The sequence below is a fragment of the Dyella sp. SG609 genome (genome assembly GCF_012275375.1).
GTDB classification, from domain to species: domain Bacteria; phylum Pseudomonadota; class Gammaproteobacteria; order Xanthomonadales; family Rhodanobacteraceae; genus Dyella_D; species Dyella_D marensis.
This window is the reverse complement of record NZ_JAAZQJ010000006.1, coordinates 230,687-316,872: the sequence shown is the minus strand read 5'-3', so window position 1 is coordinate 316,872 and position 86,186 is coordinate 230,687. Positions and strand designations below refer to the sequence as shown.

72 protein-coding genes and 1 tRNA gene (1 of these 73 cut by a window edge) are annotated in these 86,186 nt (G+C 68.8%); 26 read left to right on the top strand and 47 right to left on the bottom strand.

Annotation, left to right across the window (positions count from 1 at the left end; genetic code table 11):
* Nucleotides 1-134 precede the first annotated feature (134 nt).
* From FHW85_RS13915 to cyoA, 7 genes are all read right to left on the bottom strand, one after another.
* A complete protein-coding gene (locus tag FHW85_RS13915; RefSeq protein WP_167255630.1) occupies nt 135-464 on the bottom strand; it encodes a lipid-A-disaccharide synthase N-terminal domain-containing protein in 330 nt (109 codons plus the stop codon).
* A 105-nt stretch (nt 465-569) separates the two neighbouring features.
* Nucleotides 570-644: transfer RNA gene (locus FHW85_RS13910), tRNA-Val, on the bottom strand.
* Between the two features lie 76 nt (nt 645-720).
* The gene (locus FHW85_RS13905) at nt 721-1,488 is read right to left on the bottom strand and encodes an SURF1 family protein (RefSeq protein WP_168648615.1); all 768 of its coding nucleotides are present in this window, start codon (nt 1,486-1,488) and stop codon (nt 721-723) included.
* Between the two features lie 22 nt (nt 1,489-1,510).
* A complete protein-coding gene (gene cyoD, locus FHW85_RS22395; protein ID WP_167255634.1) occupies nt 1,511-1,921 on the bottom strand; it encodes a cytochrome o ubiquinol oxidase subunit IV in 411 nt (136 codons plus the stop codon).
* A complete protein-coding gene (gene cyoC, locus FHW85_RS13895; RefSeq protein WP_167255636.1) occupies nt 1,918-2,553 on the bottom strand; it encodes a cytochrome o ubiquinol oxidase subunit III in 636 nt (211 codons plus the stop codon). Before cyoC ends, cyoD begins: the two co-directional genes overlap by 4 nt.
* Nucleotides 2,546-4,519, bottom strand: a complete 1,974-nt coding sequence (gene cyoB / locus FHW85_RS13890) for a cytochrome o ubiquinol oxidase subunit I (RefSeq protein ID WP_343203600.1) — start codon at nt 4,517-4,519, stop codon at nt 2,546-2,548. Before cyoB ends, cyoC begins: the two co-directional genes overlap by 8 nt.
* A gap of 81 nt (nt 4,520-4,600) precedes the next feature.
* Nucleotides 4,601-5,581, bottom strand: coding sequence for a ubiquinol oxidase subunit II (cyoA, locus tag FHW85_RS13885; protein WP_246866754.1), 981 nt, complete (start codon nt 5,579-5,581; stop codon nt 4,601-4,603).
* A gap of 129 nt (nt 5,582-5,710) precedes the next feature.
* Here cyoA and FHW85_RS13880 point away from each other — a divergent pair, with 129 nt between their 5' ends.
* Nucleotides 5,711-7,048 carry an MFS transporter gene (locus FHW85_RS13880; protein WP_208399753.1) on the top strand — a complete coding sequence of 446 codons (1,338 nt, stop codon included), beginning with the start codon at nt 5,711-5,713 and terminating at the stop codon, nt 7,046-7,048.
* 52 nt (nt 7,049-7,100) lie between these two features.
* Here the strand turns inward: FHW85_RS13880 and FHW85_RS13875 are convergent, their stop codons facing one another.
* The 3 genes from FHW85_RS13875 to FHW85_RS13865 all read right to left on the bottom strand — a co-directional run bounded on the left by FHW85_RS13875 (nt 7,101) and on the right by FHW85_RS13865 (nt 9,973).
* Entirely contained in the window at nt 7,101-7,658 is a 558-nt protein-coding gene (locus FHW85_RS13875; RefSeq protein WP_167255642.1) for a GNAT family N-acetyltransferase, read from the bottom strand.
* 254 nt (nt 7,659-7,912) lie between these two features.
* A complete protein-coding gene (locus FHW85_RS13870; RefSeq protein ID WP_168648614.1) occupies nt 7,913-9,499 on the bottom strand; it encodes a hypothetical protein in 1,587 nt (528 codons plus the stop codon).
* Nucleotides 9,500-9,520: 21 nt separating this feature from the next.
* The gene (locus tag FHW85_RS13865; RefSeq protein WP_167255646.1) at nt 9,521-9,973 is read right to left on the bottom strand and encodes a DUF3574 domain-containing protein; all 453 of its coding nucleotides are present in this window, start codon (nt 9,971-9,973) and stop codon (nt 9,521-9,523) included.
* A 79-nt stretch (nt 9,974-10,052) separates the two neighbouring features.
* Here FHW85_RS13865 and FHW85_RS13860 point away from each other — a divergent pair, with 79 nt between their 5' ends.
* The 6 genes from FHW85_RS13860 (at nt 10,053) to FHW85_RS13835 (ending at nt 23,425) form a co-directional block, all read left to right on the top strand.
* Nucleotides 10,053-10,220, top strand: coding sequence for a hypothetical protein (locus FHW85_RS13860; protein ID WP_168648613.1), 168 nt, complete (start codon nt 10,053-10,055; stop codon nt 10,218-10,220).
* Between the two features lie 80 nt (nt 10,221-10,300).
* Nucleotides 10,301-12,754 carry a TonB-dependent receptor gene (locus tag FHW85_RS13855; RefSeq protein WP_168648612.1) on the top strand — a complete coding sequence of 818 codons (2,454 nt, stop codon included), beginning with the start codon at nt 10,301-10,303 and terminating at the stop codon, nt 12,752-12,754.
* 280 nt (nt 12,755-13,034) lie between these two features.
* Nucleotides 13,035-16,517, top strand: a complete 3,483-nt coding sequence (recC, locus tag FHW85_RS13850; protein WP_168648611.1) for an exodeoxyribonuclease V subunit gamma — start codon at nt 13,035-13,037, stop codon at nt 16,515-16,517.
* Nucleotides 16,514-20,209, top strand: a complete 3,696-nt coding sequence (gene recB, locus FHW85_RS13845) for an exodeoxyribonuclease V subunit beta (RefSeq protein WP_168648610.1) — start codon at nt 16,514-16,516, stop codon at nt 20,207-20,209. The genes recC and recB overlap by 4 nt, the downstream gene beginning before the upstream one ends.
* A complete protein-coding gene (gene recD, locus FHW85_RS13840) occupies nt 20,199-22,145 on the top strand; it encodes an exodeoxyribonuclease V subunit alpha (RefSeq protein WP_168648609.1) in 1,947 nt (648 codons plus the stop codon). The genes recB and recD overlap by 11 nt, the downstream gene beginning before the upstream one ends.
* Before the next feature lie 143 nt (nt 22,146-22,288).
* Nucleotides 22,289-23,425, top strand: a complete 1,137-nt coding sequence (locus FHW85_RS13835; protein ID WP_168648608.1) for a DUF3103 family protein — start codon at nt 22,289-22,291, stop codon at nt 23,423-23,425.
* 39 nt (nt 23,426-23,464) lie between these two features.
* Here FHW85_RS13835 and FHW85_RS13830 read toward each other — a convergent pair whose 3' ends face one another.
* The 5 genes from FHW85_RS13830 to FHW85_RS13810 all read right to left on the bottom strand — a co-directional run bounded on the left by FHW85_RS13830 (nt 23,465) and on the right by FHW85_RS13810 (nt 28,409).
* Nucleotides 23,465-23,878: a type IV pilin protein gene (locus tag FHW85_RS13830; RefSeq protein WP_168648607.1), complete on the bottom strand. Its 414-nt coding sequence runs from the start codon at nt 23,876-23,878 to the stop codon at nt 23,465-23,467.
* A 10-nt stretch (nt 23,879-23,888) separates the two neighbouring features.
* Entirely contained in the window at nt 23,889-24,428 is a 540-nt protein-coding gene (locus tag FHW85_RS13825) for a PilX N-terminal domain-containing pilus assembly protein (protein ID WP_168648606.1), read from the bottom strand.
* Nucleotides 24,412-25,716 carry a PilW family protein gene (locus tag FHW85_RS13820; protein WP_210427794.1) on the bottom strand — a complete coding sequence of 435 codons (1,305 nt, stop codon included), beginning with the start codon at nt 25,714-25,716 and terminating at the stop codon, nt 24,412-24,414. The genes FHW85_RS13825 and FHW85_RS13820 overlap by 17 nt, the downstream gene beginning before the upstream one ends.
* Entirely contained in the window at nt 25,713-26,231 is a 519-nt protein-coding gene (gene pilV, locus FHW85_RS13815) for a type IV pilus modification protein PilV (RefSeq protein WP_168648605.1), read from the bottom strand. The genes FHW85_RS13820 and pilV overlap by 4 nt, the downstream gene beginning before the upstream one ends.
* A gap of 330 nt (nt 26,232-26,561) precedes the next feature.
* Nucleotides 26,562-28,409, bottom strand: coding sequence for an ABC transporter ATP-binding protein (locus tag FHW85_RS13810; RefSeq protein ID WP_168648628.1), 1,848 nt, complete (start codon nt 28,407-28,409; stop codon nt 26,562-26,564).
* Between the two features lie 262 nt (nt 28,410-28,671).
* Between FHW85_RS13810 and FHW85_RS13805 the strand changes: the two genes are divergently transcribed.
* Nucleotides 28,672-29,913: a TIGR03862 family flavoprotein gene (locus tag FHW85_RS13805; RefSeq protein ID WP_168648604.1), complete on the top strand. Its 1,242-nt coding sequence runs from the start codon at nt 28,672-28,674 to the stop codon at nt 29,911-29,913.
* Between the two features lie 105 nt (nt 29,914-30,018).
* Here FHW85_RS13805 and FHW85_RS13800 read toward each other — a convergent pair whose 3' ends face one another.
* Nucleotides 30,019-30,561 (bottom strand): hypothetical protein, encoded by a 543-nt coding sequence (locus FHW85_RS13800; RefSeq protein ID WP_167255666.1) that lies wholly within the window; start codon nt 30,559-30,561, stop codon nt 30,019-30,021.
* A 139-nt stretch (nt 30,562-30,700) separates the two neighbouring features.
* Nucleotides 30,701-32,254, bottom strand: coding sequence for an oligopeptide:H+ symporter (locus FHW85_RS13795; protein WP_168648603.1), 1,554 nt, complete (start codon nt 32,252-32,254; stop codon nt 30,701-30,703).
* 119 nt (nt 32,255-32,373) lie between these two features.
* On the opposite strand from FHW85_RS13795, the gene FHW85_RS13790 reads away from it, so the two are divergent.
* Genes FHW85_RS13790 through FHW85_RS13780 form a run of 3 tightly spaced genes read left to right on the top strand, consistent with a single transcriptional unit; the run spans nt 32,374 to nt 33,481 of the window.
* Nucleotides 32,374-32,820: a ribonuclease domain-containing protein gene (locus tag FHW85_RS13790; RefSeq protein ID WP_168648602.1), complete on the top strand. Its 447-nt coding sequence runs from the start codon at nt 32,374-32,376 to the stop codon at nt 32,818-32,820.
* Nucleotides 32,817-33,254 carry a barstar family protein gene (locus tag FHW85_RS13785; RefSeq protein ID WP_167255672.1) on the top strand — a complete coding sequence of 146 codons (438 nt, stop codon included), beginning with the start codon at nt 32,817-32,819 and terminating at the stop codon, nt 33,252-33,254. Before FHW85_RS13790 ends, FHW85_RS13785 begins: the two co-directional genes overlap by 4 nt.
* Nucleotides 33,254-33,481 (top strand): RNA-binding S4 domain-containing protein, encoded by a 228-nt coding sequence (locus FHW85_RS13780; protein WP_167255674.1) that lies wholly within the window; start codon nt 33,254-33,256, stop codon nt 33,479-33,481. Before FHW85_RS13785 ends, FHW85_RS13780 begins: the two co-directional genes overlap by 1 nt.
* 425 nt (nt 33,482-33,906) lie before the next feature.
* On the opposite strand, the gene FHW85_RS13775 is transcribed toward FHW85_RS13780, so the two are convergent.
* On the bottom strand, nt 33,907-34,743 hold the full coding sequence (locus FHW85_RS13775) for an arylamine N-acetyltransferase (protein ID WP_168648601.1): 837 nt from the start codon (nt 34,741-34,743) through the stop codon (nt 33,907-33,909).
* Between the two features lie 141 nt (nt 34,744-34,884).
* On the opposite strand from FHW85_RS13775, the gene msrA reads away from it, so the two are divergent.
* Nucleotides 34,885-35,589: a peptide-methionine (S)-S-oxide reductase MsrA gene (gene msrA, locus FHW85_RS13770; protein ID WP_167255678.1), complete on the top strand. Its 705-nt coding sequence runs from the start codon at nt 34,885-34,887 to the stop codon at nt 35,587-35,589.
* A gap of 114 nt (nt 35,590-35,703) precedes the next feature.
* Here msrA and FHW85_RS13765 read toward each other — a convergent pair whose 3' ends face one another.
* The 3 genes from FHW85_RS13765 to hutU all read right to left on the bottom strand — a co-directional run bounded on the left by FHW85_RS13765 (nt 35,704) and on the right by hutU (nt 41,205).
* The gene (locus FHW85_RS13765) at nt 35,704-38,334 is read right to left on the bottom strand and encodes an EAL domain-containing protein (protein WP_343203703.1); all 2,631 of its coding nucleotides are present in this window, start codon (nt 38,332-38,334) and stop codon (nt 35,704-35,706) included.
* Between the two features lie 181 nt (nt 38,335-38,515).
* A complete protein-coding gene (locus FHW85_RS13760) occupies nt 38,516-39,289 on the bottom strand; it encodes an iron-containing redox enzyme family protein (protein ID WP_167255682.1) in 774 nt (257 codons plus the stop codon).
* A 245-nt stretch (nt 39,290-39,534) separates the two neighbouring features.
* Nucleotides 39,535-41,205 (bottom strand): urocanate hydratase, encoded by a 1,671-nt coding sequence (hutU, locus tag FHW85_RS13755; RefSeq protein WP_167255684.1) that lies wholly within the window; start codon nt 41,203-41,205, stop codon nt 39,535-39,537.
* 177 nt (nt 41,206-41,382) lie between these two features.
* Between hutU and FHW85_RS13750 the strand changes: the two genes are divergently transcribed.
* From FHW85_RS13750 to FHW85_RS13740, 3 genes are all read left to right on the top strand, one after another.
* The gene (locus FHW85_RS13750; RefSeq protein WP_167255686.1) at nt 41,383-41,958 is read left to right on the top strand and encodes a hypothetical protein; all 576 of its coding nucleotides are present in this window, start codon (nt 41,383-41,385) and stop codon (nt 41,956-41,958) included.
* Between the two features lie 234 nt (nt 41,959-42,192).
* Nucleotides 42,193-43,701 carry a DNA-3-methyladenine glycosylase 2 gene (locus FHW85_RS13745; protein ID WP_168648600.1) on the top strand — a complete coding sequence of 503 codons (1,509 nt, stop codon included), beginning with the start codon at nt 42,193-42,195 and terminating at the stop codon, nt 43,699-43,701.
* Entirely contained in the window at nt 43,698-44,207 is a 510-nt protein-coding gene (locus FHW85_RS13740) for a methylated-DNA--[protein]-cysteine S-methyltransferase (protein ID WP_167255689.1), read from the top strand. The genes FHW85_RS13745 and FHW85_RS13740 overlap by 4 nt, the downstream gene beginning before the upstream one ends.
* A gap of 103 nt (nt 44,208-44,310) precedes the next feature.
* Here the strand turns inward: FHW85_RS13740 and FHW85_RS13735 are convergent, their stop codons facing one another.
* Nucleotides 44,311-44,811, bottom strand: a complete 501-nt coding sequence (locus tag FHW85_RS13735; protein WP_168648599.1) for a hypothetical protein — start codon at nt 44,809-44,811, stop codon at nt 44,311-44,313.
* A gap of 51 nt (nt 44,812-44,862) precedes the next feature.
* Between FHW85_RS13735 and FHW85_RS13730 the strand changes: the two genes are divergently transcribed.
* Complete coding sequence (locus FHW85_RS13730; RefSeq protein WP_168648598.1) at nt 44,863-46,125, top strand: ectonucleotide pyrophosphatase/phosphodiesterase; 1,263 nt, start codon at nt 44,863-44,865, stop codon at nt 46,123-46,125.
* Nucleotides 46,126-46,300: 175 nt separating this feature from the next.
* Here the strand turns inward: FHW85_RS13730 and FHW85_RS13725 are convergent, their stop codons facing one another.
* From FHW85_RS13725 to FHW85_RS13695, 7 genes are all read right to left on the bottom strand, one after another.
* Complete coding sequence (locus tag FHW85_RS13725; RefSeq protein ID WP_168648597.1) at nt 46,301-47,563, bottom strand: MFS transporter; 1,263 nt, start codon at nt 47,561-47,563, stop codon at nt 46,301-46,303.
* Between the two features lie 77 nt (nt 47,564-47,640).
* A complete protein-coding gene (locus FHW85_RS13720) occupies nt 47,641-50,649 on the bottom strand; it encodes a glycoside hydrolase domain-containing protein (protein WP_168648596.1) in 3,009 nt (1,002 codons plus the stop codon).
* Nucleotides 50,650-50,736: 87 nt separating this feature from the next.
* Nucleotides 50,737-51,723 carry a multidrug resistance efflux transporter family protein gene (locus FHW85_RS13715; RefSeq protein WP_167255703.1) on the bottom strand — a complete coding sequence of 329 codons (987 nt, stop codon included), beginning with the start codon at nt 51,721-51,723 and terminating at the stop codon, nt 50,737-50,739.
* Between the two features lie 62 nt (nt 51,724-51,785).
* Nucleotides 51,786-52,277: a GNAT family N-acetyltransferase gene (locus FHW85_RS13710; RefSeq protein WP_168648595.1), complete on the bottom strand. Its 492-nt coding sequence runs from the start codon at nt 52,275-52,277 to the stop codon at nt 51,786-51,788.
* The gene (locus FHW85_RS13705; RefSeq protein WP_168648594.1) at nt 52,274-52,564 is read right to left on the bottom strand and encodes a DUF1778 domain-containing protein; all 291 of its coding nucleotides are present in this window, start codon (nt 52,562-52,564) and stop codon (nt 52,274-52,276) included. Before FHW85_RS13705 ends, FHW85_RS13710 begins: the two co-directional genes overlap by 4 nt.
* Before the next feature lie 71 nt (nt 52,565-52,635).
* A complete protein-coding gene (locus tag FHW85_RS13700) occupies nt 52,636-53,988 on the bottom strand; it encodes a HAMP domain-containing sensor histidine kinase (RefSeq protein WP_168648593.1) in 1,353 nt (450 codons plus the stop codon).
* Nucleotides 53,985-54,671 (bottom strand): response regulator, encoded by a 687-nt coding sequence (locus tag FHW85_RS13695; protein WP_167255712.1) that lies wholly within the window; start codon nt 54,669-54,671, stop codon nt 53,985-53,987. Before FHW85_RS13695 ends, FHW85_RS13700 begins: the two co-directional genes overlap by 4 nt.
* A 150-nt stretch (nt 54,672-54,821) precedes the next feature.
* On the opposite strand from FHW85_RS13695, the gene FHW85_RS13690 reads away from it, so the two are divergent.
* Nucleotides 54,822-55,319, top strand: a complete 498-nt coding sequence (locus FHW85_RS13690) for a Spy/CpxP family protein refolding chaperone (protein ID WP_167255714.1) — start codon at nt 54,822-54,824, stop codon at nt 55,317-55,319.
* 65 nt (nt 55,320-55,384) lie between these two features.
* On the opposite strand, the gene FHW85_RS13685 is transcribed toward FHW85_RS13690, so the two are convergent.
* Genes FHW85_RS13685 through FHW85_RS13670 form a run of 4 tightly spaced genes read right to left on the bottom strand, consistent with a single transcriptional unit; the run spans nt 55,385 to nt 58,901 of the window.
* Nucleotides 55,385-55,807, bottom strand: a complete 423-nt coding sequence (locus tag FHW85_RS13685) for a heme-binding protein (RefSeq protein WP_167255716.1) — start codon at nt 55,805-55,807, stop codon at nt 55,385-55,387.
* Complete coding sequence (locus FHW85_RS13680; protein ID WP_168648592.1) at nt 55,804-56,655, bottom strand: alpha/beta hydrolase; 852 nt, start codon at nt 56,653-56,655, stop codon at nt 55,804-55,806. The genes FHW85_RS13685 and FHW85_RS13680 overlap by 4 nt, the downstream gene beginning before the upstream one ends.
* Before the next feature lie 12 nt (nt 56,656-56,667).
* Entirely contained in the window at nt 56,668-57,786 is a 1,119-nt protein-coding gene (locus tag FHW85_RS13675; RefSeq protein WP_168648591.1) for an aldo/keto reductase, read from the bottom strand.
* Between the two features lie 47 nt (nt 57,787-57,833).
* The gene (locus FHW85_RS13670) at nt 57,834-58,901 is read right to left on the bottom strand and encodes an aldo/keto reductase (RefSeq protein ID WP_168648590.1); all 1,068 of its coding nucleotides are present in this window, start codon (nt 58,899-58,901) and stop codon (nt 57,834-57,836) included.
* Nucleotides 58,902-58,998: 97 nt separating this feature from the next.
* Here FHW85_RS13670 and FHW85_RS13665 point away from each other — a divergent pair, with 97 nt between their 5' ends.
* Nucleotides 58,999-59,901 (top strand): LysR family transcriptional regulator, encoded by a 903-nt coding sequence (locus FHW85_RS13665; RefSeq protein WP_167255723.1) that lies wholly within the window; start codon nt 58,999-59,001, stop codon nt 59,899-59,901.
* Here FHW85_RS13665 and FHW85_RS13660 read toward each other — a convergent pair.
* The 3 genes from FHW85_RS13660 to FHW85_RS13650 all read right to left on the bottom strand — a co-directional run bounded on the left by FHW85_RS13660 (nt 59,892) and on the right by FHW85_RS13650 (nt 62,112).
* Entirely contained in the window at nt 59,892-60,047 is a 156-nt protein-coding gene (locus tag FHW85_RS13660; RefSeq protein ID WP_168648589.1) for a hypothetical protein, read from the bottom strand. The two genes, FHW85_RS13665 and FHW85_RS13660, sit on opposite strands and share 10 nt — an antisense overlap.
* A gap of 228 nt (nt 60,048-60,275) precedes the next feature.
* Nucleotides 60,276-60,683, bottom strand: a complete 408-nt coding sequence (locus tag FHW85_RS13655) for a DoxX family protein (RefSeq protein ID WP_167255727.1) — start codon at nt 60,681-60,683, stop codon at nt 60,276-60,278.
* 52 nt (nt 60,684-60,735) lie between these two features.
* Complete coding sequence (locus FHW85_RS13650; protein ID WP_168648588.1) at nt 60,736-62,112, bottom strand: formimidoylglutamate deiminase; 1,377 nt, start codon at nt 62,110-62,112, stop codon at nt 60,736-60,738.
* A gap of 71 nt (nt 62,113-62,183) precedes the next feature.
* On the opposite strand from FHW85_RS13650, the gene FHW85_RS13645 reads away from it, so the two are divergent.
* From FHW85_RS13645 to FHW85_RS13630, 4 genes are all read left to right on the top strand, one after another.
* A complete protein-coding gene (locus tag FHW85_RS13645) occupies nt 62,184-63,755 on the top strand; it encodes a bifunctional GNAT family N-acetyltransferase/carbon-nitrogen hydrolase family protein (protein WP_168648587.1) in 1,572 nt (523 codons plus the stop codon).
* The gene (locus FHW85_RS13640) at nt 63,752-65,185 is read left to right on the top strand and encodes a chloride channel protein (RefSeq protein ID WP_168648586.1); all 1,434 of its coding nucleotides are present in this window, start codon (nt 63,752-63,754) and stop codon (nt 65,183-65,185) included. Before FHW85_RS13645 ends, FHW85_RS13640 begins: the two co-directional genes overlap by 4 nt.
* Nucleotides 65,182-66,405, top strand: coding sequence for an imidazolonepropionase (gene hutI, locus FHW85_RS13635; RefSeq protein ID WP_168648585.1), 1,224 nt, complete (start codon nt 65,182-65,184; stop codon nt 66,403-66,405). Before FHW85_RS13640 ends, hutI begins: the two co-directional genes overlap by 4 nt.
* 382 nt (nt 66,406-66,787) lie before the next feature.
* On the top strand, nt 66,788-67,885 hold the full coding sequence (locus FHW85_RS13630; RefSeq protein WP_168648584.1) for a hypothetical protein: 1,098 nt from the start codon (nt 66,788-66,790) through the stop codon (nt 67,883-67,885).
* Between the two features lie 93 nt (nt 67,886-67,978).
* Here the strand turns inward: FHW85_RS13630 and FHW85_RS13625 are convergent, their stop codons facing one another.
* The 3 genes from FHW85_RS13625 to FHW85_RS13615 all read right to left on the bottom strand — a co-directional run bounded on the left by FHW85_RS13625 (nt 67,979) and on the right by FHW85_RS13615 (nt 69,685).
* Nucleotides 67,979-68,140 (bottom strand): 30S ribosomal protein THX, encoded by a 162-nt coding sequence (locus tag FHW85_RS13625; protein WP_090450405.1) that lies wholly within the window; start codon nt 68,138-68,140, stop codon nt 67,979-67,981.
* A 95-nt stretch (nt 68,141-68,235) separates the two neighbouring features.
* On the bottom strand, nt 68,236-69,213 hold the full coding sequence (locus FHW85_RS13620) for a cation diffusion facilitator family transporter (protein WP_168648583.1): 978 nt from the start codon (nt 69,211-69,213) through the stop codon (nt 68,236-68,238).
* 49 nt (nt 69,214-69,262) lie between these two features.
* Nucleotides 69,263-69,685, bottom strand: a complete 423-nt coding sequence (locus FHW85_RS13615; RefSeq protein WP_168648582.1) for a MerC domain-containing protein — start codon at nt 69,683-69,685, stop codon at nt 69,263-69,265.
* 107 nt (nt 69,686-69,792) lie between these two features.
* Here FHW85_RS13615 and FHW85_RS13610 point away from each other — a divergent pair, with 107 nt between their 5' ends.
* On the top strand, nt 69,793-71,793 hold the full coding sequence (locus FHW85_RS13610) for a TonB-dependent receptor (protein ID WP_168648581.1): 2,001 nt from the start codon (nt 69,793-69,795) through the stop codon (nt 71,791-71,793).
* A gap of 119 nt (nt 71,794-71,912) precedes the next feature.
* On the opposite strand, the gene FHW85_RS13605 is transcribed toward FHW85_RS13610, so the two are convergent.
* From FHW85_RS13605 to gltX, 3 genes are read right to left on the bottom strand one after another with little or no spacing between them, the layout of a single operon-like run.
* The gene (locus tag FHW85_RS13605) at nt 71,913-72,395 is read right to left on the bottom strand and encodes a transcriptional repressor (RefSeq protein ID WP_167255744.1); all 483 of its coding nucleotides are present in this window, start codon (nt 72,393-72,395) and stop codon (nt 71,913-71,915) included.
* Between the two features lie 59 nt (nt 72,396-72,454).
* Nucleotides 72,455-72,733 carry a hypothetical protein gene (locus tag FHW85_RS13600; protein ID WP_168648580.1) on the bottom strand — a complete coding sequence of 93 codons (279 nt, stop codon included), beginning with the start codon at nt 72,731-72,733 and terminating at the stop codon, nt 72,455-72,457.
* A 15-nt stretch (nt 72,734-72,748) separates the two neighbouring features.
* Nucleotides 72,749-74,149 (bottom strand): glutamate--tRNA ligase, encoded by a 1,401-nt coding sequence (gene gltX / locus FHW85_RS13595; RefSeq protein WP_168648579.1) that lies wholly within the window; start codon nt 74,147-74,149, stop codon nt 72,749-72,751.
* A 29-nt stretch (nt 74,150-74,178) separates the two neighbouring features.
* On the opposite strand from gltX, the gene FHW85_RS13590 reads away from it, so the two are divergent.
* The gene (locus tag FHW85_RS13590) at nt 74,179-74,949 is read left to right on the top strand and encodes a transporter (protein ID WP_168648578.1); all 771 of its coding nucleotides are present in this window, start codon (nt 74,179-74,181) and stop codon (nt 74,947-74,949) included.
* Between the two features lie 128 nt (nt 74,950-75,077).
* Here FHW85_RS13590 and FHW85_RS13585 read toward each other — a convergent pair whose 3' ends face one another.
* Nucleotides 75,078-75,512, bottom strand: coding sequence for a DUF4399 domain-containing protein (locus FHW85_RS13585; protein WP_168648577.1), 435 nt, complete (start codon nt 75,510-75,512; stop codon nt 75,078-75,080).
* 169 nt (nt 75,513-75,681) lie between these two features.
* Between FHW85_RS13585 and FHW85_RS13580 the strand changes: the two genes are divergently transcribed.
* Together FHW85_RS13580 and FHW85_RS13575 are read left to right on the top strand one after the other, a co-directional pair.
* Nucleotides 75,682-76,842: a glycosyltransferase family 1 protein gene (locus FHW85_RS13580; protein WP_168648576.1), complete on the top strand. Its 1,161-nt coding sequence runs from the start codon at nt 75,682-75,684 to the stop codon at nt 76,840-76,842.
* Nucleotides 76,811-77,383 carry a phosphatase PAP2 family protein gene (locus tag FHW85_RS13575; protein WP_167255756.1) on the top strand — a complete coding sequence of 191 codons (573 nt, stop codon included), beginning with the start codon at nt 76,811-76,813 and terminating at the stop codon, nt 77,381-77,383. The genes FHW85_RS13580 and FHW85_RS13575 overlap by 32 nt, the downstream gene beginning before the upstream one ends.
* A gap of 4 nt (nt 77,384-77,387) precedes the next feature.
* Here FHW85_RS13575 and FHW85_RS13570 read toward each other — a convergent pair whose 3' ends face one another.
* The 4 genes from FHW85_RS13570 to FHW85_RS13555 form a co-directional block, all read right to left on the bottom strand.
* Nucleotides 77,388-78,086 (bottom strand): 4'-phosphopantetheinyl transferase superfamily protein, encoded by a 699-nt coding sequence (locus FHW85_RS13570; protein ID WP_168648575.1) that lies wholly within the window; start codon nt 78,084-78,086, stop codon nt 77,388-77,390.
* A gap of 92 nt (nt 78,087-78,178) precedes the next feature.
* Nucleotides 78,179-79,573 carry an MATE family efflux transporter gene (locus FHW85_RS13565; protein WP_210427792.1) on the bottom strand — a complete coding sequence of 465 codons (1,395 nt, stop codon included), beginning with the start codon at nt 79,571-79,573 and terminating at the stop codon, nt 78,179-78,181.
* Complete coding sequence (locus FHW85_RS13560) at nt 79,570-81,054, bottom strand: cytochrome P450 (RefSeq protein WP_168648574.1); 1,485 nt, start codon at nt 81,052-81,054, stop codon at nt 79,570-79,572. Before FHW85_RS13560 ends, FHW85_RS13565 begins: the two co-directional genes overlap by 4 nt.
* Before the next feature lie 20 nt (nt 81,055-81,074).
* On the bottom strand, nt 81,075-86,186 hold the end of the coding sequence (locus tag FHW85_RS13555; RefSeq protein ID WP_168648573.1) for a non-ribosomal peptide synthetase. It continues 26,685 nt past the right edge of the window; 5,112 of the gene's 31,797 nt are visible here — the last part of the coding sequence; its start codon lies off the right edge, out of view; its stop codon occupies nt 81,075-81,077.

The window sequence follows — 86,186 nt, the reverse complement described above, 5'->3', positions numbered from 1 at the left end:
TCTCTTTGGTTACTTTCTCTTTGAGCCAGCAAAGAGAAAGTGACTCGGGCGCCGGCAGGCGTCCGAAATGCCCGCTGCATAAGCGGCCAAGTCGCCGCACCGCGAAAACCGAGCGACCCCGCCCCCCCCCAACCTCAGGTCTCCTCCGGCCCCCCAGGCCGCACCGTCTCCGGCCTGTGCTGCCGCAAATGCGCAAACACATTGTAAATCGACACCAGCATCGGAAATGCCGTCTGGATGATGCCGACCGAATCATTCTTGCCCCAGATGAAATAGGCCAGCGTCAACACACTGCCAGCCACCGACAGGTACCAGAACGACATCGGCACCACCACTTTCTTCTGCTTCTTGGTGGCATAGAACTGCACGAACCAGCGCGCGGTGAACAGCAGCGTGCCGAGCAGGCCGATCACTTTCCACGGCGTCAGCGTAATCAGGTGCAGGTTGGCGAGAGCTTCGTGCATGGCGGTCATCCGTACGGGTCAGCCGGGGCATTGTAGGCGCGGGCGCGGTGGCGCCGCGAAAACGCGAAGGCCACCGCGGGGGTGGCCTTCGTGTTTCGATCGGGATGGTGGGCGGTACAAGGATCGAACTTGTGACACCTGCCGTGTGAAGGCAGTGCTCTACCGCTGAGCTAACCGCCCGCCGGAAGCGCGAAACTATACGGGGACTTCACCAGCAGGTCAATGCCCATGACCGAAGATTCTGAGCCCGCCTGCCCTACCCCGCCCGCCGCCGCAGCCGGTATTCGTGGCGCCCCACATAGACCGCCGCCGCCAGCACCATCAGGGCCAGCACGTACCAGGTGATCAGGTAGCTCAGGTGATTGTTGGGAAAGCTGGTGACGGTGAGTCCGCCGCGCGGCCAGGCGTCGGCCTGCGCCGGGTCGGCATCCGCGTCGACGAAGAACGGCGCCACCGCACCCAGCCCTCTCGCCCTGGCGATGGCCTGCACGTCGCGCGCGTACCAGCGTGCATGCGCGGGGTCGTTATGGCGCAGGAACACTTTCGTCTCGGGCGTGCGCAGCAGGCCGGTAACCGTCGCCTCGCCCGCGGGGCCGGGCGCGCAGCGTCCGTCGCGGCCGCAGGCCTCGGCCGGCACGAAGCCGCGGTTGACCAGCACGATGGAACCGTCGTCCTGGCGCAGCGGCGTCATCACCCAATAGCCGCTGCCCAGCGCGGTGCTGGCCGCGACCAGCACCTGCTGCTCGTAGAGGAACACGCCGGCAAGGCGCACGTGGCGGTATTCGTGGCTGGCCGCCGTGACGGCGGGCCATTCGGACGGCGTGGGCGCGGCGACGGCCGGCGCATGCACGCGCTGCTCCACGCGGGCGATCAGCTCGCGCTTCCAGGCCAGGCGCTGCACCTGCCAGGTGCCCAGGGCGAGGAAGCCGGCAAACGCCGCCAGCGCGCACAGCGCCAGCAGCGACAAGGCGAGCGGCCCGCGCGGGCCGCGCTCGGACGCATCGGCGGCGCCTAGCCTGGCCATGGCAGCGCCGCCGCGGCGGGGATCACGGCAGGTTCCGCGGATCCATCAGGGCCGGCATCATGTTGTGATTCAGGTGATACATCACCCAGATCGAACCGCTCAACGTGATCAGCACCAGCACCGCGGTAAAGATCAGGGCCAGCATGTTCCAGCCGCCCTCCGACTTCGCGTTCATGTGCAGGAAGTACACCATGTGCACCACGATCTGCACGGCGGCGAAGCCCAGGATCACGAACGCCGTGGCGCTGGGATCCTTCAGGCCGCCGCTCATCACCAGCGCGAACGGCACCGCGGTCAGCAGCACCGCCAGCACGAAGCCGATCATGTAGCCCTTCAGCGAGACGTGGCCAATGCCGTCGTCGTGCTCGTGATGCTCGCCATGGCCATGCTCATCGTGGCCATGTCCGGCATGGACGTCGGTATGCGCGCTCACGGCAGCACTCCCATCAGGTAGACAAAGCTGAAGACGCCGATCCACACCACGTCCAGGAAGTGCCAGAACATCGACAGGCACCACAGGCGGCGCTTGTTCGGCCCGATCAGGCCCTTGCGCTTGACCTGCACCATCAGCGTGATCAGCCAGATGATGCCGCAGCTCACATGCAGGCCGTGCGTGCCGACCAGGGTGAAGAACGAGGACAGGAAGGCGCTGCGCTGCGGGCCGTTGCCCTCGGCGATCAAGTGCCCGAACTCGTACAGCTCGATGCCGATGAAGCCGGCGCCGAGCAGGCCGGTGACGGCCAGCCACACCAGGGTGGGATTCACCCGCTTGCGCTGCATCTCCAGCATGGCGAAGCCATAGGTGATCGACGACAGCAGCAGCAGCGAGGTATTGAGCGCCACCAGCGGCAGCTCGAACACTTCCGCGCCGGTGGGACCGCCGGCGTAGCTGCGGCCCAGCACGCCGTACACCGCGAACAGGCAGGCGAAGATGAGGCAGTCGCTCATCAGGTACAGCCAGAAGCCCAGCAGCGTGCCGTTCTCCGGGTGATGCTCGGTTTCCTGGTGGAACCGCAGCGGCGCGGCGGCCGTGTTGTAGGTGTCGTAGGACTTCGCGTCAGACATGGCTGGCCAGCGCCTCGGTGCGCGCCGCTTCCACCCGGGCCACGTCGGCGGCCTGGATGTAGTACTCGCGGTTGTAGTTGAAGGTATGCCCGATCGCCACGGCCAGCAGGGACACGAAGGCCAGCGCGGCGACCAGCCACATCTGCCAGATCATGGCGAAGCCCAGCACCGTGCTGATGCCGGCCAGGATGATGCCGGCGCCGGTGTTCTTCGGCATGTGGATGTCGATGAACCCCGACAGCGGACGCTGCCAGCCCAGCTGCTTCATCTGCCACCAGGCGTCGCCGTCGTGCACCACCGGGGTGAAGGCGAAGTTGTAGGCCGGCGGCGGCGAGGAGGTGGACCACTCCAGCGTGCGGCCGTTCCAGGGGTCGCCGGTGACGTCGCGCAGCTTGTCGCGGCGCAGGAAGCTCACCACGAACTGGATCAGCATGGCGCCGATGCCCAGCGCGATCAGCACCGCGCCAAAGGCGGCGATCTGGAACCAGATCTGCAGCGAGGGATCCTCGAAGTGGCTGATGCGGCGGGTCACGCCCATCAGGCCCAGCACGTACAGCGGCATGAAGGCGAAGTAGAAACCCACCACCCACAGCCAGAACGAGCACTTGCCCCAGAACACGTCGAGCTTGAAGCCGAAGGCCTTGGGGAACCAGAAATTGATCGCCGCGAACGCGCCGAACAGCACGCCGCCGATGATCACGTTATGGAAGTGCGCGATCAGGAACAGGCTGTTGTGCAGCGAGAAGTCCGCCGGCGGCACCGCCAGCAGCACGCCGGTCATGCCGCCGATCACGAAGGTGACCATGAAGGCCACTGTCCACATCATCGGCAGCTCGAAGTGGATGCGGCCCCGGTACATGGTGAACAGCCAGTTGAAGATCTTCGCGCCCGTGGGGATCGAGATGATCATCGTGGTGATGCCGAAGAACGAGTTCACGCTCGCGCCCGAGCCCATGGTGAAGAAGTGGTGCAGCCACACCAGGTAGGCCAGCACCGTGATCACGATGGTGGCGTACACCATCGAGGTGTAGCCGAACAGGCGCTTGCGGGCGAAGGTGGAGACCACCTCGGAGAACACGCCGAACATCGGCAGGATCAGGATGTAGACCTCCGGATGGCCCCAGATCCAGATCAGGTTCACGTACATCATGGCGTTGCCGCCAAGCTCGTTGGTGAACATGTGGGTGCCGAGGTAGCGGTCCATCGACAGCAGCGCCAGCACCGCGGTCAGCACCGGGAAGGCGGCGATGATCAGCACGTTGGTGCACAGCGCGGTCCAGGTGAACACCGGCATCTGCATCAGCTTCATGCCCGGCGCGCGCATCTTGATGATGGTCACCAGCAGGTTCACGCCCGACAGCAAGGTGCCGACACCGGCTATCTGCAGGGACCATATGTAGTAGTCCACGCCCACATCCGGACTGGCCAGGATGCCCGACAGCGGCGGATAGGCCAGCCAGCCGGTGCGCGCGAACTCGCCCACGAACAGCGAGGCCATCACCAGCACGGCGCCGGCGGTGGTCATCCAGAAGCTGAAGTTGTTGAGGAAGGGGAAGGCCACGTCGCGCGCGCCGATCTGCAGCGGCACCACGTAGTTCATCAGGCCGGTGACGATCGGCATCGCCACGAAGAAGATCATGATCACGCCGTGGGCGGTGAAGACCTGGTCGTAGTGATGCGGCGGCAGGTAGCCGAGGTTGTCGCCGAAGGAGATCGCCTGCTGCAGGCGCATCATGATGGCGTCGGCGAAGCCGCGCAGCAGCATCACCAGGCCCAGCACCATGTACATGATGCCGATCTTCTTGTGATCGATGCTGGTGAACCATTCGCGCCAGAGATAACCCCACAGGCGGTATTTGGTGATCACCGCGAGCAGCGCCAGGCCGCCGACCAGCACGGCGGCGAAGGTGGCCAGCAGGATCGGCTCGTGGAACGGAATGGCGTCCCAGCTGAGACGGCCGAAGATCAGTTTGGTCAGATCGGGATGGTCAGACATCTTGGACACCCGGGAAGGCGCAATGCGTAAGGCGGACGGGACGGCGCACGATCAGTGCTCCATGTGTTCCATGTGCGGCATGTCGTGCTCGCCGGCCGGCTTGCCGGCGCGGGCCGCATCTTTTGCCATGGTCTCGTGCATGCACGGCGTACCCGGTGCGACGCACAGATTGACGATGGCCGGATACAGGTCGGGCGCGACCGTGGCGTAGCGGCGCACGGGTTCGTTCTCGCTGGGCTTTTCCAGCTGCAGATAGCTTTCGCGGGTGAGCGCGCCGCCATCCTTCGCCTTGGCCACCCATTGCTCGAACTCGCCTTCGCTGAGCCCCAGGAACTTGAAGTGCATGCCCGAGAAACCGGCGCCGCTGTAGTTCGCCGAAATGCCCTCGTAGCTACCCGGCTTGTTGATCACCGCATGCAGCTTGGTCTCCATGCCCGGCATGGCGTAGATCTGGCCGGCCAGCGAGGGGATGAAGAACGAGTTCATCACGGTCGAGGCGGTGATCTTGAACTGGATCGGGCGGTCGACCGGCGCGGCCAGCTCGTTCACCGTGGCGATGCCCTGCTCCGGATAGATGAACAGCCATTTCCAGTCCAGCGCCACCACGTCCACTTCCAGCGGCCTGGCGCCGGCCGGAATTTCGCGGCCGGCGGCGATGCGCTCCAGCGGCCGGAACGGATCGAGCTTGTGCGTGCTCACCCAGGTCAGCGCGCCCAGCGCGATGATGATCAGCAGCGGGGCCGACCAGATCAGCAGCTCCAGCACGGTGGAGTGGTCCCAGTCCGGCTTGTAGGTGGCTTTCTGGTTGGACGCGCGGTAGCGCCAGGCGAAGAACAGGGTGAGGCCGATCACCGGTACGACGATGAGCAGCATCAGCACCAGCGAGATCAGGATGATGTCGCGCTGCTGGACGGCCATGTCGCCGGACGGCGACATGAGCACGGTCTGGCAGCCCGACAGCAACAGGACGGCGGGGAGCAGCAGTCCGCGGAGAGCCTTGGAGGACATGGGCCGGAAGGGGAGCAGAAGCATGGGGAGAGACCCGGAAAGTTAACCTACGCGTGCTGCGCCGCGGAATAGGACACTTTGTCTCATGGCGATTAAACGCCGCCGGTGCGATCCTTACGCGAACCACCCCAGTTCTCAAGTTCAAGCATGGCCATGTCGAGCACTTTTGACCAACACGGATCCCCGGACACGGCCCGCCAGGACGCGCTCCAGGACAGGCCCGCCCCCGGCCACTCCCAGGTCGCCCCCGGCGAGATCGCCGTCGGCGTGGTGATCGGGCGCGCTTCCGAGTACTTCGACTTCTTCGTGTTCGGCATCGCCTCGGTGCTGGTGTTTCCGTCGGTGTTCTTCCCGTTCCGCGACCGCCTGCACGGCCTGCTGCTGTCCTTCGTGGTGTTCGCCCTGGCCTTCGTGGCGCGCCCGTTCGGCACCGCCCTGTTCATGACCATCCAGCGCCGCTGGAGCCGCGGCACCAAGCTCACCGCCGCGCTGTTCCTGCTGGGCAGCGCCACCGTGGGCATGGCCTTCCTGCCCGGCTTCGACACGCTGGGCTGGCGCGCGATCGCCCTGCTCGCCTTCTTCCGCCTGCTGCAGGGCATCGCCTTCGGCGGCTCCTGGGACGGCCTGCCCTCGCTGCTGGCGCTGAACACGCCGAAGGGCCGCCGCGGCTGGTACGCCATGCTCGGCCAGCTCGGCGCGCCGATCGGCTTCATGCTGGCCAGCGGGCTGTTCCTGTTCCTGCACAGCCAGCTGTCCAGCGAAGACTTCCTCAGCTGGGGCTGGCGCTATCCGTTCTTCGTGGCCTTCGCCATCAACGTGGTGGCGCTGTTCGCGCGCCTGCGCCTGGTGGTGACCGAGGAGTACACCCAGGCGCTGGAAGAAAGCGCGCTGGAACCGATCGGCATCTTCGAGATGCTGCGCAAGCAGGACTACAACATCTTCCTGGGCGCGTTCGCCGCGCTGGCCAGCTATGCGCTGTTCCATCTGGTCACGGTGTTCCCGCTGTCGTGGATCAGCCTGGGCTCGACCCAGTCGGTCAACCAGGTGCTGCTGATCCAGGTGGTCGGCGCCGGTGTCGGCATCCTGGGCACCATCGCCTCGGGCTTCGTGGCCGACCGCATCGGCCGCCGCACCACCCTGGGCACGCTGGCCGCGCTGATCGGCCTGTTCAGCTTCTTCGCGCCCTGGCTGCTCGGCGGCAGCCGCGCCGCGCAGGACGCCTTCATCCTGATCGGCTTCGCCCTGCTCGGCCTGTCCTACGGCCAGTCCGCCGGCACGGTGACCTCGAACTTCCCGATCCGCTTCCGCTACACCGGCGCGGCCCTCACCGCCGACGTGGCCTGGCTGATCGGCGCCGCCTTCGCGCCGCTGGTGGCGCTGGGCCTGTCCAGCAAGTTCGGCCTGGGCGCGGTCACGGTGTACCTGCTGTCCGGCGCGATCTGCACGCTGGGCGCACTGCGCCTGAACCGGGCGCTCGAAGCGCGCGACTGAGCATCGGCGTGCATGCCATAAAAAAGGCCCGGCAGCGCCGGGCTTTTTTATTTCAGGGTTTCCAGAGGAACCGCGCCGGCAACGCGACCCGGCTGTCCTGGTTCACCTGGATCTCCTTGGCGCGATGCGTGCGCACGAAACCCTGCCGCTTGAGCAGGCGCTGCATGCCGCGCGAGAAGTCGGTGCAGAAGCATTCCACGCCGCCGGCCGGCGCGCGGCGCAGCGCATAGTCCACCAGCAGGCGGCCGATGCCGGCGCGGCGCGCGGATTCCGCCACCACCAGGTATTCGAGCAGCACGGCGGGTGCGCCGTCGTCGAGGCTCACGTCCTTCAGCAGCATCGCGCCCAGGACCTGCCCCGCCTTGCGCGCGACCACGAAGCGGATGCCTGCCTTGCCGCGGCGCCAAGGCAGGCGCCTGGCCAGGATGGCCCTGGCGCAGTCCAGCCCGTGCTTGCGCATCACATAGGGCATCGATGCATAGGCACCGGCGAAATGCCCCTGGCGCGCGCCTTCGACGATTTCGCCGACGAAGAAGAAAATATCCCAAGGCTCACCGGGTGCCAGCACGACACGGTCGTCCACCACCAGTCCGGCGTTATTGAGCAGCATCGATGTCCCCTTGAGCAAAACGTTCTGACCGGACTGCCGGGTATCCCGTCCCCTTCGCCTTGCGGCGCGGCAGTCCCTGCCAGGATACGCCCGCAGAGATGCGTTCCGGTGCCTAGGCTAGCGATTTCCGGACGCAATGAGTTGCGCCGTGCGGACCTGGGTTCCTTGCGTCTTGCGCGCGTGTGATGCAGAACGCAAAAAAAGACCCGCCGTTGACGGGTCTCCGGTGGCGGACTTCGGCCATGCGGTCTATGTCATATGGCCGATGGCTTCGAACGCTGCAGGCTGAGCAGCAGCAGTCCCGCCGCCAGCACCGCATAAGCCCCGGCGAATTGCCACACCAGCGCGCGCGCACCGGCATCGAGCAGCCAGGGCAGGTACACGCCGCCCGCCGGATCCACCGAATGGATCAAGCCGAACAAGGCCAGGCCGGCGCCGAGCAGCAGGATCAGTGCCGCGCGCCCGCTCTTGCCGTCGATCATCGCCACCACGAAGCTGGCCCACACCATCGAGGTGATGATGAAGCCGTTGCCCAGGATGGTGATCACCGCCAGCTCCGCGATGCCGTGCCCCTGCTGGTTGAACAGTTCGCCGAAACGCTGCGGCGAGACGTAAGTCGGGTCGCTCAGCTTGATCGTCACCATCCGCGCGATCGCCGGAAAGAAACTGAACACCACCGCGGCCGCATAGCGCATCGGCGTGGCTTCGAACGCCTGCACGGTGATGCCGATCGCCACGAACACCAGGATCGGCGCCAGCACCGACAGCGGCACCAGCTCCACCAGGTTGGACAGATAGCCGAACACGCCGCCCAGCCCGATCACGATGCCGGTCAGCAGCGTATAGCCGCTGCGCGCGCCCATCGCCTTGTACGAAGGCTGGCCGATGTACGGCGTGGTCTGCGCCACGCCGCCGCAGAAACCGGCGACCAGGGTGGCCAGCGCTTCCACCAGCAGGATGTCGCGGGTGCGGTATTCGTCGCCGGCCGCGCGCGCGCTTTCGGTGACGTTGATGCCGCCCACCACCATCAGCAGGCCGAACGGCAGGATCAGCGGCAGGTACGGCACGGTGTAGGCGATGCCGTCCAGCCACTTCAGCGTCGGCAGCGGCAGCGCGAAGCGCCAGGTCCATCCGGCCGGCGCGTGATAGCCGCTGCCCAGCCAGCCCAGCGGCCCCAGCACGTAGTACAGCGCCGCGCCGATCGCCACCGCCGCCAGCACGCCCGGCACGCCGAACGGCAGGCGCCCTTTCGCCACCAGCGCGTACAGCACCACGCCAAGGCCGGCGAAACCGACCAGCGGCACTTTCATGATTTCCACCAGCGGCAGGAAGCCCATCAGCACCAGGGCGATGCCGGCGATCGAGCCGAGCAGCCCCGCGCGCGGCACATGCCGCTGCACCGCGCCGCCGAAGAACGACAGCACGAACTTCAGCACGCCCATCACCACCAGCGAGGCCATGCCCAGTTCCCAGGTGGCCTGCGCGGCAGCCGCTTCGTCCATGCCGCCCTGCTTGAAATGCACGAAGGCCGGGCCGAGCACCAGCAGGGCCATGCCGATGCTGGTCGGCGCGTCCAGGCCCAGCGGCATCGCGGTCACGTCGTCGCGGCCCACCCGCGCGGCCAGCCGGCGCGCCATGGCGGTATAGGCGAGATTGCCCAGCAGCACGCCCAGCGCGGTGCCGGGAAACATGCGCAGGAACACGATGTCGGCGGGGAACCCGAAGATGCCGATCAGCGCGGTGGCGAGGAAGGCCATGATGGACAGGTTGTCCACCACCAGGCCGAGGAAACCATTGAGGTCGCCGGGCGTCAGCCAGCGGCGTGTCGCGGTATTGTTCAAAGTGATGTCCTGATGCGCTGATTAGAACGACACATCCGCCGGCTGCGTCACCCGCAGCACCGACTGATCACCCGTGCGCTGCTTCCACGCCGCGCGGATCGCCTCAACCTTGGCGCGGTTCTCGGCCGTGTCCGGATAATCGATCACCAGCTGCTTGGAGCGCAGCCGCTCGGGCGTGCTCTGCTGCTTGCCCTGCCACTGGCCGTAGACGTCGATCACGCTCAGCCCGTCGGGAAAGCGCGGCGTCACTTCGCGATCGAGGAACTCGCGCCAGGCCTGCTCGCTCACGCCGTTGCCCGGCTGGTCCGCCAGCCCCAGGCCGAAATACAGCCGCGTCTCCACCCAGCCCTGAGTCGCAGCCGGATGCGCATGGTCGCCCTGCAGGGTCGCACCGGCGGTGGCCTGCGGTTGCGTGGCGCAACCCGCCACCAGGCCAAAAGCCAGCACCGCCGCCAGCGCACGCTGAAATTGCATAGGGATTCCCTGTCGTCGTTTGGACGTCCAGACGGATAAACCGTCGTACGCCCGGAAAGTTTCGTGACGAAGTATTGACATGAACCTTGCGCAATGCAACAAATGCCGGACGGCGCGGGAGCAACGCGCCCTTCCCTATCTTCGCGAACCTCGCCGTGACCATCACGACCGCCGGACAACGCCGCTTGCCGCGTACCGCCCGAATGCGGCGATGTTGCTGTCGCTGATTTTTTTCGCGACGCGCTGATCCAGCGCCTTCCAGACAAGACCTTCGACGCCGCACCCCCATGCGGCGCGCCCCGCTGCTGCCCGCTGCAAGGAATCCGCATGTCCATCGTTTCCCGCACGTATCGCCGTACCTGCCTGTCCACGGCGCTGCTGCTCGCCGCGTCCGCCGTCCACGCGCAGGCCCAGCAGGCCGACAACGCCGCGCCGCGCACGCTGGACCAGGTCGTGGTCACCGGCGTGCGCGCCAGCAGCCGCACCGCACTGGAATCGCCGGTACCCGTGGACGTGCTGAGCCAGGACGACCTGCGCGCCGCCGGCGCGGTCAACGGCGAACTGGGCCAGGCGCTGGCCAACCTGCTGCCTTCGTTCAATTTCCCGCGCCAGTCCAATTCCGGCGGCTCGGACCACGTGCGCGCCGCGCAGCTGCGCGGACTGTCGCCCGACCAGGTGCTGGTGCTGGTCAACGGCAAGCGCTTCCACACCTCGGCCCTGGTCAACAGCGATACCAAGATCGGGCGCGGCACCACGCCGGTGGATTTCAACGCCATCCCGATCAGCGCGATCAAGCGGGTGGAAGTGCTGCGCGACGGCGCCGGCGCGCAATACGGTTCGGACGCCATCGCAGGCGTGGTCAACATCATCCTGGACGACGCGCCCGAAGGCGGCGAAGTCACCGGCAGCTACGGCGCCAACCACACCCGCTTCAGCCCCGCCGACCGCACCATCACCGACGGCAACAGCAGCTACGGCGCCGCCAAGTTCGGCACGCGGCTGGCCGGCACCGGCTTCTTCCGCGCCGGCATCGAGGCCGGCCACCACGACGCCACCAACCGCGCGGGCCTCGACACCGTGCCGGACTGGCTGGCCGATCCCACGCCCGCCAACCTGGCGCTGCGCGGGCGGCGCAACTATGCGGCGGGCGATCCGAAGTCGGAGAACTACAGCGGCTGGCTCAACAGCGAACTGCCGCTGGGCGACAACGCCCGGCTGTACTGGTTCGGCACCTACACCCAGCGCCACACCATCGGCGACAACTATTTCCGCTATCCGGACAGCAGCGCGAATGTGACCTCGATCTACCCCGACGGCTACCGCCCCGAATCGGTCGGCAGCAACCGCGACGTGCAGACCGCCGCCGGCGTCCGCGGCACGCTGGCCGACTGGCATCTCGACGGCAGCCTCAACTGGGGCAGCAATGCCTTCGACTACGACCTGCGCGATTCGCTCAACGCCTCGCTCGGTCCCGCCAGCCCCACCTCGTTCCATATCGGCAGTTACCGCTTCAATCAGGGCAGCGCCAACCTGGACGCCAACCGCGAGTTCGCCGCCGGCAGCCGCTACGTCACCGTGTCGCTGGGCGGCGAATACCGCCACGAGCAGTTCCGCACCCTGCCCGGCGATCCGGCCTCGTACGCGGTCGGCCCCTATCTTGACGCACCGGTCGGAGCACAGGCCGGCGGCGGCCTGCAGCCGCAGGATGCGGCGCGGCTGTCGCGCAACGTCGGCGCGGCTTACGCGGAAGTATCCAGCGACATCACCGACCATTTCTTTGCCGACGCCGCCGCGCGCTACGAGCACTACAGCGACTTCGGCGGCAACTGGAGCGGCAAGCTCAGCGCGCGCTGGGAATTCGCCCCGGGCTTCGCGCTGCGCGGCGCCGCCTCCAACAACTTCCGCGCCCCCTCGCTCAGCCAGATCGGTTTCGAGTCCACCACCAGCGGCTACGGCGCCGACGGCAAGCTGGTCACCGGCCGCATCCTGTCGGTGAACAACCCGCTCGCGCGCGGCCTGGGTGCGCAGGCGCTGAAGCCGGAGAAGTCGCGCAACTTCAGCCTCGGGCTGACCGGCCAGCTCGGCGAGCACTTCGACTTCAGCCTCGACGCGTACCAGATCAGCATCGACGACCGCGTCACCCTGTCCGAAACCATCGACAGCGCCGGCCTGGAGGACTACATCCTGCAGCACTTCGGCGTCCCCGGCGTGCAAAGCGTGGCCTTCTTCACCAATGCGGTGGACACCCGCACGCGCGGCGCCGAGCTGGTCGGCAACTACCGCACGCCCTGGGCCGGCGGCCGGCTGCTGCTCACCCTCGCCTACAGCCGCAACCACACCGACATCCGCGGCGTGCGCGCCACGCCGCCGGAACTGGCGGCGACCGGCGCCGGCAACGTGCTGTTCGGCGACGAGGAGCGCAACACCCTCACCGACGCCGCGCCACGCCAGCGCGGTTCGTTCAGCGCCAACTGGAGCAACCGGCGCTGGTCCCTGCTCGGCCGCATCACGCGGCAGGGTTCGACGGTGCGCGTGTTCGACTTCGGCGGCGGCTTCGAACCGCGCCAGGTCTATGCCGCGCGCTGGCAGCTGGATGCCGAAGCGGAACTGCACGTGACCGGGCGCTTCAGCCTGGCGCTGGGCGGCTACAACCTCACCAACCAATACCCCACGCGCTCCAACAGCGACATCAATTACGCCGGCAATTTTCCTTACGACGTGATCTCGCCGATCGGCGTCAACGGCGCGTATTGGTATGGGCGTGCGCGCTACACGTTCTGATCATGAATGCCGTCGCGCGCATGCACCGTACACGCGCAACGGCATCCGCAACCGCCACTGTCGCCCACCGCTTGCGCAACTAAAGTAGTTGACACCGACCACGTACGTTGGCGCACAATGCACCACCCGCGCTCGAATACGCGTGGGCCCACTGCCAAGCTTCACCCGCAACACCCATCGCCGCATGCTCACCGCATGCGGCGATGTTCGTTTCAGGGCACGCCGCCACGGCACGCCGCCGCCACTCGCCCGCCGCGCCGATGTCCGCCACAATTCCCGCATGACCTCTTCCCTGGCCCTGCCCCTCGACGTGCCGATCGAACCGGGCCTGATGGTCATCCATGGCAACCGCCTGGAAGATCTGCGCGACCTGCTCACCGCCTGGATCCAGCGCACGCCGCTGCGTCCGCTGGAAGACGAGCTGATGCTGGTGCAGAGCAACGGCATCGCGCAGTGGCTGAAGCTGGCGCTGGCGCGGCCGCCGCAGGAAGGCGGCCTGGGCATCAGCGCCGCGGTGCAGGTGCAGTTGCCGGGACGCTTTCTATGGGAGGCCTATCGCGCCGTGCTCGGCCGCGATGCGGTGCCGCCCACCTCGCCGTTCGACAAGTCGCGCCTGGCCTGGCGGCTGCTGCGGCTGATCCCGCGGCATCTGGACGACGCCGACTTCCGCCCGCTGCGCGACTTCCTCGGCGAGCAGCCGGACTGGCGCAAGCGCCATCAACTGGCCGCGCGCATCGCCGACCTGTTCGACCAGTACCAGGTTTATCGCGCGCATTGGCTGGCCGACTGGGAACGCGGCGTCGACGCGCTGTACGACGACTGGCGCGGCCGGCACGCGCCGCTGCCGCCGGGCCAGCGCTGGCAGGCGCAGCTGTGGCGCCTGCTGCTGGACGACGTCGGCGGCGAGTTCCGCCACAGCCACCGCGCCGCCGTGCACGCCGCCTTCCTCGCGCGCGCGCAGGCGCTGGCCGAACGGCCCGCGCGGCTGCCGCGGCGCATCGTGGTGTTCGGCATCTCCTCGCTGCCGCTGCAGACGCTGGAAGCGCTCACCGCGCTGGCGCGGCACAGCCAGGTGCTGCTGATGGTGGCCAATCCCTGCCGCCACTACTGGGCCGACATCATCGAAGACCGCGAGCTGCTGCGCGGCGAACGCCGCCGCCAGCCGGGCAAGCCCGGCCTGCCCGAACAGCCGCGCTATGAAGAACTGCATCTGCATGCCAACCCGCTGCTGGCCGCCTGGGGCAGGCAGGGGCGCGATTACATCCGCCTGCTCGACAGCTTCGACCAGCCCGAGCGCTATCGCCGCCGCTTCGCTTCCTGGGGTTCGAGCATCGACCTGTTCGAAGACCCCGGCCGCGACACCCTGCTGCACCAGGTGCAGCAGGCCGTGCTCGACCTGGAACCGCTGCCCGCCGACCCGGCGCAACGGCAAACCTGGCGCGTGGGCGACGGCTCGCTCAGCTTCCACGTCGCGCACAACGCGCAGCGCGAGGTGGAGATCCTGCACGACCGCCTGCTGGCGCTGTTCGAGCAGGCCCAGCGCGACGGCCGTCCGCTCGCGCCGCGCGACGTGATCGTGATGGTGCCGGACATCCAGAGCTACGCGCCGCACGTGCAGGCGGTGTTCGGGCGCATCCCGCCGGACGATCCGCGCTACCTGCCCTATGCCGTCGCCGACCAGCCGGACCGCGGCGCCGCGCCGCTGCTGGTGGCGCTGGAACATCTGCTGTCGCTGCCGGAGTCGCGCTTCACGGTGAGCGACATCCTCGACCTGCTCGAGGTGCCCGCGCTGCGCCAGCGCTTCGGCCTCGACGAAACCGGCCTGCCCACCCTGCGCCGCTGGATCGAAGGCGCCGGCATCCGCTGGGGCCTGGACGGCGCGCAGAAGGAAAGCCTGGGCCTGCCGCCGCAGGCGCAGAACAGCTGGGCCTTCGGCATGCGCCGGCTGCTGCTCGGCTATGCGGTGGGACACGGCGACACCTGGGCGGAGATGGCGCCCTACGGCGAAGTCGGCGGCCTCGACGCCGGCCTGCTCGGTCCGCTCAGCCGCCTGCTCGACCAGCTCGAACTGCACTGGCACGCGCTGCGCGCGCCCGCCGCGCCGGCCGTCTGGGCGGCGCGCCTGCGCGACCTGCTCGCCGCCTTCTTCGACAGCGCGGACCACACCGACGGCGACCGCCTGCGCCGCCTCGACGAAGCCTTGGACGCCTGGCTGGAAGCCTGCGCCGAAGCGGCGCTGGACGAACCGCTGCCGCTGGAGATCGTGCGCGAGCACTGGCTGGAAAGCATCGACGCCAGCCGCCTGTCGCAGCGCTTCATGGGCGGCGCGGTGGGCTTCGGCACGCTGATGCCGATGCGCGCGATTCCGTTCCGCGTGGTCTGCCTGCTCGGCATGAACGACGGCGACTACCCGCGCCAGCAGGCGCCGGCCGACTTCGACCTGATGGCACAGCCGGGCCAGGCCATGCCCGGCGACCGCTCGCGCCGCGAGGACGACCGCTATCTGTTCCTGGAAGCGCTGCTGTCCGCGCGCGACACCCTGCATGTGAGCTGGGTCGGCCGCAGCGTGCGCGACAACGCGGTGCTGCCGCCGTCGGTGCTGGTCGGCCAGCTGCGCGACTACCTCGCGGGCGGCTGGCAGGCGGCGGTTGGCGAACTGCTGGATGCGCTCACCACCGAATACCCGCTGCAGCCGTTCAGCCGGCGCTACTTCGGCGCGGACGGCGACCCGGCCCTCTTTACCTATGCGCACGAATGGCAGCGCGCGCACGCGCTCGACGGGCGGGCGGCGGAAACCGGACCGCTGGCGCCGTGGCTGCCGGAAGCCCCCATCGCGCTGGATGCACTGCAAGGCTTCCTGGCCCGCCCCGTGCGCCACTTCTTCAACCAGCGCCTGAAGGTGCATTTCGGCGGCGAGGAAGCCGACACGCTCGACGACGAGCCGTTCGCGCTCGACGGACTGGAGCGCTACCAGGCGATTCTCGGCGTGCTGCAGGCGGCGCTGGTCGCCGATGGCGACCGCGCGCCGCAAGCCGTCAACGACGCCGTGCAGCGACTGGCCCAGCAGGGCCGCCTGCCCACCGGCGGCTTCGGCGAACTGTGGCAGGACAAGATCGCCGCCGAAGCCGGCGTGCTCGCCGCGCACTGGCATGCCGCCGACCGGCGCTGGCCGCGGGTGGATGACAAGTTCGAGCTGCGCCACGAAGCGCACGGGCTGGTGCTGGAGGACTGGCTGTCCGATCTGCGCCGGCCCGGATCAACCCAGGCAGACATCGACTTCGTGCGGCTCGAACTGATCCAGGGGCCGCTGCTGGCCCGCCCGCGCGGACGCCGCCTGGACAAGCTGGTCGCGGCCTGGGTCGCGCACCTGTTCGCGCATGCGGGCGGGCTGCGGGTGGAGACGCGCGTGGTCGCGGCGGATGCGCAGCCGTATTTCCCTGCGCTGGACCCGCCGCAGGCGCGCGCCCTGCTCGATGCCCTGCTCGATGCGCTGCGCCACGGCATGCGCGCGCCGCTGCCGGTCGCGCGCAAGACCGCCTTCGCCTGGCTGCAGGCCGAACACGAAGGCCGCGACGCCGCGGCCGCCGCGCGCCTGTGCTACGACCGCGACGACAGCGGCCAGCGCTTTGCCGAAGTGGACGAAGACGCCTACCTGCAACGCGCCTGGCCCGCCTTCGAAGCCATGCACGACGCCGGCTTCGAACACTGGCTGCCGCTGTACCGCGCGATGGCGCAGAGCGTGCGCTGGGAGGACGGCGCATGAGCGCGGTGCAGCCGCCGGCCTCCATGACGCTCGATCCGCTGCGCCTGCCGCTGCACGGCGTGCGCCTGATCGAAGCCAGCGCCGGCACCGGCAAGACCTGGACCATCGCCGCGCTGTACCTGCGCCTGGTGCTCGGCCACGGCACCGCCGCGCCGCTGCTGCCGGCGCAGATCCTGGTGCTGACCTTTACCAAGGCCGCCACGGCGGAGCTGCGCGACCGCATCCGCGCGCGGCTGACCGAAGCGGCCGCGGTGTTCCGCGCGCAGAAGGCAGCGGACGAATTCCTCGCCGCGCTGCTCGCCGAATATCCGGAGGCGGACGCGCGCGCCGCCGCCGCGCGCCAGCTCGAACTGGCCGCGCAATGGATGGACGAAGCCGCCGTGCACACCATCCACGGCTGGGCGCAGCGCATGCTGGCGCAGCACGCGTTCGACAGCGGCCATCCGTTCGTGCAGGACATCCAGACCGACGATGGCGACCTGCTCGCCGAGGCGGTGCGCGACTACTGGCGCCTGCAATGCCTGCCGCTGGGCCGCGCTGCCGCCGCGCTGCTGGCGCGCTGGTGGAGCGACCCGCGCGAACTGCAGCAGAGCCTGCGCCCGCTGCTGCGCCAGCCGGCGGCGAACCTGCGCCTGCACGGGCAGCCGCTGCCGCAGACGGCGGACGTGCGCGCGATCCTGGAAGCGCCGCTGGCGCGCTTCCACGCCGCCGAGGGACACGCTCGCGCACTGTGGCTGGCGCATCGGGAAACGCTGGAACGGCTGCTGGACGATGCGCTGCGCGACAAGGCGCTGAACGGCACCCGCTATCCCGCCAAGCGCCTGCCGCAGGACCTTGCCGCGCTGCGCGCCTGGGCGGCGGGCGGCGATGGCGACGACAAGCTGCCGGCCCGCTACGCGCAATCGCGACTGGATGGCGCCGTCAACCAGGGCCGCACCGCGCCGGCGCACGACGCATTCGCTGCGATCGACGCGGTGATCGACAGCGCCGCCGAACTAGACCTTGCGCGTCCGCTGATCCTCGCCCACGCCACGGCCTGGACGGCCACGCGCGTCGATCTGGTCAAGCGGCAGCGCGCCCTGCTCGGCTTCGACGACATGCTGCGCCGCCTCGACGAAGCCCTGCACGGCCCGGCCGGCGAACGCCTGGCCGGCACCATCGCCGCGCAGTATCCGGTGGCGCTGATCGACGAGTTCCAGGACACCGACCCGCTGCAGTGGCGCATCTTCCATCGCCTGTATGCGGACCGCGCGGAGCTGGGCCTGCTGCTGATCGGCGATCCCAAGCAGGCGATCTATGCCTTCCGCGGCGCCGATATCCATACCTATCTGCAGGCGCGCGCCGCGGCCGCGCCGCCGGTATGGACGCTGGGCACCAACCATCGTTCCACCGCCGCGCTGGTCGCCGCGGTGAACCGCGTATTCGAACAAGGCGACCGCCACGCCGAAGGCGCGTTCGCGTTCGGCCGCGGCGAGCGCGGGCTGCCGTTCCATCCGGTCGCCGCGCGCGGCCGCGAAGCGACCCTGGTGCTTGACGGCGAACCCTTGCCGGCCTTGCAGCTGGCGGTGCTGGACGAAGGCCGCAACGTGGGCAGCACCGCGTATCGCCAGCGCATGGCGGAACAGGCGGCCGCATGGCTGGCCGGCCTGTTCGATGCCGCGCGCGAAGGCCGCTGCGGCTTCGCCACGCCCGATGGCCTGCTGCTGCCGCTGGCGCCGGGCGACGTCGCCATCCTGGTGCGCAGCGGTCGCGAGGCGGCGCTGGTGCGCGCGGCTTTGCGCGACACCGGGCTGCGCAGCGTGTACCTGTCCGATCGCGACTCGGTATTCAGCTCGCCCGAGGCGGCCGACCTGCTGCTGTGGCTGAAGGCCTGCGCGGAACCGGGCTCCGACCGCGCCATGCGCGCCGCGCTGGCCACGCGCAGCCTGGACCGCGGCGACGCCGAACTGGACCGCCTCAATACCGACGAGCGCTGGTGGGAAGCCTGCGGCGAACGCCTGCGCGAACTGCAGCAGACCTGGCGCCGCCACGGCGTGCTGGCCATGCTGCACGACCTGCTGCACGCCTTCGACCTGCCCGCGCGCCTGCTGGCATACGACGGCGGCGAGCGTGCGCTGACGAACCTGCTGCACCTGGCCGAACTGCTGCAGCAGGCGGCCGCCGCGCTGGACGGCGAGCATGCGCTGATCCGCTATCTGGCCGAGCAGATCGCCGAGGCGCGCGAAGGCCTGGCCGAGGCCGCCGAGGAACAGATCGTGCGGCTGGAGAGCGAGGCCGAACTGGTCAAGGTGGTGACGGTGCACAAGTCCAAGGGCCTGGAATATCCCCTGGTGCTGCTGCCGTTCGCCTGCGCCGCGCGCGAGGTGAAGCGCGACGACCTGTTCGTCTGGCACGACGGCGACGGCCAGCCGCATATGGACCTGGAACCGGACGATGCCGCCTGGAGCCAGGCCGAGCGCGAACGTCTGCAGGAAGACCTGCGCCTGCTCTACGTGGCGCTGACCCGTGCGCGCTATGCGTGCTGGGTGGGCGTGGCCAGCGTGAGCGTAGGCAATGCCAAGGCCTCGTCGCTGCACAAGTCCGCGTTCGGCTATCTGCTGGCGGGCGGCACGGCGATCGACGCTTCCGATCTGCTGCCCGCGCTGCTGGCGCTGCGCGGCGGCGAGACCGCCATCGCCGTGGATGCGCTGCCGGACATGCCGCAGCCGCGCATCGCGCCACCCGCGCCGCACGAACGCGAAGACACGCGACCGGCCCGGACGTATGCCGGCCGTCCCGGCGAACGCTGGTGGATCGCCAGCTACAGCGCGCTGAAGTACGACGAGAGCATCGGCGTGCAGATCTCCGGCGACGCGCCGGCCGCGCCCGAAACGCCGGCGCAGGACGTGCTCGCCGAGGCCGGCGCGGAAAAGCCCGCGCCGGTGGCCGACGCGCAAGGCAGCGGCATCCACGCCTTCCAGCGCGGCGCGGTGGCCGGCACCTTCCTGCACGACCTGCTGGAATGGGCGGCCGAGCAGGGTTTTGCCGAAACCGCCGCCGACCCGCGGCCGCTGGCCGAGCTGATCGCGCGCCGCGTGCAGCGCCACGGCTGGCAGGCGCAGGCCGCGCTGCTGGCGCAGTGGGTGCCGGCGCTGCTGCGCACGCCGCTGCCGCTGGGCGATGGACATGCCGTGGCCCTGGCGGAGCTCGCCGACCCGGCGCGCTACCGCGCCGAGCTGGAATTCTGGTTTGCCGTGCGCGAGGTGGATACGCGGGCGCTGGACCGCCTGGTCACCGCCGGCACGCTGGACGGACGTCCGCGCATGCCGCTGCTGTACGACCGGCTCAACGGCATGCTCAAGGGTTTTATCGATCTGCTGTTCGAGCATGGCGGCCGCTATTACGTGGTCGACTACAAATCCAACTGGCTGGGCGCGGACGCCGGGGCCTACACCGCCGAGGCGGTGCGCGATTCGGTGCTGCGCGAGCGCTACGACCTGCAGTACGCGATCTACACCCTGGCCCTGCACCGCCAGCTGCGCGCGCGCCTGCCGGACTACGACTACGAGCGGCATGTCGGCGGCGTGCTCTATCTGTATCTGCGCGGCCTCGATGGCGAAGGCCATGGTGTGCACTACGAGCGCCTGCCGCTGCGCCTGGTCGAGGCGATGGACCGGCTGTTCGCCGAGGGAGGCCGCGCCGATGCCGCCTGATCAGCGCCTTATTCCCTTGTTCGCCGCCGAGGAGCAGCAGCGCCTGCGGGCGTTGGACGTGGCGTTCGCGCGCTTCCTCGCCGAACTGGATGCACAGGCCGACGGCGCCTGGCTGCTGCTCGCCGCGCTGCTCAGCCGGCGCGTGGCGGACGGGCATCTGTGCCTGGATCTGTCGCTGTGGCAACCGCTGGCCGAAGAGCAGGCCTGGCCCGCGCCGTGGCGCGAGGCGGTGGCGAACGTGCTCGACGAACAGCGCGTACCGGCGTGGATCGGCGCCGGCAGCGACGCCACGCCCCTGGTACTGGAAGGCACGCGCCTGTATCTGCGCCGCTACTGGAACCACGAGCGCCAGGTGGCCGAGGCGATCCGCGCGCGGCTGGCGCAAGCGCACGCCGCGCCGGCGCATCTGCGCGAGCAGCTGGCGCGCCTGTTTCCCGGCGAAGCCTCGCCCGACTGGCCGCGCATCGCCTGCGCGCTGGCTGCGCGCGGCGCCTTTACCGTCATCACCGGTGGCCCCGGTACGGGCAAGACCACCACCGTGGTGCGCCTGCTCGGCCTGCTGCAGACGCTGCGCCTGCGCGCCGGCGAGCGGCCGCTACGCATCCGCCTGGCCGCTCCGACCGGCAAGGCCGCGGCGCGCCTGCAGGCTTCGATCCAGGGCCAGCTGGCGCGGCTGGACGTGGACGAAGCGGCGCGCGCGGCCATTCCCGCCCAGGTGGACACGCTGCACCGCCTGCTCGGCGCGCGCCCGGACACGCGCCGCTTCCGCCACGGCGCGGCGCATCCGCTGCCGCTGGACGTGCTGGTGATCGACGAAGCCTCGATGGTCGACCTGGAAATGATGTCCGCCGTGCTTGCCGCGCTGCCGCCGTCGGCGCGGCTGGTGCTGCTGGGCGACAAGGACCAGCTGTCGTCGGTGGAAGCCGGCGCGGTGCTGGGCGATCTGTGCCGGCGCGCCGAGGCGGGGCATTACTCACAGGACACGGCCGCGTGGCTGCATGGCGTATCCGGCGACGATGTCGGCGCGTGGACCGCGGCCGATGCGCAGGCGCTCGACCAGCAGGTGGTGATGCTGCGCCACAGCCATCGCTTCGGCGCGGACAGCGGCATCGGGCGGCTGGCGCAGGCGGTGAATGCGGGCGACATGTCCGCGCTGCGCGCGCTGCTGGCGGCGCCGCGGACGGACATCGCGTGGATGGCGCATGCGGCTGGCCAGGCCGACCTCGCCGAACTGGTGCTGCACGGCGGCGGCGAGCGCTTCGCGGCGGACGACCAGGCGCCGCAGGGTTATCGCCACTATCTCGAACTGCTGCGGCGCGAACGCCCCGCGACCGGTGCGGGCGAGGCCGCGCACGAGGACTGGGCGCATTGCGTGCTCGATGCCTTCGGCCGCTTCCAGCTGCTGTGCGCGCTGCGGCGCGGCGACTACGGCACCGAAGGGCTGAACCGGCAGATCGAGGACATCCTGGGCCGCGCGCGGCTGATCGATCCGGTCCACGTCTGGTACGAAGGGCGGCCGGTGCTGGTCACGCGCAACGACTACAACCTGGGCCTGATGAACGGCGACGTCGGCGTGGCGCTGACGATGCCCGGCGAGGATGGCGTGCCGCGCCTGCGCGTGGCCTTTGCCGCGGCAGGCCCGTCGGAAGGACCGGACGGCGCGCGCGTGCGCTTCGTGTTGCCGTCGCGGCTGGGCGAGCTGGAAACGGTCTATGCGATGACCGTGCACAAATCGCAGGGGTCGGAATTCGATTCCACCGCCCTGGTGCTGCCGGCGCAGGACAGCGGGATTCTTACCCGCGAACTTTTGTATACCGGGATCACGCGTGCACGGCGGCGCTTCATGCTGGTGGGCGGGGAGCGGGTGGTGGAGCTTGCCGCGCAGCGGCTCACCTTGCGGCATTCGGGTCTGCGGGAGCGGCTGGTAGCGCAGTGATGCGCGGCTTTCCACGCGGCGGCCGGATCGGATCCATTCCATGGGGTACAGCATCCCGATGGACAGGCGATAGCCGAATCGGGCCGGCCGCTCGACCATGGACCACGCGGGAAACCGCGCATGCCTCTCCAGGAAATGACGCCATGATCACCAGAACCAGACTTTGGGTCGCGTTGCTGGCCGTGACCATTCCGCTCTCGCTTCATGCTGCGGATACGCAAACCATCCAGCAGATCAAGGAAGACACCGCAAAGACCATCGCTAAACAACTGCAGGATCCGAACTTCTCCCAAGCCGCGTCGCGTTTGTTCGCCGCGCAGGCTGGCGCGGGCGAGCGCGAAGGCATCTCCCTGCATGCCCTGACCGCAAACCTGGGCCAGAGCGGGGAAATCTCCCGGATCGACGACGCCAACCGCAAGCTCACCGCGGCGAAAGGGCTCAATGGCTGGTCCGAAGGCATACTGCGCCTGCGCATACATCTGCCCAGTCATGCCGCGGGCCGATTGCCCTCGGAACTGGGTGACCTTCTGGTCGCCGTGGAACCCGCCGGCGACGACCGGCATTGGACATCGGTGCCGGCCTTCGATGCCAGCGGCAAGCGCCACGACCTGGATGCGCAGACGCCACCCGCGATCCCCGTGCTGGTTCTGGACCTGGACAGCCAGGAATCGGTGCGCGCCGGTGTCATGCTCATGAACGACGCGCTCCGACAGGCGAATCTGCAGACACGCCATACCGATGCTGCCGAGGAAGGCGCCCAACTGACCGTGCTGACCAAGATCCACCTCAATAACGACGAGGAACCCTGGATCAAGGGCAAGGCGGAGATCTTCGCCATCGTGTCCGGCATAAAACAAGGCAAGGCAGAGCCGCAGGTCGAAGTGAAGGACATGAAGTACCTGGACTACGACAAAACGACTTACAAGCCATACCAGGACATGGTGTCCTGGGCCAACTACGGTGCCGGGGTAGCCAACGTACAGCTGTTCGAGCGCGATCAGGACGACCTCAATTACGCGGAACTCGTCTCGAGAATCCTTGGCGCCCTCATAAACAAGGTACCTGTACCCAAGCCCGCGGCTGCCGCCGTCTCGGCCATCGGCGAGGCCATTCTCGGCGCGCTGCCCAAATCCCTGCTCACCGACAACAACGACTATGTCGACTCGTTCTACCTCGTCGAAAAGGGACGCGGCTATACCGACCTGGTCGGTGCAAGGGCCAATGCCACGGCGAGCTTCTGCCCGCATGTCGTGGGCGTCGACGATTGTCCGCGGCAGTAAGTCACCGGCGGCGTGCCGGCGGGACGCCGCCGCACGCCGTCACCAGCAGGCGCCATTTCCGTTTGCCGCAGCGTCGCCGGCCTCCGGGAGTTTCCGGCCGGTGTCGTCGATGGCCAGCGCCCCGCAGCGATCGTCCTTCTGGACCCGCACCGGCTGTGCCGTCGCAATAAAGGACTGCATGCTCCCGCCCGAGCCCAGGCTCAACCTGGCCAGGTAGTGCCCACGCACGGATTGCACAGGCTCCGCAAAACCCAGTTCGGCCAGCGCGCCGTAACGGCCATAGCTGGCGTAGTAGCGCTCCTGCGCCTGGGCGATGCGCAGCAGCAGCTCCTTGCCTTCGATGCGGCGCACGCGATACGCATGCTGCCGGTAGGCAGGCACGGCCAGCGCGGCCAGCACGGCGGCGATGGCCAGGGCAGCCAGAAGCTCGATCAGGGAAAAGCCGCGCGGCACGCGGGGCACCTCAGTCGCCTCCGGCCACGAACACGCTCCGCGCCACGCGCACCGTATTCGCGTCGCTCCCCACGGCTCGCGCGACGATGCGGTAGACGCAGCCCGCGGCACCCGCTGCCGTGCCCGGCGCGGCCGGCCAGGCCGGACCGAGGCTCTCGATCAGGTAGGACGGAGGCTGCGCCAGCACGGCGGTCCTGCGCGCATCGTCTTCCAGGCCAAGGCCTGCCTGGGTGGTGAAGTCGTGGCGGCCATCGGTGCCCCGATACGCTGCCGGGTGCGCCGGATCGAAAGCAGCGCAGTCGCTCACGGGTGCCGCCGAAGCATCGCGCCACAGTTTCCACTCGGCGCCGCGCAGCGCCGACTCCGCGGCCATCCCGGCCAGTTGCGCGCTGCGCTGATGGCCGGCCATGCGCTGCTGCAGCAGCGCCTGGTCGAGCGCACCCGCCGCGAGCATCGCCGACAGCAGCAGGAAGATCAGCGCCAGCACCAATACGATGCCGTGCTGTCGCGCACGGCCGGCAGCACGTTGCGCATCATGGGATCGACGCATGGGGACTCCTCGCCAAAGCGGCCTCAGGGCGATAGCTGCGCAGCGCGACCAGCGCGCTGAACTCGCGGCGCAGCATCCGTGGCTCGAAGCCCTGTTCGGCCGGACGCAGCTTGCGCGTGGCTGCCTCGGGCGCGGCGGGCCTCTGATCGCCGTCGATGCTGTAGGCGTAGTGCGTTGCGTCCGCACCCGATGCCGCGTGTACCTGCTGGCCATCCACCAGCAGATGGACTTCGATCGATTTCACCGCATGCCAAAGGCAACCGTAGTCGTCGTCGACTGAATCGGATGGAAGCTGCGGACAGGCGATACTGCCGCCGGCCCGGTCGTCGACCTGCGCGGCGGCGAGATAGCGCGTGGCGCCGGCGGCGTCCTCCACGCCATAGCGGAGGTCCAGCCGCTCCACCCCGCGCACGACTTCGCTGGCACTGCCGTTTTCGCGCCGCATTAGGGCGCCGGTGGTGACGCCATCGCCGGCATCCACTACCTGCAGGTAGTAAGTGACGGTGCGGAAGTCGCGGTTGAAGTCGAACAGGCGCGGGGCGTTGAACGACGGCGGCATGCGCGGCATCGCCAGGTTGCGGCCGGTCTCCGGCGCATCGGGATAGAACGTATCGCCGCCCTGCAGGTTCGCCGAGAAGATCTGCGCGAGCGGGCAGTCGGCGAGCATCAGCAGATCGCCCGGCTGGTAAACCTCGGCGATCGCCGGCTCATCTGCGGCAGGCTGGATAACGAGGTGATGGATCGCGCCGCCTACGCTGCCGGCGATCGCCGCGGCGCCACCTGCCGCCCATCCGCTGTCCGGATCCAGATAACGCAGCGTAAGCATGCCGGCGCCGATCACGCGCTGCCCTGCGGTACGCCCCATCGCCGGCAGGTCGGGCGGGGCCGCGGGCACGCAACTCGTTCTGCCGCAGTCGTAGCCGCGCATCGACAGGAAGGGCGGAAAGCGATACGGCGCAGCCGGTGAGGATGGATACGGCGCATGGCCCCACCGCGTGGTGAGGTCATGCAGCGCACCCATCATCCCGCTGGCCTGCACGATGGGTACGGCGCCGGCGCGGCCGCAGTAGAACGCATTCGCCGTGCGCAGGTCGCTGGTGAGGCGCGCCATGGCATAGCGGCCGCTCTCCTGCAGCAGGGCGAGCTGGGTCTGCGCGCGGTAGCTGGCGGAGGTGGCCACGAAGACGGCAACGAAGCCGCCGGCCACCATCAGGCCCAGCACCATCGCCACCATCAACTCGATCAGCGAGTGGCCGCGTACGCAGCGCTCCAGCGACGGCACGTTCATGGCTGGAACACCCATGCGAAGCTGCGCAACGCCGCGCCACGATGCGCGTCGCCGCCTGCGCCACGCTCGAGCCAGCGCACCGTCATCGTGCACAGGCCGGCGAACGGCGGCGGCAGCCGCAGCTGTTCGGCGGTGAGCGCAACGCCGATGCCGCGGTCGCAGCGAATGGCGCCCTTGCCTTCCGGCAGCACGGTCCGCAGGCGCGCCGCCCACAATGCGCGGTCGTGCTTCGCCAGCGCTTCGGGCATGCATCCCATGACGGTGTCGCAGGCCGAAGCGCCGGCGTCCGCTTCGCCATCGTAGGCACCGCTCCACACCGCGGCGGGATTCGCGCGCATGCGTTCGGCCATGTCGCTGGCGAGAAAGCTGGCCTGGGTGCGCAGGTAGGCCGTGTGGCTGGAACGCGTGGCCAGCAGCATCCAGCCGCTGACGCCGATGGCGCCGATGCTGAAGATGGCGAGGGCGACCAGGACTTCGAGCAGGGAGGCGCCGCGTGGGGGCGTTGGGGTGAGCATCGGGTTCCGTCCGTGAGGGGAGGATGCTCAGCTTAGGCAGGGCGGGAGTTGCTGGAAGAGGTGGCGGTGTTTTTCTGCGGGGCGTGCAGAAGTGGGGTGCGGAGGGGGAAAAGCTAGAAGTGCATCACGAGGGCGGTGCGCGATGCCTCGCTGACTGAGGCATCGGGTTTGGAGACAATCGGCGCGTTTTGAGCACGCGATGAAGAGCTTTGCGGGTGCCGTGGCCGTCAGCTCAGCGCTCCGGCCGGCCCCTCACCCCGACCCTCTCTCCCACAGGGACTACCTTCGGGTCGCCCGGAGGGGAGAGGGAGCCGAAGCGGTGGGGCAAGCTTAGGCAATGACTGCGTCGTCTTCCGCCGCGACAAACCCACCCGTCTGCCGCTTCCACAAGCGCGCATACAGGCCGTCGTGCGCGATCAGCTCCGCATGCGTGCCGGTTTCCACGATATGCCCCTTGTCCATCACCACCAGCCGGTCCATCCGCGCGATGGTGGACAGGCGATGGGCGATGGCGATCACCGTCTTGCCGCGCATCAGCAGTTCCAGGCTGTCCTGGATCGCGGCTTCCGCTTCGGAATCCAGCGCCGAGGTGGCTTCGTCCAGGATCAGGATCGGCGCGTCCTTCAGCAGCACACGCGCGATGGCGATGCGCTGGCGCTGGCCGCCGCTCAGTTTCACGCCGCGCTCGCCGACGTGCGCGTCGTAGCCGGTGCGGCCTTCGCCATCCACCAGCTGCGGAATGAATTCGTCGGCGCGGGCCTTGCGCACGGCCTCGCGGATGTCTTCCTCGGTGGCGTCGGGGCGGCCGTACAGCAGGTTGTCGCGGATCGAGCGGTGCAGCAGCGAGGTGTCCTGGGTGACCACGCCGATCTGCGAGCGCAGGCTTTCCTGCTGCACCTGGGCGATGTCCTGGCCGTCGATCAGGATGCGGCCGCCTTCCAGGTCGTACAGGCGCAGCAGCACGTTCACCAGGGTGGATTTGCCGGCGCCGGAAGGGCCGACCAGGCCGATCTTCTCGCCGGGGCGCACCGCCAGGTCCAGGCCGGCGATCACGCCGCCCTGCTTGCCGTAGTGGAAATGGATCTCGTCGAAGCGCACGGCGCCGTGGCTCACCTGCAGCGGCACGGCGTCCGCGCGGTCCTGCACCAGGCGCGGCCTGGCGATGGTTTCCAGGCCGTCCTGCACGGTGCCGACGTTTTCGAAGATGCCGTTGACCACCCACATGATCCAGCCGGACATGTTGTGGATGCGGATGACCAGCCCGGTGGACAGCGCGATCGCGCCCACCGTCACCCGGCCCTGGCTCCACAGCCACACCGCCAGCGCCGAGGTGCCGACGATCAGCAGGCCGTTGAGCGCGCTGATGGTGGCGTCCATGGCGGTGGTGAGGCGGGTCATCGCCCGCATGCGCTGGATCTGCTCGCCCATCGCCTCGGCCACGTAGGCCTCCTCGCGGCGGGTATGCGCGAACAGCTTCAGGGTGAGGATATTGCTGTAGCCGTCGACGATGCGGCCCATCAGGCGCGAGCGCGCTTCGGACTGCTTCCAGGAGCGCTCCTTGGTGCGCGGCACGAAGTACGCCAGGGTGATCACGTACAGCACCAGCCAGGCCAGCAGCGGCGCGGCCAGCCACACGTCGGCGTGGGCGAACATCACCAGGGCGCTGCCGGTGTAGATGGTGACGTACCAGATCGCATCGACAATCTGCACCGCCGATTCGCGCAGCGAGCCGGCCGTCTGCATGATGCGGTTGGCAATGCGCCCGGCGTAGTCGTTCTGGAAGAAGCCCAGGCTCTGGCGGATCACATAGCGGTGGTTCTGCCAGCGGATGCGGCTGGTGAGGTTGGGCACGATGGCCTGGTTCACCAGCAGGTCGTGCAGCAGGATCAGCACGGGGCGCGCAAGCAGGGTGACGAACACCATCCACATGAGCTCGTTGCCGTGCTCGGCGAAGAAGCCGGGGGTGGGCACGCCCTTGGCCAGGTCCACGATGCGGCCGATAAAGCCGAACATCGCCACTTCCACGATGGCCACGCCGAAGCCGACCACGATCGCCGCGGCGAACACCGGCCACACCTGGCGCAGATAGAACACATAGAAACGCCAGACCGAGTCCGGCGGCATGCCGTCCTCGGGTTCCTTGAAGGCGTCGATCAGGGATTCGAACCAGCGGAAGATCATGGGGAGGTCCTGCCATGCCAGGCGAGGCATGGTGCCTGAAAAGGGGGTGAGGGGGATGACAAGTTGAGGGCCGCGGAGCGGCGGCACAAGTGGGCGTAGGTTGGGGTGAGCGCAGCGAACCCCAACGATGCGACCCCTCGTTGGGCTGACGGCCTGCATCCGCAGCCCGCCCTTCGGGCCATCCGCTGCGCGGATGTTCGCTATGGCATCCTGCCTTCGCAGTCGCCTTCGGCTCACCCCAACCTACAATGCGTTCTTCATGTCCAAGCCCACGCCCACTCTCGCCATCGTCGGCGCCGGCCCCGCCGGCCTGATGGCCGCCGAAACCGCCCGCGCCGCCGGCCTCGAGGTCGACGTCTACGAAGCCAAGGGTTCGGTCGGCCGGAAATTCCTGCTGGCCGGCGTGGGTGGCATGAACCTCACGCATGGCGAGCCGCGTCCCGCCTTCGACGGGCGTTACGGCGAACGTGCGGCGGAAGTCGGGCGCTGGCTGGACGACTTCGACGCCGACGCACTGCGCGCATGGGCGCGCGGCCTGGGCGTGGAGACCTTCGTCGGCACGTCCCACCGGGTGTTTCCCGCCGACCTCAAGGCCGCGCCGCTGCTGCGCGCCTGGGTGCATCGCCTGCGCGAGAGCGGCGTGCGCTTCCACGTGCAGCACCGCTGGCTGGGCTGGACGGACGACGGCGCGCTGCGCTTCGCCGCGCCCGCGGGCGAACTGGCGCTGCGCACGGATGCCACGGTGCTGGCGCTGGGCGGCGGCAGCTGGCCGCAGCTGGGTTCGGATGGCGCCTGGCAGCCGTGGCTGATTGCGCGCGGCGTGGAGGTGGCGCCGCTGGAGCCGGCCAATTGCGGTTTCGATATCGGCTGGAGCGCGCATCTGGCCGAGCGCCATGCCGGCGCGCCGCTCAAGCCGGTGGTGGCGCACTGGCGCGACGCGGACGGCCGCGAGCAGCAGCGCCAGGGCGAGTGCGTGATCACCGCTACCGGCATCGAGGGCAGCCTGGTGTATGCGCTGTCGGCGATGCTGCGCAAGGCGATCGCGCGCGACGGGCAGGCCACGCTGACGCTGGATCTGGCACCGGACCGCCCGCTGGAACGCCTGCAGCAGGACCTGGCCAAGCCGCGCGGCAGCCGCTCGCTGAGCGAACACCTGCGGCGGCAGGCCGGCATCGCCGGCGTCAAGGCCGCGCTGCTGCACGAGCTGGTACGCAAGGAGGATCTGCACGACAGCGCACAGCTGGCCCGCGCGATCAAACGACTCGATCTCCGGCTGCGGCAACCCCGCCCCATCGCCGAAGCGATCAGCAGCGCGGGCGGCGTGCGCCTGGAGGCGATGGACCAGGGCCTGATGCTCAGCGCCCTGCCCGGCACCTTCTGCGCCGGCGAGATGCTGGACTGGGAAGCGCCGACCGGCGGCTACCTGCTGACCGCCTGCTTCGCCAGCGGACTGCGCGCGGGCGCCGCCGCGGCGGCGTGGGCGCTGGCCCGTCCGCGCTAGCTAAGGACGCGTAGGTTGGGGTGAGCCAGAGGCGAACCCCAACATCCAGCTCACCGCATTGTTGGGGTTCGCCTGTGGCTCACCCCAACCTACGGCTAGTGCTGCTTACTTCAGGTTCGCCTTGCTGGCGTCGATATCCGCCTGCAGCTTGGTCGCCAGCTCCTTCGACGCATGGTCGAGCAGGCTGACGAACAGCTTCGGATAGTTGGTCTGCCCGTTGACCTCGGCCGTGGGTTCCAGGTGCGGCTCGCTGCGCGTGACGAAGCCGCGCGCATTGGTGGTGCAGCGCATGCTGATGTCCAGCGTGGCGATCGAGGGCTTGTCGTCCTCGCGGCGCACGCGGATGTCGGTCTTGACCCGCTCGCAGGCCACGGTGAGGTTGGAGATATAGGCCGGCTGCAGCGCCTGGCGCAGCTGGGCCTGCAGCACCTCGGACACGGGGCGCGAGGGGCTGAGCACCACCTTGTCGTCCAGGCCGCGCACCTGCAGGTCGCCCGCGGTGGGCTCCACGCTGATCCACGGCGCGAAGGCCGGCACCACCAGTGCATCCACCGGTACGGTCTCGCGTGCCTTCTGTCCCCCGCAGGCGGCCAGCGCCAGCGCAATCGCGGCCAGGCCCGCCCCACGGGCCATCGTCGTCTTGTTCATGATTTCCCCCCAGCTAATTAGCCCGAAATGTACCTTGCACTGCGGCAATCGGGCAACGCCGGATGCGCCTCAATGCGGCGCGGTTCGCAGGAATCGCCCGCCCGGCACATCCGTCTAGCCGTCCAATCGCCGCGGCGGCTCAGGCCGCCCGGTAGTTGTCGACCTCGCGATAACGGCGTGCGTAGGCGCCGAACGCCAGCGCGGCGAGCAGCGCGAAGGCGGCGAAGAAGAACATCTGGAAGGCGTCGACGCTCAGGCCCGTGCTGGCGATATGCCCGGTCACCGCCTCGTCCCGCACCGCGGCATTGGCGATCAGCACCCACAGGTTGCCGATGGTGGTGGCCAGGTACCAGAAGCTCATCATCACGCCCTTCATCGACGCCGGCGCCTGGCTGTACGCGAACTCCGGCCCCGTCGCGGAGACCAGCACCTCGCCGAAGGTCAGCAGCAGATAGGGCAGCACCTGCCACACGATCGACAGCGCCTGGCCGCCGTCCAGCAGCAGCTGGTAGCCGCCCACCACGATCCAGGCCAGCCCGGCGAAGGCGATGCCCATGGTCATCTTGCGCAGCGCGGTGGGTTCGACGCCGCGGCGGCGCAGCAGCGGAAACAGCACCAGGTTGTTGAACGGGATCAGCAGCATCACCAGCAGCGGATTGAGCGCCTGCATCTGCGCCGGATGGAACCAGTCCGGCGCGGCCATGGCATTGCCCTGCAGCACCCAGGTCGAGGCCTTCTGGTCGAACAGCGAGAAGAACGGCGTGGTCAGCGCGAAGATCACCAGCACGCGCAGCACGTTGCGCGCGCCGTCCACCGCCGCATCCGCATGCCGCCCGCGCGAGCGCTCCAGCTGCAGCCAGGCGCCGCCGCCGACGCCGCCGATCAGCGCCACGATGGCCAGGCACAGCGCGATCACGAAACCCAGCGAGGGCGCCATGGCCAAGGCAGCCAGCGCGGCGAGCACACCCGCGCCGGCCAGCCACAGGCCCGGCCGCGCCTGCCCCGGCGCCTGCGCGAGCAGCGCCGTGCGCACCACGCGGGTGAACGCGTCCGGATCGGGCGGCGACGGCGGCACCATCACGTAGCGGTGGCGGCCCAGCCACAGCACGAACGTGGCCGCCAGCATCAGCGCGCCGGGAATGCCGAACGCCACCGCCGCGCCGAAATGGCGCAGGAACATCGGCGCCAGCAGCGAGGCGAAGAACGAGCCGAAGTTGATGATCCAGTAGAAGGCGTCGAACACCGGCTTGGCCAGGTGCTTGCTGGCGCTGTCGAACTGGTCGCCGACGAACGAGGCCACCAGCGGCTTGATCCCGCCCGCGCCCAGCGCGATCAGGCCGAGGCCGACGTAGAAGCCGGTGGGATGGTGCTCGAACAGCGCCAGGCACAGATGCCCCAGGCAGTACACGAGGCTCATCCACAGCACCGTGCGGTACTTGCCGAAGAAGCGGTCGGCCAGCCAGCCGCCGAGCAGCGGAAAGAAGTACACGCCGATCACGAAGGTGTGGAACACGTCCTTGGCCGCGCCCGGCCGCTCGGCTTCCGGCAGCTGCAGCAGCAGCGAGGTGATCAGGAACGGGGTGAGGATGTTGCGCATCCCGTAGAACGAAAAGCGCTCGCAGCCCTCGTTGCCGATGATGAAGGGGATCTGCCGCGGCAGGCGGCCGCGCGCGGTGGAAGGGGCGGCGCTCATGCGTGGCTCCAGGGGGACCGGCCAAAGCCTCGAGTGTGCCGCAAGATTTTGCGGACACCAAGCCGATGCGCGTCATTCGGCCCTGTTAAGCTGCGCGCCACCTTACGGCGGCGATGCCCATGCGCTACCTCCAGACCTTCCTGCTGCTGGCCGCGGTGCTCGCCGCCGGCCTGTTGTGGAACCGCCATGCCACGCGGCCCGTGCGCATGCCCGACCCGCCGGCGCAGTCCGCCGCGGAGCCGGCCCCCGCCGCGCGCCAGCCGCGCATCGCACCGGCCCCGGCCACCGGCCTGCCCTCGTTCCTGCCGTCCGAAGCGCGCGACACGCTGGCCCTGATCGCCCGCGGCGGCCCGTTCCCGAACCGGCAGGACGGCACCGTGTTCGGCAATCGCGAAGGCCTGCTGCCGCAGCAGCCGCGCGGCTACTACCACGAGTACACGGTGGCCACGCCCGGCCTCGGCTATCGCGGTGCGCGCCGGATCATCACTGGCGGTAATCCTCCGGTGGTCTACTACTACACCGACGACCACTACAACTCGTTCCGCGCTTTCGAGGTGCCGCGATGACTCCCCAGGACCACGACATCGACCTGCTCGACCCCGACGCCGGCGGCGTGTTCTTCGTGATCGAGGAAGACCTCGATCCGCTGGGCGCCCAGGGTTCCAGCCAGGGCCTGTTCGTCGCCCGCACCAGCCTCAAGGGCTGCACCGGCAAGGACGAACTGCTGCGCCGCCTGAAAGCCTCCTGGCGCCTGCCCGCCGAATTCGGCGACAACTGGGACGCCCTGGCCGACGCCGTCAACGACCTGGACTGGCTCGAAGGCACCGGCTACCTGCTGCTGTTCGACCACGCCGACGACCTGCGCGAAGCCAGCGAAGAAGACTTCGACATCCTGCTGGACATCCTCGACGAAGCCGCCGAGACCTGGCAGGAAGACAGCAAACCGTTCTTCGCTTTCTTCGCCATGCCCGAAAGCGCCTTCAACGACCCGGATTTCTGATGCAGTCCATCGATTTCGACCTCGACGACCGCCACGAGCACGTCGAACTCAACCAGCTCCTGAAACTGACCGGCCTGTGCGACAGCGGCGGCGCCGGCAAGGCGATCGTGGCCAGCGGCGCGGTATACGTCGACGGGCAGCAGGAACTGCGCAAGACCTGCAAGATCCACGCGGGCCAGGTCGTCGAGATCGACGACATCCGCATTCGCGTGAAGCGCGCGCCGTAAAGCACGCCCGAACAAACTCCGCCGCGAGCCCCGCCCCCTCACCCTGCCCTCTCCCCGGAGGGGAGAGGGGTGATGGCGTGAGGTAAGCAGGAACGAAGAACAAAAGCTGGCCTCAGTCCCTGAACATCCTCTTCGCCACGGCACGTTGAAGCACCCGCTACGTAAACGCACTGCCGTTTCGTGTAGACCCAGGTTAATCAGACTACCGCAGCCGCCCACTGCTCCTTCTAGTCGCGTCGCGAGCCGTTGCTCTAAGGCTATTTCTCTTTGGTTACTTTCTCTTTGAGCCAGCAAAGAGAAAGTGACCCGGGCGCCGGCAGGCGTCCGGAATGCCCGCTGCATAAGCGGCCCATTCGCGATAACGCGAAAACCAAGCGATACAGTTACTGGATCCCGGCCTACGCCGGGATGACGAGCAAAGAGGCCTACGCCGACACGCCAGGCGAAGGAAGCGGCATCGCATCAATCCGCGCCCGCAGATGCGTCACCTGCGGCACCCGCAACAGAAACTCGCGCTCCAGAACCTCAAGGATCTCATCCGTATCGGTAAGCGTGCGCCGCACAGTCTCCCCGCCCAACGTATGCACAGCGAATTCGCGACCACGCAAAGTCAACCTCCGCCCCGCCTCAGTACGCGCAACATTCAACCCATGCAAAAAATGCGACTCCGGAAACGTCGACGTATAGTGATTAGCCACCACATAATCGACATCATCCTTCGCCTGCAGATCGAAGCGATACAGCGTCTGCCACACCCCCCGCACCAGCGCCTGCATGCGCCAAATGCCCCCCTGCTCCAGCAGCCGATACGGCTCATGCGTACTCGCCTGCTCCACCAGCGGCACCAGCCTCAACGCCCCCGGCAACACCATCCCCCCAAACCCCACATCGGCCAGCCAGCTCTCGCCATCGATCTCGATGCGCAGCAGCATATGGCTCTGCGCGGTGACGTCATCGTCGTCACGCTGCCATAGCACGCGGGCGATCAGCCCCTGCACCGCATAGCCGATCGCACGCAGCACTTCGCGGAACACGAAATTCTGCTCAAAGCAGTACCCGCCGCGCCCGAACTCGACCAGCTTGCGCTCCAGCCGCCGCCGCTCCAGCACCACCGGAATACCCAGGAACGGATCGAGATTCTCGAACGGAATCGCCGCCACGTGCGCCACCGCCAGGGCACGCAAGGTCGCCGCATCGGGCTTCGCCTCCCCCTGGAAACCGATGCGCCGCAGATAGGCCGGCAGGTCGATGGCGTAGCTCATGGAAAACACCTTGGGGGGTAGGCTGGGGAGGCGGCACCATAGCACCGCGGCCGGAGGTAACCCCGTGCCATTCGTGGGCGAAAACAGTTCGAACGGCGCCGCCCAGCGCGCCGCCCCTTTCGATCGATGGAGCCTCGCACCATGCGTACCCGCCTGCCCCGCCTCCGCCTGCTCGCCGGCCTGATGCTGGCCGCCGGCACCACCGCCTGCGGCGTCGTTGCCGCCGACAGCGCACCCGTCGCCGCACCGGCGCCCACCGTCGATGCCGCGCCCGCCCAGGGCGAGCAGATCGCCGTATTCGCCGGCGGCTGTTTCTGGGGCGTCGAATCGGTGTTCGAGCACGTCAAGGGCGTGAAGAAGGTCTGGTCCGGCTATGCCGGCGGCCAGGCCGCCACGGCCAGCTACGAGCAGGTCTCCGGCGGCAACACCGGCCATGCCGAATCGGTCAAGGTGGTGTACGACCCGGCCAAGGTCAGCTACGGCAAGCTGCTGCAGGTGTTCTTCTCGGTCGCCACCGACCCGACCCAGCTCAACCGCCAGGGCCCGGACACCGGCACGCAGTACCGCTCGGTGATCTTCTACGGCAACGACGAGCAGAAGCGCGTAGCCAGCGCCTATATCGCCCAGCTCGACCAGGCCCACGTGTTCCGCGCCCCCATCGTCACCCAGGTCGCGCCGCTGAAGGCCTTCTACATGGCCGAGGCCTACCACCAGGATTTCGCGCGGCTGCATCCGGACTATCCGTACATCGTGATCAACGATGCGCCGAAGGTGCGCCACCTGAAGGAGCTGTTCCCGGCGGAGTACAAGCCGGACGAAAGCGTCGTGGACGTGCAGTTGCACTGAGACGGACGGCGTGGCGGCGTAGGATGGGGTGAGCCGCAGGCGAACCCCAACGTTGCCGCACAGTTGGGGTTCGCCTGCGGCTCACCCCAACCTACGCACTACGCACAGGCATCCTCAACGCTGCTTCGGCGGCACCAGCCGCAGCTTCGCGGGCTTCGGGCTGCGCACCAGCTGGCGTGCGATCTCCTCGGCCGCTTCGGGGCGCGAGTAATAAAAGCCCTGGCCTTCGGCGCAGCCGGCCTTGAGCAGGAACTCGTGCTGCTCCTTGGTCTCGATGCCTTCGGCGATGGGCCGCAGGCCCAGGCTGCGCGCGATGGCGAGCATCGCCTCGGTGATCGCGGCGTTGTTGGAATCCTGCGGCAGGCCGTTGATGAAGGAGCGGTCGATCTTCAAAAAGGCGATGGCCGACAGCTTCAGATAGGCCAGCGACGAATAGCCGGTGCCGAAGTCGTCGATCGCCACACCCACGCCCAGCGCGTGCAAGGCGTGCATGGTGCGGTCGGTCTGTTCGCCCAGTCGCAGGATCGCGCTCTCGGTGATCTCTACCAGCAGGCGCTTGCCGTCCAGCTGTTCGGCATCCAGCGCCGCGCTGAGGCGCTCGATGAAAGTGCGGTGGCCGAAGGTGCTGGCCGAGACGTTGATCGCCATGCGCAGCGGCGGCAGGTGCGCCTGGTCCCAGCGGCGCACCTGGGCGCAGGCTTCGCGCATCACCCATTCGTCGATCTGGCGGATGAGACCCAGGCTTTCCGCCATCGGGATGAATTCGTCCGGCAGCAGCACGCCGCGTTCCGGATGGCGCCAGCGCAGCAGCGCCTCCACCGCCACGATGCGGCTGGTGCGCAGCTCCACGTTCGGCTGGTAGACCAGGTACAGCTCGCCGCGCACCAGGGCCTGGCGCAGGTCCACGCCCAGCATCAGGCGGCGGCGCGCGTCGGCATGCATCAGCGGCGTGTAGAAGCGGAACGCATTGCGCTCCTCGGTCTTGGCCACGTACATGGCTGCGTCGGCATTGGTGATCAGGGTGATCGGGTCGCCGCCGTCCAGCGGGAAGCCGGCGATGCCGATGCTGGCGCTGAGCGCGATCTCGTAGTCGCCCACCAGCACCGGCTCGGCCAGCGAGGACAGCAGGCGCGTGGCCATGGTGCGCGCGTCTTCGCGGGTGGGCAGGCGGCCCAGCAGCACGGTGAACTCGTCGCCGCCGATGCGCCCGGCCACGTCGTGCGGACCCAGCGCGCGGTCGATGCGCTCGGCCACCTTCACCAGCAGGCTGTCGCCGATCGCGTGGCTGTAGCTGTCGTTGACTACCTTGAAGGCGTCCAGGTCCACGAACAGCACCGCCACCGCATTGCGGCCGTGGGTGGCGCCGAGGATGGCGTGCTCGCACAGGCGCTCGAACTCGGCGCGGTTGACCAGGCCGGTGAGCGGGTCGTGCGTGGCCAGGTGTTCCAGGCGCAGGCGGTCGGCCTTGATCGCGGTGATGTCGGTCAGCACCGCCACGTAGTGCTGCACGCGGCCGTAGGTGTCGCGGATGGCGCTGATGCTGAGCAGTTCCGGATAGCTGCTGCCGTCCTGCCGCCGGCTGGACACTTCGCCCTTCCAGTTGCCGCCGTTGGCGACGGTGTCCCAGATCGAAGCCGGCAGCGGCGAGCCGTCGAGCTGGGTGCGCGTCTCGTCGAAGCGCCGCGTGCGCACGGCATCGGCGTCATAGCCGGTGATGCGGGTAAAGGCAGTGTTGACCGTGGTGATGCGGCGCTCGGCGTCGGCGATCACCACGCCCTCGGCGATGCCGGCCAGCGCTTCGGAGGCGATGCGCCGCTCGTGCTCCATCGACAGCCGCTCGGACACGTCGCTGATGATCGCCTGCCGCACGAAGCGCTCGCCCCACAGCGCCAGCGCGCTCTGCGTTTCCACCGGGCGCGCCTCGCCGGCGGCATCGCGCAGCAGGGCGACGTTGCTGTCCTGCGGCGCCTCGCCGGAGGCGAACAGGCGCGCGAACGACTCGCCCAGCAGTTCGTCCGGGCCGCGCCCGGTCCAGCGCGCGGCGGTGCGGTTGGCGTCGAGGATCTGCCCGGAGGACTCGTCCACCATCACGATGGCCGAGGCGGCGCTGTCGAACAGCAGCCGGTAGCGTTCCTCGGTGCCGCGGATGCCGGCCAGGATGCGGCGCGCCATGCGCAGCCACAGCAGTCCGGCCACCAGGGTGATCAGGGCCACGCTGGCGAACAGCACCCGGCCCATCCAGGTGGCGCCGTTGGCGATGTGCAGCGAGAAGCTGCTGCTGCGCGGCTCGATGAAATCGTTGAGCTGGTGGATGCGGTCGCGCTGCCGCGCCAGCTCGGCCGGGGCCAGCGCGCCGGCGGCGTAACTGCGTTCGAGTTCGCCGGCGATCACGTTCAGTTCGGCGATCTGGCCGTCCACCGAATGCCAGTCGGCGAGCGCCTCGCGCATATGCGGGGCGGCGGAGAAATACTGCAGGATGAAAACCATGCCGGGGATCGCCGAGGGGATCACCCCGCCGCGGCGGAAGGCCTCGATCACTTCGGCCCGGTCGAAGTCGCCGCTGTCGATCTTGTCGCGCGCATAGCGGTCGGTCACCAGCACCGCGTAGTTGCGGCGGAAACCCTGCAGGTAGACCGGATCGCCCTTGGTGGCGTAGTTCTCCAGGTCCACCACCGCCTGCTTCTGCGCCTTGGACCAAAGACTCTCGCCGTTGAGAAAACCGGCGAGAGTCACCTGGAGCTGCAAGGCTCCCCATGTAAGGGCGAGGACCAGCCCGAGCATTGCCGCCAGTGCGTAGGCCAGCGGCAGCAGCCTTTGCAGCAATGGTCTTCGCAAGCCAGTACGAGCGTTACGCATAGCGTCCCGTGTCCTCATTCAAGCCGACATCCACTGCCTGCGATGCGTCCCGCCCGGCAAACGCGTTGCGTCAGGCTGCGGCTTCACTGACTGACCACGGATCCTGGCGCACGTCCAGGCAGCGGTCCAAGGTGATCTGCATGCTGACGTAGCTGCGTCGCACGCATTCCCCCAGATAAGCCACCTCGGCCGGCGTCGGCGCCGTCCCCATTAGCGTACACACAATTTCGAGCGCTTCCCAAGGATGAGTATCGTCGTAGGCCGCGTGAAGTTGGAGCCAACGCAAACCCTTGCCCCGGGTCTCGGTCGCAAAGGCCTCCTTGTAGGGACTCTCGAACACCTTCTGGGACCACTCCCCGGTTGCACCTTCCACCGCGTAATTGGTGGCGATCATGCCGGCGGCGAGGGAAGCCTTGGTGCTCACCTGTTCGCACCAGTCGGGCAAGGCTCCCGTGCCATGGGGCGGCAACCCGTGCAGGACCTCGTCGCGGCTGATCCCCGCGGCTTCGGCCCAATCCAGCCAGTACTCGGCGTGGTTCTGCTCCACGCGGATGTTCCGCACCAGCCAGCGCCGGGCCAGGTTGTCGCCCTGGGTCCGGCCGTACTGGGTCTTCAGCAGGTTCAGCGCCATGTAGGCCGGGAAACGCTCGATGACGGGCCAGATCCCCACCATGAAGTCTCGCGTGGAGGCAGCGTGAAGACGACTGTTCATCATCAGCTCCCATACCTCGTGGTCCACCACCGTGCGCTTGGTCTCCTCGGCAGCGTGGACGATGTCCTGCGCCCAGTGCGGATAGCTGCTCAGCTCGGTCAGCGCGCCAGTGCGTTCGAATTGCGTAGTCATGATGCGATCTCCAGTGTTTTGACTGACGTCGGCCGAATGGCCGACGCCCCGGCGCCAGAAAGGTGCCGGAGATCACATAATCTTCGGACTGGAGGTGGCAGGACATGGAAAATCGTCCGGCCCTTCGGGGTAGGGCTATTGGCCGGGTGACGATTGGGGGGACGGGGGAACAGGGAACGTGCGGGTTGTAGTGGAAGCGAAGCTTGCGATCCTTCCCCCCGTTCCCCGTTCCCCGTTCCCCGCTTTCAAAGCATCGGCAGCTTCAGCCCCTGCTCCTTCGCGCACTGCACGGCGATGTCGTAGCCGGCGTCCGCATGGCGCATCACGCCGGTGCCGGGGTCGTTCCACAGCACGCGGGCGAGGCGCCGGTCCGCCGCCTCGCTGCCGTCGCACACGATCACCACGCCGGAATGCTGCGAATAGCCCATGCCCACGCCGCCGCCATGGTGCAGCGACACCCAGGTGGCGCCGCCGGCTACGTTGAGCATGGCGTTGAGCAGCGGCCAGTCGGACACGGCATCGCTGCCGTCGCGCATGGCTTCGGTCTCGCGGTTGGGGCTGGCGACCGAGCCGGAGTCCAGGTGATCGCGGCCGATCACCACCGGCGCCTTCAGCTCGCCCTTGCGCACCATCTCGTTGAAGGCCAGGCCCAGCTTGTGGCGCAGGCCCAGGCCGACCCAGCAGATGCGCGCCGGCAGGCCCTGGAAGCTGATGCGCTCGCGCGCCATGTCCAGCCAGCGGTGCAGGTGCGGATCGTCCGGAATCAGTTCCTTCACCTTGGCGTCGGTCTTGTAGATGTCTTCCGGATCGCCCGACAGCGCCACCCAGCGGAACGGACCCACGCCGCGGCAGAACAGCGGGCGCACATAGGCCGGCACGAAGCCGGGGAATTCGAAGGCGTCGGCGCAGCCTTCGTCCTTGGCCATCTGGCGGATGTTGTTGCCGTAGTCGAAGGTAGGAATGCCGGCGCGCTGGAACGCCAGCATCGCTTCCACGTGCGTGCGCATGGAGTGCTTGGCCGCCTTCGCGGTGCCGGCCGGATCGCTCTTGCGGCGCTCGAACCACTGCTCCACCGTCCAGCCGCTGGGCAGATAGCCATTGACCGGGTCGTGCGCGCTGGTCTGGTCGGTGACCGCGTCCGGCTTCACGCCGCGGCGCACCAGTTCCGGCAATACGTCGGCCGCATTGCCGAGCAGCGCGATCGACTTCGCTTCGCCGGCAGCGGTGTACTTCGCGATGCGCGCCAGCGCGTCGTCCAGGTCGGTGGCCTGCTCGTCCACGTAGCGCGTCTTTAGGCGGAAATCGATGCGGCTCTGCTGGCATTCGATATTCAGCGAACACGCGCCGGCGAGCGACGCCGCCAGCGGCTGCGCGCCGCCCATGCCGCCCAGGCCCGCGGTGAGGATCCACTTGCCCTTGAGGCTGCCGCCGTAGTGCTGGCGGCCCATCTCCACGAAGGTCTCGTAGGTGCCCTGCACGATCCCCTGCGAGCCGATGTAGATCCACGAGCCGGCGGTCATCTGGCCGTACATCATCAAGCCCTTCTTATCGAGCTCGTTGAAGTGCTCCCAGTTCGCCCAGGCCGGCACCAGGTTGGAATTGGCCAGCAGCACGCGCGGCGCATCCGGATGGCTGGGAAACACGCCGACCGGCTTGCCGGACTGGATCAGCAAAGTCTCGTCGTCGTTCAGTTCGCGCAGCGCGCGCAGGATCGCGTCGAAGCACTCCCAGTTGCGCGCGGCACGGCCGATGCCGCCGTACACCACCAGCTCGGCCGGGTTTTCCGCCACCTCCGGGTCGAGGTTGTTCTGCAGCATGCGGAACGGCGCCTCGGTGAGCCAGCTCTTGCAGCTCAGCTCGCCGCCGCGCGGCGCGCGGATGGTGCGGGTGGTGTCGATACGCGTCGGGGCGTTCATGGGAAATCCTGGCCTGCGGGGGGAAACGTCGATTATGGGCGCGGGTTTTCGGGACCGCCAACTGCACTGCGGCAAAACCGTCCGTTTGGCCGATTGTGGCGGTGTCCGCGGCGGGACCAGACTTTGCGCGGGGGAAGCCGGGCCATGGCCGCGTCGCGGCTCGAACGGGAGGGTCCCATGTACGCGACACGCACCATCTACCTCGCGGCGCTGATCGCCGCCCTGCTGGTCACGGCAAGCGCGAACGCCGCCGACAAGGCCGCGCCGAAGAAGGCGCCAAGCGATGCGGAACTGATCGCCAGCGCGATGCGCGCCGCGCCGCCGGGCGTGGCCAAGGGCGCCACCATCATCGCGATGAACGCGGACGGCAGCGCGCGCATGCTGCGCAAGGGCACGAACGACTACACCTGCATGCCGGACAACCCGGAAACGCCCGGGCCGGATCCGATGTGCATGGACAAGAACGCGATGGAATGGGCGCAGGCGTGGATGAGCCACAAGCCGCCGCCGGCCGGCAAGATGGGCGTGATGTACATGCTGTCGGGCGGCACGGATGCGAGCAACACGGATCCGTATGCGACGAAACCCGACGCGAGCAACCACTGGATCAAGACCGGCCCGCACATCATGGTGGTGGGCGCGGACGCGGCGTTCTACGACGCGTATCCGAAAGGCGCGGATCCGGATACGTCGGCGCCGTATGTGATGTGGGCGGGGACGCCGTATCAGCATCTGATGGCGCCGGTGAAATAGCTCCGCTTTGCCCCCTCTCCCCTCCGGGGAGAGGGCCGGGGTGAGGGGGACCTACGGAGCAGTGAAGCGGAAGCATAGAAGCGCGCGACGCTTCGTCGAACGTCCACCGCGAGCACCCGCCCCTCATCTGCCTGCCGGCATCTTCTCCCCGAAGGGGAGAAGAGTTTTCATAGCCGGCCTATTGATGTCCGAAAACGGCGAGTCCCCCGCCGCCCCCGGTGCTAGCCTGCATGCATGGCCACCGTCCCCGCCCCCAGCGCGCCCCTCCCCGACCGCCTCTGCGAACAGGCCCGCCTCAGCCGCGATGCGCGCTTCGACGGGCTGTTCTTCACCGCCGTCACCAGCACGCGCATCTATTGCCGCCCGGTCTGCCCGGCGCCGTCGCCGAAACCGGAAAACATCCGCTACTACGCCAGCGCCGCGGCGGCGGAAGCGGCCGGTTTCCGCCCCTGCCTGCGCTGCCGGCCGGAGCTGGCGCCGGGCAACGACAGCTGGCAGCGCGGCGACCACGTGATCGCACGCGCGCTGAAGCTGATGGAGCAAGGCGTACTGGAAGACGATTCGCTGGAAGACATGGCGCAGCGATTGGGCGTGGGCGCGCGCCAGCTGCGCCGCGTGTTCGTCGAGCGCCTGGGCGCGCCGCCGATCAGCGTGCACACCACGCGCCGCCTGCTGTTCGCGAAGCAGCTGCTGACCGAGACCGACCTGCCGGTAACCGACGTCGCGCTCGCATCCGGCTTCCGCAGCCTGCGCCGCTTCAACGCGGCGTTCCAGCAGGCGAACCGGATGCCGCCGCGCGAACTGCGCCGCCATCCGGCGAAGGCGGCGGACGGCGGCCTGGCGCTACGCCTCAACTACCGGCCGCCGTACGACTTCGAGGCGATCCTGGCGTTCCTGCGCACGCGTGCGCTGCCGGGTGTGGAGCAGGTGGACGAGCGCAGCTATGCGCGCGTGTTCGGTCCGGCGGATGCGCCCGGCTGGCTGCGCCTGAGCGCGTGGCCGAACGGCGAGCACGCGCTGAAACTGGAACTGCAGTGCCCGCAGCCGGCGCGCATGCTCGGCGTGGTGTCGAAGCTGCGGCGCATGTTCGACCTGGATGCGGACCCGCAGGCGATCGGCGCGGTGATGCATGCCGGCGGCGTGCTGAAGCCGCTGCACCAGCGCCGCCCCGGCCTGCGCCTGCCGGGCGGCTGGGACGGTTTCGAGATCGCGGTGCGGGCGATTCTCGGCCAGCAGGTGAGCGTGGCGGCGGCGCGCACGCTGGCTACGCGCATCGTGCAGCGCTGGGGCACGCCGGTGGCGGGCATCGTGGCGCCGGGGCTGGAGCGCCTGTTTCCGGGGCCGGAGATCCTGGTCGACGTGGACCTGCGCGAAGTGGGCCTCACTACGGCGCGCGCCAATACCGTACAAGGCGTGGCGCGCGCGCTGCTGGACGGGCGCATCGATTTCCGCAGCGAACAGCCGCTGGATGCGTTCGTGGCGAGCTGGGTGGAGCTGGCCGGCATCGGCGAATGGACCGCGCACTACATGGCGATGCGCGCGCTCAGCCATCCGGATGCGTTCCCCGCCGCGGACCTGATCCTGCGCCGCGCCGCCGCCGGCGACGGCGCGGAACTGAGCACGAAAGCGCTCACCGCGCTGGCCGAAGACTGGCGCCCCTGGCGCGCCTATGCGGTGATGCATCTGTGGCGCGCCGCCACCGACGCGGCCGAACGTGCCAGACCGAAGGCAAAGAACGCATGAGCGAGACGATCTGGTACGACGTGCTGCCCACCCCGATCGGCCAGCTGCTGCTGGTGGCGGATGCGCAGGGGTTGCGCGAGGTGTGGTTCGAGACCGGCCGGCAGCGCAAGTCGCCGCAGCCGGCATGGGTGCATGCCGCCAGGCCGCTGGCCCAGGCGCGCCGCCAGCTGGAGGAATACTTCGCCGGCGAACGCACGTCCTTCGAACTGAAGCTGCATCCCGTCGGCACGCCGTTCCAGCTCGCGGTGTGGGAAGAACTGGGGCGCATCCCCTATGGCGTGACGATCAGCTACGCGGAACTGGCACGGCGCATCGGCCAGCCCGCGGCAATGCGCGCGGTGGGCGCGGCGAACGGGCGCAATCCGATCCCGATCATCCTGCCCTGCCACCGCGTGATCGGCAGCAACGGCAGCCTCACCGGCTTCGGCGGCGGGCTGCCGACCAAGCGTTTCCTGCTGTCGATGGAAGACCGCGTTGCGCACGGTGACCTGTTCGCGCTGCCGTAGGCTGGGGTGAGCGCCAGCGAACCCCAACGGGCACCGCACGACATGGCCAGGCACTTTAGCGTTGGGGTTCGCTGGCGCTCACCCCAAGCTACGCGCTGCGCGCTCAGCGCTGCGGCTGGTTCTGCGGCTGCGCCTGCGGCGCGGGATGCAGCTGATCGAGCGCGGACGGCGGCGGCTTCTTCGCCGTCGACGACGGCCGCACCGGCTGCGGCAGCACCAGCGGCGCGCTGGACGACGCGGCGCGGTACTGGTCCACGGCCGCGCGCTGGCGCGCATCGAAGCGGTCCTGCTGGGCCTGGCTGGACAAGTCCAGCCCCTGCGCCGCGGCGGGGTTGTTCGCCTGCGCCTGGCGCACCGCCGCCGCATTGAGCTGGCGCTGCTGCTCCTGCAGCTGGCTGGTGCGCAGCTTGTCCTGCAGGATCGCCTGCTGGTTCGCCTGCTGCGCATTGATGGCGTTGTAGTTGGGCTGGTAAGTGGGCTGCTGCGCCTGCTGGCGCTGCTGCTGTTGCTGTTGCGCGGCGGCCGGCGCCGCGGCGGCCAGCACCGCCAGTCCGAGCAGGGCCGGCCGGACAAGACGCTGTATGGACAGAGATGTAATGGTCATACGAGTGCGCCATCATGGTGGGATTGCCTGGAACATCGTATGGACTCGCGTATGAAAATCCTGTTTCGCCTGCTGCTCTGCTCCGTTGCCGCATTCAGCGCCGGGTGTGCCACCCATCCCCCGGCTAAACCCGCGCCGGTGGTCAAGGCCGCGCCGGCCCCGCTGCTGCTGATCTCGATCGACGGCTTCCGCGCCGACTACATCCAGCGCGGCCTCAGCCCCACCCTCGCCGCGCTGGCCCACGAAGGCGTGCGCGCCCAGGCGATGCAGCCGTCGTTTCCGTCGCTGACCTTCCCGAACCACTACACCATCGTCACCGGCCTGCGCCCGGACCATCACGGCATGGTCAACAACACCATGTTCGACCCGGAGCTGGGCGAGTTCTCGCTGAGCAACCGCGCCGCCGGCGCCGACGGCCGCTGGTGGGCCCAGGGCACGCCGATCTGGGAAACCGCCGGCCGCCAGGGCCTGAAGACCGCCACCATGTTCTGGCCCGGCAGCGAAGCGCCGATCCACGACTACCGCCCCGACCACTGGCTGCCCTACGACGGCGCCATGTCGCCGGAGCAGCGCGTGGACACCGTGCTGAGCTGGCTGGACCTGCCGGCCGGCGAGCGCCCGACCTTCCTCACCCTGTACTTCGACGACGTCGACCATGCCGGCCACGGCTACGGCCCGGATTCGAAGCAGGTGAACGAATCCATCGCCAAGGTCGACGGCGCGCTCGCCCACCTGGTCGACGGCCTGAAACAGCGCGGCCTGCTCGACCGCATCAATATGATCGTGGTGTCCGACCACGGCATGGCCAGCGTGCCGGCCAAGCACAACGTGATGGTGGACAAGCTGGTGCCGCTGAACCAGGTGCAGGTGGTGAGCCTGGGCGTGCTGGCCGGCTTCAACGCCAAGCCGGGCCATGACTTCGCCAAGATCGAGGCGAAGCTGGAGAAGCCGCAGCAGCACATGCAGTGCTGGGACAAGACCCGCATCCCCGCGCGCCTGGCCTACGGCAAGAACCCGCGCGTGCCGCAGCTGGTGTGCCTGGCCGACGTAGGCTGGCGCGTGACCACCAGCGACTACGTGGCCAAGAAGCTCAAGAAGGGCGACAAGCTGAGCCTGGGCGAGCACGGCTACGACAATGCCGACCCGACCATGCAGGCGCTGTTCGTCGCGCGCGGCCCGGCGTTCCGCCAGGACACCGTGCTGCCGGCGATCTCGAACGTGGACGTGTATCCGCTGATGACGCAGCTGCTGGGTGTGACGCCGGTGCAGAACGACGGCGATGCGCAGGCGCTGAAGGCTGCGCTGAAGCCATAACGCCTGTCGTAGGTTGGGGTGAGCCGCAGGCAAACCCCAACATCAAGGCCTCGCACTGTTGGGGTTACTGGCTGCATCAGCAGCCAGCCCTTTGGGCCATCCGCTACGCGGATGTTCGCTACGGCATCCTGCCTTCGCAGTCGCCTGCGGCTCACCCCAACCTGCGCCAAAGCGATCAAAGCTCCGCCAGCGGCGGCTCGTCGCCCTTCGACGGCGGCCCCGGCAACGGCGCCAGATGGCGCAGCCGCCACGCGATCAGCAGCCCCGCCAGCACCAGCGCGCCGACAAAGGCCGCCACGCCGTTCCAGCCATGGGACGCATAGAACAGCCCGCCGCCCGCACCGGCCACGCTGGAACCCATGTAGTAGGCGAACAGATACATCGACGACGCCTGCGCCTTGGCCAGGCCCGCGCGGCGCCCCACCCAGCTGCTGGCGATCGAGTGCCCGCCGAAGAAACCGAAGGTAATCGCCACGATGCCCAGCACGATCAGCGCCAGCGGCGCGGCCAGGGTCAGCAGCACGCCGGCCAGCATCAGCGCGAAGGCGGTCCACAGCACTTTGCGCCGCCCCAGCTTGCCGGCCAGGTGTCCCATCCAGGCCGAGCTGAACGTACCGATCAGATAGACGCTGAAAATCAGCCCTACTACCGCCTGGCTCAGCCCGTACGGCGGCGCCAGCAAGCGATAGCCGATGAAGTTGTAGACAGTGACGAACGCGCCCAGCAGCAAAAAGCCCTCGGCGAACAGCCACGGCAGGCCCGCGTCGCGGAATGCGCCGGCAAAGCGCTGCCGCAGGGCTTTCCAGTGAAACGGCTGCACCGTGAAATGCCGCGACGGCGGCAGGCTGCGCCAGAACACCAACCCCGCCAGCAGGCCGATCGCGCCGACCGCGCCGACGCCCGCGCGCCAGCCGACGAAGTCGGCCATCACGCCGGCCACCAGGCGTCCGCCCATGCCGCCGAGCGCATTGCCGCTGATGTACAGGCCCATCCCCAGGCCGATCGAATCCGGATGCATCTCTTCGCTGAGATACGTCATCGCCACCGCGGGCAGTCCGCTAAGAGTGAGCCCGAGCAAGGTGCGCAGCACCAGCAGCATGGGCCAGTCGCGCACCATCGCGGTGGCGATGACCAGCAGCGAGGAGGTGAGCAGCGACACCGTCATCACCGACTTGCGGCCCCAGGCATCGGACACCGCGCCGGCCACCAGCATCGCGACCGCCAGCACGCCGGTGGTGACCGACAGCGACAGCGCCGCGCCGGCCGCGCTCACGCCGAAGTCCTTGCTGAACTCCGGCATCAGCGGCTGCACGCAATACAGCAGGCCGAAGGTGGCGATGCCCGCGGCGAACAGGGCGAAATTGGTGCGCCGGAACAGCGGCGTGCCGTGGCGGATGAACTCCTCGCCCGCGCGGTTCGCGGCGGCCTGGGCTTGCATAAAGATCCTTGGCGGCGCACCGGGGGACTGGTGCGTCCGTCAAGGATAGAGCCATCGTGCGGTGCGATCGACCGGACTTATTCCAGCCGCAGCAGCCAGCCCTTGCCCGGCTCGACCGGAATCGCGTCGCCCGGCTTGAACGTCGCCGCCGGCTGGAAACCCGGGATCGCCGGCGCCACCAGTTTCGCCTTGGCCGGATTCAGGCCCAGCGCCTTCCAGTCGATGGCGAGCTTCGCCTCGGTCCGCTCCGGCGCCCACGAGGCCAGCGCCACCAGGGTGCCCTGCCCTTTGCGCACGTAGCTGGTGGCGAGCACGTCGTCGCGGCCGGTCTTGACCGGCGCATCGTGCACCCACCAGCCGATCATCTCCGCCTTGGCGATGCCGACGTCGTCCCACAGCTTCCACAGCGGACGCGGATCGCTCTTGGGCGACCAGCCCAGCCGGCTGGTCATGCCGAACACCATGCCGCGCCACGGGTTGCCGTCGTTCTGCAGCATCTCGCCCATCAGGCCGTAGGGAATGCCGGAGATCTCGGTCAGCCAGTACGCCGGCGTGCTCTTCTCGTAGTCGAAGTATTCGCCGAACCACAGGCGGTCGATGTAGGGGAACAGCTCCATGTACAGCAGCGAGCTGTTGATATAGCCGTCGCGCGGGTTGTACTGGTTGGCCGAATGCAGGTCGATCAGCGGATCCTGCCGGCGTGCCTGCAGCACCTTGCGCACGCGCTTCATGGTGGTGCGGTCGTAGGCGACGTCGTCCAGATACAGCCCGTCGATGCCTTCGTTGCGCGCCAGCCAGTCCAGGCCCTCGATGTAGTAGTTGTGCCAGCGGCTCTGTCCGGCATTGATCACCGCCGCGTCGCGGTTTTCCGGCACGTGCCAGGCGGGGATGTAATCGCCGTCCAGGTGTTCCTGCAGCCAGGAGAAGCCGCCGCCCTTGCCGGCGCTGATCACCTCGTGGCCCAGCGATTCGAGCATGGGCAGCTCGGGCGCGCGGTCGGACAGCTCGCGGATGGTGTCGTAGATCTTCACCCGCATGCCGCGCTGGTGGGCCGCATCGATGTATCTGCGCATCGCCTCGGCTTCCAGGAACGGATAGTTGATCCACGGATTGATCGGCGTGGCGTGATGGATGTTCACCACGTTCGCGCCGTCGGCCTTGATCGCGTCGAGGTCGCCGTACTTGTGGAAGAAGCGCTCGCCGAACTGCTGGGCCGGCTGGATGGTCTTGAACGGCGTCACGCGCAGGACCACGTCGTAGCGCAGCGTCTGCCCCGCCTTGAGCGTGCGCGAGCCGCTGAAGGCGCGCACCAGGTAGCGCTCCTTGCCGCGCTCCAGGTCGATGCCGCCCTGCCCGCCATTGTCCCAGGACTGCGGAATGCGCAGCGGCTGCTGCTGGTAGAAGTTGGTGTTGAGCGGGCGCAGGTAGTGCTCGTCGCGCAGGTGGAATTCCAGGCCGGCGTTGACCGCGCCGATCCACGCGCCGTCCTGGTTGTTGCGCACGTTCCAGTGCCAGCTGAAACCGGCCGGCGCTTCGCCGCCCTGCTGGCCGAGGCCGAGCTGGTAATGGGCCACCTCGTTGCGCAGCGGCATTTCCAGGCGGATGTCGCCGACCTGGGTTTCCCGGTCGGCCTGCAGCTCGATCGCGTACTGCAGGGTGCCGTCCGCTTCCAGCGAGGCCTTCACTTCACCGCGCAGCGGGCCGGCGTTGCCGGTCACCGTCCAGTGCACCTTGCCGGGTCCGTCGGTCTCCACTTTCGGCATGCCCTTGCCGGCCAGCGCATGCACGCCCGAGCCGTCTTCCACCAGCAACTGCATCGGCGCCTGCAGCAGTGCCTGCGGCTGCCTGGCGAAGCCGGTCATGCGCTCGTCGAAGCGGCTCTGGATCTGTGCGGGCAGGCCGCTGTCGGCGAGCGCGATGTCGCGGCCGAGAATGTCCAGCGTCGCGCCCTTCACGGCGATGGGCGTGAACGGCTTCACTACGGCGTCGTCCTGCGCCAGGGTGGAATCGAGCCAGCGCAGGCGGGTGAGCTTGAACGGATCGTCGTCGCCATGCGCAACCGCCACACCGTCGCCTACCGTGATGGAAAGCGGCACGCGCTGCGCATCCACGCCATCGGCGCCGATGCTCACTTCGCCCTGGTACACGCCGGGCTTGGCGTCCGCGGGAATATCCACGCCCATCCACAAGGGCTGCACGCGGCCCTTCGCCACATCCACGCGCGTGCCGAACGGCTGGCCGGTGTAGTCGATGCCGCGCAGATTGAAGCAGGTCAGCGCGGTGGCGGGGATGACCGCGCCGTCGGGACCGTGCAGGTCGCCGAAGGCCACGCGCACCGCGTTTGCCGGCGCGCGCGCTGCCCACAGGCCGATCTGGAAGCTGAGGTATTCGCCGCGCAGTGCGCTGTCGCTCAAGTCGCCGCCGGGGCCGCGCTGCGCCCACGAAGCCGGCAGCGTGTCGAACATGCGCACGGGATTGGCGCGCGTTTCCGGAAACAGCAGCAGCGGCCCTTCATGCTTCGCCAGCAGCGCGTCGAGTTCGGCCGGCGTGGCGGTGCGTTCCATCTCGGTATATGCATCGAAATCGTCCACCGCTTCGTAGCGCAGCACCTGCGCCTGCGGCAGGCGGTTCCAGGCCGAGGCCTTGCCGAGCTTGCCGGCCCAGGCCGAGTCGGCGATGTCGCGCGCCGCGGCGTAAGTGACCACCGGGTAATTGCTGCGGCCGCCGCCGACATAAGGCTGGTAGTACACCGCGTAGGTGCCGGCCTTCGCAGCCTGGAACACCAGTTCGCCGGATGCGCGGTCGATCTTGCCGGTGACGAGGTTGGCCACCGGCGCACCGTCGGGATCGGCCACGATCACCGCCAGCTTCTCCGGATGCGCATCGCGCCGGCGCCAGGGAATCACTACGTGCACGGCCTCGGCCGGCGCGTCGACCTGCACGAGATAGCGATGATTGCCCAGCTTGGCAGGATCCCAGCGCAGCACGGGCGCGCCGTGTTCGTCCGCATTGGCCACCGGTGCCAGCGCCAGCGACGCTCCCGCCATCATGCAGGCCAGCACTGCCCGCGCGTAGAACTGCCGCATCGTCCACCTCGCCCATGCTGCCAAACGGAAGTGTTTAACCCGATGCATGCGGGCGAGGCAAGTTCCGGACGTCTGGACGGCCGCGATTCAAGCGCCGCGGTCGGTGCGCAATGTGCGCAGTTCCTCATCGTGGCCGGCCGCGCCGCGGCCGCTGATCCAGCCGAACAAGGCGATGCCCGCGACGATCAGCACCGCGCCGCAGGCGGCATAGCCATGCGGCCAGGCCTCGCCCAGCAGCAGGCCGCCGAGCAAGGTGGCGAACAGCAGCTCGGCCGCCTGCATTGCCTCCACCGCGGCCAGCGCGGTGGGTTCGCTGCGCACCATGTCGGTGGCGCGGAAAAACAGCACGGTGGCGATCACACCGGAGGACAGCGCCACGCCGCCGGCCAGCAGCACGTCGCGCCACGACGGCGGGCCGACCGTGGCCCACGCGATGCCGGCGAACAGCAGCCACAGCGGCCAGCTGCACAGCGTCATGCCGAACACGCGCTGCACCGCGCCGAGCCGCGCCTGGCCATGCTCCAGATGCAGCAGCAGCATGCGATTGCCCAGCGGATACGCGAACGCCGACACCACCACCGCGCCGATCGCCAGCCAGTCGCCCGCGCTCAACCGTCCCTGCGCATGCCCCCACTGCAGCGCGAACACGCCGGCCACGATCAACGCGCCGATCGCCAGCGTGCGCCAGGCCAGCCGGCCGCGCGCATCGCGGTAGATCAGCGGCGCCATCAGCGGACCGGCCAGCACGGTGGTCTGGAAGCTGCCGGCGATCAGCCACGACGGCCCGCTGCTGGCGGCCCAGGTCAGCGGCACGCCGAACAGCACGAAGCCCACGCTGCTCCACAGCAGCCAGGTGCGCGGATGGCGGCGCAGTTCCCGCGGCAGCTCGCCCAGCCCGCCCTGCCACGGCAGCACCACGGCGAGGAGCGGCAGGGTGATCAGATAACGCAGGATGCCCGCCCACGCCCAATGCCCGCCGCCGGCGACGAAGCTGCGGTTGAGCACATAGGTCAGCGTGAAGAACAGCGCCGAGCACAGGGCGAGCCCGACGGCGGCGAGAGCATTGGAGCGCATGGGGAACTCAGGACGGGTGGCACGAAGATCGATGTTAGGCGATGCGGCCGGCATGCCGGCGTCTACAGGTTCGCCTGCAGATCGGCCAGCGTGATCATCAGCAGCATCGGGTCGAGCGGCGAAGGATCGAAGCCCACGTGGCAGTAGAACGCGCGCGCCTCGTGGCTGAGCGCATGCACCAGCATGCCGCGGATACCGATCGCATCGGCGGCGTGGCCCATGCGCAGGCAGGCGTCGCGCACCAGGGCGCGCCCCAGGCCCTGGCGCTGCCAGGCCCGATCGACGGCCAGCCGCCCCAGCACCACCACCGGCACCGGGTCGTGCATGTTGCGGCTGAAGCGGCTGGTGGCGAGGTCGCCGGCCACCGCGCTGGACGCCAGCGCGTAGAACGCGGCCACGCGTGCGCCTTCGCAGGCGACGTAGGTGCGCGAAGCACCCGTCGCCTGGTTGCCGGCGGCCCGCCGCCTGAGCCAGCGGTCGAGGCTGTCGACGCCGCAGGCGAAGGGTTCCAGCTGATGGTGCGCGGACAGCGGTTGCGGAGCGGCCAGCGTCACGCCTTGTCCCAGGGGGCCTTGCTGCGCAGGGTCTGGCGCAGGCGTTCGTTGGACTGGGGGGGCGCGTCCAGGCGTTCCAGGAAGGCGGTGTACGCCTCCGGCGTGGCCATGACGACCGCCTGCTCCAGCAGGGCTTCCTCGGCGGCCGTGCGGGCGGCGTCGAGGACGAAGTCGGTGCGGGTCTTACCCCGGACCTGGGCGGCTCGGTCGATCAAGCTGCGGTCCTCCGGTTTGATGCGAAGGTTCAGCGTATCCCGCTTGGCGGAAGGAGCGTCGGGTTTGGTCATGAGTTTCAGACTCCAGGCAAGGCGCCAGCCTACCAGGACGTACTGACAATGTCATTACTTATAGCCCGCCCTTACCCCAGCAGCGGCAAGCTCAGGCGCACTTCCAGCCCACCGCCTTCGGCGTTGCGGGCGCCCGCCTCGCCGCCGTGCACCTGCGCCACCCGGCTGACGATGGCCAGGCCCAGCCCGTGCCCTTCCGCCTTGGGCGCATTGCTGCCGCGGAAGAACGGCCGGAACAGCTGGGACAGCTCCTCCTCCGGCACGCCGGCGCCGTGGTCGCGCACGATCACTTCGGCGTGCCCGTGCTCCGCGCGCACCGCCAGTTCCACGCTGCCGCCTTCGGGGCTGTACTTGAGGGCGTTGCCGAGCAGGTTGTCCAGCGCGCGTTCGAGCAGCTGGCCGCTACCGGAAACCCAGGCCGGCGCCTCGATCGCCGCATTCAGGCGCAGGCCGCGCGCCGAGGTCTCGATCGCCGCCTTGGCCACGCATTCGCGCGCCAGTGCGGCCAGGTCCACCGGTTCGCGCTCCATCCCCGGCAAGCCGCCTTCCAGGCGCGACAGGGCCAGCATCTCGCCGGTCATGCGGTCCAGGCGGACGATCTCGCGCTCGGCCTGGGCGAAGTACGCGTCGGCCTGCTCGCCGTCGCTGCGCCGGGCCAGGTCGAGGATCAGCTGCAGCCGCGCCAGCGGCGAGCGCAGTTCGTGCGAGAGGTCCTGCAGCACGGCGCGGTCGTGCGCCACCAGCGCTTCGATGCGCACGGCCATGGCGTCGAAATCCTGCGCCAGCTGCGACAGCTCGCCCGGCCCGCGCCGCCCTTCCGGGCCGACCCGCGTCGACAGCTCGCCCGCCGCCATGCGCCGCGCCGCGCGCTGCATCGCTTCCACCGGCCGCGCCACGCCGCGCGCGAACCACCAGCCGATCAGCACGATGAACAGCAGCGAGAGCGCGAACTGCACGGCCAGGTAGATCTGGTTGCGCGTCTGCATGGGAATGCGCGAATGCGTGCGGCTCAGGGCGACGAGCTGCCGCGCACGGCCATCGCTGCCGGTGACCTGCTGCACGGCCAGGTAGATGCGCGGATACGGCTGCATCACCAGGTCATGCCCCGACGCCAGCCACTGCGGCAACTGATCGCGCACGCTGCCGGGCAGGCGGATCGGCACCAGCGGCTCGCCGTTCTCGTACAAGGTGGCGTCGACGCCGTCGCGGCGCTGGTCGCGGATCCATGCGTCGAGGCCGCTGGCGCCTCCGCTTGCATAGGCTTCGTTCGCGCTGTCGGCCAGCGCGGTCCAGTTGATCTCCACCGCGGTGTTGTATTCGATGAAGCTGCGCGTGACATAGCCGCCCAGCAGCAGCACCGTCAGGTTGGCCAGCACGAACCACACCAGCAGGCGCCAGAACAGCGAAGTCTTGAACGGATTCATGCCGCGCCCGCCACCAGCACGTAGCCGGCGCCACGCACCGACTCGATCCGCGGCGCCTGCTCCGAAGCCTCCGCCAGCTTGTGGCGCAGGCGGCTCACGTGCACGTCGATGCTGCGGTCGAAGCGCTCCAGCTCGCGCCCCAGCGCCATGCGCGTGAGCGTGGCCTTGTCCACCAATTGTCCGGCGCGCTGGGCCAGCGCCAGCAGCAAACCGAATTCCGCGCCGGTCAGCGACAGTTCCGCCTCGCCCGCATACGCGCGCCGCTCGCCCGGCAGCAGGCGCAGCACGCCCACTTCCAGCGTGCCCGCGGCGGCCGGCGAATGGCGGCGCAGCTGGGCGCGCACGCGGGCCAGCAGTTCGCGCGGCAGGCAGGGTTTGGAAAGGTAGTCGTCCGCGCCGAGTTCCAGGCCGATCACCCGATCCACCGGCTCGCCGCGGGCGGACAGCATGATCACCGGCAACCGGTGCTGCAGGCGCAGCTCGCGCAAGGTCTCCAGGCCATCGCGGCCGGGCATCATCACGTCGAGGATCAAAAGATCCGGCCGCTGTGCCGGATGGCTCAGGCGCGCCAGCGCTTCCTCGCCGTCGTGGGCCACGTCGACCGTGAAGCCCTCCCGGCGCAGGTATTCGGCCAGCAGGTCGGTCAGGGCGCGGTCGTCGTCGGCAAGCAGGATTCGTTGCATGAGTCGCTGGCGTGGGTTTTTGCGCCATTCAAACGGCGCGGGAGCCGAGGAACCACGGGCTTTACGCTTCTTTACCCATCGGCAAAAAACATACACGCGGGCTTGTCGTCAAATACTCCGCAAGTCCCCCCAACCCGAAAGGTGAAGAACATGCGCAAGTCCCTCTTCCTCGGCCTGGCCCTCGCTTCCGCCATGACCCTTGGCACCGCGGCGTTCGCGGCCGGCCAGGACGGCGGCCAGCATTTCGGCGGCCATCGCGGCGGCCACGGCTTCATGGCCATGCAGAAGCTCAACCTCACCGACGCGCAGAAGGCCAGCATCCACGACCTGGTCAAGAACAGCTTCAGCCAGAACAAGGCCCAGCGCGACGCCCTGCGCGCCCAGCGCCAGTCCTTCGAATCGATGACCCCGGACCAGGCCGGCTACCAGGCCGCCGCGGCCCAGCTGGCCCAGGCCGAAGCCGCCGCCACGCAGACCCGCGTGCAGCAGCAGGCCCAGCTCAAGGCGCAGATCTACGCCCTGCTGACCACGCAGCAGAAGGCGCAGTGGGCCGCACTGAAGCAGGAGCGTGAACAGCGCCGCCAGCAGTGGATGCAGTTCAAGGCGCAGCAGAAGGCCGCCGGCTCCAGCGCGTCGACGGCCCAGTAAGACCTTCTCTGGAAGGGTAGTGCCCCGGTGAAAGCCGCGTCCGCCCCGTGCGGACGCGGCTTTTTTTACGCCTGCATCAAGGCCGCGCCGGCGGCGGCCACCTGGGCGTCCTGGGTGGATTGCATGCCGGAGACGCCGATCGCACCGGCTACCTTGCCGTCGCGGTACAGCGGCAGGCCGCCATCCAGCGGCAACAGGTGGTCCATGCCAAGGAGGCGCAGGCCCAGCCCGCCGTCGCGCACGGCGTCCTCGAACAGCTTCGACGGGCGGCGGAAATTCACCGCCGTTTCGGCTTTCGCCTGCGCCACCGCCACGCTCGCATGCTGCACGTCGTCCAGCGCATGCAGCATCACCAGATGGCCTCCGCTGCCGACGATGGCGATGGCCATCGGCCAGTCGTTGCGCTGCGCCTCGGCCTGTGCCGCGGCCATCACGCGGGCGGCATCGGCGAGCGTGATCGGCGCACCGTACGAAGGCGGGCGGCTCATGCGCGCACCGCGGCGAGGAACTCGCGCAGCAGCGGCAGCACCACGTCGGGCCGCTCGATATTCACGTGATGGCCGGCATCCGGAACGCGCACCAGGCGCGCATCGGGCAAACCGGCGGCGAGGCGTTCGGACAGCTCGATCACTTCCGGCTGGTCTTCCTCGCCCACGATCAGCAGCACCGGCATGCGCAGTTCCGCCAGCCGCTCCGGCGCGGGGACCGGCGGATTGCGCTGCAGCGAAGCGTGCTTCCAATAGCCGTCCGCACGGCCGAAGTTCCATGCGCTCATGGCGGCGATGCGTGCGCGCGCTTCCTGGTTGCTCTGCTGCGGCGTGCGGCGCGGTCCATCCACGAAGGCGCGCAGCGAGGTATCCAGCAAGGCATCGGCATCGCCGCCCTGCACCGCCGCCCAGAACGCCTGTGCCTCCGGCGTGCGCGTGGCGTAGTAGCCCCAGTAGCCCGCGCCGATCAGCGCCAGCGCAGTCACCCGCTGCGGATGCGCCAGCGCGAAATCCAGCGCCGTGCCGGCGCCGCCGGAACAACCCAGCAAGGCGCTGCATTCGATGCCGCGGTCGTCGAGCACGCGCTGCAGGTCTTGGTGATGCGCGAACGTGGTATCGGCGGGCATCGACGAGCGGCCGAAGCCGCGCAGGTCGTAGCGCAGCACGCGGTGCTCATCGGCCAGCGCGGCGAATGCTTCGTCCCACTGGCCGCTGTCGACCAGGAAGCCGTGCAGCATCGTCACGGCATCGCCGCGTCCCGCTTCTTCGGCATGGAAATGCACGCCGTCCGCCTCGATCCAGCGCGCCTGCGGCGCGCCGGTCTTCTTGTGCAGAAAAGTCGCTGACATGGAGGCGTCTCCTCAACGGCTGGCGCGCACGTCGCGCGCTTCCACCGCATCCACCCACACCGGCGGCGCGTAGCCGGCCGGCTTGTCGCCCACCGCGACGCCGCCGTGGATGCGGGTCTGCTGGCGGTCGGCGAACATGTAGTACGGGAATGGCGCATCCGGTGCGCTGGCTTCGTCCAGCCGTGCACGCAAAGCATCCGGCAGCGTGAAGTCGAGTGCGCCGAGGTTGTCTTCGAGCTGCGCCAGCCTGGTCGCGCCGACGATCAGCGCCGCGATGCCCGGCCGGTTCGCCGCCCAGTTCAAGGCCACCTGCGCCATGCTGCGGCCGCTTTCGCGCGCCACTTCCTCCAGCGCGGCGACGATGCGCCAGTTGCGCTCGGTGAAGCGCTCGAAGCCCGGCGCCGCGGTGACTTTGGCCAGACGCCCATCGCCCTCGCCGCCGGCCTGGCTCGGCCGGTACTTGCCCGACAGCAGGCCCATGCCGAGCGGACTCCACGCCGTGATGCCCATGCCCAGCCCGGTGGCCAGCGGCACGAACTCGTGCTCGATATGCCGCTCCACCAGCGAGTACTCCAGCTGCATGTTCACCAGCGGCGTCAGTGCATGCGCTTCGGCATAGGTCTGCGCACGCGACGCATACCATGCCGGCGTGTCGGACAGCCCGGCGTAGCGGATCTTGCCGGCGCGGACCAGGTCGTCGAGCGTGCGCACCACTTCCTCGGCCGGCGTGATGCGGTCCCAGGTGTGCAGCAGATAGAGGTCGATGTAATCGGTGCGCAGGCGGCGCAGCGAGCCTTCCACCGCGCGCAGGATGTTCTTGCGCCCGTTGCCGCCGGCATTGGGATTGCCGGGCTGCGCGTTGTAGCTGAACTTGGTGGAGATCACCACGCGGTCGCGCACGCCGGCCTGCTCCACGAACTTGCCGAGCAGGCTTTCGCTGCTGCCTTCGGTGTACATGTCGGCGGTGTCGATGAAGTTGCCGCCGGTGTCGAGATAGCGGTCGAACATGGCGCGCGCGGTGTCTTCCGCGGCGCCCCAGCCCCAGTCCTCGCCGAAGGTCATGGTGCCGAGCGAGAGGCGGCTGACGCGCAGGCCGGAGCGGCCCAGGGTGTAGTACCGGTCGAGTGACATCGTTCTGTTCCTTGAAAGCGTGGGCGGGGAGATCGTGGAAGGGAAAATCAGGGGAGACGGCCGACCTTGGCGTTGCCGAACAGCACCTGGCGGGTCTGTTCGAGCTGCATGAAGTCGTGCGGGAAACCGAGTTCGATGGCGCTGGCCTGGTCCAGGCGGCGGCGCTGTTCGTCGCTGAAGGCGATCTCCAGCGCGCCGAGGTTGTCCTCCAGCTGCTCGAGCGTGCGCGCGCCGACGATCGGGCCGGTGACGGCGGGATGCAGCAGCGTCCACGCCAGCGCCACCTGCGATGGCGTGCGTTCCAGTTCCTGCGCGATCTGCTTGACCACCTCGGCGATATCCAGGGCGCGCGGCGTCAGTGCGCCGATCGCCGCGGCGACATCCTTGCGCGTGCCGGTGACGTCGCTGCCGACCACCTGGCCGACGTGCGCCAGGTCCGCGCGGCTGTACTTGCCGGTGAGCACGCCGCTGGCCAGCGGCGACCAGGCCAGCACGCCCAGACCCAGTTCCTTCGCCATCGGCAGCAGCTCGCGCTCCACCGTGCGCTCGGCCAGGTTGTACTGCACCTGCAGCGCCACCAGCGGCGCCCAGCCGCGCAGGTCGGCCATGGTCTGCATGCGCGCGACCTGCCAGGCCGGCGCGTCGGAGATGCCGGCGTACAGCACCTTGCCGGAACGCACCAGGTCGTCGAAGCCGCGCATCACTTCGTCCACCGGCGTCAGGTCGTCCCAGGCGTGCAGGTAAAGCAGGTCGATGTAGTCGGTATCGAGGCGGCGCAGGCTCGCTTCCACCGAACGCAGCATGTTCTTGCGGTGGTTACCGCCGCCGTTCGGATCGTCCGGCCGCATGTTGAGCGAATACTTGGTGGCCACCACCAGCGAATCGCGGCGCTCGCCAATGAACTGGCCGAGCAGGCGTTCCGAGCTGCCGCCAGTATAGAAGTTGGCGGTGTCGATGAAATTGCCGCCGCGCTCCACGTAGAGGTCGAAGATGCGGCGCGACTCGGCGGCGTCCGAACCCCAGCCCCAGTCCTCGCCGAAGGTCATGGTGCCGAGCGAGAGGCGGCTGACGCGCAGGCCGGAACGGCCGAGGGTGTAGTAGCGATCGAGCGGCATGGGCGGAGTCCTCCGGTGGTGATGGAGGCAGTCTGGCCCTTGCCATTGCGTAGAAAAATACGGATTCTTTTGAAGCGTTATTTAGAGAATCTAATCAATGCGCGACGACCACTCCCCCGCCCTGCGCGCCTTCCACCTGATCGCCCGCTACGGCAGCTTCACCCGCGCCGCGGCCGACATGGAGGTCACCGCCTCGGCGCTGAGCCAGACCATGCGCCAGCTGGAGCAGCGCGTCGGCGTGCGCCTGCTGCAGCGGACCACGCGCAAGGTCGGCCTGACCGAAGCGGGCCGGCAGTTCCTGGAGCGCATCACGCCGGCGCTGGCCGCGATCGATGGCGCCCTGGACGAACTGCGCCAGCACGGCGACCGCCCCGCCGGCACCTTGCGCGTGACCGTGCCGGAGATCGTGCTGGACTGGCTGGTGGCGCCGCTGCAGGCGGACTTCCTGCGGCGCTGGCCGGAGCTCACGCTGGATGTCGGCGTTACCGGCGGCCTGGTGGATCTCGTCGCCGAAGGCTACGACTGCGGCATCCGCCTGGGCGAACGCCTGGCGCGCGACATGGTGGCGGTGCCGCTGGGCGGCAAAGTGCGTTCGATCGTGGCGGCCGCGCCGGGATACCTGGACAAGCACGGACGGCCGCAGCATCCGCGCGATCTGCAGAACCATGCCTGCATCCGCAACCGCTACGTGACCAGCGGCGCGATCTATCGCTGGGAGTTCGCCCAGCGCGGACGCTGGTTCGATCTCGACGTGGGCGGGCCGCTGATCGTCAACCATCCTTCGCTGGCGATCCGCGCCGCGCTGGACGGACTGGGCCTGACCCATACGCTGGAGCCGGCGGTGCGCGAACACCTCACCGCCGGCCGCCTGGAAAGCGTACTGGACACCTGGCTGCCGCCCTACGACGGTTTCTATCTCTACTACCCCAGCCGTTTCCAGGTGCCGCCGAAGCTGCGCGCATTCATCGACTTCCTGCGCGAGCGCATGGCTCAGCGATAGCGGTAATGCCCTTCGACCCATACGTGCGGGCCGGACCAGTAGCCGGGCACCCATACGCGTCCCCGTGCGGGAACGACGATGCAGCCGCTGAGCGCCGTGGTGGCGGCAAGCAAGGCAGTGCAGAAGAAGATCCTGGTCCGGCCCATGACGTGCTCCGAGTGGGAGAGGTGGGCAGGAAAACGGCGGCTGTGAAACGCCGATGACGAAGCGGCGCGGCGCACGATGCCGTGCGTTCAGGCCGCGGAGGGACGGCGTTCAGAGAAAGACAACGCTTCAAACTTGTTTCCTTCTCCCCTTGGGAGAAGGTGGCGGCAGCCGGATGAGGGTGCGGGCAAAGCGTAACGCCCCAACCCGCCCGCACCCTCACCCTAGTCTCAGGTCCAGCGACTGTACGGCTTGCCCAGCGCAATGCGCCCCGCACCCAGCAGCATCACCGCGATGGCGCCGCCCAGGTACATGCCCTGCAGCTCCAGCGCCCAGCCGCCGGTGTCGGCCAGCGACAGGAACTGGCTGGTGTGCACCAGCAGCAAGGCCACCACCATGTTGACCGCGACGATCAGCGCGCCGATGCGCGTCCACAGGCCCAGGATCAGCAGCAGCGGCGCCACCACTTCGCCCACGTACACGCCGTAGGCGAGAAACGACGGCAAGCCCTGCTGCGCCAGCACCTGCACGACGAAGCCCGGTCCATGGATCAGCTTGGACACGCCATGGAACAAAATCAGCGCGCCCAGCACCACGCGCAGCACCAGCTTGCCCAGTTCGTTGGATGAGGACTGCATGGAAAGCTCTCCGTCGATATAGCGGCCGCCCCGCGCGGCCGGGCGTTGCAGCTCAGCCGCGCGCCAGGCGCTCCACCACCGCACGGTAGCGTGCGGCGATGCCGGCTTCGTCCTGATGATGGAAATCACGCACCACCCAGCGGCCGCCGCACATCACGTGGCGCACCAGCGGCGTGTTGCCGGCGAACAGGAAGCTGTCCAGCAGCGAGCGCGTGTCGCGCGCCGCGAGCAGCGGCGAGGCCTCGTCCAGCACCAGCAGGTCGGCGCGCGCGGCGGTGTTCAAGCCGCCCACCGGCAGCCCGGCCGCGCGTGCGCCGCCGCGCAGCGCGGCGCGCCACAAGGTCTCGCCGACGCTGTCGCCCTCGTGCCGCGCCGCGATGTTGCGGTGGCGCGTGGACAGGCGCTGGCCGTATTCCAGCCAACGCAGTTCTTCCACCGGCGAGATCGAGATGTGCGAATCCGAACCGACGCCGAGCACGCCTTTGGCGTCGAGATAATCGCCCAGCGGAAACAGGCCGTCGCCGAGATTCGCTTCCGTGGTCGGGCACAGCCCCGCCACCGCGCCGCTGCGCGCGAGCCGCGAGGTTTCGTGGCCGGTCAGGTGGGTGGCATGCACCAGGGTCCAGCGCGCGTCCACCGGTGCATGGTCGAGCAGCCATTCCACCGGGCGCGCGCCGCGCGTGGCAAGGCAGTCCTGCACTTCGCCGATCTGCTCGGCGATATGGATATGGATGGGCAGGTCCTGCGCGATGTTCGTAGCCAGCAGGCCGCGCATCGCTTCTTCCGGCACCGCGCGCAGCGAATGCAGCGCGATGCCGATGCGCAGGCCGTCGCCTTCGTGGCGGCGCAGGGCTTCGAGCATCTTCACGTAGGAAGAAAGGTCATGGCCGAAGCGACGCTGGCGCGGGCCGAGCGGACGCCCGTCGAAACCGCCGGTCATGTACAGCACCGGCAGCAGGGTCAGCGCGATGCCGGTTTCGCGCGCCGCTTCGATCAGCGCCAGCGACATCGCCTCCGGTTGCGCATACGGCGTGCCGCCGGGCTGGTGGTGCAGATAGTGGAATTCGCAGACCTGCGTATAGCCGGCCTTGAGCATTTCCACGTACAGCTGCGCGGCGATCGCCTTCAGTTCCTCCGGACCGATCGCGGCGGCGAAGGCATACATGGTCTCGCGCCAGGTCCAGAAACTGTCATCGCTGCGTCCCTTGCGCTCGGCCAGGCCGGCCATGGCGCGCTGGAACGCGTGCGAATGCAGGTTCGGCATGCCCGGCAGCACCCAGGCGCCGAGCCGCTCGGCCTCGCCCCCGCCATGCTCGCCGAGGGGCGGCGCGACATGGCCGGTGGCGTCCACCGCGAAGGCGCCGTCGGCGCTCCAGCCATCGGCCAGCCACAGCTGGTCGGCGCTGTAAGTACGGGTGGCATCGCTCATCGACAAGGCTCCGGCTGCGTTGCGCGGAGTGTAACCGGCCCTGCACGGATGGCTACGGCATAATGCGCGGCATGGCCAAGAAGAATGAACACACTCCCAAGCTGCTGGTGCGCCAGGCGCAGCCGGCCGACGTCCCCGCCCTGGTCGCGCTCACCGGCCGCGTCTACACGCCCGAGTGGGGGCATTCGGCCGAGATGCTGCGTTCGCAGCAGACGCACTTTCCCGAAGGGCAGTTCGTGGTCGAGTACGAAGGGCGCATCGTCGGTTATTGCGCCACCTTCCGCATCGACGAGGCCAGCGCGCTGGCGCCGCATACCTGGATGCAGATCACCGGCGGCGGCATGGGTTCGCGCCACAAGCCGGACGGCAACTGGCTGTACGGCATGGAGGTGGTGGTGCATCCGGATTACCGCGGCATGCGCATCGGCCAGCGCCTGTACCAGGCGCGCAAGCGGCTGTGCACCGACCTGAAGCTGCGCGGCATCGTGTTCGGCGGCCGCGTGCCGGGCCTGGCCCGCGCCATCCAGCGCTACGGCAGCGCCGAGGCCTATGTGCAGGCGGTGGTGGAAGGCAAGCGGCGCGATCCCACGCTCAGCTTCCAGCTGTCCAACGATTTCCAGGTGATCGGCGTGCTGCGCGGCTACGTGCCGTCGGATTACGAATCGCTGGGCTACGCGGCGCATCTGGTCTGGCGCAACCCGCAGCTGCTGAACCAGCCGGACGTGCCATCGATCCCCTCGCCGCAGCGCCTGCCCGACTCGGTGCGCGTGGCGTCGGTGCAGTACCAGCAGCGGCGCATCAAGTCGTTCGAGGAATTCGCCACCCAGGTGGAATACTTCACCGATATCGCAGCGGACTACAGCGCGGATTTCGTCACCTTCCCCGAGCTGATCACCCTGCAGCTGCTGTCGATCGAGAACGCCGAACTGTCGCCGGTGGAGTCGATCCGCAAGCTCAGCCAGTACACGCCGCAGGTGAAGGAACTCTTCAGCCGGCTGGCGGTGCACTACAACATCAACATCATCGCCGGCTCGCACCCCACCGAGCAGCCGAACGGCGACATCCACAACGTCTGCTACGTATGCCTGCGCGACGGCTCGATCCACGAGCAGGAAAAACTGCACCCCACGCCCAGCGAACGCACGGTGTGGAACATCACCGGCGGCGACAGCGCGGCCACCATCCAGACCGACTGCGGCCCGATCGGCGTGATGATCTGCTACGACTCCGAGTTCCCGGAAGTCGCGCGCCACCTCACCGACCAGGGCGCGCTGATCCTGTTCGTGCCGTTCTGCACCGACGTGCGCGAAGGCTACCTGCGCGTGCGCTACTGCTCGCAGGCGCGGGCGATCGAGAACCAGTGCTACGTGGTGCTGTCCGGCAACGTCGGCAACCTGCCGGGCGTGAACAACTTCGACATCCAGTACGGCCAGAGCTGCATCCTCACACCCAGCGACTTCCCGTTCGCGCGCGACGGCATCGCCGCCGACTCCACGCCCAACATCGAAACCGTGCTGTTCGCCGACCTGCGCCTGGAAAGCCTGGCGCGCGCGCGCAACGCCGGCGCGGTGCAGAACCTCAAGGACCGCCGCTTCGACCTGTACGAAACGCGCTGGACCACCAAGCGCGACGGCAAATCATGAGCGAACCGGACACCGGAACACCGGCCAGCCGGCTGCGGCGGCTGGCCGGTTCGGATCTGTTCTCGCCGGTGCAGTGGCGCCGGCGGGTGCTGTTCTGGAGCGGCGCGGTCATCGTCGGCCTGGCCGCGGTCGGCTTCGCGCAGGCGGCGGACTACGCGTTCGGCCTGTTCCACCGCATGCTCGAACACAGCCGCTGGTGGGCTTTCCTGGTCACGCCGGCGATGTTCGCCGTGCTGGCCTGGCTGACCTCCGGCGCGCTCAAGCCCACGCGCGGCTCGGGCATTCCGCAAGCCATCGCGGCACTCAAGGTGGAAGACGACGGCTTCCGCGGCAGCCTGCTGTCGCTGCGCGTGGCGCTGGGCAAGATGGCGCTCACCCTGGCCGCCTTGCTCGGCGGCGCCTCGGTGGGACGCGAAGGCCCCACGGTGCACGTCGGCGCGGGACTGCTGTATTCGCTGGGCCGGCGCTTCGGTTTTGCCGACGCGGCCGCGGCGGGCCGCTTCATCCTGGCCGGTTCCGCCGCGGGCCTGGCCGCCGCCTTCAACACGCCGCTGGCCGGCGTGGTGTTCGCCATCGAGGAAATGAGCGGCGCGTTCGAGCACCGCATGAGCGGCATCCTGCTGACCGCGGTGATCATCGCGGGCGTGGTGTCGCTGGGCATCCTCGGCAACTACGCGTATTTCGGCCGCCTCGACATCGGCTTGCCGCTGGGCCGCGCGTGGTGGGCGGTGCTTGCCACCGGCATCGGCTGCGGCCTGGCCGGCGGGCTGTTCGCGCGCCTGATCCTGCCGCACGACCAAGGCCTGCGCGGCGCGATGGGCCGCCTGCGCGCACGCCATCCGGTGCTGTTCGCCGCGGCCTGCGGCCTCGCCCTGGTGCTGCTCAGCCAGCTCACGCAGACCGGGCTCTACGGCACCGGCTATGCGCAGGCCCGCGCCATCCTGGAAGGGCACCAGGACACCGTCAGCGCATTCGGCGCGCTGAAATTCCTGGGCAATATCGCTTCGTACTGGGCCGGCATTCCCGGCGGCATCTTTTCGCCCGCGCTGGCGGTGGGCGCCGGACTCGGCCAGAACATCGCCGCGCTGCTGCCCGGCGCGGACGTGCCGGCAGTGGTGCTGCTGGCGATGGCCGCGTATCTGTCCGGCGTGACGCAGGCGCCGCTCACCGCCACCGTGATCTCGATGGAACTGACCGCCAACCAGCAGATGGCGCTGCCGATCATGGCCACCTGCCTGCTGGCGCGCGCAGCCTCCTCGCTGCTGTGCCGCAAGCCGGTGTACCGCGCGCTGGCCGACCGGTTGATCGAAGGCTATGAGCAGGAGCTGGCGCGGCGCGACACACCGCCCGCCGCTACCGGCGACAACGACGCGGCGCTGGTGGAAGACCCCGCCACGCCCACGCCACCCGAACCACGCGAGACGCCATGAACACGCAAGCCTGGGACCTGTTGCTGACCGGCGCCGCGCTCGCCACGTTCGAAGGCGCGCAGCCCTATGGATTGATCGAGGACGGCGCCATCGCCGTGGCCGGCGGACGCATCGCCTGGATCGGCCCGCGTGCGCAGTTGCCGGCCGATGCGCTGCAGCGTGCAGCGCACGTCGAAGAGCTCGATGGCGCGCTGGTCACGCCCGGCCTGATCGACTGCCACACGCACCTGGTGTTCGGCGGCGACCGCGCGCACGAGTTCGATCTGCGCCTCAACGGCGCCAGCTACGAGGAGATTGCGCGCGCCGGCGGCGGCATCGCTTCGACGGTGAAGGCGACGCGCGAGGCCGATGAAGACAGCTTGTTCGCGCAGGCGCTGCCGCGTGCGCGTGCGCTGCTTGCCGATGGCGTCACCACCATCGAGATCAAATCCGGCTACGGGCTGGAACTCGAAAGCGAGCGGTGCATGCTGCGGGTGGCGCGCCGGCTCGGCGAAGCGCTGGGCATCACCGTGCGCACCACCTTCCTCGGCCTGCACGCGCTGCCGCCGGAATACCAGCAGGACCGCGACGCCTACGTCGCGCTGGTGTGCGAACGGATGCTGCCCGCGCTGGCGGAGGAAGGGCTGGTCGATGCGGTGGATGCGTTCTGCGAAGGCATCGGCTTCACCCGCGAGGAGACGCGCCGCGTGTTCGAACGCGCGGGTGCGCTGGGCCTGCCGGTGAAGCTGCATGCCGAGCAGCTGTCCAATCTGGAAGGCGCGGCGCTGGTAGCCGAATACGGCGGGCTTTCCGCCGATCATCTGGAATACCTGAGCGACGACGGCGCGCGCGCGATGGCGGCGAAGGGCACGGTGGCGGTGCTGCTGCCGGGGGCGTTCTATGCGCTGCGCGAAACGAAACTGCCGCCGATCGCCGCACTGCGCGAGCATGGCGTGGCGATGGCGGTGGCGACGGACTGCAATCCCGGCACCTCGCCGCTGCTGTCGCTGCGCATGGCGGCGGGGATGGCCTGCACGCTGTTCCGCCTGACGCCGGAAGAAGCCTTGCGCGGCGTCACGGTGCATGCGGCGCGCGCGCTGGGGCTGGACGATCGCGGCACGCTGGCAGTGGGCAAGCGCGCGGATCTCGCCGTGTGGGAGGCAAAGCGGCCGGCGGAGCTGTGCTACTGGATCGGCGGCGAACTGGTGCGTGCGGTGTATCGCGGCGGACGGAAAGCTTGAGCTGCCATTGATTTTCAGACCACTCTGATCGCGTCTCCCGCTAGCCTTGGTCTGCGGTCCCACACGGAACGTGCGGGCGCATGCGGGAGGCGCGATGGTGGATTTCAGTCAGTTTTCGAACATGCGGTATGTCGGTTCCGTGCCGGTGCTTCCGGGCGTGGATGGCGCGGGCTCGACGGCATGGGCGCCCCTGCCCGATCCTTGCCGTGAAGGCTGGTGCGTGCGCGTATCGACGAGCCGCGAGGCGACGGCGGAGTTGCCGCCGGATCCTGCCGCGGCGACCGACGGTCGCATTCTTCCGCTTATCTCCCACCTCCAAGCGGTGGCAAGGGCCATCGCACCGGACGTTTCCGTCGCGATCGAAAGCGCCGCGGACTTTGCCATGATCGAATCCGCCGATCCGGCCCTGCTGCCGGCGGCCCTGCTCGATGCCTGGCAAGCAGCCCTGCTCGACGCCTGCGATGCGGGCGACGATCAAGCACGCTGGCTGCTCGTCCAGGTGCTCTCCATGCAGATGGACCGGGCCGGCATGCCGCAGGTGCATGCACTGCATCGCGTTGCGCAGGCGCATGCCCTGCATGGCGAAGAGCAGGCGCAGGAGGACGCGAGACCCGAGTGGCAGGCGCGGCGCATCGAGCTGGATCTGGCGCTGGCCAGGCGGCTGAGCGGCGCATCGAGACGCTTCGCGCTGCACGACATGGACCTGCGCCACGCAGCGGCGGTCGAGCAAGGTTCCGGCGCGGTGCTCAAGGCCTGGATCGAAACGCTGCTCTACACGGCCGAGCAGCAGCTGGGCGACGTCGCGCGGAGCAAGCTGACCGAAGCCATGCTGGCAGCCCGGCGCCTGTGCGCCGTGCCGGGCATGGCCGACGCCGGAGAGTACCTGCTGGCGCGGGTGCTGCTGCGCCTCGCCGGCCGCGAGCGCGGCGAAGTGCGCCTGCAGATGCTGGCCGAGGCACAGCACCTGCTGGATGCGCTGTTTACGCGCACCTCCAGCGCGCGCGTCGCCATGGCGGTAGCCGAAGCCTCGCTGGAACACGGCCGCGCCGCCCCCGTGGAATCGGCGAAGCAGATCTTTTCCCACGCGCTCGCCCACGCCTTCATCGCCGGCTGCGAGCCGCGCTGGCAACAGGCCAGCCTGCGCTGCCGCCTCGCCATCCAGCTCGCTTACGAAGCCTTGCCGGAAATGTCGCCGCAAGGCCATGTCGCGCTCGACCTGGCGCGCAAGCTGGAGCGCCAGCCGCTGCCGCCGGCCGAAGCGATCGAAGGCATGGCCCAGACCTTTATCCGCCATGGCGAATTCGCGCGCGCCTGCCGCCTGTGCGCAAAGGCGTGGCTGGCGGGCATGCGCTTGCGCGCCTTGTCTCCAGCGTGGCGGCAGGCCGCCACGGCCTGGCGGAACCAGCTCGCCTCCGCCCGCGAGCACGCCGACTGGCAGGAAAACGAACGCCACCGCCGCATCGCGGCCCAATGGCAATGAGCACGCGTGTGGCGCCGTCGCCCCAAAGAAAAAGCCCCGCCGTAGCGGGGCTTTTCGAGCGGAACCCGTCTCTGCCCGAGACAGGCCGGCGCTTCAGGCCGACTTCTTCTTCGGCGCGGCCTTCTTGGCGGCGGCCGGCTTGGTCACGGTCTCCTTGGCGCCCACCACGGCAGGCTGCGCGCCGTGCACGCGGGTGTTGCCGTAGCTGCCACGGTAGGTCTTGCCGCGACGGGTCTTGCGATCGCCCTTGCCCATGGGGAACTCCTTGGTTAGACGTAAGTTGAACGGCCGATCATCCTAGCAGTGGCCGCCCAAAGCGCAATAGGCGCCCGGAGCGCGGCCAGGCAGGTTCAATCGCGGCGCTGGCCGGCGCAGCCGCGGGTGTGATCCGGGCACGGGCCGGGGTCGATCTGCACCGTCACATGCCGTATGCCGAAGCGCTCGCCGAGCACGCGGTTGATCGCCGCGATCGCGGTGGCGCCGCTGCCCTCGTCGTGCAGTTGCGCATGCACGGTGGCCATGCGCGAACCCGAAGCGAGCTGCCACACGTGCAGATGGTGCACATTGCTGATGGAGACATCCGATTCGCGCAAGGCGATTTCGATCTCGCCCGTATCCAGCCCTTCCGGCACGCCTTCCAGCAGGATGTGCGCGGAGCGGCGCAGCAGGCGCCAGGCGCTGTTGAGGATCAGCAGCGACACCAGCAGCGACAGCACCGGGTCGGCCCACAGCCAGTCCATCCAGCGCACCGCCAGGGCAGCAAGCACCGCGGCCACCGAACCGAGCAAGTCGCCCAGCACGTGCAGCGCCGCGCCGGCCACGTTCACGTCGTCATGGTCATGGCCATGCAGGGTGCGCAGCACCACCAGGTTCACCACCAGGCCCACCAGCGCCACGATGAACATCACGCCGGAAAGAATCGGCGTCGGCGTGAACAGGCGCTCGATCGCCTCGTAAGCGATAAAGGCCACCAGCGCGAACTGCGTCAGCGCATTGAGGAAACCCGCCAGCACTTCCACGCGGCCGTAGCCGTAGCTGCGCCGCGCATCCGCGGGGCGGCGCGCCATCCACGCGCCGAGCACCGCCAGCAGCAGCGCGAGCGCATCCACCAGCATATGGCCGGCGTCGGCCAGCAGGGCCAGCGAGCCTGACCACAGTCCGCCGACCGCCTCGGCGATCATCATCAAGGCGGTGAGCACGAAGGCGAAGGCGAGCTTGCGCTCGCGGCCGTTCAAGCCGGCGCCTGCGTGCGCATGATCGTGGCCGTGCGCGCCGTGCTCGTGCGCGTGATCGGCATGATCGTGGGAATGGCCGTGCGTATGACTCATGCGCGAATGCTAGGAAGCGCGCTCGCCGTTACACAATCACGAGGCCGCATCAGTGCGCGCAATCCACGCTGTGCACGTGCCCCTGCTCGCGGTCCGCGCGCAGGTTGATGAAATGCGCGGCCGCCACCAGCAGGCCGCCGCAGGTGACCAGCACGCTGTGCACGCCGATCGAATAACCCTCCGCCACGGTGACGCCGAGCACCAGCAAGGCGAGTCCCGGCAATGCCAGGCGCAAGGGCAGCACGCGATGGTGGCGGCGATAGCCGCTGAGCAGGCTGACCAGCGCCAGCACGCAGGCGAACAGCACGAAGGCGCGCTCGAAACGGTGATCGGCGAGGAAGCCCAGGCCGAGCAGCGGCAGCAGCGCCAGCACGAACGGTAGCGCGGCGCAGTGGATCGCGCACAGGAACGACGCCGTCGCACCGATGCGATCGGCGATGCGCCACCAGTGGGTTTTGCTCTCCTGGTCCATCGGTCGACTCGTAAAAAAATGCGCCAAACGTGACTTCTTGCCTGGGCGACGGGAAGTGATGTTACTTTATAACACTCATGGAATCCACTCCCCAGGAACAACCCAGCATGCGCAAGACCATGATCGCCATCGCCCTCGCCGCCAGCCTGGCCGCCATCGCCCCGCCGCTGCAGGCGGCCGACGAAACCACGGATATCGCGGCGGACAAGGACAACCACAAGCCCAAGGCCAAGGATCTCGACGCGATCACCGTCAACGCCGTGCCCCTGGGCCAGCAGGCCGATCAGATCGTGGCCCCCGTGGCCGTGCTGGCCGGCTCGGCGCTGGACGAAGTGAAGGCCGGCACGCTGGGCGAGACAGTCTCCGCCATCCCCGGCGTGCAGACCACCGGCCTGGGCAAGGCGGTGGGCCGGCCGGTGATCCGCGGCATGGACGGCCCGCGCGTGGCGGTGCTGGAAAACGGCCTGGGCTCGCAGGACGTGTCCAATATCAGCCAGGACCACGCCACCTCGGTCGAGCCCTTCCTGGCCGACCAGATCGAAGTGCTGAAAGGCCCGTCCACCCTGCTCTACGGCTCCGGCGCCATCGGCGGCGTGGTCAACGTGGTCGACGGCCGCATTCCGATGGCCGCGCCGCAGAACGGCTTCAGCGGCCGCGCCGAAGGCCGCTACGACACCGGCACCCAAGGCAAGACCGGCGTGTTCCGCGCCGACGCCGGCAACCAGCAGTTCGCCCTGCACGTGGACGGCATGCGCCGCGACGACGGCAACTACGACATTCCCGGCGGCACCCAGGCCAACAGCCAGGTGAAGACCACCTCCGGCGCGGCCGGCGCCTCGCTGCTGGGCGACTGGGGCTACTTCGGCCTCTCCGTATCGCGCTACCTGGACAAGTACGGCAGCCCCGCCGAGCCGGGCAACGCGGAAGAAGGCGAGCCGCCCGTGCACATCAAGCTGGAACAGACCCGCTACGACATGAAGGGCGGCTTCAACCAGCCGCTGCCCGGCATCGCCAAGGCGGAAGTCAGCTTCGGCCACAACGACTACCAGCACGTGGAATACGAAGGCGAGGCCGCCGGTACCACGTTCAAGACCAAGGCCAACGAAGGCCGCCTGCTGTTCACCCACGACCCGCTGGCCGGCTGGGAAGGCGCCTTCGGCCTGCAGTACATCCATCGCGACTTCTCCGCCGTCGGCGAGGAGACCTTCGTGCCGCCCACCTCGACCAAAGCCTGGGGTTTGTTCCTCACCGAGCAGCGCCAGTTCGGTCCGCTGAAGCTGGAACTGGGCGCGCGCACCGACCGCCACACCGTCACGCCGGACGACCAGCCGCGCCGCAAGTTCTCTCCGTCCAGCTTCTCCGCCGGCGCGTCGTGGCGGTTCACCGAACGCTGGCACCTCAGCCTCAACCTCGATCGCGCCCAGCGCGCGCCGGCCGAGGAGGAACTGTTCGCGCACGGCCCGCATGCCGCCTCCAACAGCTACGAAATCGGCGACGCCAACCTGAAGAAGGAAACCGCCAACCAGGCCGAGCTCGCGCTGCACTATCACGGCGATTTCGTCGAAGGCAAAGTCGCCGTCTACAGCAACCGCTACCACGACTTCATTTACCTGGCCGACACCGGCGAAGTCGAAGACGGCATGCCGGTGCGCACCTGGTCGCAGCGCGACGCGAAGTTCCGCGGCGCCGAAGCCGAAGCCACCTTCCATCTGGCCCGCAACGCCAGCGGCGCCTGGGATTTCCGCGCCTACGGCGACACCGTGCGCGCGGAGCTGGAACACGGCGGCGGCAATCTGCCGCGCATCCCCGCCGGGCGTCTCGGCGGCCAGCTGAGCTGGAGCCGCGACGACCTGCGCGCCAGCGTCGGCGCCGTGCGCTACTTCGCGCAGAACCGCACCGCCGCCTTCGAAACGCGCACCGCCGGCTACACCCTGGTGAATGCGCATGCCGCGTGGACCTTCCACAACGGCGAGCGCAGCCAGTGGGAAGCCTTCCTCGACGGCAGCAATCTCACCAACCGCAAGGGCCGCCTGGCCACGTCGCTGTTCAAGGACCAGGTCCTGCTGCCGGGACGCAGCGTGTCGATGGGTCTGCGCGCGTTCTTCTGAGCACCACCGCGTTCTCGGCCGCGCCAGCCCCTCTCCCCCCTCGATGGCGCGGCCGAAACCAAGGGGCGCGATGTGCAATACATCGCGCCCCGCCTTTTATCCGAGACAGAAAACGGGCCTCAGCCCTTGCGGCAGTTCTTGCAGATGCCGTGCACTTCCAGCGTCTGCGCCTGCGGACGGAAGCCGAACGCCTTGGCCTGCGCCTCGATCAGTTCGGCCACGCGCTCGTCGCACACTTCCTGCGCGCTGGAACACACGTCGCAGATCAGGAACGGCACCTGGTGCGCCTCCGCCGGATGGTGGCAGGACACGAACGCGTTGATCGATTCCAGCTTGTGGATGAAGCCGTGCTCGAGCAGGAAATCGAGCGCGCGGTACACCGTGGGCGGCGCCGCATTGCCATGGCGCTCGCGCAGGTGGTCGAGCAGGTCGTAGGCCTTCACCGGCTTGCCGGCGGCAGCCACCAGTTCCAGCACTTCCTTGCGCAGCGGGGTCAGGCGCAACCCGCGTTCCTCGCTCGCGTTTTCCACCGCGCGCACGAAGCCCTTGGCATCGTCGTGATGGTGGTGATCGTGCGGCTTGTCGGTAGCGGAATGGCTCATGGGTTCACCTCGGGGCGCGATGATACACCGGCCCGGGTAAGAGCCCGGCAAGAGCCCGTTCAGGGCCGCCGGCGCGGCAGCGGCGGCGGCAACAGCCGCCTGGGCCGCAGCAGGATCGCCACCCAGCCCAGCGGCCCCAGCACCGCCGCCCACACCACGCCTTCCCAGGTGCGCCCGCGCCACCAGCCCAGCAGCGCGCCGACCGCCACGAACACCAGCGACCACCAGAACAGCGCCGCCCACGGCACCATCGCCATGATGTTCCAGAAGATGTGCCAGCTCGCGTCCGGCGCATCCATGTCCACGCCCTGGGTGGCGCTGGCGAGCAGCTCGTCCACGGCGGCGCGCGCGCCTTAGCCGCGCGCCCGCGCGATGGCGTCGTCGATGCGCTTGAGCGCTTCCTCGCGGCCGGCCAGGAACACCGTGTGATCGATCGACGGCGACACCTGGGTGCCGGTCATCGCCACGCGCAGCGGCTGGGCGATCTTGCCCATGCCCAGCTCCAGTTTCGCGGCGATCTGCTCCACCGCCTGGTGGATCGCTTCCGGCGTCCATTCGCAGGCGGCGAACAGCGCCCTGGCCTGCTCCAGCACCGCGATGGCGCTGTCGTTGCGCAGGTGCTTGGCCACCGCCTTGTCGTCCCATTCGACGATCGGGCCGTACCAGATCTTCGCGCGCTCGGCCATTTCCTTCAGCGTCTGCACGCGGTCGCGCAGCGCCACGATCACGTCGGCCGGCGCCGGGCCCTTGCTGTAGTCGATGCCGGCCAGCTGCAGCTGGTGCTCGAATTCCGGCGCGATCGCCTGCGGCTCGTCGGTCTTCAGGTAATGCTGGTTGAGCCAGGAAAGCTTGGTGACGTCGAAGCGCGAAGCGGCCTTGTTGACGTCGCCGATATCGAACAGCGCGATCATCTCCTGCGCGGAGAAGATCTCCTGGTCGCCATGCGACCAGCCCAGGCGCACCAGGTAGTTGAGCAGCGCGTGCGGCAGGAAGCCGTCGTCGCGGTACTGCATGACGCTCACCGCGCCGTGGCGCTTGCTCAGCTTCTGGCCGTCGGGGCCGAGGATCATCGGCAGGTGCGCGAACTCCGGCACCGGCTTGTCCAGCGCCTTGTAGATGTTGATCTGGCGCGGCGTGTTGTTGACGTGGTCGTCGCCGCGGATCACCTCGGTGATGCCCATGTCGATGTCGTCCACCACCACGGCGAAGTTGTAGGTCGGCCAGCCGTCGGAGCGGAAGATCACCAGGTCGTCCAGCTCGGCATTGGCCCACTCCACGCGGCCCTTCACCTTGTCGTCGAACACCACCGAGCCTTCCAGCGGGTTCTTGAAGCGGATCACCCGGTTGGGATCGTCGCGCAGCGGCTCGTTGCGGTCGCGGTAATAGCCGTTGTAGCGCGGCTTCTCGCCGCGGGCCATGGCGGCCTCGCGCATCGCCTCGATCTCTTCCTTGCTCTCGTAGGCGTAGTACGCCTTGCCGGCCTTGAGCAGCTCGTCGGCCACCTGCTTGTAGCGCTCCAGGCGATGGGTCTGGTAGACCGGGCCTTCGTCGTGGACCAGGCCCAGCCAGCGCATGCCGTCCAGGATGGCCTGCACCGCCTCCTGCGTGGAGCGCTCGCGGTCGGTATCCTCGATGCGCAGCACGAACTGGCCGCCGCGGCGGCGCGCTTCCAGCCAGCAATACAGCGCGGTGCGGGCGCCGCCGATATGCAGGAAGCCGGTAGGACTGGGGGCGAAGCGGGTGCGGACGGTCATTGGATCTTCTTGGGGTATGGAGCGAAACGATGGATTTTAGCCGATTCGGCCGGTGGCACCGCGCCCTGCTGGCGGCCCTTCTGGCCAGCGGCGCCGCCGCGGCGCTGGCTGACGACGCCCCCGGCTTCGACCGCCCCGGCTGGGGCTTCGCCACCAACCCGCTGCACGCCGGCCAGTTCGCCTACGAACAAGGCCTGCCCGACTGGAGCCGCCAGCGCGACGCCGGCGCCCGCAGCGACCTGTCCATGTACGACAGCCTGCTGCGCCTGGGCCTGGGCGGCGGTACCGAACTGCAGCTCGGCGGCACGCCGTACAACCGCCTGCGCCAGACCGGGCAAGCGTCCGTGCACGGCCGCGGCGACACCACGCTGGGCCTGAAATGGGTCCCCGTCACCGGCGACGTATGGTCGTGGGGCCTGCTCGGCACTGCGGAATTCACCGACGGCGCGCGCGCCTTCCGCAACGACCATCCCGCCTACACCTTGGGCTTCGACGCCACCCAGCAGACCGGCGGCAAAGTGGCCTTCGGCTATTACGCGCAATGGCAGCGCAGCGGCGGCAAGGACAGCGTCCAGTTCGCGCCCAGCATCGGCTACCAGTTCAATCCGCAGTTCGGCGCGTATCTCGAAGCCATGGCCCAGCACGACGGCAGCCAGGGCTTCGGCAGCGAAGCCGGCACCGACCTGGCCTGGCAGCCGCTGGCCAATCTGCAGTTCGACAGCTGGGTGCGCCACCGCCTGGGCGGGCATGCGCCGAGCTGGGAGGCCGGGCTCGGCGTGGCGATGTTTTTCGGGCGCTGACCCCGAACCTGTGGCGTAGGTTGGGGTGAGCCGAAGGCGAACCCCAACGTTGCAGCACACGCATCGCACGAATGTTGGGGTTCGCCTTCGGCTCACCCCAACCTACGCCGGAGGTGTCAGCCGTTGCCTTACTTCACATGCACGGTGATCTTCTTCGAGACCACCGCCGGATCGAACGGAATGTGGTTCTCGTCCGCCAGCTCCAGCTGCAGCGTGTGCGTGCCGGGCTTGAGCTTCACCGTGGTCTCGGTCTGGCCGTTGCCGAAGTGCAGGTGGTTCTCGTCCTTCGGAATCACCTGGCCGGCGGCCGGCAGGTCCTTCACGTCGACCAGCAGGTGGTGATGGCCGGTGCCGTCCTTCTTCACCCCGGCCGGGGCCACGCCCATGCCCTTGAGGCCGAACGTGACGGTGAATTCCTGGCCCACGGTGGCGCCGTCCTTCGGGCTGATGATGTAGACCTCGGCGCCGGCGGGGGACTTGGTCACCGGCAGGCCGGGAGCGTCGGCGGCGATCGCGGCGGCGGCCGTCGAGGCCAGGGCCAGAGCGAACAGGATGCGCTTCATCGTGGGATCTCCTTGGCATGAAGGGGGACGGCCAGTGTAAGCGCATCGTCATGCGGAAAGCGCCCTACGAACTCTCAACTGGGAGCAGTCGTAACGCGGGCGTCATGAACGCGCCACGCCCCCGCAACGCCCCAGGACGAATCTATGCCGGGCCAGCACAGGTATCGCCATGCGCATCGGCATTGTCACTGAGACGTATCCGCCGGAAATCAACGGGGTCGCACTTACCGTGCACAGCCTCGCCGCCGGCCTCGCCGCTCGCGGCCACACCGTCGAGCTGACCCGGCCGCGCCAGGCCGAACCGTTCCACGACGAGCCGGGCATCTTCCCTGTCGAAATGCGCGGCGCCGCACTGCCGCGCTATCCGGGCCTGCGCTTCGGCCTGCCGGCCGGCCGCAACCTGCGCGAACGCTGGACGCGGCTGCGCCCCGACGCCATCTACGTCGCCACCGAGGGCCCGCTGGGCTGGTCGGCGGTGCGCGCGGCCAAGGCGCTGGGCATTCCCGCGGCCACCGGCTTCCACACCCGTTTCGATACCTACGCCAACCACTACGGCGTGGGCTTCCTTACCCCGGTCGTGCGCGGCTACCTGCGCCGCTTCCACTGCCGCGCCGCCGCCACCCTGGTGCCGACCGACGCACTGGCGCGCGAACTGGCGGACCTGGGCGTCGAAACGGTGCGCCTGCTGCGCCGCGCCGTGGACACCCAGCTGTTCCATCCCAGCCACCGCGATCTCGAACTGCGCGCCTCCTGGGGCGTCGACGGCAATACGCCGGTGGTGCTCTACGTCGGACGCATCGCCGCGGAAAAGAACCTGGACCTGGCCGTGCGCACCTTCCGCGCGATCCAGCGCGACGTACCCAAGGCCCGCTACGTGTGGGTGGGCGACGGCCCCTCGCGCGCGGCGCTGCAGGCGGCCAATCCCGACTTCATCTTCGCCGGCGTGCAACGCGGCGAGGCATTGTCGCGCCACTACGCCAGCGCCGACGTATTCCCCTTCCCCAGCCTCAGCGAAACCTTCGGCAATGTGATCCTCGAAGCGCTCGCCGCCGGCCTGCCGGTGGTGGCCTACGAGGAAGGCGCCGCGCGCGAGCATCTGTCCTCCGGCATCAACGGCTTCCGCATCGAGGCCGGCAACGAGCGCGCCTTTATCGACGCTGCCTGCACGCTCACCGCCAACGCCAGCCTGATCCGCCACATGGGCCGCGCGGCGCAGGCCAGCATCGCCAACCTCTCGCCGGACGCGGTGATCCGCGAATTCGAATCCCTGTTGCGTGAACTGGCCAAGGAGCATCGCGATGAACACTCTGCCGCCGCTGCACACGCCTGAGCTTTCCGCCGGACCACGTTTTGCCATCGACCGGCGCATCTGCGTCGCCGCCAACCACTGGGGCGCGCGCCGCGCCGTCGGCGTGTTCTTCGGCCTCGTCAGCCGCCTGGGCGACGGGGTGTTCTGGTATTCGCTGATGCTGGCCCTGGCCCTGTTCGACGGCCGCCGCGGCCTGGCCGCCGCCGCGCAGATGGCCATCACCGGCCTGACCGCCCTGCTGCTGTACCGCCTGCTCAAGCGCTGGACCCGCCGCCCGCGCCCGTTCCGCGCCTGCCCCGGCGTGATCGCCCACGTGCCGCCGCTGGACGAATTCAGCTTTCCCTCCGGCCATACCTTGCAGGCGGTGAGCTTCACCATCGTGGCGCTGGCCTGGTACCCCCTGCTGGCCCCGCTGCTGCTCACCTTCACGGCGCTGGTCGGCGCCTCGCGGGTGATCCTGGGGCTGCATTATCCGAGCGATGTGATCGCCGCCACCGCGATCGGCGGTGCGCTGGGTTCGCTCTCGCTGTGGGTGCTGCCGCTGATGCATTGGATGCATTGAGCGGTCAGCGGTTCCATGCGCAGCTGGTGATGGCGGTGCTGTCGTCGAGCAGCGAGTAGCCCAGGCGGAAGCGCATGCCGGCCAGCAACGCCGGCGCCAAGCTCTCGGCGATTTCCGCCTCGATCGCGACTTCATTCGAATCGACGATCTTCAGCGCACTGAACTCGAAGACCCGGCCGACTTCCGCCGCGGTCGCCTTGTAGAAACTTTCCTTGGCGGAAAACGCGATGGTCAGCGCCATCGGTTCGCCGAACCGCCGCGCAAGTGCGGCCAGCACCTTGCGCTCCGCCGCATCGACCACCGATTGCACGATGGCATCGAACGCGCCTGGCGCCACCACGTGCTCGATATCGATCCCGACGCCGCGTACCGCGTTTTCGCGCGTGGCCACGGCCGCCGCGATTCCCACCGCATGCGTAATGCTCCCGATAAAACCCTGCGGCCATGCAGGCGCGCGCGACGGCCCGATCGCCAGGTCGCCCGCCTCAGCGCCAGCTTCCGAGAGCGCCGCCATCGCAGCACGCCGTCCGGCCAGATATTCCGCCTTGCGCTTTGCCACGCTTCGCGCGATGGATGGCGGGCAGGCGATGCCGTGATGGGCGAAATGCGTGTCGTCGCTTTCCTCCACATCAAACGGCAACGCGAATGCGTCGGGCAGATTCCCTGGATGTCGCTCCAGCGACAGGCGCCGCAACTCCTGCATGTCCTATCCTTTGCACATCGCCTCTACGCAAGCCCCTCTCCCTTCGGGTCGCCGGAGGGAGAAGGATTCGAGACTGCAGAACCGACGCGAGCTCAAGCTTCTACTTGCGGCCTCAACACGATCTCGTTCTGCCGCCGCCTCACCGCCACCCATATTCTCCAGAAATACAGCACCCCGATACCCGCCTCGAACGACGACCCCACCACCCATGCCGTCGGCAGATACTCCGCATCCCCCACATGCCCCAAGGTAATCAGATAAACCGTGGGAATGCTCAACACCCACATCATCACGAAGCGTACCGCGAACAGGAACCGCGTCAGGCCGAACGCCTCCAGCACCGCCTGCCCCGTCATCGAGAACGCGAACGCCAGCGAGTACGTCCACAGTACTTTCGAGGTGGCCACCGCCGCGTGGCGGATCTCGTCGGGCTTGTCCGCCAGCCCGAACGGATCGAGCAGCACGTTCGGCGTGACGATCTGCAGATATGCGGTAAATGCCACGTACGCCAGCTCCAGCGCCAGCGTCACCAGCATGATGCGCGGCACCTGCTCGAACTCCCCCTGCCCCAGCGCATTGCCGCACAGCACGCTGCAGCCTATCCCTAAGCCCAGCAGCGGAATCACGCCGATATAGCTCACCGTGAGGTTGACGTTGTTGGCCGCCAGCGCGATCGCGCCCAGCCCGGCGATGATCCAGATAAACGCCGCATTGCCGAAGTTGCCGATGCCCGCCGTCACGCCCAGCGCCACACCCTTCCTGATCCGCGGCATCAGATCGCCGCGATGCAGCCCGCGCGCCGCCACCAGCCGCCGCACGTCGCTCCACACGTCCCTGGGCATGTACGCCACATAGATCAGCGTGATCGCCAGGGTGCCGGCCAGGGTGCCCAGCGCCGAACCGCGCATGCCCAGCTCCGGCAGGCCGAAGCGGCCGAACACCAGGCCGATGGTCGCCACGATGCCTGCCGCCTGGCCGATCAGTCCCGCCACCAGGGTGATGCGCGTCTTGCCGATGCCGTTGAAGTACGACGACAGCGCCATGTTGAAGGTCATTGCCGCGCCGAAATACGCCGACCAGTAGAGAAACTGCGCTTCCAGCCGCGTGAGGTTAGCCGGCCGGTCGCTGAGCGCCGGGATCCACGCCATCAGCGGCGCCATCAGCCACAGCAGCAGCGCGAACACCACGCCCACCACCACGCCGATCGCCGCCTGCCACGCCGCATCCGCGTGCCCCGAGCGGCCATAGGCCTGCGCCACGCAGGAACGCGAGAAGCCCACCACGGCGACGAAGAAGCCGACGATCGCCATCGCCGTGTACACCGCGGGGCCGGACGCCGCCAGCGTATCGGCCGAGTACCGCGCCAGGCAGATGCGGTCGACCAGCATCATGATCAGGTTGCCGATCATCGAGCCCATCAGGGGCAGCGACACCTTCAGGATGCGCCGCGCGATGGCGGCGCTGGACGCGGGCGCGATGGCGTTCAAGCCGCGCCTCCCGCCGGCGGCACGCGCAGCTTCAGCCGCACCGGCACGGAACTCGGCGCCATGAAGAAATTCAGCAGCTCCTTCGCGGGCGGCGCCTTGGGGTCGGGCTCCAGCTCGAAGTTGCGCATGATCATCGACACCACCACCTTGATCTCGGTCAGCGCCAGGAACCGCCCAGGGCACAGTCGCGCACCGCCGCCGAACGGAAACAGCTTGCGGCTGGGGTCTTCCTCGCCGGGCTCGCGGAGTTCCGCCACCCAGCGCTCGGGCCGGAAACGATCCGGCTCGGGGAACTGCGCCGCGTCGTGCCCCTCGCCCGCCGTCGCCACGATGATCGCGGTGTTCTTCGGAATGAACGTGTCGGCCACCACGCAATCGGCGTTCGCGGTCAGCCCCAGATACGGCGCCACCGCCTTCAGCCGCTGCGTCTCGCTGTGCGCCGCCTCCAGATAATGGAAGGCCTTCATCTGCTCCCACTCGCGCGGCAGCGGCGCCTCGCCCAGCACCTGGTCCGCTTCCGCCGCCAGCGCGGCCGCGGCAGCCGGATTCTGCGCCAGCAGGCACAGCATCCAGCCGATCGAGTTGGCGGTGGTGTCCTCGCCGCCGATCACGCTGAGGATGGCATTGGCCACCAGTTCCTCGTCGGTGAATTCGGATTCGGGATCCTCGCTGGCGGCGATCATCGCCTCCAGCATGTTGGCCGGCTTGCGCTGCAGTTCGCGCTGCTGCTCCATGCGCTGGCGCGTGTTGCGGATGAACTCCTGCACCCGCGTCTCGATCTCGGCGAAGGAGCGCTCCGCCGCGCGGTCCACCGGCAATCTGAAGTAGCGCCAGTACGGAAACGCCGCGGTGGTGCGCTGGCCCAGGCGCTGGAACATGCTGTCGATATCGCGCTGCAGCGGATCGCCGTCCTGGTTCACCGCGTCGATATCGTGGCCCATGGCGATGCCGACGATGGTATCCAGCGCCATCGCCTTGAGGTCGCGGCGCAGGTCGATGGCGCGGCCTTCGAGCACCGCCTTCTTCCAGCGTTCGAGCATGCGCTCGGTCAAGGTCACCATCTTCGGGAAGAAGTTGCGGATCACCTCGGCATTGAGCCCGCTCATCACCAGCTTGCGCTGCTTGCGCCAGGCCGCGCCCTCGGCGGTGAACACGCCGCCGATGTTGAGCTCGTTCATGATCGTCTTCAGCCCGCCGTTGCGGCGGAAGCCGTCGGGACGCTCGCGCATCACGCCATGCGCGGTGGCCGCGTCGGAGACGATCACGATGGTGTGGCCGAACACCTGCAGGCGGAACATCGGTCCGTACTCGCGCACCCAGGCGCTGAACTTCTGGTGCATCTGGCGGCCGCTCAGCTGCAGCGCATTGCCGACCACCGGCTGGCCCTTCGGCGCGGGCAGATCCTCGATGCGGCGCGTGTAGCTGAGCTCGGCCGGGGCTTCTTCGGGCAAGGCCAGTGCTTCGGAGACGGTTTCGTTCATGGCATTCCCCTGTTGAGCGCTCACGGACTGGCCGCGGTGAAGGAAAGATTCGGCGTATAGCGGCCGATCCGCGCCGAGATATCGCGCGCCAGCTTTTCATTCAGCGGCGCCGACACGATCGACAGATGCGAACCGCCGATCCGCGACACCTCCAGATGCCGCCCCACCAGGTCGCGCCAGCCGAGCGAGACCTCGTCGCCTTCGTGGCGATCGGCGGCGAAGTACGTCACCGGCAGCTGCGCCGCCGGCGGACGATAGTCGTCGGCCGCGCGGCCGCAGGCTTCGTACAGCGCCACCGTGCGCTTCACCTCGTCCGCATCCAGCCCCGCCGGCACCAGCCCCGCGCCCATGCACAGCGCGATCACGCCGTCGAGATCGCCGCGGATAGCGCGCGCCATCAGCTCGGGATAGTCGGGATGGGTGCGCCAGTCGCCGGCCAGGTTCAGGTCGAGCAGCCAGTTCAGCAGCGCGCGGCAGGCGTCGTGCTGCACCGGATGCCGCTCGCGCTCCCTGGCGCGCAGCGCCGGCGCGCTGGTGTCGATCATGCCGACGAACTGCACGTCCTCGCCCGCCGCCAGCAGGCGGTGCGCAATCTCGTACGCCACCATGCCGCCCAGCGACCAGCCGGCCAGCAGGTACGGACCGGACGGCCGCACTTCGCGGATCGCATCCAGATACGCCGTGGCCATGGCGTCGATGCTCCGGTGCAGCGTCTCGCCCACCGCCAGGCCGTACACCGGCTGGTTGGCATCCAGGTGCTGGGCCAGGTCGAACGCGTACTGCACGCCGCCGCCGATCGGATGGATCAGGAACAGCGGCGCGGCCGTACCCTTGGCGCGGATCGGCACCAGGTTCGGATGCAGCCCGCCCTGCTTGCGCGTATCCACGAACGAGGCCAGCGCGCCCAGCGTGGCGTGCGAGAACAGGTCGCGCAGCTCGATCTCCGCCACGTGCCGCTTGCGCAGCTGCGAGACCAGCTGGGTCGCCAGCAGCGAGTGGCCGCCGAGTTCGAAGAAGTCGTCGGTCAGCCCGACCTTCTCCACCTTCAGCAGCTCCGACCACACCGCGGCAATGGCCTTTTCCATCGCCGTGCGCGGCGCGACGTGCTCGCCTTCGTCCTGCGCCATCTCCGGCGCCGGCAGCACCTTGCGGTCGACCTTGCCGTTGGAGGTCAGCGGCATCGTCGCCAACCCCACGAAGTACTCCGGCACCATGTAGTCGGGCAGCGTCTGCGCCAGGGTGCGGCGCAGCACCGCCGGATCCGGCAGCGCCTGCCCGTCGTGCGCCACCAGGTAGGCCACCAGGCGCTGCACGCCGCGCTCGTCCGGCCGCGCCAGCACCACCACGTCGCGCACCGCCTCCAGCGCGGCCAGCGTGGATTCGATCTCGCCCAGCTCGATGCGCAGGCCGCGAATCTTCACTTGGTGGTCGCTGCGGCCCAGATACTCGATATTGCCGTCCGGCAGATAGCGCGCCAGGTCGCCGGACAGGTACATGCGCGCACCGTCCTCGGCGCTGAAGGGATTGGGGATGAAGGTCTGCCCGGTGAGATCCGGCCGGTTCACGTAGCCGCGCGCCAGGCCGACGCCCGCGATATACAGATGGCCGACCACGCCCACCGGCACCGGGTTGAAGTAGTCGTCCAGGATATGGATCTGGATGTTCGCGATGGGCTTGCCGATCGGCACGCAGTTGAGCGCGCTGTCCTTGCGGCACTGCCAGTAGGTGACGTCGACCGAAGCCTCGGTCGGGCCGTACAGGTTATGCAGCGCCACGTGGTCCCAGGTGGCGAAGAAGCGCTGCTGCAGATCCATCGGCAAAGCCTGGCCGCTGCACATCACCTGGCGCAGCGAGCGCCCGCTGCCGGGTTCCACTTCGTTGAGGAACACTTCGAGCATCGGCGGCACGAAGTGCGTGGTGGTGATGCGCTCGGCGTCGATCAGGCCGGCCAGGTAGGCCACGTCCTGGTGGCCGCCGGGCTTGGCCACCACCAGGGTGGCGCCTTCCAGCAGCGGCCAGAAGAACTCCCACACCGAGACGTCGAAGCTGAAAGGCGTCTTCTGCAGCACGCGGTCGGCGGCGGTCAGCGGATAAGCCTCCTGCATCCACTCCAGGCGGTTGACGATGCCGCGATGGTCGATGCCCACGCCCTTGGGCTTGCCGGTGGAGCCGGAGGTGTAGATCACGTAGGCCAGATCGCCCGGCTGGGTGGCGTTGACCGGATTGCCGGCATCCTCCATCGCCCAGCTCGCGGCGTCGCCGTCGATGCACAGCACCGGCAGGCCGGGAATCGTCGGCGCGGCGTGGCGCAGGTGCGTCAGGGTGAGGATCGCCGCGGGCGCCGCATCCTCCACGATGGTGGCCAGGCGGTCGGACGGATAGGTCGGGTCCAGCGGCACGTAGGCGCCGCCGGCCTTCTCGATCGCATACAGGCCCACGATCATCTCGATCGAGCGCTCGGTGCACAGGCCGACCAGCACGTCCGGCCCCACGCCGAGATGGCGCAGGTGGCGGGCCAGGCGATTGGCCTGCGCATTGAGCTCGGCATAGGTCAGCGACCGGTTCTCGTACACCACGGCCACGTGCTCGGGCGTGCGCGCCACCTGCGCCTCGAACAGCTGGTGCAGCGTGTTCGTCTCCGGCGTCACGCGCGGATAGGCCTTGGCGGTGTCGTTGAAGCCGTAGACCAGCTGCCGGTATTCCGCCTCGCCGATCATCGGCAGCTCGCCCAGCGGCCGCTCCGGCTCCGCCACGATGGCCTGCAGCAGGTTGGCGAAGTGCTCGCCCATGCGCTCGATGGTGGCGCGGTCGAACAGGTCGGTGTTGTACTCGAAGCTGCCGTACAGGCCTTGCGGGCCTTCGCTGAAGGTCAGCGTGAGATCGAACTTGGCGGTCACCGTCTCGTGCGGCACCAGTTCCAGCTCCAGCCCCGGCAAGGCAAGATTCAGCGGCGCGTTCTGCAGCACCAGCATCACCTGGAACAGCGGCGAATAGCTGGTGTGGCGTTCCGGCTGCACCGCGCCCACCAGCTGCTCGAACTGCACGTCCTGGTGGGCGTAGGCGTCCAGCGTGGTGGCGCGCACCTGCTTGAGCAGGTCGGTGAAGCCCGCGCTCAGGTCCACCTGGTTGCGCAGCACCAGGGTGTTGACGAAGAAGCCGATCAGGTCCTCGATCTCGCTGCGGTTGCGGTTGGCGATCGGCGTGCCGATGCAGATGTCGTTCTGCCCGGAATAGCGCGCCAGCAGCACGTTGAAGGCCGCGCACAAGGTCATGAACAAGGTGCCCTGCGACTTGCGGCTCAGCGCCTGCAGCTTCGCGCTGAGCTCCGCCGGCAGCGCATAGGGCAGCGCGGCGCCGTCCTGGCCCTGGGTGGGCGGACGCGGGCGGTCGGTGGGCAGGGTCAGCAAGGTCGGCGCGCCGGCCAGCTGCTTCTTCCAGTAGCCGAGCTGCCGCTCCAGCACCTCGCCGCTCAGCCATTCGCGCTGCCAGCGCGCGAAATCGACATAGCGCATCGGCAGCTCCGGCAGCGCCGCCGGCGCACCGAAGGCGCGGCTGGCATACAGCGTGCCCAGCTCGCGCACCAGGATGCCCATCGACCAGCCGTCGGAAACGATGTGGTGCATGGTCAGCAGCAGCAGATGCTCGTCGTCGGCCAGGCGCAGCAGGCTGCCGCGCACCAGCGGCCCGCCGTGCAGGTCGAACGGCGTGCTCGCCTCGTCCAGCATCAGCTGGCGCGTCTGCGCCTCGCGCTCGCCCGGCGCGCTGGCGCGCAGGTCGTGCAGCGCCAGCGCCAGCTCCACGCGCTCGGCGATGTACTGCACCGGCGTGCCGTCCACGCTGCCGAAGCGCGCGCGCAGCGCATCGTGGCGCAGCACGACGTCGTTGAGCGCGCCTTCCAGTGCGGCGGTATCCAGCCGGCCCTTCAGGCGCACCGCGGCGGGAATGTTGTAGGTGGGGCTGTAGCCTTCCAGCTGATCCAGGAACCACAGGCGCTGCTGCGCGAACGACAGCGGATAGCTTTCTTCCCGCACCGCGGCCGGCGCCGCCACCGTGCTGGCCGGAGCCGTGGCAAGGGCGGCGGCGGCCACCCATGCAACCAGGGCGGCGACCGTCGGCGCTTCGAGAATCGCCGCCACCGGCACCTCCACGCCGAACTCGTCGCGGATGCGCACCGCCAGCCGCGTCGCCAGCAGCGACTGGCCGCCGAGCTCGAAGAAGTCGTCGTCGAGCGCCACCGACGGGCGGCCCAGCAGCTCGCACCAGATGCGCATCATGGTGCCGGTGGCATCGGTGGCCGGAACGTCGGCCGCGGCGAGCGCCAGCCCTTCCTTACGCACCGCCCCCAGCGTCGGCAACGCATCGACGGCGTCCGGATAACGCACGTCCGTCCAGCACACCTCGCGTGCGAACGGATAGCTCGGCAGGCTCACGCGGCGCGGCTTGGCGGCGCCGGCGTACAAGCCGTTCCAGTCGAATGCGAACCCCTTCACCCACAGGTCGAGCAGCTTGCCGTACTTGCCCTTGGCCACCCAGGCCTGCACCGCGGCCTGCATGTCCTCGTCGTCGGCCAGCGCGGAGAACGCATTGCGCTTCGCCTGTCCCGCATAGACGTCGTCCACGTCCTTGCCGCCGGCGAGGATCGCCGCCAGCTTGCCGCGCAGCTCGTCCAGCGATTCCACTAGCAGGGCCAGGCGCTCCTCCATCGCCTCGCGCCCCACCTGCAAGGTGTAGGCGATATCGGCCAGCGCCAGGTCGGAGGCGTGCCGCTCCGGCGCCAGCGCCGCGAGCAGCCGCTCCACTCGTGCCTTCAAGCGTTCGGGATCGCGTGCGGACAGCACGATCATGGCCGGACCAGGCAGGCCGCCACGCATCGACGACGACGGCTCGACGTATTCCTCGATCACCAGGTGCGCGTTCGCGCCGCCCGCGCCGAACGAGGAAATGCCCGCGCGCCGCGGGAATTCGCGGCGGCGCCCGTCGACGTCCAGCTGCGGCCGCGTCCACGGCGCCAGCGCCTGCTGCACGAAGAACGGCGTGTCGGCGAAACGGATCTCCGGATTCGGCGTGGCCGCATGCAGGCTCGGCGCCAGCATGCCGTGCTTCATCTGCATCAGCACCTTGCTCACCGCGAC

What these genes read in the sequence shown, in the direction of transcription:
- FHW85_RS13915 (WP_167255630.1), bottom strand. Translation starts at nt 464, where the DNA reads ATGCACGAAGCTCTCGCCAACCTGCACCTGATTACGCTGACGCCGTGG.
- FHW85_RS13905 (WP_168648615.1), bottom strand. Translation starts at nt 1,488, where the DNA reads ATGGCCAGGCTAGGCGCCGCCGATGCGTCCGAGCGCGGCCCGCGCGGG.
- cyoC (WP_167255636.1), bottom strand. Translation starts at nt 2,553, where the DNA reads ATGTCTGACGCGAAGTCCTACGACACCTACAACACGGCCGCCGCGCCG.
- cyoA (WP_246866754.1), bottom strand. Translation starts at nt 5,581, where the DNA reads ATGCTTCTGCTCCCCTTCCGGCCCATGTCCTCCAAGGCTCTCCGCGGA.
- FHW85_RS13880 (WP_208399753.1), top strand. Translation starts at nt 5,711, where the DNA reads ATGTCGAGCACTTTTGACCAACACGGATCCCCGGACACGGCCCGCCAG.
- FHW85_RS13875 (WP_167255642.1), bottom strand. Translation starts at nt 7,658, where the DNA reads ATGCTGCTCAATAACGCCGGACTGGTGGTGGACGACCGTGTCGTGCTG.
- FHW85_RS13865 (WP_167255646.1), bottom strand. Translation starts at nt 9,973, where the DNA reads ATGCAATTTCAGCGTGCGCTGGCGGCGGTGCTGGCTTTTGGCCTGGTG.
- FHW85_RS13860 (WP_168648613.1), top strand. Translation starts at nt 10,053, where the DNA reads ATGAACCTTGCGCAATGCAACAAATGCCGGACGGCGCGGGAGCAACGC.
- FHW85_RS13855 (WP_168648612.1), top strand. Translation starts at nt 10,301, where the DNA reads ATGTCCATCGTTTCCCGCACGTATCGCCGTACCTGCCTGTCCACGGCG.
- recC (WP_168648611.1), top strand. Translation starts at nt 13,035, where the DNA reads ATGACCTCTTCCCTGGCCCTGCCCCTCGACGTGCCGATCGAACCGGGC.
- recB (WP_168648610.1), top strand. Translation starts at nt 16,514, where the DNA reads ATGAGCGCGGTGCAGCCGCCGGCCTCCATGACGCTCGATCCGCTGCGC.
- recD (WP_168648609.1), top strand. Translation starts at nt 20,199, where the DNA reads ATGCCGCCTGATCAGCGCCTTATTCCCTTGTTCGCCGCCGAGGAGCAG.
- FHW85_RS13835 (WP_168648608.1), top strand. Translation starts at nt 22,289, where the DNA reads ATGATCACCAGAACCAGACTTTGGGTCGCGTTGCTGGCCGTGACCATT.
- FHW85_RS13825 (WP_168648606.1), bottom strand. Translation starts at nt 24,428, where the DNA reads ATGCGTCGATCCCATGATGCGCAACGTGCTGCCGGCCGTGCGCGACAG.
- FHW85_RS13820 (WP_210427794.1), bottom strand. Translation starts at nt 25,716, where the DNA reads ATGAACGTGCCGTCGCTGGAGCGCTGCGTACGCGGCCACTCGCTGATC.
- pilV (WP_168648605.1), bottom strand. Translation starts at nt 26,231, where the DNA reads ATGCTCACCCCAACGCCCCCACGCGGCGCCTCCCTGCTCGAAGTCCTG.
- FHW85_RS13805 (WP_168648604.1), top strand. Translation starts at nt 28,672, where the DNA reads ATGTCCAAGCCCACGCCCACTCTCGCCATCGTCGGCGCCGGCCCCGCC.
- FHW85_RS13800 (WP_167255666.1), bottom strand. Translation starts at nt 30,561, where the DNA reads ATGAACAAGACGACGATGGCCCGTGGGGCGGGCCTGGCCGCGATTGCG.
- FHW85_RS13795 (WP_168648603.1), bottom strand. Translation starts at nt 32,254, where the DNA reads ATGAGCGCCGCCCCTTCCACCGCGCGCGGCCGCCTGCCGCGGCAGATC.
- FHW85_RS13790 (WP_168648602.1), top strand. Translation starts at nt 32,374, where the DNA reads ATGCGCTACCTCCAGACCTTCCTGCTGCTGGCCGCGGTGCTCGCCGCC.
- FHW85_RS13785 (WP_167255672.1), top strand. Translation starts at nt 32,817, where the DNA reads ATGACTCCCCAGGACCACGACATCGACCTGCTCGACCCCGACGCCGGC.
- FHW85_RS13780 (WP_167255674.1), top strand. Translation starts at nt 33,254, where the DNA reads ATGCAGTCCATCGATTTCGACCTCGACGACCGCCACGAGCACGTCGAA.
- FHW85_RS13775 (WP_168648601.1), bottom strand. Translation starts at nt 34,743, where the DNA reads ATGAGCTACGCCATCGACCTGCCGGCCTATCTGCGGCGCATCGGTTTC.
- msrA (WP_167255678.1), top strand. Translation starts at nt 34,885, where the DNA reads ATGCGTACCCGCCTGCCCCGCCTCCGCCTGCTCGCCGGCCTGATGCTG.
- FHW85_RS13760 (WP_167255682.1), bottom strand. Translation starts at nt 39,289, where the DNA reads ATGACTACGCAATTCGAACGCACTGGCGCGCTGACCGAGCTGAGCAGC.
- hutU (WP_167255684.1), bottom strand. Translation starts at nt 41,205, where the DNA reads ATGAACGCCCCGACGCGTATCGACACCACCCGCACCATCCGCGCGCCG.
- FHW85_RS13750 (WP_167255686.1), top strand. Translation starts at nt 41,383, where the DNA reads ATGTACGCGACACGCACCATCTACCTCGCGGCGCTGATCGCCGCCCTG.
- FHW85_RS13745 (WP_168648600.1), top strand. Translation starts at nt 42,193, where the DNA reads ATGGCCACCGTCCCCGCCCCCAGCGCGCCCCTCCCCGACCGCCTCTGC.
- FHW85_RS13740 (WP_167255689.1), top strand. Translation starts at nt 43,698, where the DNA reads ATGAGCGAGACGATCTGGTACGACGTGCTGCCCACCCCGATCGGCCAG.
- FHW85_RS13735 (WP_168648599.1), bottom strand. Translation starts at nt 44,811, where the DNA reads ATGACCATTACATCTCTGTCCATACAGCGTCTTGTCCGGCCGGCCCTG.
- FHW85_RS13730 (WP_168648598.1), top strand. Translation starts at nt 44,863, where the DNA reads ATGAAAATCCTGTTTCGCCTGCTGCTCTGCTCCGTTGCCGCATTCAGC.
- FHW85_RS13725 (WP_168648597.1), bottom strand. Translation starts at nt 47,563, where the DNA reads ATGCAAGCCCAGGCCGCCGCGAACCGCGCGGGCGAGGAGTTCATCCGC.
- FHW85_RS13720 (WP_168648596.1), bottom strand. Translation starts at nt 50,649, where the DNA reads ATGCGGCAGTTCTACGCGCGGGCAGTGCTGGCCTGCATGATGGCGGGA.
- FHW85_RS13715 (WP_167255703.1), bottom strand. Translation starts at nt 51,723, where the DNA reads ATGCGCTCCAATGCTCTCGCCGCCGTCGGGCTCGCCCTGTGCTCGGCG.
- FHW85_RS13705 (WP_168648594.1), bottom strand. Translation starts at nt 52,564, where the DNA reads ATGACCAAACCCGACGCTCCTTCCGCCAAGCGGGATACGCTGAACCTT.
- FHW85_RS13700 (WP_168648593.1), bottom strand. Translation starts at nt 53,988, where the DNA reads ATGAATCCGTTCAAGACTTCGCTGTTCTGGCGCCTGCTGGTGTGGTTC.
- FHW85_RS13695 (WP_167255712.1), bottom strand. Translation starts at nt 54,671, where the DNA reads ATGCAACGAATCCTGCTTGCCGACGACGACCGCGCCCTGACCGACCTG.
- FHW85_RS13690 (WP_167255714.1), top strand. Translation starts at nt 54,822, where the DNA reads ATGCGCAAGTCCCTCTTCCTCGGCCTGGCCCTCGCTTCCGCCATGACC.
- FHW85_RS13685 (WP_167255716.1), bottom strand. Translation starts at nt 55,807, where the DNA reads ATGAGCCGCCCGCCTTCGTACGGTGCGCCGATCACGCTCGCCGATGCC.
- FHW85_RS13680 (WP_168648592.1), bottom strand. Translation starts at nt 56,655, where the DNA reads ATGTCAGCGACTTTTCTGCACAAGAAGACCGGCGCGCCGCAGGCGCGC.
- FHW85_RS13675 (WP_168648591.1), bottom strand. Translation starts at nt 57,786, where the DNA reads ATGTCACTCGACCGGTACTACACCCTGGGCCGCTCCGGCCTGCGCGTC.
- FHW85_RS13670 (WP_168648590.1), bottom strand. Translation starts at nt 58,901, where the DNA reads ATGCCGCTCGATCGCTACTACACCCTCGGCCGTTCCGGCCTGCGCGTC.
- FHW85_RS13665 (WP_167255723.1), top strand. Translation starts at nt 58,999, where the DNA reads ATGCGCGACGACCACTCCCCCGCCCTGCGCGCCTTCCACCTGATCGCC.
- FHW85_RS13660 (WP_168648589.1), bottom strand. Translation starts at nt 60,047, where the DNA reads ATGGGCCGGACCAGGATCTTCTTCTGCACTGCCTTGCTTGCCGCCACC.
- FHW85_RS13655 (WP_167255727.1), bottom strand. Translation starts at nt 60,683, where the DNA reads ATGCAGTCCTCATCCAACGAACTGGGCAAGCTGGTGCTGCGCGTGGTG.
- FHW85_RS13650 (WP_168648588.1), bottom strand. Translation starts at nt 62,112, where the DNA reads ATGAGCGATGCCACCCGTACTTACAGCGCCGACCAGCTGTGGCTGGCC.
- FHW85_RS13645 (WP_168648587.1), top strand. Translation starts at nt 62,184, where the DNA reads ATGGCCAAGAAGAATGAACACACTCCCAAGCTGCTGGTGCGCCAGGCG.
- FHW85_RS13640 (WP_168648586.1), top strand. Translation starts at nt 63,752, where the DNA reads ATGAGCGAACCGGACACCGGAACACCGGCCAGCCGGCTGCGGCGGCTG.
- hutI (WP_168648585.1), top strand. Translation starts at nt 65,182, where the DNA reads ATGAACACGCAAGCCTGGGACCTGTTGCTGACCGGCGCCGCGCTCGCC.
- FHW85_RS13630 (WP_168648584.1), top strand. Translation starts at nt 66,788, where the DNA reads ATGATCGAATCCGCCGATCCGGCCCTGCTGCCGGCGGCCCTGCTCGAT.
- FHW85_RS13625 (WP_090450405.1), bottom strand. Translation starts at nt 68,140, where the DNA reads ATGGGCAAGGGCGATCGCAAGACCCGTCGCGGCAAGACCTACCGTGGC.
- FHW85_RS13620 (WP_168648583.1), bottom strand. Translation starts at nt 69,213, where the DNA reads ATGAGTCATACGCACGGCCATTCCCACGATCATGCCGATCACGCGCAC.
- FHW85_RS13615 (WP_168648582.1), bottom strand. Translation starts at nt 69,685, where the DNA reads ATGGACCAGGAGAGCAAAACCCACTGGTGGCGCATCGCCGATCGCATC.
- FHW85_RS13610 (WP_168648581.1), top strand. Translation starts at nt 69,793, where the DNA reads ATGCGCAAGACCATGATCGCCATCGCCCTCGCCGCCAGCCTGGCCGCC.
- FHW85_RS13605 (WP_167255744.1), bottom strand. Translation starts at nt 72,395, where the DNA reads ATGAGCCATTCCGCTACCGACAAGCCGCACGATCACCACCATCACGAC.
- gltX (WP_168648579.1), bottom strand. Translation starts at nt 74,149, where the DNA reads ATGACCGTCCGCACCCGCTTCGCCCCCAGTCCTACCGGCTTCCTGCAT.
- FHW85_RS13590 (WP_168648578.1), top strand. Translation starts at nt 74,179, where the DNA reads ATGGATTTTAGCCGATTCGGCCGGTGGCACCGCGCCCTGCTGGCGGCC.
- FHW85_RS13585 (WP_168648577.1), bottom strand. Translation starts at nt 75,512, where the DNA reads ATGAAGCGCATCCTGTTCGCTCTGGCCCTGGCCTCGACGGCCGCCGCC.
- FHW85_RS13580 (WP_168648576.1), top strand. Translation starts at nt 75,682, where the DNA reads ATGCGCATCGGCATTGTCACTGAGACGTATCCGCCGGAAATCAACGGG.
- FHW85_RS13575 (WP_167255756.1), top strand. Translation starts at nt 76,811, where the DNA reads ATGAACACTCTGCCGCCGCTGCACACGCCTGAGCTTTCCGCCGGACCA.
- FHW85_RS13570 (WP_168648575.1), bottom strand. Translation starts at nt 78,086, where the DNA reads ATGCAGGAGTTGCGGCGCCTGTCGCTGGAGCGACATCCAGGGAATCTG.
- FHW85_RS13560 (WP_168648574.1), bottom strand. Translation starts at nt 81,054, where the DNA reads ATGAACGAAACCGTCTCCGAAGCACTGGCCTTGCCCGAAGAAGCCCCG.